The sequence below is a fragment of the Niastella sp. sgz303648 genome (assembly GCF_059587045.1).
This window is the reverse complement of record NZ_JCAPSW010000002.1, coordinates 865,072-980,414: the sequence shown is the minus strand read 5'-3', so window position 1 is coordinate 980,414 and position 115,343 is coordinate 865,072. Positions and strand designations below refer to the sequence as shown.

Annotated in this window: 104 protein-coding genes, 1 tRNA gene and 1 other RNA gene (2 of these 106 only partly in view); 38 read left to right on the top strand and 68 right to left on the bottom strand. The window is 42.5% G+C overall.

Going from position 1 to position 115,343, the window contains the following annotated elements; all coding sequences use genetic code 11:
- A protein-coding gene (locus AC59IL_RS08540) for an efflux RND transporter permease subunit (protein WP_496551686.1) crosses the window boundary here: on the top strand, positions 1-599 show its end. Its footprint begins 2,536 nt before the window's first position; 599 of the gene's 3,135 nt are visible here — the last part of the coding sequence; its start codon lies off the left edge, out of view; it ends in the stop codon at positions 597-599.
- 98 nt (positions 600-697) lie between these two features.
- A complete protein-coding gene (locus tag AC59IL_RS08535; RefSeq protein WP_496551685.1) occupies positions 698-2,011 on the top strand; it encodes a carbohydrate porin in 1,314 nt (437 codons plus the stop codon).
- A gap of 495 nt (positions 2,012-2,506) precedes the next feature.
- Here AC59IL_RS08535 and AC59IL_RS08530 read toward each other — a convergent pair whose 3' ends face one another.
- From AC59IL_RS08530 to AC59IL_RS08515, 4 genes are all read right to left on the bottom strand, one after another.
- Entirely contained in the window at positions 2,507-2,827 is a 321-nt protein-coding gene (locus AC59IL_RS08530) for an MmcQ/YjbR family DNA-binding protein (protein ID WP_496551684.1), read from the bottom strand.
- Between the two features lie 19 nt (positions 2,828-2,846).
- Positions 2,847-3,191, bottom strand: coding sequence for a TfoX/Sxy family protein (locus AC59IL_RS08525; protein WP_496551683.1), 345 nt, complete (start codon positions 3,189-3,191; stop codon positions 2,847-2,849).
- 110 nt (positions 3,192-3,301) lie between these two features.
- Positions 3,302-3,625: a hypothetical protein gene (locus AC59IL_RS08520; RefSeq protein WP_496551682.1), complete on the bottom strand. Its 324-nt coding sequence runs from the start codon at positions 3,623-3,625 to the stop codon at positions 3,302-3,304.
- Positions 3,626-3,887: 262 nt separating this feature from the next.
- Positions 3,888-4,232: a HesB/IscA family protein gene (locus AC59IL_RS08515; RefSeq protein ID WP_496551681.1), complete on the bottom strand. Its 345-nt coding sequence runs from the start codon at positions 4,230-4,232 to the stop codon at positions 3,888-3,890.
- Between the two features lie 201 nt (positions 4,233-4,433).
- On the opposite strand from AC59IL_RS08515, the gene AC59IL_RS08510 reads away from it, so the two are divergent.
- Together AC59IL_RS08510 and AC59IL_RS08505 are read left to right on the top strand one after the other, a co-directional pair.
- Positions 4,434-4,973 carry a DUF7935 family protein gene (locus AC59IL_RS08510; RefSeq protein WP_496551680.1) on the top strand — a complete coding sequence of 180 codons (540 nt, stop codon included), beginning with the start codon at positions 4,434-4,436 and terminating at the stop codon, positions 4,971-4,973.
- Between the two features lie 98 nt (positions 4,974-5,071).
- The gene (locus AC59IL_RS08505) at positions 5,072-6,634 is read left to right on the top strand and encodes an acyl-CoA mutase large subunit family protein (protein WP_496551679.1); all 1,563 of its coding nucleotides are present in this window, start codon (positions 5,072-5,074) and stop codon (positions 6,632-6,634) included.
- Positions 6,635-6,701: 67 nt separating this feature from the next.
- Here AC59IL_RS08505 and AC59IL_RS08500 read toward each other — a convergent pair whose 3' ends face one another.
- Both AC59IL_RS08500 and AC59IL_RS08495 read right to left on the bottom strand, forming a co-directional pair.
- Positions 6,702-7,439: a hypothetical protein gene (locus AC59IL_RS08500; protein ID WP_496551678.1), complete on the bottom strand. Its 738-nt coding sequence runs from the start codon at positions 7,437-7,439 to the stop codon at positions 6,702-6,704.
- A 183-nt stretch (positions 7,440-7,622) separates the two neighbouring features.
- Positions 7,623-8,798, bottom strand: coding sequence for a T9SS type A sorting domain-containing protein (locus AC59IL_RS08495; protein ID WP_496551677.1), 1,176 nt, complete (start codon positions 8,796-8,798; stop codon positions 7,623-7,625).
- Positions 8,799-8,975: 177 nt separating this feature from the next.
- On the opposite strand from AC59IL_RS08495, the gene AC59IL_RS08490 reads away from it, so the two are divergent.
- Together AC59IL_RS08490 and AC59IL_RS08485 are read left to right on the top strand one after the other, a co-directional pair.
- Complete coding sequence (locus AC59IL_RS08490; RefSeq protein WP_496551676.1) at positions 8,976-10,292, top strand: amidohydrolase; 1,317 nt, start codon at positions 8,976-8,978, stop codon at positions 10,290-10,292.
- A gap of 218 nt (positions 10,293-10,510) precedes the next feature.
- The gene (locus AC59IL_RS08485; RefSeq protein WP_496551675.1) at positions 10,511-11,026 is read left to right on the top strand and encodes a hypothetical protein; all 516 of its coding nucleotides are present in this window, start codon (positions 10,511-10,513) and stop codon (positions 11,024-11,026) included.
- Here the strand turns inward: AC59IL_RS08485 and AC59IL_RS08480 are convergent.
- From AC59IL_RS08480 to ric, 7 genes are all read right to left on the bottom strand, one after another.
- Entirely contained in the window at positions 11,023-12,705 is a 1,683-nt protein-coding gene (locus AC59IL_RS08480) for a glutamine--tRNA ligase/YqeY domain fusion protein (RefSeq protein ID WP_496551674.1), read from the bottom strand. The two genes, AC59IL_RS08485 and AC59IL_RS08480, sit on opposite strands and share 4 nt — an antisense overlap.
- Positions 12,706-12,820: 115 nt before the next feature.
- The gene (locus AC59IL_RS08475) at positions 12,821-13,231 is read right to left on the bottom strand and encodes a hypothetical protein (RefSeq protein WP_496551673.1); all 411 of its coding nucleotides are present in this window, start codon (positions 13,229-13,231) and stop codon (positions 12,821-12,823) included.
- A gap of 261 nt (positions 13,232-13,492) precedes the next feature.
- Complete coding sequence (locus AC59IL_RS08470; protein ID WP_496551672.1) at positions 13,493-14,212, bottom strand: LytR/AlgR family response regulator transcription factor; 720 nt, start codon at positions 14,210-14,212, stop codon at positions 13,493-13,495.
- Positions 14,209-15,228, bottom strand: a complete 1,020-nt coding sequence (locus tag AC59IL_RS08465; RefSeq protein ID WP_496551671.1) for a sensor histidine kinase — start codon at positions 15,226-15,228, stop codon at positions 14,209-14,211. Before AC59IL_RS08465 ends, AC59IL_RS08470 begins: the two co-directional genes overlap by 4 nt.
- A gap of 377 nt (positions 15,229-15,605) precedes the next feature.
- Positions 15,606-16,286, bottom strand: a complete 681-nt coding sequence (locus AC59IL_RS08460) for a YggS family pyridoxal phosphate-dependent enzyme (RefSeq protein WP_496551670.1) — start codon at positions 16,284-16,286, stop codon at positions 15,606-15,608.
- 175 nt (positions 16,287-16,461) lie between these two features.
- On the bottom strand, positions 16,462-17,616 hold the full coding sequence (locus AC59IL_RS08455; RefSeq protein ID WP_496551669.1) for an acyl-CoA dehydrogenase family protein: 1,155 nt from the start codon (positions 17,614-17,616) through the stop codon (positions 16,462-16,464).
- Positions 17,617-17,789: 173 nt separating this feature from the next.
- Positions 17,790-18,506 (bottom strand): iron-sulfur cluster repair di-iron protein, encoded by a 717-nt coding sequence (gene ric, locus AC59IL_RS08450; RefSeq protein WP_496551668.1) that lies wholly within the window; start codon positions 18,504-18,506, stop codon positions 17,790-17,792.
- A 353-nt stretch (positions 18,507-18,859) separates the two neighbouring features.
- Here ric and AC59IL_RS08445 point away from each other — a divergent pair, with 353 nt between their 5' ends.
- Together AC59IL_RS08445 and ctlX are read left to right on the top strand one after the other, a co-directional pair.
- The gene (locus tag AC59IL_RS08445) at positions 18,860-20,323 is read left to right on the top strand and encodes an arginine deiminase family protein (protein WP_496551667.1); all 1,464 of its coding nucleotides are present in this window, start codon (positions 18,860-18,862) and stop codon (positions 20,321-20,323) included.
- A 215-nt stretch (positions 20,324-20,538) separates the two neighbouring features.
- A complete protein-coding gene (ctlX, locus tag AC59IL_RS08440) occupies positions 20,539-21,450 on the top strand; it encodes a citrulline utilization hydrolase CtlX (protein ID WP_496551666.1) in 912 nt (303 codons plus the stop codon).
- Between the two features lie 68 nt (positions 21,451-21,518).
- On the opposite strand, the gene AC59IL_RS08435 is transcribed toward ctlX, so the two are convergent.
- A complete protein-coding gene (locus tag AC59IL_RS08435) occupies positions 21,519-22,412 on the bottom strand; it encodes an SDR family oxidoreductase (RefSeq protein WP_496551665.1) in 894 nt (297 codons plus the stop codon).
- Positions 22,413-22,792: 380 nt separating this feature from the next.
- Here AC59IL_RS08435 and pfkA point away from each other — a divergent pair, with 380 nt between their 5' ends.
- Positions 22,793-23,776: a 6-phosphofructokinase gene (pfkA, locus tag AC59IL_RS08430; protein WP_496551664.1), complete on the top strand. Its 984-nt coding sequence runs from the start codon at positions 22,793-22,795 to the stop codon at positions 23,774-23,776.
- Positions 23,777-23,968: 192 nt separating this feature from the next.
- Positions 23,969-25,462 carry a pyruvate kinase gene (gene pyk / locus AC59IL_RS08425; protein ID WP_496551663.1) on the top strand — a complete coding sequence of 498 codons (1,494 nt, stop codon included), beginning with the start codon at positions 23,969-23,971 and terminating at the stop codon, positions 25,460-25,462.
- A 190-nt stretch (positions 25,463-25,652) separates the two neighbouring features.
- On the opposite strand, the gene AC59IL_RS08420 is transcribed toward pyk, so the two are convergent.
- Together AC59IL_RS08420 and AC59IL_RS08415 are read right to left on the bottom strand one after the other, a co-directional pair.
- Positions 25,653-26,675 (bottom strand): hypothetical protein, encoded by a 1,023-nt coding sequence (locus AC59IL_RS08420; protein ID WP_496551662.1) that lies wholly within the window; start codon positions 26,673-26,675, stop codon positions 25,653-25,655.
- Positions 26,676-26,828: 153 nt separating this feature from the next.
- Positions 26,829-27,878 carry a hypothetical protein gene (locus tag AC59IL_RS08415; protein WP_496551661.1) on the bottom strand — a complete coding sequence of 350 codons (1,050 nt, stop codon included), beginning with the start codon at positions 27,876-27,878 and terminating at the stop codon, positions 26,829-26,831.
- A gap of 297 nt (positions 27,879-28,175) precedes the next feature.
- Between AC59IL_RS08415 and AC59IL_RS08410 the strand changes: the two genes are divergently transcribed.
- Positions 28,176-28,607, top strand: a complete 432-nt coding sequence (locus AC59IL_RS08410; protein WP_496551660.1) for a DoxX family protein — start codon at positions 28,176-28,178, stop codon at positions 28,605-28,607.
- Between the two features lie 152 nt (positions 28,608-28,759).
- Here the strand turns inward: AC59IL_RS08410 and queD are convergent, their stop codons facing one another.
- Both queD and AC59IL_RS08400 read right to left on the bottom strand, forming a co-directional pair.
- Positions 28,760-29,116 carry a 6-carboxytetrahydropterin synthase QueD gene (gene queD / locus AC59IL_RS08405; protein ID WP_496551659.1) on the bottom strand — a complete coding sequence of 119 codons (357 nt, stop codon included), beginning with the start codon at positions 29,114-29,116 and terminating at the stop codon, positions 28,760-28,762.
- A 242-nt stretch (positions 29,117-29,358) separates the two neighbouring features.
- Positions 29,359-30,222, bottom strand: a complete 864-nt coding sequence (locus AC59IL_RS08400; protein WP_496551658.1) for a DUF4382 domain-containing protein — start codon at positions 30,220-30,222, stop codon at positions 29,359-29,361.
- Positions 30,223-30,623: 401 nt separating this feature from the next.
- On the opposite strand from AC59IL_RS08400, the gene AC59IL_RS08395 reads away from it, so the two are divergent.
- The 3 genes from AC59IL_RS08395 to AC59IL_RS08385 all read left to right on the top strand — a co-directional run bounded on the left by AC59IL_RS08395 (position 30,624) and on the right by AC59IL_RS08385 (position 32,345).
- Positions 30,624-30,947, top strand: coding sequence for a carboxypeptidase-like regulatory domain-containing protein (locus AC59IL_RS08395; RefSeq protein WP_496551657.1), 324 nt, complete (start codon positions 30,624-30,626; stop codon positions 30,945-30,947).
- 30 nt (positions 30,948-30,977) lie between these two features.
- Positions 30,978-32,198 (top strand): sterol desaturase family protein, encoded by a 1,221-nt coding sequence (locus tag AC59IL_RS08390; RefSeq protein WP_496551656.1) that lies wholly within the window; start codon positions 30,978-30,980, stop codon positions 32,196-32,198.
- Positions 32,199-32,273: 75 nt separating this feature from the next.
- Positions 32,274-32,345: transfer RNA gene (locus tag AC59IL_RS08385), tRNA-Cys, on the top strand.
- An 836-nt stretch (positions 32,346-33,181) separates the two neighbouring features.
- Here AC59IL_RS08385 and AC59IL_RS08380 read toward each other — a convergent pair.
- Both AC59IL_RS08380 and clpB read right to left on the bottom strand, forming a co-directional pair.
- A complete protein-coding gene (locus AC59IL_RS08380) occupies positions 33,182-33,739 on the bottom strand; it encodes a DsbA family protein (protein WP_496551655.1) in 558 nt (185 codons plus the stop codon).
- Between the two features lie 317 nt (positions 33,740-34,056).
- A complete protein-coding gene (gene clpB, locus AC59IL_RS08375; RefSeq protein ID WP_496551654.1) occupies positions 34,057-36,669 on the bottom strand; it encodes an ATP-dependent chaperone ClpB in 2,613 nt (870 codons plus the stop codon).
- Positions 36,670-36,904: 235 nt separating this feature from the next.
- Here clpB and AC59IL_RS08370 point away from each other — a divergent pair, with 235 nt between their 5' ends.
- Positions 36,905-37,957: a serine hydrolase domain-containing protein gene (locus AC59IL_RS08370; protein ID WP_496551653.1), complete on the top strand. Its 1,053-nt coding sequence runs from the start codon at positions 36,905-36,907 to the stop codon at positions 37,955-37,957.
- A 270-nt stretch (positions 37,958-38,227) separates the two neighbouring features.
- Positions 38,228-38,650: a hypothetical protein gene (locus tag AC59IL_RS08365; RefSeq protein WP_496551652.1), complete on the top strand. Its 423-nt coding sequence runs from the start codon at positions 38,228-38,230 to the stop codon at positions 38,648-38,650.
- Positions 38,651-38,893: 243 nt separating this feature from the next.
- Here the strand turns inward: AC59IL_RS08365 and AC59IL_RS08360 are convergent, their stop codons facing one another.
- A complete protein-coding gene (locus AC59IL_RS08360; protein WP_496551651.1) occupies positions 38,894-40,213 on the bottom strand; it encodes a T9SS type A sorting domain-containing protein in 1,320 nt (439 codons plus the stop codon).
- A 231-nt stretch (positions 40,214-40,444) separates the two neighbouring features.
- Here AC59IL_RS08360 and AC59IL_RS08355 point away from each other — a divergent pair, with 231 nt between their 5' ends.
- The 3 genes from AC59IL_RS08355 to AC59IL_RS08345 all read left to right on the top strand — a co-directional run bounded on the left by AC59IL_RS08355 (position 40,445) and on the right by AC59IL_RS08345 (position 42,318).
- Positions 40,445-41,032 (top strand): YdeI/OmpD-associated family protein, encoded by a 588-nt coding sequence (locus tag AC59IL_RS08355; RefSeq protein WP_496551650.1) that lies wholly within the window; start codon positions 40,445-40,447, stop codon positions 41,030-41,032.
- Positions 41,033-41,241: 209 nt separating this feature from the next.
- On the top strand, positions 41,242-41,535 hold the full coding sequence (locus AC59IL_RS08350) for a hypothetical protein (RefSeq protein WP_496551649.1): 294 nt from the start codon (positions 41,242-41,244) through the stop codon (positions 41,533-41,535).
- Positions 41,536-41,763: 228 nt separating this feature from the next.
- On the top strand, positions 41,764-42,318 hold the full coding sequence (locus AC59IL_RS08345; RefSeq protein ID WP_496551648.1) for a CAP domain-containing protein: 555 nt from the start codon (positions 41,764-41,766) through the stop codon (positions 42,316-42,318).
- A 140-nt stretch (positions 42,319-42,458) separates the two neighbouring features.
- Here the strand turns inward: AC59IL_RS08345 and AC59IL_RS08340 are convergent, their stop codons facing one another.
- From AC59IL_RS08340 to AC59IL_RS08330, 3 genes are all read right to left on the bottom strand, one after another.
- Entirely contained in the window at positions 42,459-44,084 is a 1,626-nt protein-coding gene (locus AC59IL_RS08340) for a sodium:solute symporter (protein ID WP_496551647.1), read from the bottom strand.
- Positions 44,085-44,230: 146 nt separating this feature from the next.
- Positions 44,231-45,559 carry a xylose isomerase gene (gene xylA / locus AC59IL_RS08335; RefSeq protein WP_496551646.1) on the bottom strand — a complete coding sequence of 443 codons (1,329 nt, stop codon included), beginning with the start codon at positions 45,557-45,559 and terminating at the stop codon, positions 44,231-44,233.
- A 166-nt stretch (positions 45,560-45,725) separates the two neighbouring features.
- On the bottom strand, positions 45,726-47,216 hold the full coding sequence (locus tag AC59IL_RS08330) for a xylulokinase (protein ID WP_496551645.1): 1,491 nt from the start codon (positions 47,214-47,216) through the stop codon (positions 45,726-45,728).
- 575 nt (positions 47,217-47,791) lie between these two features.
- Here AC59IL_RS08330 and AC59IL_RS08325 point away from each other — a divergent pair.
- From AC59IL_RS08325 to AC59IL_RS08310, 4 genes are all read left to right on the top strand, one after another.
- Complete coding sequence (locus tag AC59IL_RS08325; protein WP_496551644.1) at positions 47,792-48,685, top strand: AraC family transcriptional regulator; 894 nt, start codon at positions 47,792-47,794, stop codon at positions 48,683-48,685.
- A 53-nt stretch (positions 48,686-48,738) separates the two neighbouring features.
- Positions 48,739-49,083, top strand: a complete 345-nt coding sequence (locus tag AC59IL_RS08320) for a hypothetical protein (RefSeq protein WP_496551643.1) — start codon at positions 48,739-48,741, stop codon at positions 49,081-49,083.
- Between the two features lie 84 nt (positions 49,084-49,167).
- Positions 49,168-50,097: a tRNA epoxyqueuosine(34) reductase QueG gene (gene queG, locus AC59IL_RS08315; RefSeq protein ID WP_496551642.1), complete on the top strand. Its 930-nt coding sequence runs from the start codon at positions 49,168-49,170 to the stop codon at positions 50,095-50,097.
- Positions 50,098-50,342: 245 nt separating this feature from the next.
- Entirely contained in the window at positions 50,343-51,605 is a 1,263-nt protein-coding gene (locus tag AC59IL_RS08310; RefSeq protein WP_496551641.1) for a GAF domain-containing sensor histidine kinase, read from the top strand.
- A gap of 6 nt (positions 51,606-51,611) precedes the next feature.
- Here the strand turns inward: AC59IL_RS08310 and AC59IL_RS08305 are convergent, their stop codons facing one another.
- The 4 genes from AC59IL_RS08305 to AC59IL_RS08290 form a co-directional block, all read right to left on the bottom strand.
- Complete coding sequence (locus tag AC59IL_RS08305) at positions 51,612-52,196, bottom strand: hypothetical protein (RefSeq protein WP_496551640.1); 585 nt, start codon at positions 52,194-52,196, stop codon at positions 51,612-51,614.
- 3 nt (positions 52,197-52,199) lie between these two features.
- Positions 52,200-53,462 (bottom strand): LVIVD repeat-containing protein, encoded by a 1,263-nt coding sequence (locus AC59IL_RS08300; protein WP_496551639.1) that lies wholly within the window; start codon positions 53,460-53,462, stop codon positions 52,200-52,202.
- 185 nt (positions 53,463-53,647) lie between these two features.
- Positions 53,648-55,432, bottom strand: a complete 1,785-nt coding sequence (locus AC59IL_RS08295) for an outer membrane beta-barrel protein (protein ID WP_496551638.1) — start codon at positions 55,430-55,432, stop codon at positions 53,648-53,650.
- The gene (locus tag AC59IL_RS08290) at positions 55,419-55,979 is read right to left on the bottom strand and encodes an RNA polymerase sigma factor (RefSeq protein ID WP_496551637.1); all 561 of its coding nucleotides are present in this window, start codon (positions 55,977-55,979) and stop codon (positions 55,419-55,421) included. The genes AC59IL_RS08295 and AC59IL_RS08290 overlap by 14 nt, the downstream gene beginning before the upstream one ends.
- Positions 55,980-56,236: 257 nt before the next feature.
- On the opposite strand from AC59IL_RS08290, the gene bioA reads away from it, so the two are divergent.
- Positions 56,237-57,529, top strand: a complete 1,293-nt coding sequence (gene bioA, locus AC59IL_RS08285) for an adenosylmethionine--8-amino-7-oxononanoate transaminase (protein WP_496551636.1) — start codon at positions 56,237-56,239, stop codon at positions 57,527-57,529.
- Between the two features lie 117 nt (positions 57,530-57,646).
- On the opposite strand, the gene AC59IL_RS08280 is transcribed toward bioA, so the two are convergent.
- The 9 genes from AC59IL_RS08280 to sppA all read right to left on the bottom strand — a co-directional run bounded on the left by AC59IL_RS08280 (position 57,647) and on the right by sppA (position 69,147).
- The gene (locus tag AC59IL_RS08280; RefSeq protein ID WP_496551635.1) at positions 57,647-58,099 is read right to left on the bottom strand and encodes a GNAT family N-acetyltransferase; all 453 of its coding nucleotides are present in this window, start codon (positions 58,097-58,099) and stop codon (positions 57,647-57,649) included.
- 127 nt (positions 58,100-58,226) lie between these two features.
- A complete protein-coding gene (locus tag AC59IL_RS08275; protein ID WP_496551634.1) occupies positions 58,227-58,634 on the bottom strand; it encodes a hypothetical protein in 408 nt (135 codons plus the stop codon).
- 389 nt (positions 58,635-59,023) lie between these two features.
- Positions 59,024-59,293 (bottom strand): SemiSWEET family sugar transporter, encoded by a 270-nt coding sequence (locus tag AC59IL_RS08270; RefSeq protein ID WP_496551633.1) that lies wholly within the window; start codon positions 59,291-59,293, stop codon positions 59,024-59,026.
- A 126-nt stretch (positions 59,294-59,419) separates the two neighbouring features.
- Positions 59,420-60,745: a RagB/SusD family nutrient uptake outer membrane protein gene (locus AC59IL_RS08265; RefSeq protein ID WP_496551632.1), complete on the bottom strand. Its 1,326-nt coding sequence runs from the start codon at positions 60,743-60,745 to the stop codon at positions 59,420-59,422.
- 22 nt (positions 60,746-60,767) lie between these two features.
- On the bottom strand, positions 60,768-63,944 hold the full coding sequence (locus tag AC59IL_RS08260; RefSeq protein ID WP_496551631.1) for a SusC/RagA family TonB-linked outer membrane protein: 3,177 nt from the start codon (positions 63,942-63,944) through the stop codon (positions 60,768-60,770).
- 1,031 nt (positions 63,945-64,975) lie between these two features.
- Positions 64,976-65,488: a DUF2911 domain-containing protein gene (locus AC59IL_RS08255; RefSeq protein WP_496551630.1), complete on the bottom strand. Its 513-nt coding sequence runs from the start codon at positions 65,486-65,488 to the stop codon at positions 64,976-64,978.
- Between the two features lie 31 nt (positions 65,489-65,519).
- Positions 65,520-66,014 (bottom strand): SRPBCC family protein, encoded by a 495-nt coding sequence (locus AC59IL_RS08250; protein WP_496551629.1) that lies wholly within the window; start codon positions 66,012-66,014, stop codon positions 65,520-65,522.
- 87 nt (positions 66,015-66,101) lie between these two features.
- The gene (locus AC59IL_RS08245; RefSeq protein ID WP_496551628.1) at positions 66,102-67,199 is read right to left on the bottom strand and encodes an ABC transporter permease; all 1,098 of its coding nucleotides are present in this window, start codon (positions 67,197-67,199) and stop codon (positions 66,102-66,104) included.
- Between the two features lie 193 nt (positions 67,200-67,392).
- Positions 67,393-69,147 carry a signal peptide peptidase SppA gene (gene sppA, locus AC59IL_RS08240; protein WP_496551627.1) on the bottom strand — a complete coding sequence of 585 codons (1,755 nt, stop codon included), beginning with the start codon at positions 69,145-69,147 and terminating at the stop codon, positions 67,393-67,395.
- 59 nt (positions 69,148-69,206) lie between these two features.
- Between sppA and folK the strand changes: the two genes are divergently transcribed.
- Together folK and AC59IL_RS08230 are read left to right on the top strand one after the other, a co-directional pair.
- Positions 69,207-69,689, top strand: a complete 483-nt coding sequence (folK, locus tag AC59IL_RS08235) for a 2-amino-4-hydroxy-6-hydroxymethyldihydropteridine diphosphokinase (RefSeq protein ID WP_496551626.1) — start codon at positions 69,207-69,209, stop codon at positions 69,687-69,689.
- A gap of 212 nt (positions 69,690-69,901) precedes the next feature.
- Positions 69,902-70,534, top strand: a complete 633-nt coding sequence (locus AC59IL_RS08230; protein ID WP_496551625.1) for a deoxynucleoside kinase — start codon at positions 69,902-69,904, stop codon at positions 70,532-70,534.
- Positions 70,535-70,659: 125 nt separating this feature from the next.
- On the opposite strand, the gene AC59IL_RS08225 is transcribed toward AC59IL_RS08230, so the two are convergent.
- A complete protein-coding gene (locus tag AC59IL_RS08225) occupies positions 70,660-71,268 on the bottom strand; it encodes a hypothetical protein (protein ID WP_496551624.1) in 609 nt (202 codons plus the stop codon).
- 261 nt (positions 71,269-71,529) lie between these two features.
- Here AC59IL_RS08225 and AC59IL_RS08220 point away from each other — a divergent pair, with 261 nt between their 5' ends.
- The gene (locus tag AC59IL_RS08220) at positions 71,530-72,000 is read left to right on the top strand and encodes a hypothetical protein (protein WP_496551623.1); all 471 of its coding nucleotides are present in this window, start codon (positions 71,530-71,532) and stop codon (positions 71,998-72,000) included.
- Between the two features lie 9 nt (positions 72,001-72,009).
- On the opposite strand, the gene cysM is transcribed toward AC59IL_RS08220, so the two are convergent.
- The gene (gene cysM / locus AC59IL_RS08215; protein ID WP_496551622.1) at positions 72,010-72,882 is read right to left on the bottom strand and encodes a cysteine synthase CysM; all 873 of its coding nucleotides are present in this window, start codon (positions 72,880-72,882) and stop codon (positions 72,010-72,012) included.
- 259 nt (positions 72,883-73,141) lie between these two features.
- Here cysM and AC59IL_RS08210 point away from each other — a divergent pair, with 259 nt between their 5' ends.
- A complete protein-coding gene (locus AC59IL_RS08210) occupies positions 73,142-74,398 on the top strand; it encodes an MFS transporter (protein ID WP_496551621.1) in 1,257 nt (418 codons plus the stop codon).
- 84 nt (positions 74,399-74,482) lie between these two features.
- On the opposite strand, the gene AC59IL_RS08205 is transcribed toward AC59IL_RS08210, so the two are convergent.
- From AC59IL_RS08205 to AC59IL_RS08195, 3 genes are all read right to left on the bottom strand, one after another.
- On the bottom strand, positions 74,483-74,767 hold the full coding sequence (locus AC59IL_RS08205) for a DUF4242 domain-containing protein (RefSeq protein WP_496551620.1): 285 nt from the start codon (positions 74,765-74,767) through the stop codon (positions 74,483-74,485).
- A gap of 108 nt (positions 74,768-74,875) precedes the next feature.
- Entirely contained in the window at positions 74,876-77,104 is a 2,229-nt protein-coding gene (locus tag AC59IL_RS08200; RefSeq protein WP_496551619.1) for a monovalent cation:proton antiporter family protein, read from the bottom strand.
- 146 nt (positions 77,105-77,250) lie between these two features.
- The gene (locus AC59IL_RS08195) at positions 77,251-77,766 is read right to left on the bottom strand and encodes a YkgJ family cysteine cluster protein (protein ID WP_496551618.1); all 516 of its coding nucleotides are present in this window, start codon (positions 77,764-77,766) and stop codon (positions 77,251-77,253) included.
- Here AC59IL_RS08195 and AC59IL_RS08190 point away from each other — a divergent pair.
- The 3 genes from AC59IL_RS08190 (at position 77,746) to gcvP (ending at position 83,277) form a co-directional block, all read left to right on the top strand.
- Positions 77,746-78,897 (top strand): sterol desaturase family protein, encoded by a 1,152-nt coding sequence (locus AC59IL_RS08190; RefSeq protein ID WP_496551617.1) that lies wholly within the window; start codon positions 77,746-77,748, stop codon positions 78,895-78,897. The genes AC59IL_RS08195 and AC59IL_RS08190 overlap by 21 nt on opposite strands.
- Before the next feature lie 71 nt (positions 78,898-78,968).
- Positions 78,969-79,904, top strand: coding sequence for a sterol desaturase family protein (locus AC59IL_RS08185; RefSeq protein WP_496551616.1), 936 nt, complete (start codon positions 78,969-78,971; stop codon positions 79,902-79,904).
- Positions 79,905-80,355: 451 nt separating this feature from the next.
- Positions 80,356-83,277, top strand: coding sequence for an aminomethyl-transferring glycine dehydrogenase (gene gcvP, locus AC59IL_RS08180; protein WP_496551615.1), 2,922 nt, complete (start codon positions 80,356-80,358; stop codon positions 83,275-83,277).
- A 128-nt stretch (positions 83,278-83,405) separates the two neighbouring features.
- On the opposite strand, the gene AC59IL_RS08175 is transcribed toward gcvP, so the two are convergent.
- Positions 83,406-84,065 (bottom strand): hypothetical protein, encoded by a 660-nt coding sequence (locus tag AC59IL_RS08175; protein ID WP_496551614.1) that lies wholly within the window; start codon positions 84,063-84,065, stop codon positions 83,406-83,408.
- 214 nt (positions 84,066-84,279) lie between these two features.
- Entirely contained in the window at positions 84,280-84,891 is a 612-nt protein-coding gene (locus AC59IL_RS08170; RefSeq protein ID WP_496551613.1) for a hypothetical protein, read from the bottom strand.
- Between the two features lie 189 nt (positions 84,892-85,080).
- Between AC59IL_RS08170 and AC59IL_RS08165 the strand changes: the two genes are divergently transcribed.
- Entirely contained in the window at positions 85,081-85,653 is a 573-nt protein-coding gene (locus tag AC59IL_RS08165) for a Crp/Fnr family transcriptional regulator (protein WP_496551612.1), read from the top strand.
- A gap of 242 nt (positions 85,654-85,895) precedes the next feature.
- Positions 85,896-86,438, top strand: a complete 543-nt coding sequence (locus tag AC59IL_RS08160; protein WP_496551611.1) for a nuclear transport factor 2 family protein — start codon at positions 85,896-85,898, stop codon at positions 86,436-86,438.
- A 205-nt stretch (positions 86,439-86,643) separates the two neighbouring features.
- Here AC59IL_RS08160 and AC59IL_RS08155 read toward each other — a convergent pair whose 3' ends face one another.
- Positions 86,644-87,066: a hypothetical protein gene (locus AC59IL_RS08155; protein WP_496551610.1), complete on the bottom strand. Its 423-nt coding sequence runs from the start codon at positions 87,064-87,066 to the stop codon at positions 86,644-86,646.
- 684 nt (positions 87,067-87,750) lie between these two features.
- On the opposite strand from AC59IL_RS08155, the gene AC59IL_RS08150 reads away from it, so the two are divergent.
- Together AC59IL_RS08150 and rbp are read left to right on the top strand one after the other, a co-directional pair.
- On the top strand, positions 87,751-88,134 hold the full coding sequence (locus AC59IL_RS08150; RefSeq protein ID WP_496551609.1) for a hypothetical protein: 384 nt from the start codon (positions 87,751-87,753) through the stop codon (positions 88,132-88,134).
- A 209-nt stretch (positions 88,135-88,343) separates the two neighbouring features.
- Entirely contained in the window at positions 88,344-88,628 is a 285-nt protein-coding gene (gene rbp, locus AC59IL_RS08145; protein WP_496551608.1) for an RNA-binding regulator, read from the top strand.
- A gap of 74 nt (positions 88,629-88,702) precedes the next feature.
- On the opposite strand, the gene AC59IL_RS08140 is transcribed toward rbp, so the two are convergent.
- The 3 genes from AC59IL_RS08140 to AC59IL_RS08130 all read right to left on the bottom strand — a co-directional run bounded on the left by AC59IL_RS08140 (position 88,703) and on the right by AC59IL_RS08130 (position 93,509).
- Positions 88,703-89,680: a dihydrodipicolinate synthase family protein gene (locus tag AC59IL_RS08140; protein WP_496551607.1), complete on the bottom strand. Its 978-nt coding sequence runs from the start codon at positions 89,678-89,680 to the stop codon at positions 88,703-88,705.
- A gap of 304 nt (positions 89,681-89,984) precedes the next feature.
- Positions 89,985-91,517: a sodium:solute symporter family protein gene (locus AC59IL_RS08135; protein WP_496551606.1), complete on the bottom strand. Its 1,533-nt coding sequence runs from the start codon at positions 91,515-91,517 to the stop codon at positions 89,985-89,987.
- Between the two features lie 171 nt (positions 91,518-91,688).
- Positions 91,689-93,509, bottom strand: coding sequence for a class I SAM-dependent methyltransferase (locus AC59IL_RS08130; RefSeq protein ID WP_496551605.1), 1,821 nt, complete (start codon positions 93,507-93,509; stop codon positions 91,689-91,691).
- Positions 93,510-93,768: 259 nt separating this feature from the next.
- Between AC59IL_RS08130 and AC59IL_RS08125 the strand changes: the two genes are divergently transcribed.
- Positions 93,769-94,233, top strand: a complete 465-nt coding sequence (locus tag AC59IL_RS08125; RefSeq protein ID WP_496551604.1) for a hypothetical protein — start codon at positions 93,769-93,771, stop codon at positions 94,231-94,233.
- A gap of 327 nt (positions 94,234-94,560) precedes the next feature.
- Positions 94,561-95,181, top strand: coding sequence for a porin family protein (locus AC59IL_RS08120; RefSeq protein WP_496551603.1), 621 nt, complete (start codon positions 94,561-94,563; stop codon positions 95,179-95,181).
- Between the two features lie 310 nt (positions 95,182-95,491).
- Here AC59IL_RS08120 and AC59IL_RS08115 read toward each other — a convergent pair whose 3' ends face one another.
- From AC59IL_RS08115 to AC59IL_RS08045, 15 genes are all read right to left on the bottom strand, one after another.
- Entirely contained in the window at positions 95,492-96,046 is a 555-nt protein-coding gene (locus tag AC59IL_RS08115; RefSeq protein ID WP_496551602.1) for a YceI family protein, read from the bottom strand.
- A 14-nt stretch (positions 96,047-96,060) separates the two neighbouring features.
- The gene (locus AC59IL_RS08110) at positions 96,061-97,017 is read right to left on the bottom strand and encodes a DUF5777 family beta-barrel protein (RefSeq protein ID WP_496551601.1); all 957 of its coding nucleotides are present in this window, start codon (positions 97,015-97,017) and stop codon (positions 96,061-96,063) included.
- Positions 97,018-97,125: 108 nt separating this feature from the next.
- A complete protein-coding gene (locus AC59IL_RS08105) occupies positions 97,126-97,518 on the bottom strand; it encodes a c-type cytochrome (RefSeq protein WP_496551600.1) in 393 nt (130 codons plus the stop codon).
- A gap of 29 nt (positions 97,519-97,547) precedes the next feature.
- Positions 97,548-97,955, bottom strand: a complete 408-nt coding sequence (locus AC59IL_RS08100; protein WP_496551599.1) for an OB-fold protein — start codon at positions 97,953-97,955, stop codon at positions 97,548-97,550.
- A 478-nt stretch (positions 97,956-98,433) separates the two neighbouring features.
- An RNA gene (gene rnpB / locus AC59IL_RS08095) (RNase P RNA component class A) lies at positions 98,434-98,933 on the bottom strand.
- 198 nt (positions 98,934-99,131) lie between these two features.
- Positions 99,132-100,151, bottom strand: a complete 1,020-nt coding sequence (locus tag AC59IL_RS08090) for a Smr/MutS family protein (protein WP_496551598.1) — start codon at positions 100,149-100,151, stop codon at positions 99,132-99,134.
- Between the two features lie 164 nt (positions 100,152-100,315).
- On the bottom strand, positions 100,316-100,966 hold the full coding sequence (locus AC59IL_RS08085) for an HD domain-containing protein (protein WP_496551597.1): 651 nt from the start codon (positions 100,964-100,966) through the stop codon (positions 100,316-100,318).
- Positions 100,929-102,719, bottom strand: a complete 1,791-nt coding sequence (locus AC59IL_RS08080) for an APC family permease (protein WP_496551596.1) — start codon at positions 102,717-102,719, stop codon at positions 100,929-100,931. The genes AC59IL_RS08085 and AC59IL_RS08080 overlap by 38 nt, the downstream gene beginning before the upstream one ends.
- Before the next feature lie 236 nt (positions 102,720-102,955).
- On the bottom strand, positions 102,956-103,921 hold the full coding sequence (locus tag AC59IL_RS08075) for a polyprenyl synthetase family protein (RefSeq protein ID WP_496551595.1): 966 nt from the start codon (positions 103,919-103,921) through the stop codon (positions 102,956-102,958).
- A gap of 39 nt (positions 103,922-103,960) precedes the next feature.
- Complete coding sequence (gene rnr, locus AC59IL_RS08070; protein ID WP_496551594.1) at positions 103,961-105,997, bottom strand: ribonuclease R; 2,037 nt, start codon at positions 105,995-105,997, stop codon at positions 103,961-103,963.
- Positions 105,998-106,006: 9 nt separating this feature from the next.
- Positions 106,007-107,083: a tetraacyldisaccharide 4'-kinase gene (gene lpxK / locus AC59IL_RS08065; protein ID WP_496551593.1), complete on the bottom strand. Its 1,077-nt coding sequence runs from the start codon at positions 107,081-107,083 to the stop codon at positions 106,007-106,009.
- Entirely contained in the window at positions 107,073-107,642 is a 570-nt protein-coding gene (locus AC59IL_RS08060; RefSeq protein WP_496551592.1) for a 5-formyltetrahydrofolate cyclo-ligase, read from the bottom strand. The genes lpxK and AC59IL_RS08060 overlap by 11 nt, the downstream gene beginning before the upstream one ends.
- A complete protein-coding gene (bioD, locus tag AC59IL_RS08055) occupies positions 107,639-108,268 on the bottom strand; it encodes a dethiobiotin synthase (protein ID WP_496551591.1) in 630 nt (209 codons plus the stop codon). Before bioD ends, AC59IL_RS08060 begins: the two co-directional genes overlap by 4 nt.
- A 179-nt stretch (positions 108,269-108,447) precedes the next feature.
- Complete coding sequence (locus tag AC59IL_RS08050; protein WP_496551590.1) at positions 108,448-108,999, bottom strand: RsmD family RNA methyltransferase; 552 nt, start codon at positions 108,997-108,999, stop codon at positions 108,448-108,450.
- Positions 108,990-109,841, bottom strand: a complete 852-nt coding sequence (locus AC59IL_RS08045; RefSeq protein ID WP_496551589.1) for a DUF3822 family protein — start codon at positions 109,839-109,841, stop codon at positions 108,990-108,992. The genes AC59IL_RS08050 and AC59IL_RS08045 overlap by 10 nt, the downstream gene beginning before the upstream one ends.
- A 233-nt stretch (positions 109,842-110,074) precedes the next feature.
- Between AC59IL_RS08045 and AC59IL_RS08040 the strand changes: the two genes are divergently transcribed.
- Positions 110,075-111,433 carry an MATE family efflux transporter gene (locus AC59IL_RS08040; RefSeq protein ID WP_496551588.1) on the top strand — a complete coding sequence of 453 codons (1,359 nt, stop codon included), beginning with the start codon at positions 110,075-110,077 and terminating at the stop codon, positions 111,431-111,433.
- A gap of 136 nt (positions 111,434-111,569) precedes the next feature.
- Here the strand turns inward: AC59IL_RS08040 and AC59IL_RS08035 are convergent, their stop codons facing one another.
- From AC59IL_RS08035 to AC59IL_RS08015, 5 genes are all read right to left on the bottom strand, one after another.
- Complete coding sequence (locus AC59IL_RS08035; RefSeq protein ID WP_496551587.1) at positions 111,570-112,298, bottom strand: hypothetical protein; 729 nt, start codon at positions 112,296-112,298, stop codon at positions 111,570-111,572.
- A 25-nt stretch (positions 112,299-112,323) separates the two neighbouring features.
- Entirely contained in the window at positions 112,324-112,686 is a 363-nt protein-coding gene (locus AC59IL_RS08030) for a dihydroneopterin aldolase (protein WP_496551586.1), read from the bottom strand.
- A 141-nt stretch (positions 112,687-112,827) separates the two neighbouring features.
- The gene (gene trxB, locus AC59IL_RS08025; RefSeq protein ID WP_496551585.1) at positions 112,828-113,766 is read right to left on the bottom strand and encodes a thioredoxin-disulfide reductase; all 939 of its coding nucleotides are present in this window, start codon (positions 113,764-113,766) and stop codon (positions 112,828-112,830) included.
- 298 nt (positions 113,767-114,064) lie between these two features.
- A complete protein-coding gene (locus AC59IL_RS08020; RefSeq protein ID WP_496551584.1) occupies positions 114,065-114,958 on the bottom strand; it encodes a DUF4249 family protein in 894 nt (297 codons plus the stop codon).
- A gap of 293 nt (positions 114,959-115,251) precedes the next feature.
- Positions 115,252-115,343, bottom strand: partial view of a sigma-70 family RNA polymerase sigma factor gene (locus AC59IL_RS08015; protein ID WP_014217201.1) — the end only. Its footprint extends 766 nt past the window's final position; 92 of the gene's 858 nt are visible here — the last part of the coding sequence; its start codon lies beyond the right edge, outside the window — the gene reads right to left on this strand; the stop codon is at positions 115,252-115,254.

Below are 115,343 nucleotides of genomic sequence, written 5' to 3'. Positions count from 1 at the left end.
ATTTGCCGGGCGGTTATAAAATGACATGGAACGGTGAATTTGAAAACCAGCAACGCGCCAGTAAAACGTTGTCGCACGTAGTGCCTATCTGTTTGCTGGCCATCTTCCTTATTCTGTTCATTACATTCGGCAATGTAAAAGATGCCGTATTAACCATTATGAACGTGCCCTTTGCCCTAATAGGAGGTATTCTGGCATTGCATATTACAGGTTTCAACTTCAGTATTTCGGCCGGTATTGGTTTTATAGCCTTATTCGGTGTGTGTATTCAGAATGGGGTGATCCTGATTTCTGTTTTCAGAAAGAACCTCGATGAAGGTATGCACCTCGATGAAGCCATTCGTGATGGTGTTATATCGCGTGTTCGCCCGGTGGTAATGACGGCTTTAATGGCCATGATCGGGTTAATGCCGGCAGCAGTTTCAACCGGTATTGGTTCCGAAACACAAAAACCATTGGCAATTGTGGTGATCGGTGGGCTTATCACCGCCACCATTCTTACCCTGTTGATATTACCAGTTATTTATTCGCTGGTGTTCAAGTTCATGCATCATCGCTCGAACCGAAAAATATTGAGGAAAACAGGATTGGTGCATTAATACAGTGGTTAAACACTGGTTAATGCTGGCACAAAAAATTATTAATTAAGAAATAGTAAATACTTAGCAGCCAATTTCGAAAACCTATTATCAACAGCATGAAAAAACTGGTTAGTGTTTTATTGTTTATCGGAGTAACAACTGCTTTTTCACAAACGTCAACAGATTCATTGCGCGACCGTAACTGGAGTTTTCATGCACAGGCCACTTCTATATGGCAATACCACCCTACTTTTTCAGCACCCTATTCGGGCAGCCATAGTTTACTGGAATCGGAATCGGGAAAAGTTTCATTTACAGCCACGGTGTTTGCAGGCAGAAAATTATGGAGGAATGCGGCTATTTATTTTAATCCCGAAGTGGCAGGCGGCAGCGGGTTAAGTTCTGCCATGGGCATTGCAGGCTTCCCCAACGGCGAAACCTTTCGTATTGGTAGCCCCAAACTGAAGCTGTACCTCGCCCGTTTATATCTTGAACAAAAATTTGCATTAGGAAGCGGTACCGATGTTGAAACCGATGATCTGAACCAGGTACAGCAACACGTACCTGCCCGCTATATTTCGGTTCGTGCCGGTAAATTCAGCATTGCCGACTTCTTCGATAATAACAGTTACAGCCATGATCCCCGTTCACAATTCATGAACTGGAGCCTCATGAGCAATGGCGCCTGGGATTATCCTGCCAATACACGCGGTTACACCATTGGCGCTGTAGTGGAATATCATACACCTTCGTGGGCAACGCGTATATCAATGACGCAAATGCCAACCTATGCCAACGGTCCCACGCTCGACAACCAGATATCAAAAGCATACGGACTTACCTGGGAAGGCGAAAAAAATATTCGCATCAACAAACGGCCGGGTGTTGTACGACTGTTGTTATTCCATAACCTCGCTAAAATGGGCAGTTATGAAGAAGCTGTTAGAAAAAATCCTTTAACGCCTGATATAACTCTTGTGCGAACAGATCCCAAAACCAAAAATGGTATAGGGGTTTCGCTGGAACAGGAAATTTCAACCAATGCAGGAATCTTTTTACGCAGCAGCTGGAACGACGGCCGCAATGAAACATGGGCTTTTACCGAAATAGATCAATCGTTGTCGGGCGGCATTGTGTTCAATGGTACCGCATGGAAAAGAAAAGAGGATGCGTTGGGGATAGCCTTTGTAGTGAATGGCATATCAGGTCCGCATCGCGATTACCTGAAAGCAGGTGGTTCGGGTTTCATCATTGGCGATGGTACGATAAATTACGGTCATGAAACCATTTTTGAAACCTATTATAAATTCACCATTCCAAAGATATTCTTATCGCTCAGTCCCGATTATCAGTTTGTAATAAATCCTGCCTACAACAAAGACCGTGGGCCGGTACATATTATCGGTATTCGGGGCCATTTGCAATTTTAAGTAAGTAAGTAAGACGCAAAGGTGAGCTATTCCCTGAAGGGTAGCTCACCTTTGCCATTTAAAGCTTAAAGGCTTAGTGTTCCGGGCTTTTGAAAAGCACCCCGTCCCATTTTGTCACTCCCTGCAAATCTTTCCTGACATTTCATCATCTGTTATTAAGTGTTCATATCACAGTTAATTGATAAGTAAAAAACAACGCAGGTAAAGTAAAATGATTTATAGGATTTTATTTGCCGGCTTTGTGCTTTAAGATTTCTCTAACAAATTGTATTCACTGCTATTAACTTTCCCAAACGGTGGTTTGGAACAACAATTGAATAATTGCCTGTATAATTTAAAATAGAGGATGCGATCCTCAATCAACAACAGACAACTTTTTTCATAATAAAGATCCAATGGCAGCAAAACTGCCGTTTAAATCAAGCTTCATGTTCATGAGGCTTTTTTTATGGAAACAATCCGGTGAGTGCAACTATCCCAGCGGCGTGGGCGCGATTATGGCTTTTTTGCCGCGACAGTATTATATGCCGTAGTAAGTAAATCAGTAAGCATATCTTTCCTTACCTTTTTTAAATCAACCAGTGTCCAGCCTTGCCTGCCCCATTTATTATCAACCGGGTAAATGATGGTTTTATCAAATGCGCAAAAAACCGACTGATCAATTAATGAAAGCTTCACACAAACAATGCAACTATCGGCCGCATGGGTGGCAAATATCTTTTTCTTTACCCTGAAAGATGTTTTTTCAAAGTGAGGATGTTCCTCTGCTCCGGCAAATGAAAGCACCAATTGTTTAAATGTTTTGATGTGAACCATTCATTTAAAAGTTACTCCATTATTTCTTACGCTTCTTCGAAGCCTTTGCGATTTTATTATATGCAAGCGAAAGGTTTACCCAGTAGTCGAACTCTTTTTTTGATTTAATTATATCCTGGTTCACATACACAACCCCTTTCATGGTTTTTCCGTTGTGAACCATAGGCCTCACACCCGATTTTTCCATCACGATTTCGTACATATCAGGATCAATGCGGCACATCATTTCTTCGTGACTTACGCAAATACACATCTTTCCATTGAGCATAAAGCACATTCCGCCAAACATCTTTTTTTCTTCTATATCACCTTTATCGAAAATTGCTTCGCGTATGCGATCGGCTAATTTTTCATCGTAGGCCATAACATGTTTTGTAAGAATGTGAATTTAATAATCGTTTTGAGATATAACAAAAAAAGGGTTGTCGGCGACAACCCTGTATAAGCAATAGTTTATGAAAAGTGCAGATACAATCAGCTCAGCGATGCTGCCATCTTATTGGCTGATTGCTGCCATAATTCCAACCCTTTTTTCAGGTCATCGGCATTCATTACCGGGCTCAGCTCAACTTTGGCATTCATCTGCAAAAAGAAAGGTTCGCAAATGGAAGGAATTTCAGAAGGATCTTTCATATCAAATACCATTAAGCACGACCGGCAACCATCAACTGCTGTAAAATAGCTTGCCTCGGGCTTTAACCGTTCCATAGTTTGCTGTATTATTTTGGGAAGTGAACCGTCTTTAATGGCATTGTTCGAAGCAGTTACTTCTAATGTAACTTTTAATAATGTACGCATGTTGAAAAGCTTTTAATGATAAAAAAATAGATTTCAAAGCCCATTCCGTATGCGCATCAATACAACTATGTTGTTGCAAAATTTACTGGTACAAAAAAGAATGCAGGGATCTGTTAATCGGTTGGAAAAGATTATTGATTGAAGATAACCAATTATAAGTATTAAGTAATAAGTTTTAGGTTATAAGTTTTGGGTTCTATAATGATCCTTGTTTTACCCCTTATTTCCTGAACCTTGAACCTTGTGCCTTGACCTTTGTACATTAAACCGCAAACGATGTTCCGCAGCCACAGGTTTTGCTGGCATTGGGATTGCTGAACGCAAAGCCTCGGGCATTTAAACCATTGGCCCAATCGATCTGCATACCCATCAGGTAAATGCCATGCGATTTATTCATAATAAAGGTTTGGCCGTCATATTCAAACACCTCATCAGAATCTGTTTTGTCATCGAATCCCAACACATACGATAGCCCCGAACAACCACCGCCCTTTACGCCTACTCTTAAATACTTGCCGGTATCGAAACCCGGCTCATTGATCAGTCGCTTTATTTCTGCAAGGGCGCCGGCAGTAAATGTCACAGGAACGGCCATTGTCATACTCATAATCAAATCATTTAAAGTGCAAATTTACGGAATAAATAGGGTACCCGGTTACCTGATTCCGGTTTGCCGGTTAACAGGCTACAGGTACCAGGAAACCGGGAACCGGTAACCAGTTCCGGGCAACTGCCTCATTAACAACTGCAAACACAACATACAGAACTCGAAACTTAGACCTATTTTTGCTCACCTAATACCAACTGAATGGAATTGACACCCACCCAAATGACGATCTCGATCTCGATTGCTATTACCCTCGGAGGCACCCTGGCTTACCTGTTTTGGAAACAGCGTAAAGAGGCAAAGGAAGCCCTGGAACGCCATGAAAAACAAAAAGCAGCAGGCCCAGCTACTGCTACCCAACCCCTGCAATTACAGGCCTATGAACGCCTCATTTTGCTGATTGACCGCATTGCTTTGCCCAACCTGATTGGCCGGGTGAACCAGGCCGGATTAAGCGCCAGAGAAATGCAGGCGTTATTAACCCAACAAATACGGCAGGAGTTTGAATATAATGTTACCCAGCAGATATATGTTACCCCTGAATCGTGGGAAGCCGTTCGCAATTTAAAAGATCAGAATATGCTGATCATCAACCAGATCGCCTCATTTTTACCGGCCGAAGCCACCGGGCAGGACCTTAACCGCAGCATCCTCGAAATGCTTATGCAGCAACCAAAAGCCTCCCTGCACAATGTGGTATCCGATGTACTGAGCTATGAGGCTAAAAAACTGATGCAATAGCGAAGCCTGAAGTCGGATGTCTGAAGTCAGAAGAACCCTGCATTCGAAGCCTCCGACTTCAGACCTCAGACTGCAGACTTCCGTCTTAAAAAAACGTCATGTCAGAAAAAAAGATATATACCGATAGCGCCATTGAAATAAAACAGGTGTACACCCAGGCCGATATACCTGCAGGCCAAACACCTGAAATGCCAGGCCAGTTCCCCTTCACACGGGGTGTGCAGGAAGATATGTACCGCGGTAAACTATGGACGATGCGTCAATACGCCGGCTTTTCTACCGCAGAAGAAAGTAATAAACGATATCATTATTTATTGTCGCAGGGGGTAATGGGCCTTAGTGTGGCCTTTGACCTTCCCACCCAAATCGGGTACAACAGCGATCATCCGCTGGCTGAGGGCGAAGTGGGCAAAGTAGGCGTTGCCATCGACAGCATTGAAGATATGCAAGCCTTGTTCAAAGGCATAAAGCTCGAAGAAGTAACAACATCAATGACCATTAATGCCACCGCCTTCATCTTGCTGTCGTTTTATGTGGCGCTGGCCAAACAACAGGGAGCCGACCTGAAAAAAATATCAGGCACTATTCAAAACGATATTCTGAAAGAGTACGCCGCCAGGGGAACTTATATTTATCCGCCCCAGCCTTCTATGCGTATCATTACCGATATTTTTGAATGGTGTAGTAAAGAGTTGCCTAAATGGAATACCATCTCTATTTCGGGATACCATATACGCGAAGCCGGTAGTACGGCAGTGCAGGAAGTAGCATTTACATTAAGCAATGGAAAAGCTTATGTAAAAGCCGCCCTCGAAAAAGGACTTGATATTAACGTATTCGGCCGTCGCCTGTCGTTCTTTTTTAATTCGCACAATAACCTGTTCGAAGAAATTGCCAAATTCAGGGCCGCCCGGCGCATGTGGTCGCACATTATGAAAGAGCTGGGAGCTACCGATCCCAAAGCCATGATGCTGCGTTTTCACACACAAACCGGCGGCAGTACCTTAACCGCCCAGCAACCTCAAAATAATATTGCACGGGTAACCGTACAAACACTGGCGGCTGTATTGGGAGGAACTCAGTCGTTGCACACCAACGGGTACGATGAAGCTCTGAGCCTGCCTACCGAAGAAGCAGCCCGTATTGCCCTGCGCACGCAACAAATTGTAGCATTTGAAAGCGGGGCTCCCGACACCGTTGATCCGCTCGCCGGATCATATTATGTTGAAGCCCTCACCAACGAAATAGAACAAAAAGCATGGGAACTGATAGCCACCATCGATGCCATGGGTGGCAGCGTGTCGGCCATTGAACAGGGCTTTATACAGGATGCTATTGCACGCAGTTCGTATGAGTACCAGCGTAAGATCGAAAACGGAGAAAAAATTATCGTAGGTGTAAATAAATTTCAAACGTCGGAAAAAGATACAACGCCTGTTTTCAGGATCGACGATTCAATACGTCATTTGCAAAGTCAAAAACTGGCATCGCTGCGCAACAACCGCGACCCGGCCAAATGCGATCAGATATTACAGGACCTTTCTGACAAGGCAGTTTCAGGTGAAAATATTATGCCCACTGTAATTGAAGCCGTTGAACAAAAATGCTCCCTCGGCGAAATCGCCGATACTTTACGGGAAGTGTTTGGCGAATATAAATAAGGCACAAGGTCTTGCGGTTTAGTTAACGTAACTATCCCGCAAGACCTCGTGCTTTAATACTTAATACTTATAACTTGCCTTTTGCTTTCTTCTTTGGTTCCTCCTTACTTTCAGGCACCTCAACTAATTTATAAAACTTAATAACGTCGCTTTTATTGAGGTTTAATGCCGTGATGGGATCGTTCACAAATACATCGGTGAATGATATGACACTCTTTTGCTGTTTATCGGGCGATCCCTGAAACGACTCGATCTTTTGCAGCAAATAACTGTTTTTATCGAGGTACAATAACTTATACCGATTGGTCAGATCATATTTTTTTAAATCGGGTAAGTCCATTCTTAAAACATAATAATCGGGCTGAATGGTAAGACTTAATTTGGAATAATCTGTTTCGGGTTGATAAAATTCTGTGCAAAGCATTTGTCCGCCTACACTTCCCAAAATGCTTTTCCCCGGCGAATGATTTATACTATAGCTTTTTTCATCGTCATTAATGGTGTAAAAATCTTTTCCGTCGTACCAGTGCGATACCGGTAAATCGTTGCGTTTACCCGAAAATGAACAGCCTGTTAATGTATTATCGGGTTCACGGCGAATTATACACTGGCCGGTTATACTGCGCCTGTCGCCCGATAAAAAAGTATCAACACGGGTAACAGTATAAGAAAGATTTTGAATGCCCGAAGCAGCCAGCTTATAGTTTTCAAATACCAGGGTAGCATCGTCCTGGGCTTGTAGTTGCCGGCAAAAGCAACAAAGCAAAAACATAAAAGCCGTTGGCAGCAAAACAGCTTTTCGCAATAAGGCGGATTTTATTGGGGCCACCATAAAAAAGGGTTTAGGGTAAAATAACAAAACGAAATAAGCCTGTTACCTATTTCGTTGCAACAATTAATTATTTGATCTAATTATTAAATATTGAAATTTAATCCGTTACAAACCGTAAAATCTGCCCCCGCCCCTACCCTTTTGATCAGGCCTCCATTAATAAACAAACCGTTTGGTTGCAGCAACTTGTTTATTGAACACGCTTATGCTGTATGTTCCATGAGCCAGTTTAGATAATTCAAGCGTAAGCACATTTGTACCTATTTGCAAATTGGCTGATTTTTTTTGTATCACTATACCATTGGCAGTTATCAGCATAACCGAATAGGTAGCGTTTTCGGGCACCTGCAGAGAGGCGATCAACGATTGTCCATGCAGACTTGTATAATTAAACAAAGTTTTTTGTACTGTTTTTGTACTAACCTTTACCAATGGGGTAAAATAAGTCCAGCCGTTTGGTTCACTTACTTTAATCCTGTAAAATATATGTTCCTCACCGGCAGCAAAAGCAGCATCGCTATAACTGTATGAGCCTGATAATTTGTCATCGGTTTCGGTAAAACTGTTTATAGTGGTAAACTCAACCCCGTCAATCGACCGCTGCACGTGAAACTGTGAACCTTTCACAACGTTGTTCATTTGCCAGTTTACATCGATACTTTTTTCTTTATTCAGTTCAGCAGTAAAATTCGATAATCGCATAGGCAATACCGAAGAAATTCCCTGTATACTGACATAATCTGCTACCAGCCGGCTTAAACCGCCCGATGCTATACTTACATTATATCCGTACAAACGGAATGTAACCGTTGTGTAAATATTCAAATAACCGGTTAATGCAACATTGTAGTTGCTGTAGTTATGAGTCATGCTGCCCGATGCTATATCGGTGGTATAGCCATCAAGGCTCGATCGCAAGCTCCATTGGGTAGGGCCCGAACCGGCAGGGGATCCGGTATTGCTGCGACGTATGCGTAAAGTAATATCGGTTAAATTTAATTCATAGCCTGTATTGGGACTAATACTGAACTGTAAATAACTATTTGTGTTCAATGCACCGCCGGTAGGCCAGCCGCCTTCGCCAAAATATTCAACCCCTCCGTTATAGGCAACAGTAGGAATGCCGGGGCCAAAAGCCGCCGTAGAAACAGTATTATACGTACTGCCTGTTCCGGCTAATGTGTTATTAAAAGTCCAGGCACCTATTGATTGTGAATTGGCAAAAACAGATGAAGCAATTAGCAGCAATGTGCTGCCTAAGGGTTTAAAAAAGGGTAACGACCATGGCGATCGCCTGCCAAAATCGGCAGATTGGTTTTTGGGTACGGGCATCTCGGGAACAGTTTTCAGGGTTAAAGCCTTTATTAAACGGTAAACATTTTTACTTATTACATATGTAGGGCAAGTAATTACCCACATGATAAGTAATAAATGCAGAACCTTAAAAATCATTCACTTAGTTAAGGCTGTAACTCATAATTTTTTTTTACATTCAGCAAAATAAAACCAATGCAGTTTTTTAAACGCTTACCTAAACAATTGGCTTTTCCTGTATTACTGATGGCAGCAATAACCTGCTTTAGCCAGCAAAACCAGCAAGGGGTTATCGACCAAAAGGCTGCGGCCATTTTACCGCAGGTTATTGAGTGGCGCCGGTACCTGCACCAGCACCCTGAACTTTCGAACCGCGAATACCATACCGCTGAATATATTGCCGCTTACCTGAAAAAACTGGGACTTGAAGTAAAGACTGGTGTTGCCAAAACCGGTATTGTGGCCATTTTAAAGGGTGGTATGCCCGGGCCTGTTGTGGCTTTACGGGCCGATATGGATGCATTACCTGTAAAAGAGCGGGTTGACGTTCCATTTAAATCAACTGTACGGGCCGAATACATGGGCGACACTGTACCGGTGATGCATGCCTGCGGTCATGATAGTCATGTGGCCATGCTGATGGGGGCAGCAGAAGTATTATCATCGATGAAGAAAGATGTGCCCGGTACCGTTAAATTCTTTTTTCAACCGGCCGAAGAAGGTCCTCCAGGAAATGAAGAAGGAGGCGCTCCTTTAATGGTTAAAGAAGGTTGTATGGATAATCCGAAAGTGGATGCTGTATTTGGCATGCACATCGAAGCAGATATTGAAGCAGGAACCTTTGAATATAAATCCGGCGCTTTTATGGCATCTTCCGACTGGTTCACCATTACCATCAAAGGAAAACAAAGCCATGGTTCACAACCGTGGAAGGGCGTTGACCCTGTTGTGGTGGGCGCCGAAATTGTAAATGCGCTGCAAACCATTGTAAGCCGTCAATCTGAACTTACGAAAGCGCCTGTAGTGATTACCGTTGGTAAATTTCACAGCGGTGTTCGGCCTAACATCATTCCCGAAGAAGCTGTGCTGCAGGGCACTATCCGCACATTAGACAGCAAAATGCAAAAAGAAACCCATGAACGCATTCGTAAGGTAGCTACCACTATTGCCTCGGCGCTGGGCGCTACGGCCGAAGTGACCATCGATACCAAAACGCTGGTAACCTATAATGATCCTGCACTGGTTAAAATGATGGTGCCTACGCTTGAAAGAACAGCCGGTAAAGAAAACGTAAAGGAACGCGAATGGGTAACCGGTTCCGAAGACTTTTCGTATTACGGAGAAAAAGCACCAGCCTTTTTTATATACATCGGCGGCATGCCCAAAGGAGCTGATAAAGAAAAAGCGCCCGCCCATCACACGCCCGATTTTTACATCGACGATAGTCGGCTCGATGTAGGGGTGAAAGCGTTTTGCAATATGGTGTTTGATTATGCGAAAGCGAAAAAATGAAGTCGGAAGTCAGAGGTCTGAAGTCTGAAGAAGCGATGTCAGAGGTCTGAAGTCGGATAGAACCCGGAAAATTATTCCCCTTTGCTTATTCAAATATAATCCAGGTACAGTCGTCGGACTTCCGACTTCAGACTTCTACTCATTTAAGCGATATCACAATCATCGATAGCGCTGTATCTTGTACCAGAGCCTTCAGATACAAAACCAAAACAACAATTATGCGAACGCATCATGCTAACCTGGTGCAAATTATATTAGCGCTTATATTTTTTGTTACAGCCGTTTTTACGCCTGCTATAAGACAATTAATTTTCAATCATGTTCACTGGCTGATCATAGGCGTTTGTATAACCGGCATTTTCTATTTGCAAATGCTTAAAATCACCATTGCCGGGGAAAGAAGATTAAAAAGTAAGATAAAACACCAGTCGCACCTCATCGATAACCTGCTCATGTCGAACTCCATTCAGGCAAAATTGCTGAAAGACATTGCCCTGCCCGAGTTATTTGAACGGCATGCCGATGAATTTACAGCCCGCATGCACGCTTCGGGTATCACCATTACCGAACTGATGAATTATGGCATTGACCCCAATATTATTGCCCATTACGAACTGTACTATTATATCGGCAAAGCGAAAGAACAACAGGAGCTGTTGAGCGCGCCTAAAAAAACAAATGGGGATATCATCAATACCCCCATTTTAAAAGTAGTTAATGATGCCAATTGCTAACTCTTCTTCTGCTCTTTCGCCCAGGTATCTTTCAACGTAACCGTTCTGTTAAACACCAGTTTTTCTTCTGAGGTATCTTTATCCATGCAGAAATAACCTTTGCGCAAAAACTGGTACCGGTCGTTAAAGCGGGCGTTTTTCAGCGAAGGTTCAGCATAGGCACTGCTGATAACCTGTAATGAATTGGGGTTGATATAATCTTTAAAATCACCTTCTTCACTGGCAGGATTTTCAACCCTGAAAAGCCGGTCGTATAAACGCACTTCAACGGCAATAGCCTGTGGCACGCTTACCCAATGCAGGGTGCCTTTTACATGAATACCTGAAGTATCGGCGCCGCTTTTACTTTCAGGAATGTAAGTGCAATGCAGTTCGGTGATTTTTCCGTTGCTGTCTTTGATCACTTCTTCACATTTGATGATGTAGGCGCTTTTCAAACGCACCATTTGACCCGGCGCCAGGCGGAAAAACTTCTTCGGCGGATTTTCCATGAAATCTTCTCGCTCGATATACAATTCACGGCTAAACGGAATTTCGCGGTAAGTCGTATTGGGATCTTCGGGATTGTCTTCGCTTTTAAATATTTCAACCGCACCGTCGGCAGGATAATTCGTAAGCACAATTTTCACCGGATCGAACACCACCATGCGGCGTTGCGCCACTTTGTTCAGGTGTTCGCGTACACAAAATTCCAGCAGCGACACATCGATCATGTTCTCTCTTTTGGCAATGCCAATGCGTTCGCAAAATTCGCGAATGCTTTCAGGCGTATATCCGGCCCTGCGTAAACCAGTGATAGTTGGCATACGCGGATCATCCCATCCCGTAACATATTTGTCGTTTACCAGTTGCAGCAGCTTTCTTTTGCTGGTTACCGTATAGTTCATGTTACGGCGTGCAAATTCGTACTGATGCGAAGGGTAAATGCCCAGTTTATCGATCAGCCAGTCGTACAACTCACGATGGGGAACGAACTCAAGGGTACAAATAGAGTGTGTAATATTTTCAATAGAATCACTTTGCCCGTGCGCCATATCGTACATGGGATAAATACACCATTTGTCACCGGTGCGGTGGTGGTGCGCATGTTTAATACGATACAGCACAGGATCGCGCATGAGCATATTCGTATGCGCCATGTCGATCTTTGCACGCAATGTTCGTGAGCCATCGGGGAACTCACCATTTTTCATGCGGCCAAACAAATCAAGATTTTCTTCAATGGAGCGGGAACGGAATGGACTGTCTTTACCAGGTTCGGTAGGCGTGCCTTTCATGGCAGCGATTGCTTCCGAGGTGCTGTCATCAACATAGGCCAGCCCTTTGCGAATCAGCGTAAGGGCGTATTCATAGAGCGTATCAAAATAATCCGACGCGTATAATTCGTTTTTCCAGGTAAAACCCAGCCAGCGAATATCGTCTTTAATGCTCTCAACATATTCCGTTTCTTCGGTAACCGGGTTGGTATCATCAAAACGAAGATTGGTAAAACCGGGATATTTTTTGGTAAGCCCGAAATTTAAACAAATGCTCGAAGCATGACCAATGTGCAAATAGCCATTGGGTTCGGGCGGAAAACGGGTAACTATCGAAGGATACTTCCCCGACTTCAGATGCTCCTCAATAATCTCCTCAATAAAATTCAGACTTTTTTCTTCCGGTGTTGTAATATCTGCCATACTTCAATTGATTGAATTTGGCAAATTTACATAATTCTGCGCCTCAAACATACTACCACCATGTTTGGTTTCATCCTGGCTAAACCAGAATGAAACCCATGAAGGTATACGGCAATTACATTCTTTTTACATAAATCTGCTGTACCATTTTCGACTCGGTAGTAAGCTCGAACATATGGTTGGTTTTATCTTTGGTATCGCGGATAATTACAACCAGTTTACCATTGTCGACCGGAGCTCTGAAAACTTTATTAAAGTTCTTTCCGGTAAAAGTTCCACGATACAGATTGTCGCCGGTTGCATCATTTACGATGATGTCGAAACGGCCACCATCGGCATTTTCGAATTTTACGTTGAAATACACCTGCCCTTCTTCCATTTTCAGGCACGATACCGAAGCGTTTTCATCATCAATAGTTGAATCTGAAGTGTTGGCTGTAGCTGTAGTGAGCGTGATAACAGCCACTAACAACATCATTACCATTTTCTTTCCTAATGTGCGTGTGCTTAGCATGATTGTTTTCATATTCATGTTTTTTAAGTAAAAAAAGAATAATATGAAAGCAAATCGTTTTAAATAGAAGGCAAGCCATTGATTTACAAGAGAAGACAAGCAGCGTTTCGAGTGGGAACAAGCACCGTTTCGATAGAGGAGTTAAAAGAACCTTTAATTCGTATGCAATTTATACAAAAAACGTCAAAAAGTAACCCAAAAGTGTAAATGTGATTAAAAATAATATTTGCGTAACACAGGCGGGCAGGGATATACGCCACAATATGCTGTTTATTATCGCCTCAGCAGGCGGTTCTGAATCAGCTGTTGCAGCACGGTTTCGCGTTCGGTGCGACTGATGGGAATATGATGGTTGCCGATGGTTATTTCATTACCTTCTATACTTTCAACCTTACCGGCCGCTACGATGTACGATTTATGTGTACGAATAAACCGGGTAGCATGTAAATGTTCTGAAATACTATGAAAGGTGAGATAAGTGATGTACTTCTTTCCGGTGGTATAAACGGCTACATAGTTCTGTAATGCTTCTACAAATAAAATATCATCGTAGGCTATTTTAACCAGCTTATTATCGCTTTTTATAAAGAAGTAATCAGGTTGTGGGTTCGCAGTGGCGGCAGGTTGTGTAATGGCTTCCTGCATGTTTCGCGCTTTTGTAACCGCCTTCCAGAAACGTTCAAACGAAAAAGGCTTCAGCAGGTAATCAATAGCATTCCATTCAAAACCTTCTACGGCATATTGCGGATAGGCCGTGGTGAATATCACCATCGGCGGGTGAGTCAGTGTTTTAAGAAATTCCATACCCGTCATCTTCGGCATCTGGATATCAAGAAAAAGCAAGTCGATTTTTTCATGCATCAGCAAATCAGCCGCCTTTAACGGGTTGTCGAACTCACCGGCCAGTTGCAAAAAGCCTGCATCCTGTATATACTCCTTTAAACCCTGGCGGGCAATGGGCTCATCATCTATGATAATGCATCGGAGTGTCATGAAAGAAACAGGTTGAGTTCTACTTTAAATATTTGTGCATTGTTCGATATATGTAACTCGTGTTTACCGGGGTATAATAATTCAAGCCGCCGTTTTACATTCGCCAGGCCAATGCCACCGGCAGGTTCGGTTTTTCGCTGCTTATCGTCTTTCGAGTTTTCTACTGTAAAGTGCAACATTCCATTATTGCCGGTTAATTCAACCTGAATAAAGTTACGATCAATGGCATGATGTGAAATATGTTTAAACGCATTTTCAACAAAAGGGATCAGCAACAGCGGGGTAATTCGAAAACCTTTTACCGTATCCCCTACCCTCATACCAACCTCGTATTGATGATCTTTACGCAATTCCTGCAAACGGATATAATCCTGCAGATAACGTACTTCTTTTTCTATTTCAATAGTATCGTTGGTACAATCATATAGCTGATAACGCAGCAGATCGGCAAGTTGCAGCAGGGTGTTGCGGGCATTGGCGTTTTGTTTATCGATCAAAAAATAAATGGTGTTAATTGAATTGAACAGGAAATGCGGATTGATCTGCGACTTCAGAAAATTCAATTCGGTTTCGGCTTTCTCTCTGGCCATTTCGCCCAGCCGCCGTTGTGCATTGGCATAATCAACTAATAATTTGATGGCCGCGCCGGTGCTTACCAGCAAAAAATGAGGAATTACATTATCATATGCCCGTACTTTAAACCGGTCCCATATATCAAAGGAGGTATGCATCAACCACGCTTCGATATGCATTTTTGTAATGCTGAATACAAAAACGATCACTATAAGCAGCAATGCAAACAACCCATATCGTTTTTTATACAACAACCCGGGTATCAGCAGATAATTGGTTACATATACCATCAGGGCCAGATCGGCCACCTTTATAAAGGTGATCCACAAGCCTATGGCGGCAGGATAATCCTGGTACCGGAAAAAATGCCAGCCAAAGAACAATACCGCCCACAGCAACAGGTGGTGCAGTTTGTAACGCTGAATAAAATGGCTTGTGTTCATAAATTGGACAAATAGTCAAATAAGCCGGCAAATCGACTTTTAAGGCTGTTTTAGCCTGTTTAACGCGTGTAAATTAAATATACAAAATCGGCAGGTGATGTGCCCTTACACCAATGACAGGCTTTACCTGACGAAATGCTTATAAGTGCGGGAACACAATTTACAGGTTTACCCTTACGGGTTATAATGTAGCAGCGGTTTGAAATGGGTATAAAAGAAAAAAGAGCTGTAGACACAGCCCTTTACCATTAATCAATAACCTATGAAAAACACTATTTAATTATGTAAGTCAAAGATATACTGGTAAGTGGCGATTGAAGAATCAATTCGATGTTTGTATCCAAATATCCGATGAATTAACTGTAAAAACCGATAAGCTAATTGCCGCGGGCGCCAAATAACAGGCTACCAACACGTATCATATTACTTCCTTCTTCTATAGCTACCTGATAATCACTACTCATGCCCAGTGACAGGGTATTTAGATTAGGGTGCCCCGGTAGCTGTTTGCATTGGTCAAAAAGCAGTTTCAGGTATTTAAATTCCTTGCGTACCTGTTCAATATTTTCGGTTAAAGATGCCATGCCCATTAACCCGGTTACCTCCACGTTTTTCAGCTGATCCATTAATTTATATTTATAAATGTCTTGCATAGCCGACATTAATTCTTCTTCATTAAAACCGAATTTGGTTTCTTCCTGTGCAATGTGCACCTGTAACAGGCAGTTGATAACCCTTTCAGCTTTTCGTGCCTGCTTATCGATTTCAAGCAGCAGTTTATAGCTATCTACCCCATGTATCAGATGCACGAACGGAGCTATGTATTTTACTTTGTTCGATTGCAGGTGTCCTATAAAATGCCAGCGGATATCATTTGGCAACTGCAAATGTTTTTCGCCCAGTTCCTGTACATAATTTTCACCGAAATCACGCTGCCCCATATTGTACAATTCCTGTATATCAGTTACCGGTTTTGTTTTTGAAACTGCAACCAGGGTAACCTGCCGGGGTATTAATTCCTCGCTTATTTTCAGATATGCTTCTGTATTAACGGCCATGAAATGAGCTATTTAATCAACAAATACTTTAATATTTGTGCCAAAGGTAGGGCGAATAGCCTATTAAGCTTTATGCATATTAAATAGCAATAAACAAAGAATAAAAATGAACAGGCAGGAAGTATTGTTTATGGGAAATTCCCATTTTCAAATTTGCACATTTTCAAATTAACTATCACTTCAATATCGACCGGCTGATCACGATCCTTTGCACTTCGCTGGTGCCTTCGTAAATCTGGGTAATTTTGGCGTCGCGCATGAGGCGCTCAACATGGTATTCCTTTACGTATCCGTAGCCACCGTGAATTTGTACTGCTTCTACGGTTGCCCACATAGCAGCTTCACTGGCAAATACCTTGGCCATTGAGGAACTTACTGTATAATCAAGATGCTGGTCTTTTTCCCAGGCAGCTTTTAAACATAATAAACGGGCGCATTCAACACGGGTAGCCATATCGGCCAGCTTAAACTGAATGGCCTGGTGATGCATGATCTCTTTACCAAAAGCTTTTCTTTCTTTGGAATATTTTAAAGCCAGTTCATAGGCGCCGCTGGCAATACCCAATGCCTGTGAAGCAATACCAATGCGGCCGCCGGCAAGGGTTTTCATGGCGAATGTAAATCCAAACCCATCGCCGCCGATACGGTTCTCTTTGGGCACTTTTACATCATTGAATATAATGCTATGGGTATCGCTGCCGCGAATACCGAGTTTATTTTCTTTGGCGCCCACGGTTACGCCGGGCCAGCTTTTTTCAACAATAAAAACATTGATGCCTTTGCTTCCTTTTGCCACATCAGACTGCGCCATTACGAGATAAACCGACGCAGAGGAACCGTTGGTGATCCAGTTTTTGGTTCCGTTTAATAAATAATAATCTCCTTTATCTTCGGCGGTAGTATGTTGCGAGGTTGCATCACTACCGGCTTCGGGTTCGCTCAATAAAAATGCGCCTATATACAGGTCTCCGTTTTTACGGCCCTGAGCAAGCGGCACGAGGTATTTTTGTTTTTGTTCTTCGGAACCATATTTCTCAAGCCCCCAGCTTACCAAACTGTTGTTTACACTCATACAAACGCTTACGCTGGCATCAATTTTACTGATCTCTTCCATAGCAAGCACATAGCTTATGGTATCCATACCGGCGCCACCGTATTCGGGGTCAACCATCATGCCCATAAAGCCAAGCTCGGCCAGTTTCAGAATTTGTTCACGGGGAAATTTCTGGTGTTCATCTCTTTCAATAACACCGGGCAGGCATTCGCTCTGGGCGAAATCTCGGGCCGCCCGTTGAATCATCAAATGTTCTTCACTAAGTTGAAATTGCATACTACGAATTTAATAACTGGGCGCAAAAATAACAGAATTCATTGCAAAAACTAACAACTGTTCGCATTATTTTTTGGCTAAGCGCTTAAAAGAGAAAAAAGAGAAGCCGATTTCTCATTTTTCTCATTTTCCTCTACTTCCCTTAGCCTGCCAGGTAATTCGTAATAGCTCTGCTATTGCATCAGCTGCAATGCTCTGGGAAAAAGAATATTATTTTCCAGATGCACATGCCGGTGCAGATCTTCTTCAAACTCTTTTAATTCGGCCAAACTGATGCGAAAGGTAGTACACGCGCCTTCGGGAGGAGTATAATCGTTCGTTAACCGGCGAATTTCGGCCATCAGGGAGCCGGCTTCCTCATGTTCGTTCTCCATCATTTGAATGGGCTGGCTTACATAACCGATATTGTTTGCTGAAATGAGCTGATCATTTTTGGTGGCTTTCTCCACTTCCTTAATACGCGGGAATAACACTTTTTCTTCTTTTTGCATATGACTATCCATTTCCTGCTGTATGGTGGCAAATAAATGAAATACCTGCTGCATGTACGGAAAACGATCGCCGTGTTTCAGGGCCACTTTTTGTACATGATGAAAAATGATAGGCATGGCCTGCTTTACATAGAAATGATGTTTCAGAATTATATAATCAACCAACTGATCGGCCGTCATGGCCGCCAGCATATGGTCCTGAACCGAACTTTCGGTATCGGCCACCTGCTCCAATTCGGCCACTACCGGTTCAACGGAAATATTGTTTTCGTCACAGGCCTGCTGTAACGTTCGCTTTCCTTTACAGCAAAAATCAAGATGATATCTTTCAAAAACCGCTGCGGCCTGGTGCATATCCGATACAATTGAGGCCAATGTATGATCTTTATAAACTTGCATGTTATATATTTTCTGTAAAATTCTATCAAGGATTACTCATCCTTTATGATCCGGATCATAGTTCAATAAACAATAATCAATAGGGCAATAGGCAAATATGCCAATTGTCCTTTGCCAATTGCCTATTGGTCAAAAATCCTATCTTTGAACCGGTAAAATAATGCTATGCAGCTTGCCGCAAAACGCTTCTCCCGCATTTCATTCTTCGCCGCCTCAGTATTGCCGGTGAATGGCTACTGTGTACCGTAGTGCACCCATCATTATTTTTAGTGTATCAACTGAAGTAGCATTCGTTTATGCGCTATCCTGTTCATCATTTTACCCCATTTTCATAACCTATAAACAAAAAAATAATGTCAATACATACCACCCGAAAAGAAAAAAAGGTAGTTCAGGTAACTTCTGAAATAGGCCGGTTACGACGATTGCTGGTGCATAGCCCCGATAGCGGTGTTGGAAAAGTAGTTCCTTCAAAAGCGCAGGACTGGTTATTTGAAGACATTGTGCACCTCGATACCATGCGCAGAAAGGAATATGATTATTACACAAAAATTTTATTATACTTTCTTGATCCCAAAAAGATCAAAGGCTGCCTGAAAGAAATAGATGCCACCGAAAACAACCGCGATTTTTATAAACCCGAAAAACCTGAATTTTATAAATCCGACAAAGTAGTTGAACTGGAATGGCTGCTGGCCGAAATACTCGAAGACCAGGAAATAAAACTGAAACTGGTTGCATCGGTGTGTGCAGTAGAAGGATGTTCGTATACCACGCAAAACGAATTGCTCGAACTGTCGCCGCTACTCCTTTCGAAAACGATTATCAGCGGCGCTATCGACGACGACCGGTTGCTGTTCCCTCCTATTCCGAACTTTATTTTTACACGCGACATCGGCATTGTGATCAACGAATATGTATTGCTGAACAAACCGGCTAAAACAGCCCGCATGCGCGAAGCCATGCTGGCCAAATACATTTTCTTTAATCATCCTTTGTTCGAAGCATATCGCGATAATATTCTTGAAATACCCGATTCGTACCACCATTTTCTGTTGCCGCGTGATGGCGATGAAAAAAAAGTTACGCTCGAAGGCGGCGATGTAATGGTGGTTAGCAAAGATCACATACTCATAGGCGTAAGCGAGCGTACTACGATGGAAGCGGCGCATCAGGTAGTGAATATGCTGTTTGCCCAAAACATTGTTAAGAAGATCACGGTTATTAAAATTCCACGCCGGCGCGATTATATGCACATCGATACCATTTTTACGCAGGTAAAACGAAACGTATGGGTGATGCTGGGCGCCTTTTCTAAAAAAGTAATGAAACACGAAGATGCCGATCCGGTTGAACGTATTCTGGAAGGAAGTAAAAAAGAAGATAAGATCCGCATCATTCAGTTCAGAAAAAAAGATCCTGAAGATCCCACTTACTTCGACAACCTTGAAGAATTGCTGATCGATATCAGTGAAAACGACCTCGGTTGCAATGAAAAAGTAAAATTCATTTACAGCGGCAACAACCAGTTCCCCTTCGATGCCCGTGAACAATGGACCGACTCATGCAACCTGCTTGCGCTGAAAGAAGGCGTTGTATTAGGGTACGACCGCAATGATAAAACAGTTGAAGCTTTCCGTAAGGCAGGCTTTAAAATTGTTCATGTTAAAGATCTGCTTGAACAATTTGAAAAAGAAAAAACAAGTCCTGATGAACTGGAAGATACGCTGATACTGATACCATCGGCCGAACTATCGCGCGCCCGCGGCGGCTTTCATTGCATGAGCATGCCATTGCTGAGAGAAGACCTGGATTAAACAAAAGGCATAGAGGCAGCAAGGCATAAAGGCAGCGAAGCAACCCGCCTCCGTGCTCCGGCGTTGAAACTTTGGCGGGTAAGCAATGCATTAAAAAAGGCAACAAGGCATAAAGGCATCGGGATGGGTTTAAAATTTAAAAGCGTTTATTAACCATTTAATTTTTCTGACTTCGGGCTTCTGACATCAGACTTCCGACTTCATTCTTCAAAACAATGCAAACAACATCGCACATATTAATGATACGGCCGGTGAATTTTGGCTTTAATGCCGAAACAGCGGTGAACAATGCGTTTCAGGTGGCCGGCGCCGATGCAGCTGCACAACAAAAAGCACAAAATGAGTTTGATGATTTTGTAACGCTGTTGTGCAATAACGGCGTTGATGTATTGGTGGTAGATGACACCCCTGAACCACATACCCCCGATTCAATTTTTCCCAATAACTGGATATCGTTTCACGATTCAGGCACCGTTTGCCTGTACCCGATGTTTGCCGTTAATCGCCGGCACGAACGCAAGCCGCAGGTGCTCGAAAAAATACAACAGCGCTTTACCATTAACCATACGATCGATTTCACGGGTTACGAAAACAATCAGCAATACCTCGAAGGCACGGGCAGCATGGTGCTCGACCGCGAACATAAAATAGCCTATGCCTGCCTTTCGCCACGCACCAATAAACAGGTGCTTAACGACTTTTGTAAAAAACTGCAGTACCGGCCGGTGTTGTTCATTGCTGTTGATGCATCGGGTAAAGCCATTTATCACACCAATGTAATGATGTGCGTGGCCGACCGGTATGTGGTGATCTGTTTGCAATCGTTACCCGATCTGAAAGAAAGAAAAATAGTGCAGGATGCAATTGCCGAAACCGGTAAAGAACTGATCGAAATCAGTTTTGAACAGATGAATCATTTTGCGGGCAATATGTTGCAGGTACAAAATAAGGATGGCGAAAAATTGCTCATCATGTCAACCCAGGCTTATCAGTCGCTCAATCCCGAACAGGTAAAAAAACTGCAACATTTTAATCGCATCATTCATTCGCCGATTACAACTATCGAAACGAATGGGGGCGGCAGTGCACGGTGTATGATGGCGGAAATCTTTTTAAATGCAATTTGAAAATTTGAAAATGTGTTAATTTGAAAATATGCTGAGTGGTTGCCTTCATTTTCAAATTTTCAAATTGTTTAATTATCAAATTGCTTTTTCAATGCTTCATCAAACGATATAGGCTCATACCCCAACTCCTTTCTTGCTTTTTCAATCACAAACCCTGTTTTTAACGGGCGGCGGCCGGGTTGGGTAAAATTGGAAGCATTGGCTTTTTCAATTTTCGATTTATCGAGCTTAAACCAGTCGGCCGTTTTTATAGCCATGTCATATGGCGAAAGCCAGTCTTTGCCCGAAATATGATAAATGCCTCCGGCTTTCTTTTCAATAACAAGCAGTATACCCTTTGCAAGGTCTTCGACATAAGTAGGCGTTCGAAGCTGATCGGTAACAACCCTGATGGTTTTGTTCTGCTGCAAACTATCTTTTACCCAGGTAATGATATTACTGCGCGTTCCGGTAAGTGTATTTCCATAAACAAGACAGGTGCGAACAATAGCAAATGGAATATCGCTTGTTTGCACCATGCTTTCGGCCTGTAATTTGGTGAACCCGTACCAGCTTATTGGTTTTGTATCATCCTCTTCAACATAATTTCCTTTTTCACCGTCGAAAACAAAGTCGGTTGAAACATAAATAAAGTGCCCGCTAAAAGTTTCTGCATCGGTGAGTATTTGTGAAGTACCCTGAACATTTATACGTTCACATTGCTGCGGTTGCAGTTCACAATCATCAACCTGGGTCATAGCAGCCGCATGTACCACCACATCGGGCTTTTCACGATTCATGACGCTATAGGTTTCCAGTGCATTGGTTATATCCATCGGATGATAAGTGTAACCTGCAGAGGGCGTAAAGGGCAATCTCGATTCGCCACGGCTTGTTGCCACTACCTGGTAATTTTTTTCGAGCAATAATTTTATCAGATGCTGACCTAATAATCCGTTAGCTCCTGTTATAAGCACTTTCATATGTCTTTATATTATTTCGTTTTGTTTCATTCTTAAGCTTGTTGCTAACCAATCCTATTACCGCACGAAACCTGCAATATTATTTTTTTATTTCCTGTTACACAGCACCTGGCGGCTGTAACTGTTCTGTAAACAATTATATATGAACTATAAACTTTAATCCTTCTAAAAAACAGGCAATAATGGTCAAAAAAAATAGTGATTGCGCAAAAAAACATCAATTTATAAAACATTTTTACTTGTTTCTTTGCGAGGCGGTACTGCCAACACGGGTATCAAACTAAAACCTTAATTTTGTGCCGCTTTTCAAAAATATAGCTAATTGTATTTAACGATTTCCATTGCCCGTCGACGATTTTTAAATAAAACAGATTTTTTTCATGGCAAAAAAGGTGACTAAAATCGGTGTTCTTACTTCAGGAGGCGACTCTCCTGGTATGAATGCCGCCATTCGTGCAGTTGTGAGAACCGGAATTTATTATGGTTTAGAGGTGTTTGGAATCATGCGCGGTTATAGTGGTATTATCGAAAACGACATCGTACCCATGCACTCCCGTAGCGTTGCCAACATTATTCAACGTGGTGGTACCGTTTTGAAAACAGCCCGCTGTAAGGAGTTCTTTACCCCTGAAGGCCGAAAGAAAGCATATGAGAATCTGAGAAAACTGGGTATCGACGGGCTGGTGATCATTGGCGGTGATGGTTCGTTCAGAGGCGCTGATATATTCAGTCGCGAGTTCGACATTCCCTGTATTGGCTTACCCGGCACTATTGATAAAGACATTGCCGGTACCGACTTTACCATTGGTTTCGACACAGCTGTAAATACGGCTGTAGAGGCCATTGATAAAATTCGCGATACAGCCGATGCACACGACCGCTTGTTTATTATTGAAGTAATGGGCCGCGATGCCGGTTATATTGCGCTGCACAGTGGTATTGCAACAGGTGCCGAACACATTCTGATACCTGAACGTAAAACTGATATTGAAGAACTGGTTGAATCGCTGCTCGAAAAAGAACGCCGTAAAAAGCTGGTGAACATGGTTGTAGTAGCCGAGGGTGATGAGTTTGGCGGCGCTAACGAAGTAGCTAAAGTGGTTAAAGAACGCCTTCCGCAAACCGATACCAGGGTGTGTATTCTGGGACATATTCAGCGTGGCGGTTCACCCACCTGTCTCGACCGTCTTATCGCCAGTCGTATGGGGTATGCAGCGGTAGAATCTTTACTCGAAGGCCGTCATAATGTAATGGTAGGTATTTTAAACAATCGCATGCATTATACCCTGCTCGAAAGAGCGGTTAAATCGAAGCAACGCATCAGTGAAGAGTGGATAAAGATTGTAAAAATACTTGCGAGCTAATAAAAAATTGCAAACCTGACTGCCCCCGCAGTCAGGTTTGCCGTTTTGTATTAAATCACCATATTTGTAACATAACTTCTTTCTAAACTCCCCTGTTTTGCATAAAACTTATTATTCAATTTTTTATGCAAAGCAGTACCGGTTTGAAAGAAATATAGAAATCAGATTTAAACAACCAGCGAAAAATTTAAAATGGCAAGAGATATTACCAAGTACCTGCATAATGAAATGGATAAGGAAGCAGGAATTGAACACAGTACGCATAGAACCAAAATTGTAGCTACCGTAGGCCCCGCATGTGATACGTATGAAAAATTACTCGAGCTTGTAAAGGCAGGGGTAAATATCTTCCGCCTCAATTTCTCGCACGGCACTCATGAAAACAAAGCACAGATCATTGAGCACATTCGTGAAATCAATACCAAAGAACCTTACAACATTTCAATACTGGCCGATTTGCAGGGACCCAAATTACGGGTTGGTGAAATTGAGAACGGCGCTCTGCTGATTGAACCCGGTGATATACTCACCTTTACCTCAAAAGAAAAAGTAGTTGGCAACAAGGAAAAAATATATGTATCCTATCCTAACCTGCACGAAGATGTGGAAGTAGGCAATAAGATACTGATAGATGATGGTAAGCTCGAAGTGTTGGTGGTTGAAATTACCAAAGCCGGCGAAGTAAAAGTTAAGGTAACCTATGGCGGCATATTGCTTCCCAAAAAAGGTGTAAACCTGCCCGATACCAAAATATCGCTTCCTGCTTTAACAGAAAAAGATCTCATCGACCTCGACTTTATCATTGATCAAAAAGTTGACTGGGTAGCCTTGTCGTTTGTACGTAAAGTTGATGACATTATCGATCTTAAAAAACGCCTGGCCGATGCAAAAAGCAAATCAAAAGTAATTGCCAAAATCGAAATGCCTTCGGCTCTCCTTGACCTGCGCAATATCATTCTTGAATCAGATGGCGTAATGGTTGCCCGTGGCGACCTTGGGGTTGAGTTACCTGTTGAAAAAGTACCGATGGCCCAACGCGATATCATTCGTAAATGTATTCACCGCGCCAAGCCGGTTATTGTAGCTACGCAGATGATGGAAAGTATGATCGATCGCGTAAAACCAAACCGCAGCGAAATTACCGATGTGGCCAACGCCGTGCTCGAAGGCGCCGATGCAGTAATGCTCAGTGGTGAAACCGCCACCGGTAAACATCCTGCCCTGGTGGTTGAAACCATGCGTAAGATCATTCTTGAAGTAGAGCGCACCGAATATCGCTACAATCGCGAAGAAGACCTGAAACCGCAACCGCATTCACCTTCTTTCCTCAGCGATGCTATTTGTTATAATGCCTGTAAACTGGCTAAAGATACCCGTGCCGATGCGCTGATTGGTATGACGCAAAGCGGTTTTACCGCATTTGTACTCAGCAGCTACCGGCCTTATTCGCCTTTATACATTTTTACCAAAGAAAAAACGCTGGTAAACCAACTGAGTTTAAGCTGGGGCGTGCGCGCCTTCTTTTATGATGAAGAAGAAAGTCTGGATGGCATCATGTTCGACCAGATAAAAATTCTGAAAGAAAGAGGCTTCCTCAAAACCGGCGATGTAGTGGTAAACACCGGCAGTACGCCCGTGCATCTGCACATCCCTACCAACGTGTTGAAGATTACCAAGGTCGACTGAGTATAAGGTTTAAAGTATAAAGTTTAAGGTTCGTTGAATTTTATAATAGCCGACTTATCTTATATCCGATTTCGGATTAAAGAAGATAATAAATAAAAAAGTTGCCGCGGTTTCTCTATTAAGAGCCGCGGCAATTTTCTTTTACGCGACCAGATTCACCGGAAACAACCTTAAACCTTATACCTTATTCTCAATTAAACTTCACCACTTCAAAATCATTTCCCTTAACATTCCCCAGTTTTCGCAAATCATCATTATTCCACCGGTCATCGGGAGCGCCGGTGATGTACAGGTTGCTGCCGATATCGGCCAGGATCAATCCATATTTTTTCATGGCTTTTAAAATAATCTGGTTGGTAGCCGAATAGCTGCTTATATCGAAACTGCTTTTTAATCGAATGCGGGCGCCAAAAGGCAATGAGTATTGTCCGCCGGTGCTGTTAACCTTATGACGGGCTGGTGAAATATAGGCAGGTTTTACATTGGGTTTTTCAAGCGTAAATCGAATGGGGTGATCAATTTCACCTTTCAAAACTTCTTCGTATCGCACAAGGCCCGGAAAGATCGGTAAACCGGCTGCATCGGCCGAGGTATTGCCGTCGGTGCGCAGTGTATTTGTTTTCAGATCAAAAATAGCTCCTGAAGAGGCTTCCCAATGACTGCCGTTTATGTTGGCGTTGTATAGCTCGTATAAGATCCTGTTTTCTTTATCTACCGATATTACATGCGCATCCCCTGCCCCATTACCTTCGATCGGCGCATTCAGCGGAATAGCATAAGGGCCTTTATCGCTTTCATCGCCATAATTATCAGCATCGCCATCGGCACGAAAGGTAACCGAATATTTGGTTTGACTGCCGCACACCACCACATACGGAATACCGATAGGCGCGCCTTCCCATAAACCGCTGCCAAAATCGGCTTTTATCGTATAGCTTTTAAGCGCATCAATGATTTGTGTATTGTAAGGATCAATAGTAGAACCGGAGATATCTTTATTCCATGCATTATCAGTGGGAAAAATGGCGATGTTCTCGGCATCGGCTTTTGTAGCTGTACAACCAGAGCCACCGTTATTATCTCCTCCACCCGAACCGCCTGAGTCGTTGGTTTTGTTATCGTCGTTGTTATCGTTGCCGGACTTTTTGCAGGAGGCAATTGCAAGCAGGCCGAATACAAAGCCGGCTTTCATCATAAGGATAAAAGTCTTCATATAAGGTGGGATTTACAGTTTAATTTTGTTTACCAAGAATCAAGCCAATCGGATAAATGTGAAAAGTTGGTATTTGACGGTGTGAAGCGCCTTTCAAAACAAAAAGGCACCCTTTGCAGGATGCCTCTTAAAATTATATAAGTACTTAACTAATTATTGGTATTGAATATATATGGGCTGAGGTTTTAATTTCAGCACTTCGGCCGGCGATAACACATGGCTGTTGGCTTCGCGCAGGTCGTTTTTATAAAAGAGTTTAAAACCGGTGAATTGTACAGGTTCTTTATAAATAAACTGCTTGTAGGTATTAAATTTCCTTGCCTGGTGGCCCCAACCGTCCATATCCATCACAACCTGCACTTCGGGCCGCAGTTTGATCTGATGGTAGTTGGTAACCATTTTCTGCGTAAAGCGGTGTACAACCAGTATTTTGGGAGGCAGGTTATTGGCTTTTACCAGTTTGGCCAGGTAATCAGATACATAGTTAACATCCTCGGCATCCATAGTGCCTATTACAGAGCCGGGTTTTGCCCCTGTTTTCATCGAAAACTCCGGATCAATACCAAAATGCACATTAGGCATTTTCAAATATTTTTCCAGCAGAGGAACCTCGGCCTGCAGTGTGCTCAGAGAAACCTGTATGTCAATAAATACCAGGGCATTGATTTTCTGGGCCATAGCCACAGCTTTATCTATCTGGGCCGATGACATACGCAAACGGTATTTACCATCGGCGCCGGCGCTGCCCTGTGCTGTAACAGCTATATAATGAATAGCAGGGATCACTTCAAGCGATGTATCTGCAGCCTGCCATTTCTTTATTTCACCTTTTAATTTCTCCAATACCACATTTTCGGGATATTCTCCTAATACGCCCATCTTTTTGGAATAGAAGTTTCCATAATAGGCCACAATGCGTTTAAACGGAAGAATAGCGCCGCCTTTGGGATATACACCTTTTACCGGCCATTTGCCGCTTGAATCGCCATTGGTGTTTTTAACAAGCATGGCATTATATAAAGCAGTGTCGAGAATGACGGGAGGAGGAACCACTTTTGTAACGTCAGTATCTTTTTTTACAACGGAATCATTGGCAATGGCTGTTTGACCATTGGCATTGCCCGGTTTACACATACTGAACGATAAGGTGGAAACTGCGAGTACGAATAGTGCGCCTGTACAGATCAAGGCAGATTTCTTCATGGTAATTGATTTTTTTGCAGAAGGCACACGGGCCTCTTTAGGGTGACTCATTATAGGATACTTATCAAAGGGGTAAAGATCGGGTAATTTGCTAAAAACGCATTATATGTGAATATTATTTTAGCACTCCGCCGTTTTAAGAAAGTATTGACAGGCAGCCAATTTTAACGCACTACCCGGCAGGTTATACACCAAACAAGTGTAGCTTTGTGGTGATGTTGACAGGGTTAACAAGTTAACCGGTTAACTAAGTTAACGTGTAACCTGTTAACTTATTAACATATAAACTTAGTTACCATGAGTACGCTTCAACAAATTCACCGGTGGAGCCTTTCACATCATCCCCGTTGGCTGGTAGTCGTACGGGTTGCATTAGGCCTTTGCCTGTTTGTAAAAGGCATTTTCTTTTTAGTTAACACCTCCACATTGGAAGAACTGGTTAAAGGCAGTCTGGTGGCCAACCGCAGCGACTGGGTGGTAATAGGTATAACCTGGGCGCATTTACTGGGAGGTTTTCTGATCATTATCGGATTGCTGACGCGCTGGGCGGTATTATTGCAAATTCCGATATTAATGGGCGCCATTATATTCATCAATACCAAACACGAAGCCTTCGGTACGTTTGAACTTCCTTTTGCCCTTATTGTTCTGTTGTTGCTGATGTTCTTTCTGGTTGAAGGAGGCGGCCCGTTATCGCTTGATAATTACTTCAGTAAACACGAAGTCTGATGTCGGAGGTCGGATGTCAGAAGAAGAGGCTGATATTTAATCATTCCTATTATTTTATATCATACTTCATATTACATCTCACTTCAGACTTCTGACTTCAGATTTCTGACTTCAGCTTCCCAATAGCGGGACTCAAACTTGTGGGATCGCAATTACTCCCCTTCGTAGATAACCCCCGAAGTAGGCGTTTCATGTAACTCAATACGGTGCATGGCCTGTAGCGATGGCTTTAGCTGGTCCCATATCCATACTGCAATGAGCTCGCAGGTAGGGTTTTGCAGGCCGGGAATATCGTTCATCAGTTTGTGATCGAGTTGAGCCACAACGGGTTTGATGATTTTTTTCAATTCTGCAAAATCAATGATCCATCCCAGTTGGGGATCGGGTTTTCCTTTCAGCCAAACACGCAAACGATAGGTGTGGCCATGAATGTTTTTGCATTTATGACTGTCGGGCACATTGGGTAAAAAATGGGCCGAGTCAAACGTAAATTCTTTATAAAGCAGCATATGAAGGCGCAAAGGTAATACAAAAAGATACAAGGTTCAAGGAACAAGGTACAAGCCCCCGTGATACATCGTTACAGGTTACAGGTTACAAGTTACAGGTTGCACAGGGTTTCGGGGTTTCCTGTAATCTGTTACCCGCAACCTGAAACATTTGCCCCTTACCGCCTACTGCCTAAAAACAAAAAAACCCCGGCAACCAACAGCTGCCAGGGTTTGTATGGAATAGTTTTTCGGCTCTTACATTATTTATGCAACGTAATAGTTCCGAGATCTGTTTCTTTATCAAGTGTTACCGATACACCGGTGATGGTGGTATCTGCATAACCGTTCGAAGCATTAACAAAAACAGAATAGGTTCCCGCATCTAACCCGCGTACTTTAAAGCGGCCATCAAACCAGGGAATTGCATAGGCTGTGTCGGTAGCATTGTACACTGTTACTATCGGCCATGCATCACCGGGTTTAATTACGCCTTTTACCGAACCTGATTCTTTAACAACAAAGGCTTTGATAAACGGACGCAGATAAAACTCTCCGTCTCTTACACGAATGATAGAACGGCCGGCATCAAAATCGAGCCACAAGCGATACTTTCCGCTTGCGATCTTATCCCAGTCGCCACCAAATAATTTGATGGTAATGGTAGTTTGGTTATCAAACAGATGCAAAGGATAAGTTACGCTGTCTTTAACCAGGGAATTGTTGGTGCCCAGGGTAATTACAATTTTTGCAATGTTACCATCTGTTACCAGGCCGCTGGCCAGTAAAGTATCTAAACCATTACGTAATGAAAGCAGGTCGTATACACCCGGCGTAATGCTTAAAGAATCCCATACTGTACAGTGTTTGGTTGTATCGCACCAGTCATCGCGGTCGTGGCGTTTTCGGGTTTTGTCGCATGTATCAATCAATACCTTTACAGATTTGATATCGATTAATACTTTGTCGAATAATGAGGGTCCATCGGTAAGGAAAAGATTTAATTCCTGCTTACCGGCAGGAACAGTTGAAGTACTTTCAGATTTTTCTTTTGAACACGCATAAAAAATGATTGCTCCGGTGCAGGCAATCAACGCAAATTTCAACAAGCTTCTCATTGATTTCATGTTAAACTGTTTTGTATTGAATGAAAAACATTCCAACAATCTTTAACAATTTCTATGCCTGTGTAGTAAAAATTGAAAACAATAATTCTTCAATTTTACCCAACGTTATAACGGGAAAAAAACGTACCCAACACGTTTATACTCATTATTCTATTCCTTTCACAAAGCATTAACACAACACTCATTAAACTTTCTCCCAAAGCCTCAGTCTAACCGCAAACCCTGTTTTTTACAACCACTGAATTTTTTTATTTTTTTAGTCCACCTATTTTGTAGACTAAATATTTCTCCCTAATATTGTGATGAATATTACAGTCATGCAATTCCATTACTCAAAAGCACGATGTTGAAAACCTGCAAAGCAGGTCTTATGCATTTTTTCAACCATTAAATATCGAAGTATGAATCGCACCTGGCACAATAGCTGGCTTATTGCATTACCGGTATTGATTTTTAACACCTCAGAGATATTTCCGGCCCGGCCAAACACTATTGAGGGAACAATAAAAAATAACAGCAACGGCCAATTCATCGAAAATGCCTATATCTATATAATATCCGGTGAAGAAGAAGCGCTTACCAATCGTAAAGGTGTTTTTACCATTTCAACCTGGCAGGATCTGCCGGTTAATCTGGTCATTGAACATCCTGCATTCAAACAAAAAAAGATTCGCATAACAGATGCATCACAATATCAGGTAATTCATCTGGAACCCAAACATTAAACCAATTTTCCGCACCAATTTTTACCGGTTATGAAAGTAAACCTGCTGGCGTTGGCAGTACCCTTTTTTGTTGTATTTATGGCGCTGGAGTTTTTTATTGCCCGGCAAAAAAAGCTACCCTATTTTAATTTACATCATTCCATTGCAAACATAAGCGTAGGAGTTGCCGAACGTTTACTGGATGTATGGGTAACCGGTATGTTTTATTATATATATGATTACCTGCAAAAAAAATTCGGCATTTTTCATATACAACCCGGGATATTGTTGTGGATAGTTTTATTGTTATGCACCGATTTTTTGTGGTACTGGTACCACCGGCTGGCGCATGAAATCAATTTGTTTTGGGCGGTTCATGTAGTGCATCATCAAAGCGAGGATTTTAATTATACCGTATCGGCACGCATCACCGTATTTCAGGCTTTTGTGCGAACGGGTTTCTGGGCAGTACTTCCTATTATTGGGTTTCCGGCATCTATGATCACCGGTATTTTGCTGGTACATGGTTTGTACCCGTTCTTCATTCATACGCGGCTCATAGGCAAACTGGGTATTCTTGAATACATACTGGTAACGCCTTCGCACCATCGCGTTCACCATGCAGCCAACGAACAATACCTCGATAAAAACTATGGCGATGTATTCATTATATGGGATAAACTGTTTGGCACTTTTCAGAAAGAAGAAGATGATGTAACCATTCAATACGGATTAACGCATCCGCTGAAGAGCTATAGCTTTTTGTGGCAGCATTTTCACTTTATCGCCGAACTGATTTATGCCGCCCGTAATACCATCGGTTTTACCCAAAAATTACGGTTACTGTTTGGCAAACCCGACCGGGTAAACCCGGTATACCGGGAACAGGCCGAAGAACGGCTGCTGGTTCAAAAGAACGATATACCGGTTGATAAACCCCTGAACAGATATGTGGTGTGGCAGATTGTATTGAGCATTGCTTTATTGTTTGTATTCATTCTTTTTGAACGTTATCTGCCGGTACATCAACAAGTGCTGATCACTATTGCCCTGTTGCTTACATTGATCAACTGCGGAGCCATTATGGAGCAAAAGCAATGGGTTGTATACCTTGAATTTTTACGGTTGTTAACTGTTACGATTGGTTTAATGATAGTTTATTCAAGCTGGTGGTACAGCATATTGTTAATACCGGCTTCGGTGGGTGTATTTACCTGGTATTTCCAGAATATAAGAAACTGGTATTTGAGATGGGTGTATTTCGGTAAGTAGTGAGTGAGAGATGATGAGCCTGGACTTAGCGTTAAGCATTAAGCGTTCTGCATTAAGCGTTCTGCATTTAATACGAGTTACGTGGCCGAGGTGGCGAGGCGGAGGTTAGCAAAACCTTTTACGGTGGTTCGAATCCACCCGTAACTGCTGTTTTTCATATGGCAAGCAATCATTCATTCATTCCAGGGCGGTGTTTCTACACTGCCTTTCTTTTAAGTCAGTAAAGTCCGAAAGCCGGGAAGTCGGAAAGAAGCACTCCGGCAATGTATATTTCTTTCGGACTTTCGGTCTTCCGAACTATTCTGGCTTTCGCGGCCTTATAAAATAAAAAAGCTCCCCGTTTCGGGGAGCTCGTATTATGATCAGGCAATCGTTATGACGGATGAGAAAAATCAGGAACACAATCCAATTTCACAAAACACTAATTTTTTAATTACAAATTAACACAACAAAGTTTCTTTTTTTAATCGGTTAAACCAAACAACCATCCTGTACCTTGGGCATTTTGAGCCCGGCGAAAAAACATTAAACAAAATAATAATGTTTTATTTTTTTGATTTTCTTATAAATAAATATGAATATTTAGCTTATAAAAATGAATATTTTGTACACATACTGTGTTTTACATAATGCTATATCGTTTTTTGGTAATTAAAATTTGTTTTTTTAAACAGCATTTTTTTCAAAAAAAAACTAAATTTTTTTTTGAAATGACCCTTTTAAAAGGCATTTTTTACCGATTTAAGGCCATTTTGGGGCTACATAAATTCATCTACACATTACTGTTATATAAAAACAAGAGGTGCTGTGAAAACAACACCTCTAACTTCACCAGTATATAATCTGGTACTACAACTTGTCTGATGGCCCGGGGCCCTCTCCGCTGCCGAAACTTTGCCGCAGGCGGTCTAAAGCTCAGGCAAAGGGTCACTTAATTTCAGCGAATAATGCCGGCTGCTTGTTTTGCGCTACTCCGCTTTGAACTACGCCCGCTTACGCTTTCCGCTATGACATTCTTCTTCAATGGCTTTGGTAAGCTCGGGCTGACTAAGCCGGCCATGATAAACCCGGTCGTTGATAAATACAGTTGGCACATTGCGAACTCCCTTTTCGAGCCCCTCCAGTAAATCGGTCCTCACCGTCCACCCATACTTGCTTTCAACCAGGTCGGGCAATAAGTTTTTGCTTGTTACTCCTGCCTCCCGGGCATATTCGCGTAAACTAATAGTACCCAGCCGGCGGTGATGAGCGTATAATAAATTGTGCATTTCCCAGAATTTTCCTTCCTGGGCCGCTGCAACAGCCGCTTCGGCCGCTTTATGCGAATGCTGGTGAATTTGGGTCAACGGAAAATGCCGGTAATTGAACCTGATCTTCCGCCCATGGGTTTCCAGAATTTTTTGAATTACCCGGTGTACTTTGGCGCACTCCTCACTTTCATAATCACCATAAAAAACCAGGTTCACCGGTGCACCGGGGTTACCGGTCCATAAGTTTTTTGTTGGTATAATCTCTTTGTTTTTATCGTTTTTTGTATTCATAATTGCTCCCTGATTATTATAATTTTTTCATGCTCACAGAATTAGGTTGGCAAAAAACCTTTACAACCGCCAACGGGTACTATAAAAAAAGCCACTCCGGGGTAGCAGAGTGGCCTGGTTATACGATTAATTTGCACGTTCACACTAAACCGGTCGGGTTAACCCAACATACAACAACAAAGCAATTCGACCCGAAAGGTTTAGATACATAACAATTTACTTTATATAAAGTTTCAATACCTCGTTCATTTCAATCTTTTAACCATTCTTTTCTCCTCCGCTATTTATCACCCTCACCCCTGCCCTGAAGGACGGGGCTATTTCACCCGCTCCGGTGTTTCATTTCTGAACACCACTACCCCATCAAATACATCTACCATAACGGGATTGCTTCTATCAATATCACCGGCCAAAATCCTTTTACTCAACGGGTTAATGATCTCTTTCTGAATCAACCGCTTCAATGGCCGCGCCCCGAACTGGGGGTCGTAGCCCTGCTCGGCCAGGTATTCCAGTGCATAGTTGCTGAATTGCAGGTCAATGCCGTTTTCGACTACCAGCCTTTTCAGGTTGTTCAACTGTATCTGCACAATATCCATGATCTGCTTTTTCAACAGCGGCTGAAACATTATGATCTCATCTACCCTGTTCAAAAACTCAGGCCTGATGGTCTGTCGCAGTAAATTCATCACTTCAACCCTTGCCCGCCCCGTAGCTGCTTCAACATTTTGTTCCGTTACACCTTCAAATGCTTCCTGTATCAGCTCACTACCAATGTTGCTGGTCATAATAATGATGGTATTCTTAAAGTTCACTATCCGGCCTTTGGCATCGGTTAAACGGCCATCATCCAGCACCTGCAACAGCACGTTCCATACATCAGGGTGGGCTTTTTCAATTTCATCGAGCAGTACAACACTGTAGGGTTTGCGACGAACGGCTTCGGTAAGCTGGCCACCTTCTTCATATCCCACATATCCCGGAGGGGCACCTACCAAACGGCTTACGGTATGCTTTTCCTGGTATTCGCTCATGTCAATACGCGTCATCATGCTCTCATCATCAAACAGGTATTCGGCCAGTGCTTTTGCCAATTCTGTTTTACCTACACCGGTTGTACCTAAAAAGATAAATGAACCGATCGGCTTTTTAGGATCATGTAACCCTGCACGACTTCTTCGAATAGCATCTGCCACCGCTGTAATTGCTTCATCCTGCCCTACCACCCGTTCATGCAACCTTTCTTCGAGATGCAGCAATTTTTCTTTATCACTCTGCAACATGCGGCTTACCGGAATACCGGTGGTTTTGGCCACGGTTTCGGCAATATCTTCAGCATCTACTTCTTCCTTCATCAACCGCTTGTTTTCACTAATGGCATTCAGCTGTTGCGAATACTCATTGATCAACTTCTCCTGCTCCTTGATTTTGCCATATCTTATTTCTGCCACTGTACCATAATCACCGTTACGCTCAGCCTGCTCGGCCTGTAATTTTAACTGCTCAACCTGTGCTTTTGCATCCTGTACTTTTTCAACCAGTTCTTTTTCTTCCTGCCATTTTGCTTTCAATGTATCCCTTTCAACACTCAGGTTGGCGATTTCGGTATTCAGCGCTTTTAACTTGTCTTCATCATTCTCACGTTTGATCGCCTCCCTTTCAATTTCCAACTGGCGGATCTGTCTTTCGAGATGATCCAGCTCTTCGGGCATACTATTCATTTCCAAACGCAGCTTTGCGGCAGCCTCATCAATCAGATCAATCGCTTTATCGGGCAAAAATCTGTCGGTTATATACCGGCCCGATAATTCCACAGCCGCAATAATGGCCTCATCTTTAATTCGTACATGATGGTGCGTTTCGTAACGGTCTTTCAATCCACGTAAAATGGATATGGCATCTTCAACCGACGGTTCATCTATCATTACTTTCTGAAACCGGCGTTCCAATGCTTTATCTTTTTCAAAAAACTTCTGGTATTCGTTTAAGGTAGTGGCGCCTACTGCCCGCAATTCGCCACGCGCCAGAGCAGGCTTTAAAATATTGGCTGCATCCATAGCGCCTTCGCCACCACCGGCCCCAACAAGCGTATGTATTTCATCGATAAACAAAATGATTTCGCCGTTGCTGTCGGTAACTTCCTTTACTACGCCTTTCAATCTTTCTTCAAACTCGCCTTTATATTTTGCTCCGGCAATCAGTTGTCCCATGTCGAGCGCATAAATCACTTTTGTTTTCAGGTTTTCGGGAACATCTCCATTTACAATACGATGGGCAATGCCTTCGGCAATGGCGGTTTTACCAACACCCGGTTCACCTACCAGAATAGGATTGTTCTTGGTACGGCGCGATAGTATATGTAAGGTTCTGCGTATTTCTTCATCACGTCCTATAACCGGATCGAGCTTACCCTGACGGGCCAGTTCGTTCAGATTACGGGCATATTTATTCAACGCATTGAACTGGGTTTGCTGGGTTTGTGAATTAACGGTTTCGCCTTTGCGCAATTCTTTAATGGCAGCCACCAGGCCTTTTTCGCTCAGGCCGGCTTCTTTCAGCAAACGGGCGGTTGAGTCACTGCCCTGCACAATGGCCAGCAGCAAATGTTCGGGGGTAATAAATTCGTCGCCGAATTGTTTTAAAACAGCCCCTGCCCGTAATATCACGTTGTTGGCTTCCCTGCTCACCATTTGAGCAGCATCGCCGCTTGTTTTAGGCAATTTATTGATCGATTCCTGCAGCTTGTTTTCGAGCAGGTTCACCGTCACATTATTTTTCTTTAACAAGTATTCAACGGGTGAATCTTCCTGGTCGAGCAGGGCTTTCAGAATATGCTCCGTTTCAATATTCGGATTTTGGGAATTAAACGCTAATTGCTGTGCCTGTTGAAAAGCCTCTGCAGCCTTTATGGTAAAATTTCCTAAGTTCATAGCGTATTAATAATTTGATAATTGATAATGTTGAAATTTTATTTGTCCAATTTTGCAAATCGTTAACGGCCTGAGATGCTTTACGCTTCTTTTGTTTCAGATTTTATAAGTAGTTTACCAACCTTTTCTAATTTCTAATCGTAAAAAAGTCATTCCGCATTCGAGCCGGTAACATTGTTTCAAATAAGTTGATAATACCTAACAAATCACAATCCAGGCCAAAATTCATGCATTTATGTCATTAAAAACTAACCCTATCTGTCTCATCAGCAGTCTTTTTTGTGCATTTCTGTTATTCTTTCAGTTTTCCTTTGCGCAATCTGATTTTAGTGAAGCAGATGCCCTGTTACAGAAAAATCAAAAGCTACTGGGCAACGATGTAGTAGCGCTTATTTATAAAGATGGAAAAATAATTCATCAGAAAGAACTGGGTAATTTCACTGCCAAAACCCAGGCTCCCATCGCCAGCAGCAGCAAATGGTTAACAGCGGCCCTGGTTATGATGTTCGTTGATGAAGGCAAAATTTCGTTAGATGATCCCGTTGCCAAATACATTCCCATTTTTAACAGCTACATGAAAAGTTACGTGAGCATCAGGCAATGCCTGACCCATACAACCGGCATCGAAAACGACAAAGGCAACCTGCTCAAAATAGTGCAACGGAAAAAATATGCTACCCTCGAAGAAGAAGTGAATGCCTATGCCGCCAAAGAAATTTCGAATAATGCAGGTACCGAATTTCATTACGGAACTATAGGATTGAATATTGCAGCACGTGTGCTGGAAGTGATTACCAAAAAAACGTTCGACCGCATCATCGTTGAAAAATTATTACGTCCGCTGAAAATGCGTGCCACTACGTTTGTTGATGAAGGTGGCAATGCCCCTAATCCTTCGGGTGGGGCGCGCAGCACGGCCAACGACTATATCAACTTTTTGTCGATGATCCTTAACAAAGGCATGTTCGAAGGTAAACGCATTCTGAGCGAAAAAGCCATTGAAGAAATGCAGAAACCTCAATTCACCAATCTGCCGGTGAAATTCACTCCTAAACTGGCCGAAGGCTATCATTACGGACTGGGCGAATGGATACAGGAAGAAGACGCCAGTGGCAAAAGCACGGTTATAAGCTGCCCCGGTTTATTTGGCACATGGCCATATATTGACAAATGCCGTAACTATGCAGCTATTATCTTTGTAAAAAATATATTGGGCGAGCAAAAAAAAGATTTTGCGTTACAGTTTAAAGGCACTGTAGACCAGGTTGTTGGTGGCGGTTGTCAATAATGTGGCATCAAAAGAAACCATTAACATATGCAACCCGCAGCAAAATTTGTGCGACTATTAATGCGTTTAAACACGGGTTTACCCCAATAACTGAAGCCATAAAACTCTTAGGGCAAATGTGAAAATTTTCAAAAATGCCGGGCCCTGCAAGGGTTTGATGGTTGCATAAAAGCCGGATATTGTGTATTTTGGCTTATAGATCAGAAGGGTAAAAGGCTACCGGAACAAAGCCTGAATTATTATTACCGTATGTACTACAAGTTCAATGCTATGAAACTATTTAAATTATTGCCGTTACTGTTTTTTATGGTAACAGCTACGCGCAGCGGGGCGCAAACGCAAAACGATTTCCCGGGCGACTGGAATGTAACCAAAGTGTTTGTTTCAGATAAAGCCGGTGATATTTCACCCGAAACCATTAAGAAAATTGAAACCATGTTCATGCAAACGCAGTTTCACTTTAAAGCCGACGGTGTGTTTGCAATCGATTCGCCTCAAAAAGCACTTCAATTCAAAAAAAGCAACTGGACGTTTAATGATAAAGACAAGTCGATATCTGTTAATGGAACGGATATGGCAGATAAAACCGGACTTTTACTGAAGCTTTTTGTGAAGAACGAAAACGCAAAGTGGTATTTCGAACTCGATGAAGCACCGATTAAATTAGAAGTTGAAAAAAGCGTGAAAAAATAACGCAACTGAAAACAGATTCTATAAAAATTCAAAGAGGCTGTATTTATGATGCAGCCTCTTTTTATTCGTGTACCCGATGGAGACAGGTAGTTGTTCAAGCGATTCTCAGAACCCCTCGTTTATTTTTGTTACTGACCTTTTATTGGCATTGTAAAATAATGACCCTCATAAAAACATCAGGCGCTCCGATACCGGAACGCCGACGTTTTTGTTACCTATCCTGTTAATTCTCCTATTGCATATTTATTTTCTGATCAGCATCGTTCCCGATAAATTTTCATTTCCATAATGCAACGTATAAAAATATACGCCTGCCGGCAACAACGAACCATCGAATGAAACGCTGTAATTTCCTGCATCGAGTTGCTTATTTATTGGGGTGCTTACAGCAACGCCCAGGTTGTTGTATACCTTTACAGTAGCAACACTTTTAACCGGCAACTGAAATGTTATAGTAGTAAACGTTGTAAACGGATTGGGAAAATTTTGCAAAGAAGCCTGTTGACCATTTCTGATAATGATCAGTTGTTTTGAATACGTAAAGCGGCCGTCGGCTTCAACCGTTTTCAACCGGTAATATGAGTGGCCTGTAACCGGCGCATTATCAGTAAAAGAATATTGTTTTATTGCAGTTGTACTGTTGGCATCGTTGGTAATAAAAGCAATTTTACTCCACTGTACCGCATCAACCGATCGCTCTATTTCAAAACCGGTAAGGTTCTCTTCGCGGGCGGTTGACCAGTTAATGATAACCGACTGCTCTTTCGACTGTGCATTGAATGATGTTAACTGCAATGGCAGGGTTACTGCACCGGTTGATAGCCCTGCATTGGTAAAAGATGTAGATACCGAAGCCGATGATACCGTAAATGCAGAAGCATTAGCAATGGTGGGGGTTAGGTTACCGCTTGCACCCGCATTCAGATCAACGGTTATAAAATAATAGGTACCGGTGAGGGCCATAGCAGAACTGAAACTGTTAAATGTAACAGATGAACCATACGTTTTTGAACTCAATTGCACATCACTGGCGCTGCTGAATGCAGCATCGGCAGAGCTCCACAATTTTACAGCACTTATACCGGAACCTGTACCGGCAAACTGAACTGTAGCAGCAGTTAAATTAGAACCTGTTGCTCCGGGATCTAATAAAAAACGGCCAATGGGATTATTGGTGGTATTGGCAGCTGCTGCCGGTGCGGTATAGGATGAGCCGTTGGTAAAGGCAACTAAATTTGAAACAGTTGGGCGAGGATTACTGCCAAAATCATTGTACCAGGTACCTCCAACCGGTGAAGTACCAAAATTAACATATAGATCCCAGGAGGGATTTGAATTGGCCCAAATCTCCCATTCACCATTCTGATATCCAAGCGTGTAGCTACCCATGGTATAATAGGGTTTACTATTTAACGTTCCCGCATAAGTGTAGGTGCCATTAACAGCACTGGTACCAGCGCCGCTTACTGTAATTTGATTCTGGGCATTGATTTTACTGCTTAATATTAAAAGAATGAAAATAAAAACAGGAGTTAAAAAACGCTTCGAGTATATGTTTTTCATATGCAACAGATATTGGAGGTTTTAATAAGAACGTGAAAAGTAAATACAATAATTATCGTATTGAAAGAAGATCACAGCCCCAATTTGCTAAATGCATAAAACCACTTATCCTAAATAGTTATAAACACAAGGGTATTGCATACACACTAATGAAGCTCTTTGTATTTTTGTTTTCCTAACAAGTATTACTTTTAGTCACTAACCCGAAATAGTTTCAGAATAAAAAAAGCTATGGAACCGATCTTTTTTACCAGTCCGAAACAATTGCGCAAATGGTTCGAAAAAAATCATTTGAAAGAAAAGGAACTGATAGTGGGTTTTTATAAATCCGGCACCGGCAAACCAACCATCACCTGGCCGCAGTCGGTCGATGAAGCCCTTTGTTTTGGGTGGATCGACGGCGTTCGAAAATCAATCGACGCTGAAAGCTATATGATCAGGTTTACCCCCCGTAAACCAACCAGCATATGGAGCGCGATAAATATTAAAAAGATAGAAGACCTGACCAGGCAGGGATTAATGTACCCGGCCGGACTGGAAGCATTTAAGAAACGGTCAGAAAAAAAGTCGCGGGTATACTCTTATGAAAATGAACCGGTTTCCCTGAGCAAGCCGTATGAAAAAACTTTTAAGGCCAATAAAAAGGCATGGGCTTATTTTCAATCGCAGCCCCCCTCCTATCAAAAAGTTGCCACCCGCTGGATCATGACCGCCAAACAGGAAGCTACTCAGCAAAGCCGCTTGCAAACCCTTATCACCGACTGTGAAGCCGCCCGCCTGCTCAAGCACCTGAGCTATGGGAAGAAGAAAAGGCAATAGCCAAAGAGCAATAGGCAATAGACAATTGGCAACAGGCAATTCTTCGACCTTCCGATAGCTATTGGGCTATCCTTCGACTACGCTCAGGATCTTGCGGAGGTCCTTCGACTTCGCTCAGGACTCTTTCGCTCAGTACCTGTAAAAAATTATGCACCATTAACCGAACGGCCCGGTTCTTGCTTGTATTTTTTTGGTTAATGCCTATGCTTATGAAAACACTTACCATTCTAACAACTCTTTCCACTTCATTTTTACTAAGCTGTACAACATTAAGTCCCGAACACATAAAAGGCCACCAGTGGCTTTATGGCGAAGGCTACCGAATTGGCGATAAGCTTCAGTTCGACAATAAAAAATACAGCATCGATGGCGATACCATCCTCCGCAGCCAGGTTCCGGTAGCAGTTATTGTTATGACCTCGGGCGATTTGCTGGGCAGTAATAACGATATTACCATACAATCACTGGCCACCGGCGAAGAAGGCCTGTATCACCAGCAATAAATTGCCTGACCGGCATTCTTCTTTCTAAGGCATTGACTGGTTAGTGTTTACGCTAACAATTGCTTTCCATTTTACTTTTCAAATCCAACTACTCTTCAGAAGAATCTGTAAAAATCAGCTTGCCTCTGTTTAATTAACTATTAATTGTACCCAAAGGCTATTGCAAAAGCGGGCAGCTTTTCTTATATTACTATTCACACCGTACATCTTATGAAACTGATTTCTTATATGGTACCAGCTCTCATATTATTACTTTCATTCTTTTATAACAACAATCCATTTGTTGTAAAGGAAGAGGCGAAGCAGGCGTTTACGCTGCTGAATGCCATAAGAAGTAATCCTGAGAACTACTACAAAACTTTGCACCTGAATGCAAAGTTGACGATCACCAAAAAGCCGTTACACTGGAATGATACACTGGCAAAAGTTGCCGAAACCAAAGCCCTCGACATGGCCCGCCGCAATTACTTCAACCATGTTGATCCCGATGGCTATGGTATCAATTACTACATTCAAAAAAGTGGTTATAAACTTGATCCTGACTGGACAAAAAACAAAGCCGATAATTTTTTTGAATCGCTTTCAGCCGGCGCTACAGATGGTAACGAGGCAATTAATAACCTGATCATTGATGCAGACGACCCCTCTTTTGGTCACAGGAATCATTTGCTGGGCATTGAAGATTGGGATGCATCATTAACCGATGTAGGAATCGGGTTTGTAAAATGCGATGCCGGCAAATATGCTTCTTACGTTTGTATAATTATTGCAAAACATAAATAAAACAAACGTGCCACAGCTTTCATTGAAGAAAGCCATGGCACGCTTATCATGTTTTATGTTGTTCTTCGACTTCGCATTCTTCGACTTCGCTCAGAATGCGCCCTTCGATCCTTCGACTACGCTCAGGACCGTTCAGGACGCTATCCCGCTATACCATATGGTGAAAAATACAGGAAAGCAGCAATAATAAATACCAGTACCAACAACGAAAGAATTACATCCATTGAAGTCCAGCTTGCACGCGAAGTCTTTTTATCTTCAGCTACTGTAGTTGCAAAGGTTAATCCTTTTAACTGGGCTTCAGATGGCGGTTCGCTCAATAAACTGATCACCACCATCAGTACAATGGAAAATATAAACAAACTAATACAGAAGTACAGGAAATTCAGTGTGGCAAAACTGTATAAAAATCCGCTCAGGTGCTCTCTGTTCAATTCCAGAATAATACGTACCATGCCAATGATAAATCCTACTACCATCGCGGTATAGGCCCCTTTTGCATTGATGCGTTTTGAGAATACTCCCAATAAAAACACTGCGGCAATGGGCGGCGCCAGGTACGATTGCACACTTTGCAAATACTGATACAATACGCCCGAAATGCCTTTCATGATCGGTATCCAGATCATACCCAGTATTACGGCAATGCCGGTTGCTATGCGACCTACTTTCACCAATTGGTGGTTGGATGCCTGTGGACGATACTTTTTGTAAATGTCCATCGTAAACAGTGTGGAACAGGCATTATATACAGCAGCCAGCGAACTCATCAGAGCAGCCAGCAAGCCGCCTGCGAGTACACCACGCAAACCCACCGGCATCAATTCTTTTACCAGTGTTGGAAAAGCCTGATCGCCATTGGGCAATACTATTTTACCCTGCTTTGCCAGGGTGTAGGCAATGATACCGGGAATCATGAATATGAAAAAAGGAAACAGTTTCAGGTAGGCGGCAAAAATAGTTCCGCGGCGTGCCTGCTTCTCATCGCGGCCGGCTAAACACCGTTGTACAATGTGCTGGTCGGTACACCAGTACCATAATCCTACAATAGGCGAAGCAAACAAAATCCCAAGCCAGGGAAAATTGGGATCAGATAAAGGCGGAAACATGTTCAGCCTTTCTTTTGGAAGCGACGATACAAGCGCATCCCAGCCTCCTACCTTGTGTAACCCCACCAGCATCAGGGTCAGCGATCCTACAATTAAAATAATGGCCTGCAGTGTTTCGGTATACATAACCGCATGCAAACCACCCAATACGGTATATATACCCGTTATAATTACCAATACGATAGCCCCCGTCCAGAAATCAACTCCCAAAAACGAGGTCACTACCAATGCTCCGGCATATATGGTTACCGATACTTTTGCAATGATGTAACTGAGCAACTGAATAATCGACAGCAGCATACGCGACTGGCTGTTATAACGCCTTTCCAAAAATTCGGGCATCGTATACACCATGCTGCGCATATAAAAAGGAACAAATACCCAGCCGAGAATCAGAATGATCCACGAATGCAGCTCGTAATGTCCCATTACCAGCCCCGAATTGGCGGCTGTACCTGCCAGTCCTACTACGTGTTCCGAGCCTACGTTCGAGGCTAATATCGAAGCACCGATCACAAACCATCCGAGGTTACGGTTGGCCAGGAAATAATCCTGCGGTGAATCTTTTTTACGACGAATAGACCAGATAGAAATCGCAGCAATAACGGCTAAGTACAGGCCTACGAATATCCAGTCGGTTACACCAAGAAAATGCATAGCAATCGTTTTTATGTTTTTGAAAAATGAAGTCAGAGGTCAGATGCCGGAAGTCAGAAGAGGTTGATCGTTTAATATACCTTGAATAGCAGTATGACGATTTTTATACTTTCTTTTTCAGACTTCAGACCTCCGACTTCAGACTTCTAAATGTATTGGTTAATAATATTCTCTAACCATTCCTGCTTGCCGCTGATCTGTTTCGGTTCTCCATTTCCGAGAACATATTCGCGCAGGTCTTCGAGCTTCAGCTTTCCATCTTCAAACTCTTTTCCTTTACCACTGTCGAATGAAGCATACCTGTCTGTACGGAATTTTTTGAAGGGAGATTTTTGCAATACTTTATCGGCAATTACCAGTGCACGGGCAAAAGTATCCATGCCGCCGATATGCGCCATGAAGATGTCTTCAAGATCGGTTGAGTTACGACGTGTTTTGGCATCGAAGTTTACGCCGCCACCGCCAAAACCACCGGCTTCGAGAATGATGAGCATGCTTTGAACCAGCTCATTTAAATCGATCGGGAACTGATCGGTATCCCAGCCATTTTGTGCATCGCCGCGGTTGGCATCAATGCTGCCCAGCATGCCTGCATCGGCAGCTACCTGCAGCTCATGCTGAAAGGTATGACCGGCCAGCGTGGCGTGGTTTACTTCAATATTCAGTTTAAAATCTTTATCCAGTCCGTAGTGACGCAAAAAGCCGATCACTGTGGCGCTATCATAATCATACTGATGTTTGGTAGGCTCGCAGGGTTTAGGTTCTATAAAGAAAACACCTTTGAAACCCTGTTTACGGGCATAATCACGGGCCATTGTTAAAAAGCGGGCCAAATGATCGAGCTCGCGCTTCATGTTCGTATTCAGCAGGCTCATATAACCTTCACGGCCACCCCAGAATACATAGTTTTCACCGCCAAGGGCAATTGTGGCATCCAGGGCATTTTTAACCTGTGTACCGGCATAGGCAACTGCCGAAAAATCGGGGTTGGTCGAAGCGCCATTCATATAACGCGGATTCGAAAACACATTCGCCGTTCCCCACAATAACTTAACGCCGCTGGCTGCCTGTTTTTGTTTGGCATAATCAACTATAGCCTGTAAACGGCTTTCGTATTCTTTTATATTCGCGCCTTCGTCGACCAGATCAATATCGTGGAAGCAATAATAAGGCACACCCAGTTTGGTAATGAACTCAAACGCTGCATCCATTTTATCTTTAGCGCGCTGAACCGCATCGCCGGCTGCATCCCAGAGAAAATGTTTTGTACCCGGACCGAACGGATCGGCGCCGGTGTTGCAGAAGGTATGCCAGTAACAAACCGCAAAACGCAAATGTTCTTTCATGGTTTTGCCGGCAATAATTCTATTTTCATCATACCACTTAAAGGCAAGCGGGTTATCGCTTTCAACGCCTTCGAATTTGATTGAACCAATACCTTTAAAAAATTCTTTGTCTCCCGTGATGACTTTCATATTCTATGTTTTGTGTTTTTTGTAAATGGTAATATGGTCAATGGTTATGGTGAATAGTAAATGGTCAATGGTGAATAGTCAATAGAATAGACTACGGATGTTGAGAATACCCGCCTGATTGCAAATTCCAGCCTTAATGTGTCTTATGCTTTATGCCCCGATGCCTTTATGCCTTCTTACTTCCTACCTGCTTTTCCAGCAGTTCCTTCCACTCTTCATACACCACTTTATATTCCTTCTTTTTAGTGGGCTCAATAGTGGTTAATGGTTTTGCCTGTGTAAAAGCTTCTTTTGGAGTTTTGTAAATACCGGCGCCAATGCCTGCGCCCAATGCGGCGCCTACACTGCCATCGCAGTTATACAATTCAACAGGCACATGTGTGGTGTTTACAAATGCTTCGATAAACAAATCGCTCAAAAATAAATTGGCTTTTCCGGCCCTGATGATCTGTGGGTTCATGCCATTTTCACGCATAATGTCCAATCCGTACCGGAACGCACAGGCAATGCCTTCCTGCGCAGCGCGGAACAAATGCGCCTGTGTATGCAGGTTTAAATCGATATGATGAAAATGCACACCGATGATCTGGTTGTTGAGCATGCGTTCGGCGCCATTACCAAAAGGCAATACCCGCAATCCATCGGAACCTACCGGAATTTTTTGGGCTTCGCTGTTCATTTGCGGATAGCTGAAAGCCGGAGAAAAAATATTTTTTACCCAGCGGTTTAATATGCCGGTACCGTTGATACATAACAGCACGCCCAACCGCTTTTTATCGCTGGTATAGTTAACATGGGCAAAAGTGTTTACGCGCGATTCATCGTCGTAAGTGAGCTCATCGCTTACGCCATAAATAACCCCCGAAGTACCGGCTGTTGCTGCCACTTCGCCCGGTTCAAGCACATTTAGTGATAAGGCATTGTTCGGCTGATCGCCGGCTTTATAGGTTACCGGTATGCCGGCTTTTAATAACAGCTCAGCAGCAACAGATTCTTTCAGCTGACCATGATCAGAAAAAACATCCTGTACTGAGGGAATCAGGCTGTTGTCGAAATCAAAATACTCCATCACATCTTTGCTGATGCGGTCTTTTTTGAAATCCCAGAAAATGCCTTCCGATAAAGCAGACACACTGGTAGTAACGTCACCCGTCATTTTCATGGCAATGAAATCGCCGGGCAGCATTATTTTAAATATCTTTTTATAAATTGATGGTTCGTTTTCTTTAACCCACGCCAGTTTTGAAGCAGTAAAATTTCCGGGTGAATTCAACAAATGAGTGAGGCTTGTTTTCTTACCAATTGCTTTAAAAGCCTTGTCGCCAATTTCAACTGCACGGCTATCGCACCAGATAATGGAATTACGAAGTACCTGCTGTTTATCATCTACAGTAACAAGCCCGTGCATCTGATACGAAATACCAATGGCGCCAATATCGGCGGGATTATACGCTTTTGTCGCATGCGCCTTCATGATAGCACGCTGTACGTGTTCCCACCACATGTCGGGCGATTGTTCGGCCCATCCGGGTTGGGGAGATATAATGGCTGATTCAGATTCGGGATACTGAGCAGATGCTTTACACTGTTGCGTTTGTGCATCAACGACAGAGACCTTGATAGACGAAGTACCTACATCAATTCCGAGCAAAAGCATATGGCAGCTTGTTAAATACTGAAGATTGAGTAATAATGCAGATTTTTGTTGCGCAGTTTGAAAAGGCAGCAAGCTGGATAATGTTCTGATTCTACCCTACACCTGCTGCCCTGTTAACCAAAAACCTTTATCGAAGAATCAAAAGTAGCAGATATTTTCAATATTGCCTACCACTTTATTTTCAAAAACATAAACTATTTTAATATAATCAATAACCAATATGTTTATTTTTGCTTAAAATAGTGCTAAACAGGGGTAATTGGGGAAAATGTCGGTTTTGGGTAGCTGCCGGGCCATGCAGTTGCGCTAAGAGCTTAAAGAGAAAAAGGAGAAAAAAAGAGGTTTTGATTTCTTTAAAATTGCCGACTTCCTGGCGCTTCCGCCCCAAATGCAGTAGCGCTAAGAGCTAAAGGAGAAAAAAGAGGTGTATTTATTTTTTAGACGTCGACTGACTGTATAGGCACTGAATTTTTGAAAGAAACTCTTTTTCCTCTTTCTTCTCTTATACCCTCTTAGCCCAAAAAACGTCCCGCGAAGCGGGACTAACGAGCAAAAAGAGAAAAAAACTCTTACCAATGAAACCATTAGTTGAAAAACTACCGCTTTCGGAAAACACTTCCTTTGTGGCGCGAACTTACCGCACGCCTCATTTCGAAGTGCCCTGGCACCAGCATATTGAACACGAGCTGATATTATTTACCGAAGGCGAAGGCACCGCCTTTATTGGTAATCACATAGGCGAGTTTAAAACCGATGATGTGTTTTTTTTGGGCAGTAATTTGCCGCACACTTTTCAAAAAGCGCATAAAGACCTGATCACCGCCGCAGTAGTAGTGCAGTTTACCGGCGATTTCTGGGGCAATGGTTTTATGCAGTTGCCCGAAAGCAAAAACATTGTAAAACTGTTTTCCATTGCCATGCAGGGATTGAAAATTCAGGGCCACACCCGTCAGCAGTTAAAACCACTGATCACCGGCCTTGAACAATTGCAGGGCTTTTCGCGCATCATCAGGCTATGCGAATGCCTGAACCTGATAGCCACCACCCATGAATTTGAAGCCGTATCGACACAGGAAGTAAAAACCTTTCAGGCAAAAAATAAAGACCGGATCGACAGAATATTTCAGTTTACCATCGAAAATTTTCAGGAACCTATTTCACTGAACGATGTTGCCGCTACTGCCGGCATGAGCGTTCCTGCTTTTTGCAGTTACTTTAAAAAATGTACAAAGAAAACATATATCGATTTTTTAAATGAAATACGTATCGGCCATGCCTGTAAATTGCTGATCGATACCCATAAAACAGTGCTTGACATTTCGTTCGAAAGCGGATTCAATACGCTCGCCAATTTCAACAAACAATTTTTAAAAGTGAAGCAACAAACACCTTCGGGGTACCGCAAAAAGTTCAGGATCGAAGAGCAGGAACAGTTTATAAATGACGAATATCGAATATTGAACCAATAAGCAATAAGCAACAGACAATAAGCAATTGGCAATAGAACTACAAACTGTTTTTCATGTACGAACACAAAAAACAACCGCTTGCTCCTAAAAAAGTATTTTACAAAAGGATTATGAGCAACCTGCTGGTAGCAGTAATCATAATGGCAGTGTCACTACTGATAGGCATTATCGGTTTTCACAGTACCTGCGCCAACGTACGCTGGCTCGATGCATTTCATAATTCAGCCATGTTGTTATCGGGCATGGGGCCTGTATTAAGTAACCTTTGCGATTCGGGTATTTGGTTTTCGTCGTTCTATGCCCTGTTCAGCGGCGTGATCTTTATTACCAATATCGGTGTTATACTGGCGCCCGCCATACACAGGTTCTTTCATAAGTTTCATTTAGAAGCGCAATAATTTGAAAATTTGAAAATATGCAAATTTGAAAATGGAAAACCGCAACCTTAAACCTTAAACCTTAAACTGTATATACAAATAGTAGTGAGTAAACAAGCCTACCATACACAACAAATAAAAAACTTTACCCGGCAGCTGGGGTTCGACTTTTGCGGCATTGCAAGGGCGCAACAATTGGATGAAGATGCCCGGCGGCTTGAGCAATGGCTTAAAAAAGGACTGCACGGCAATATGCAGTACATGGAAAATTATTTCGATCTGCGTATTGATCCTGCCAAACTGGTACCCGGTGCAAAATCGGTCATTACACTGCTGTTAAATTATTTTCCACAACAAACACAACAAAGCGATACTCCACATATTTCAAAATACGCTTTTGGAAAAGATTACCATGAGGTGATCAAAAAAAAGCTGCATGCATTACTGGCATTGATCAATGAACATATTGGGGAAGTACATGGCCGCGGGTTTGTTGACAGTGCCCCTGTACTGGAACGCAGCTGGGCGCAACGCAGCGGCCTTGGCTGGATTGGAAAAAATGGCAACCTGCTTACCAAACAACAGGGATCATTTTTCTTTATCGCCACACTGATCACCGATATTGAATTGGAATACGATGATCCTTTTGCAAAGGATTATTGCGGCAGTTGCCGCCGGTGTATCGAAGCCTGCCCTACCGGCGCTATCACTGATAATAAAGTGATCAATGGAAGTCAATGCATTTCGTATTACACCATTGAATTAAAAGACCTGCTGTTGCCCGAAGATAAAAAAGGGCAATTTGCCGGCTGGATGTTTGGCTGCGATGTTTGCCAGGATGTATGTCCCTGGAACCGTTTTGCCAAACCCACACAGGAAGCAGAATTTACTCCCATACCCGAAATACTCAACTTCACCACCAAAGAATGGGAAGCATTAACCGAAGAAGCATTCAAACAAATATTCCGTCACTCACCTTTAAAGCGATCTAAATTTCAGGGCATACAACGGAATGTACAATTTTTGAAAATGTAAAGCAGTTTGCCTTTTCATGAATTAAAATACAATTAAAAGAGGTTGAATTTATGCGGCACTGCAGCCTGCAAGCCGCATTGCTGCTGCTTCTTCGTACAAAATATGTATCTTCGACCATAAATCGATTCCTCCTGCACCTGTTCCTCGATCCACTCCCCTGTTGCAGAACCATGTTCCCAATGTTTTTATTTGATTGAAAGCAATGTGGTTACAGAACTCTTGATTTTTAAAAGTAGCAGAACCCGATGAGTGTACAACAACGACCAATCCATGAGATCACAACTCATAATCAGGCATTTAAAAGTATGGTGCTGGCTGTTCAGCAGTTATCTCTTTCCCGCAACATCGAAACTGTAATGCGTATTGTACGAACCACCGCGCGCGAGCTTACCGGCGCCGATGGAGCCACGTTTGTACTGCGTGATAATAATATGTGTTATTATGCCGATGAAGATGCTATTACACCGCTTTGGAAAGGCCAGCGTTTTCCCATGCATTCGTGCATCAGTGGCTGGAGTATGATCCATCGAATGCCGGTAGTAATTGAAAATATTTATGCCGATAGCCGAATACCGGTTGATACCTATCGCCCCACCTTTGTAAAAAGCCTGGTGATGGTGCCTATCAGAAGCATAGACCCTATCGGTGCTATCGGAACGTATTGGGCACGCCCGCATTTCCCTTCTGATGAAATAGTAACCTTATTACAATCGCTGGCCGACATTACAGCTGTAACAATGGAAAATATAAAAATGTACAACGAATTGGAGCAACGTGTGAAGGAACGCACCAGCGAGCTTATCGATTCGCTTAACCGCGAAAAGGAAATGAGCGCAATGAAATCACATTTCGTTTCTATCGCCTCACATGAATTTAAAACACCGCTTAGCAGTATATTATCCAGCACCTCTTTGCTCGAAGGTTATCAGTTAACCGAAGATCAGGATAAACGAATGAAACATATTGGTCGTATTAAATCATCGGTAAACAACCTGATCGGTATTGTGAACGATTTTCTGGAAATGGACCAGCTGGAACAGGGTAAAACCGAAATGCTGTTACAATCGTTTAATCTTAAAAAATTTGTAACTGACGTCATAGAGCAAATGGAAGGATCATTAAAACCCGGTCAGCATATTCTTTATATACATCGTGGAGATACCGACATCGTGCAGGATAAAAAAATATTACGCAACATTTTGCTCAACCTGCTTTCCAATGCGGGTAAATATTCGCATGAAAATCAGCAGATAGATGTGTATACCGAAGTTACAGCCGGCAATGTAATTGTTAAGGTAAGAGATTATGGCATTGGTATTCCGGAAGAAGACCGTCCTTATATTTCCAACAATTTCTTCAGATCGAAAAATGCCGCCGGTATTCACGGCACCGGATTAGGACTTAATATCGTTAAACGGTACATGGAATTATTAAACGGGAGCATTGCTTTTACCAGCCGCTGTAATGAAGGAACTACGTTTACGCTTCATTTCAAAAGCGGAGAATAAGCACCGTTAAAGCTGCCATCCAACTTTTACACTGAACCTGTTCAAATGGTAGGAATAAACATTTGAATTTTCCAAACAACCAAAAGGATAGCAATATGAAGATGTAAGGCGCCTGATCACATATTTATACGAGAACCCTGCACTGATCAGCAATCCGCCTTTTTTGGTGAAGCCTGCTTTATACCCGGCTCCGGTATCGTAATATAAACCATTATTAAAGCTGGTTACAGTCGGGCCAACTGTTTTATTATTCATATCAGCAAAATGAATTCCTCCATCGGCATATAAGAAAGGCGTATACCTTTTATTGAAAATATCTTTTCGAACATCGATAAAAACCGGGTATCCTTTATCGGTATAATAATCTATTCCAACGCCCAAACCGGCAAACCAGGTTTTATTCCGTATGCCATTTATGGTTTGAACCAGAGTGTACGAACCACGTTCTCCGATTATTAAGCCAGCCTGGTTGATAGAGCTGAATGCACAGGAACAGCTTTTTTTAACCGGTTTTACATCACCACCGGTTTGCGCCATAGATAACATGGCGCAAACCATTATACCAGCCAGCAAAGTTGATTTTAAATACATATCTTAACGCAACCCAATTTTACTCAGTAAACGGATATTATTTACATTGGAATAATCGAACTGGTACAAAGCATCTTTCGCAACCACCAGCGCCCGGTAATTGAAGGCAATAACATCATAGGTTTCCATGTCGTTTATCTGCTTTATTAATTTTATGTTGGCCGGATCAGAAGATTCATATACTTTCAAACCGTCTTTTCCATCACAAACAAAAAGCAGATTACCATCTTTTGATAAGCCATGCGGATTGGTTAAATTATAGGATTTTACCAGGAACGGATTGGTAATACTGCCGATGTTTACAGCATCGAGCTGGTTAATATTTCCTCCACAGGTGGTGCCTGTTCGAAGGGTAACCCAGGCATAATTATCATCGGCTACAACGGGGTCGCAACTGCGTGCATGCGTAAACTGTGACTGCTTTACGGGACTGCCGGGTGCAGATACATCATAAACGAACATACCGGTAGCTGAACCAATAAATAATTTGTTTTTGAACGGATAAATGGTTTCTATCGTCCAGCTATCAAGACTTTTTTTACTGGTAAATGAAGGGTCCTGCGGAGTGGAAATATCAAAAACACTCAGGTCGTTTTGACTTACCGTATATAAATAATTATTCAATATGGTAAACCTTGCCATTGAGCCCCCTGCCCCGGTTGTTAAAGAAGGCGATGCAAAACTGCCCGATTTGTCGGCACTGGAAAGAGAATAATACGCTTGATCAAGATAACTGTATTGCTCGCATGAAACCGAAGTATCTCTTGTAATCCACTGAGCTATCACTTTTATTGAATCGGGATTGGATGTGCCATTAGTGTAATAATAAGCAACTTGTTGTGGAAAAACATTATCAAGAAATTTCTTAGCAGTAACGGCCAACGGGTTACTGATATCGAAAGCTACCAGGTCTCTGTAGCAATCAGCATAAAGAATATTTCCCGATACAGCAAGATCAATGTTACCCGGAATATTAATAAAAGCTACGTTTTTGGGGTAAGCAGGCTGCGAGTTATCGATAATATGAATGCCTTCGTTTACCTCATTCAAAAAAATATAATTACCATATATATAAATTTTACCCGGGTTTTTAATCTGCTTTGCCGGATTGCTTTTCATGTTTGCACGTACTTCGGCGAGTGTTTTGTAAACAGGCGTATACAATGTATAAGTATGTTTACAGTTTTCTTTATCGCAATTGGTTAACAAAAGTAACAGTGATGCAGTTGTTATAAACTGCAAACACAACAGCGTTTGCCGTTTCATATAATATAGTTTTAGGCTTTGACAAACAGATAAGCATAACCGTTGTATGACGGTATATTTTTTATTTATAAAAAAGAACATTGATTCACAGGAATGACATATACGTAACAGGGCCTTTACAAAGAGAACCTGTTTCAATTTGTATACTTTACGAAGGATAAATAGTGCGCGAAGGGGCTGCGGATTTACAATCGGCCCAGCAACATTTTCACTGTGATACCTGTTGACCAAAGATACTGGCCGGTAGACGCTTCTTTTTTAACAAGGCCCGATACAGAATAACGAAGGTCGGGGCCTATCCACATAGGATGTTTTGTTTTTTGCAATATGCCAACGCTAATTCCTGTTATAAAATTCAATTGCGTTTTATTAAAGAGGTTGTTATTTTCAAAATAAATACCCTTAATACCATCATAATGCAGCGCATTCACTTTTATTAACCGGCCTACTGATAAACCTCCATCGAATACAATTGGCGGCAACCTTCGGCCTTTGTTAATTTGCCAGTGAGCCATTACAGGTATTTCAATATACTGAAAAGTATATTTATACCGCTGAATTACCGGAGTCTTTGAAGATGAGCTTCCACTGCCACTACTGCCTGCGTTGGTAATTGATGAACTGGTTACACCAGCGTAATTATAATATTCATACACCATTCCGGCCGAAGCCTGCCCATAGTTTACCAATACAGGTGTATTGCTTGTAACCTGTTCGCCCACCTCGGTGTATACACTCATATAGGCATATCGCACCCCTGCCGATAAACGAAAACGACGCGAAAATGATCGCTCTACAAAAAGCCCTGCCGTATATGAAAAATCAGGCTGAATAGGAGCAGCCTTTTTTTCGGTAGCGGATGATGATGTTTGAAGGTTTATAAATGAGTTGGTACTGGTGTAGCCCGAATTTAAAGTACTACGGGCCGCAAGGTCTTCGGCAATGTATTTGTCCTGCTGCAATAACCCCTTTAAGTGAAACAGATTGCTTGTTGAAATACGCGATAAACCGGCATTGGCCTCTATTCCCCAATGCCATGCCGATATACGTTTGCGGGGTATCGAAACAGTGGCAACAGCAGGCGTATTATTCAATGGTTGCCCCAATGTAAGCCTGATCATTTTTTTATTGAGCGAATCGTTCAATGCTTTATCGGTAGCAATGAGGTTCTCGTTATCATCATAAACAATAGCAGGTATGGAAACTGTAAGATCTTCCTGCGCCGGTTCAGCGCCAGGCTGCGGTTCAGTGCTTACCACCTGCGGTGTGTTTACATTGTTTGAATTATTGTTTGTTTTTTCTTCCCTGTTGCGTTGCTCCTTCTTTGTTTCACTTCTTTCAAAATAAGTAGCTGAAGTATTCTTTTTTCTGCGATTGCCTGTCTGTTTTTCAGCAGCTATAAAATTAGTTGCAGCAACAACTTTTTCAACAACAGGTTTTGCAGATGGAGTACCGGTTGCATCATTTAGGATCCTGTGAAGTGAAGGTGCAGCTTTACCCGGCTGCGCTGTTTTTTGGGACGCAGGATCAGCAATCGATAATGGCTGAGCGGCCTTTTGCACAGCAGGCGCTTCGGCATTTTGCACAGGTTGATTGTTAGCATTACTTGTTACCTGCCCGGCGGCAACAGTTGTTTCGGGTTTTGAATTGCCCGAAACTTTATCATTTACAGAGCTGGGGTTAATTGATTGGGTGGTTTTGGCGTCAGCCGTAAGTTCAGCAGGTTTTGATGATGAAATGGTTTGTGCAATGCCGGTTGTTTTTTCGGACTTAAAATAATTGCGATAAAGTATATAAGCGCTTGTGCTAAGGCATATAAATAACATTGGCGTCCACAGCCAGAAGAAGCGGCGGCGGCGTTTAGTGGTACGGATATTTTTTTCCACCTCCATCCATACGGTATCAGAGGGACGCAGCTTCAGCTCGTCCAGCTTCTGTTGTACCTGTTTCTCAAAATCATGGTCGGACATACGATTCCTTTTTTGTTTCTACGGTCGTTTTTTTTAACCAGCTTATCAATAATGCGCGTGCCCGGGCATATTGTGATCGGGAAGTTCCCTCGTTAATACCAAGCATTTTACCAATTTCAACATGAGAAAAACCTTCAATAGCATGCAGGTTAAAAACCGTTTGATAACCTGCGGGTAACTGGCGGATCAATTCGGCCAGGTCCTTGGCCTGCAGAGTAACTTCCGGATTATCGTCCGACACCGGATGCAGGCTCGTTTCAGGAAAGGATAAGTCGGTTTGGTACCGGCTGTTCTTTTTCAGATAGTTTAAGGCGGTATTCACCATTATCCGGCGGACCCATCCCCCCAGTTCACCCTCAAATTTAAACTGGTGCAGGTTTCGGAATATTTTTATAAATCCTTCCTGCAACACATCTTCTGCATCGGCAACAGACTTGGTATATCTATAGCAAACGCCCAACATACTCTCAGCAAAATGCTCGTAGAGCTGTCGCTGGGCTTCCGGCAGCCCCTTTAAACAATCTTTTACCAGCCTGTTATAATCCATCACTTATTGAGGTTGACACCAGTACAGGTGTTTCCGTTGCATAGATTCTTAATTTATCCGGCACCCTGAAAAGCTGGTTACCAGTTGCCGGTTGCCAGTTTCCCGTTACCGGTTACCAGTTACCGGTTACCGGTTTCCCGTTACCAGTTGCCGGTTACCAGTTACCAGTTACCAGTTGCCGGTTACCGGTTAACCAGTCAACTTGTTAACTTTCCAACTTCTGTCTTCCGTCTTCATCTCTTACCTTTGAGCCCCTTATGACACTTGCAGAAAGAGATAAAAAAGTAGTATGGCATCCATACACACCGCAAAAGTATATGCCCGATCCCATTCCTGTTGTAAAAGGTGATGGAGTGTATTTAAAAGATGCAAACGGTAATGCCTATATCGACGCAGTGAGCAGCTGGTGGGTCACCATTCACGGACACGCGAATACATATATTGCTGAGAAAATATATGAACAGGCCAAAACCCTTGAACAGGTAATTTTTGCCGGCTTTACACATGAACCGGCGGTGCGGCTTGCCGAACGGTTGCTCGATATTTTACCCGGCGCATTTAGTAAAATATTTTATTCAGATAATGGTTCAACAGCAGTTGAAGTAGCCGTTAAAATGGCTTTACAATACTGGTGGAATAAAGGAGATAAAAAACGCAATAAAATACTGGCTTTAAACCATTCCTACCACGGCGATACTTTCGGCGCCATGAGCATCAGCGACCGAAGCGTGTTTACACTTGCCTTTCAGGATAAATTGTTTGAAGTGATCTTCATCGACCCGCCCAATGAGTCCTTCGACTACGCTCAGGACCGGGCAACAGGCCCTTCGACTACGCTCAGTACCATGCAATGGGACGATGTGGCTTGTTTTATTTATGAGCCATTGCTTCAGGGTGCCGGCGGAATGAACATGTATGATGCAGCAGCACTGAACAGCCTGTTAAAAAAATGCCATGAGCATAATGTGATTTGCATTGCCGATGAAGTAATGACCGGTTTCGGACGAACAGGTAAGCTGTTTGCCAGTATGTATGTTGAAGAAAAGCCCGATATCATTTGTTTATCGAAAGGATTAACCGGCGGCACCATGGCCTTAGGCGTAACGGCCTGCACGCAGGAAATTCACAGCGCTTTTGTAGATGAAGACCGTCTGAAAACATTTTTTCATGGCCATTCTTTCACCGCCAACCCCCTGGCCTGTACTGCCGCCTTGGCCAGTCTTGATTTATTGCAGTTACCCGATTGTCAAAAGCAGATTGATATGATTGCTGAACAGCATAAAGGGTTTATTAAACAACTCACAACTGCATTTCCATTGGCAGTTAAAAATGCGCGGTCACTGGGAACTATAGTTGCTTTTGAAATAGAACAGGGCAAAGATGGATACATGAATACCATCAGTACCTATATAACCCAAAAATCGCTTGAGCAGGGTGTGTATTTACGGCCATTGGGCAATACGCTTTATATAATGCCGCCCTACTGTATTACCCGCGAACAATTGAAGAAGGTATGTGATGTGATTATGGATATTTTAAAAAGCATGTAGCGACCCTGAGCGCAGTCGAATTAGCGTAGCCCTGAGCGTAGTCGAAGGGCTGCTCTTTAACGCAGTCCTGAGCGCAGTCGAAGGACTGCCTATTGCTTGCTGCCTATTGCCTTTTATCTATTGCATATTATACTTCGACTGTTCCCATTCCTGGTCGGTCATCTCAAAACGAATTTCGCTATTGGATTGTTTGCCTGTTTCTTTCCATCCGAAACGCCGGTAAAATTGCTCGGCTCTTGAATTGGGGGCGGTGCCCAGCCAGATGGTTTCTTTTTTTTGTGCAAAGTACCAGTACAGCAGCATGATGAGTAATGTTTTGCCTATTCCTTTTCCTTCATAGCCAGGCTGCACAAACAGGGCCCACACATTATTTTTTGGCAGATCGGCAATGGAAAAACCAACCACCTGGTTATCTATAATGCATACCCAGCCTTTGCCGCGGGTTGTTAAATACTCCTTATAATCATTTTCAGTTACCAATGCCGGGTTAGAGAGCACATTCTCTTTTACCGACATGCGTACGACGTTCATTTGTGGAATATCATTCAGGTTGGCTTCTCTGAAAGTCATGCAGTTGTTCTTTTAAGTATCGAACTGAAGATAAGCACTTTTACCGGTACATAAATAATGCAAAAATCCCGCCTCGCGGCGGGACTTTTAAAAAAAATCCTGGATAGTGGATATCTGTAATTTCTTCTTATTTTATTTTGTTTACAACAGTTTCTTCAACATAGCTGGTGTTTCTGTTAATCATATAAACTTCTGTTGTATTTCTTTTCTTTGATTTAACTACTACGTTCAGGTGCGCATCACTCAGTTCATCGTTATTCAACAGGAACTTTTTTGAAATATTAGCACCTACAAACTTATCTGAAAATAAAATGTTACCATAGTCATCACGGAAAGTAACAGTAAATTCTTCTTCTTCGGTATTGTTGAGGTTCAACTGAAACACCGGTTGATTTTCCAGCTTTCCTACATATTTTAATTCTGTAACCGTTTTGCCTGGCACTTCCTCATTGGCTAATGTAACAGTTGAAAATGAAAATGTAAAAGCGATTAAAGTGATAGCCAATATTCCGTAATTCCTCATTGCCTTTTTCATAATTGTATATTTATATATTTAAAGTTCTGTTTAATTATTTTGCTCGTATGGACTTACAATCGTGGCAGGCAAAAAATTCAAAAACTCTGTGAAGAGTAACCCGGGTTTTCAGTAAAACCCTGGCGGGTTATGTTCGTTGCGTTTCGTAATGCAAACATACTACGGGTTTTGGTCCGGTAAAAATCAACTAAACGCCGGTTTTAGGATGCTAAACACTTGTATAGCAGGTTGAACTCCTTTACAGAAGCGGGTTTTCTAAAAAACAGAACATGATGTCCAAGTGCTGTTTAGGGTAGTTTGAAAGCATTCTTTTTTCAAAAAAGACAGTTACCGGCAGTTAAAACACCGGTTTTCAGGAATATATTATACATTTTAATATGCCTCGTTCCCTACTCTTTTTCTTTTTTGATAGAAACTACTTTAATACAAAAAATGATACCCGATAAAGAAGCTGTAATACCATTTGCTATTACCAGCGGAGAGTCATTAATATACAATCCGTAAATCAGCCACATGATGGTGCCGGCAAAAAGCATTGAAAAAGTGATGATCGACAGATCTTTTGTTGATCTTGTTTTGATGGTTTTCCAGGCTTGCGGAATATAAGCGCCGGTAGTAAGTGCGGCTGCGATCATACCAATTACTGCAATAGGTGTCATAGGATGGCAAAATTATTTTTTTCCGGGTAAAAGTTAAAATGGATTTAACACCAGATAGCACAAAAAACCCCACCAGTCCTATAACCGGCAGGGTTCATCTTTCATAATTGCTTTATAGAATACTTTTTAAAACGCAGGATTATCCGGTGTGTTCGGGTTGTTTTGTTTTTCATTTAAAGGATATGGAAAGAAATTACGCTTACGTTCACTTAAGGGCCGGCTAAAGCGACGTTCGTCTTCGAGCTTTAATCCCGACATATATAACTCAATACAACGCTGGCGATAAATCTGCTCCAATATTTGTGCCTGTGTTACCCCACCGGCATAGGGCAACAGATCGGCGCCCACCCCAAATGGATCATTAGCCGGTTTTTTGGTGAGGATTTTATTCAATTCAACCACAGCATTCACCAGGTCGTTCTGCCGGGCATATGCTTCAGCTTTAATTAAAGTTACTTCGCCGGGCAAATAAACCGGAAATGGAGTAGCAGATGCGGCACCAAAACCGTTTATTCTAAACCGTGGTGCTGTAGTTGCATTGATGGCTATATAAAAAGGTTCGCGTTTATCACCGGCATCCGGTTCAAGCCCTGCAGGTAACCCCATGGTTGAATCTACAGGCTGATATACGTTGTTGGTTGAAGTCGCCGTTTCAAAGATGGGGTTCAGGGTAACCGCATCAAAATTAAAAGTTGATTTTTTGGTAAGGTCAACGAGGTTGGCAGCTGCTAACGCATCGGCATAGTTGCCGGCATACAGTGCATACCTTGCTTTTAAAGCTCTTAATGAATTTACCACGTCAATAGCCGCGCCGGTGGCCGGAGAAGGATTTTGCGGTATGGCCGACGTAAACAAAGGGCTGATGGGATTGGCAGCTATAATATTCAAAGCCGAATCGATAATCGTTACCGCCCGCTTATAACCATCTGCCTGCGATATAAAAGGCACATTCTTTCCTATTGAATCGGGTACTTTTTCCCAAAACATGGCAATACTGCCTAATGACAACGCCTTAAAAATAGTGGCATATCCAATAAGACCGCTCGCATACCCTTTGTCATCGAGCTTCCCGGCATTCTCAATTACATTATCAGCATCATAAATGATCTTGTTGCTGCTCGTCCACAAACCGGTTATTATAGTATTTGATGGATCAACTTTTCCCGCTCCCTGGTATAACTGGTATTCAGCTGTATTACCCTGGTTAAGAATATTGAGCTGATTGGTTACAAATCCATCGGCTGTTACAATGTTGTACAAAGAACCGGCCCGCGTAACAGAATACACCCGTTGCAAACCTATGGCTACGCCTGTAAGGCCGCGGATTGAACTTAATGCATCGTCCTTGGGCGCTTTGGTAGGATCGGTATAATCTTTTTTACAGGCAGCGCCCTGCATCAGCATTACTGCCAGTAAAAAATAAGCGGAGACTTTTATATTGATAAGTTTCATAGTAAAATCAAATTTGAAGTGGTTAAAATTTCGCTGCTACACTAAAACTAAAGGTGCGTGGAATGGGTACCGCGCCAAAATCAATTCCGCGTAACACCGAGCTTTGTCCACCGGCATTTACTTCAGGATCGTATCCTTTGTAATTATCCCATGAAATCAAATTTCGCCCACTGGCACTTACCGTGAGATTATTAAAAAATTTCAGTTTACCCAGATTATAACTTAACGATATTTCACGCAGTTTTACAAACGAACCATCGTCTACCCGCCACTGTTCTATCTGGTATACGCTGTTAATATAACCGCGGGGCAGTATGCTTAGGTGTTCCTGCTCGGCTACTTTACCATTGCCTACCCCCTGCCGTGTTCTGAAATCGGCATTCCATACATCAACGCCCTGTACGGCATCAAACTGCACCCGCAAACCGAATTTTTTATAGCTTACTTCATTTACGAGCGTGGCCGTATAATCAGGATTGGGATCGCCAATGATCCTGTTTAAGTTAACATACGCCGCGCTTTGATCTACGAGGCCATTGGCATCTCTTTTAGGTGTATACTCAAGTGTACTGTTTTGAACACCTCTTTCAATCTGAGCCAGTCCGGCCGGTGTTTTAATGGCATTGCCATTGGCATCTACTCCAAAGAAAGTTCCGTAAAACACCCCTACCGGTTGCCCTTCGATAAGCGCAACAGGCGCGCCAGCGTTGGTGCTCAGGCGTGCCAGCGAAGGTTCAATCTTAACCATTTTATTGCGGTTGTGATTGTATATAGCAGTAATGTCCCAGCGGAGATCTTTATTTTGTACAGGTGTTCCGCTTAATACAACTTCAAATCCTTTGTTCTGAAGAGAGCCCAGGTTATCTAAAAGACTGGTGAAACCATTGGTGGGTGCAATTACGCGATTTATAAGCAGGTCGTTCACCTTTTTAATATAGTAGTTGAATTGTACACCAATACGGTTGTTCAAAAACGCCAGATCCGTACCGAACTCAACTTCTTTTTGGCGCTCGGGTTTAATATGTTCATTTACCAGCGTTGTGCCTGAAAAAAAGGCGCTGCGGCCAATATAGGCGCTGGCATTGTATGAGTTGAACCTGGCATAAGGCGTAATGCCGGTGAGGTTGCCCGATTCACCATAGGCAATGCGCAGCTTGGCAAGGTTCCACCATTTCGATACCGGCATTTTATTCCAGAATTCTGATTCAGACAATACATAGCTGCCGCTTCCTTTTACATATACCTGGTTGCGCTGATCTTTTTCAAATACCGATGAACCATCTAACCTGATGGCGCCTGTTACAAACAACTGGTTGCGAAATTTAAAGTTCTGTTGCAGATAGGCGCCTGAGGTCGATAATTCAGTAGGCTCGTCGGCACCCGGTAATACAGTAGCCGTACCGTTCACTGTTCGTATAAATGGAGCCAGGCCGCGGCCATGGTATAAAACATATCCGTTCTTTTCATATTGTACCTGGTAGCCTGCCTGTGTAGTTGACCCAAGATCAGGACTGATATTAAACTGATACGTTCCGTTCAATTCGTGATTGATCTGGAAAAAATTGTCAGATGCTACACTGGCATAACCGTTCAGCGTAGGGTCTAACGTACTGCCACCTCCGAAAAAGGCAGTATTAACATTATAGGTAAATGGCGGCATTATGGTGGTGCCCCGCTGGCCATAGTTATCAACACCAATCGTATAATCGAATGTTAAGCCTTTGGCCGGTTTCATTTTAAGCGCGGCGCTTCCGATAAACCGGTTGGTTTCCTGCCTTTGTTTAATGTCTTCAATCACAGATACCGGGTTTACACGGCCGCGTTCACCAACTGCTTTTAAATTGCCCAGCGGATCACGCTCCCAGATATTATGAAAATTACCAATGATGGTTACCGAGTTCATGGGTGAATAAAATGAATTGCCATCGGGTTTTTCATTGGCAGCACTATTTATATAGTTTAAACCAACGGAAAGATTTAACCATTTCGTCAGTTCCTGGTCGAGGTTAAGTCGAAAACTTACACGGCGATAGTCGGTATTTTTTATAATGCCCTGGTTGAAGAAATAACTACCCGAAGCATAATATTTGGTTTTGTCTTTACCGCCGCTAACCGAAACATTATTATCGGTTCCCAGGCCGGTATGAAAAATATAATCCTGGTAGTCGTAGCGCGTAACAGCGGTTGTATTGGTTGGTAATGCGGGCGGAGATCCTACGGCAGAAATAATATCCTGTGTTAATGCGCCCGGCCCGTCGGGCGGACCGCCAAATTTAACAGGGGCTTCGTTTACATCTAACTTTTTGCGCAAATGGCTCATCATGATGCCCGTTGAAAAATTAATTACCGGCGCTCTGGTGCTTCCCCTTTTGGTAAAAATCTGTATTACACCGGCATTGGCCCTTGAACCATAAATGGCCGCCGCTGCTGCACCATTCAATACTTCAATATGATCAATATCGGCCGGGTTTATATCCGACATCCGGTTTTGTCCAACGCTTCCTACAAAAAGATTACCTACCGTATTGTTGGTTGATGTATTGGGCGCATCGTATGTATTCTGCGTATTGGTGACCCTGTTAGTAGCATTGTTCACAATGACACCATCAACTATATAAAGTGGTTCCGACGAACTGTTCACTGAACTGATACCACGCAGCCGCACCGAAATGCCACCTGCGGGATCGCCTGAGTTTTGGGTAATTTGCGCACCGGCGGTTTTGCCCTGCAGCGCAGCCAGCACATTACCGGTGGCGCCCTTGTTCAGTTCATCGGCTTTAATGGTGCTGATGTAACTACCCAGTTGTTTACGGGTAGTACCCTGCGATGTACCTGTTACAATCACTTCTTCAAGGCCCAGGGCGTCTTCGGTCAGTGAAACGTTTACAGTATAATTTTCAGCACTGCCGATCTGAAGGGTTTGTTCAATAGTTTTAAAACCAACACCAGAAAATTCGAGTGCATATTTTCCCGGTTTCAGCGAAGCAGTAAAAGTAAAATTGCCGCTGGCATCAGTTGCCGTACCGTAGCTGGTGTTTTTGATGGTTACAGAAATAGCGTTGAGTGTTTCGTTTTTTGTGCCGGTTACTTTACCACTGATATGAACCTGCGCAATCGTTAGGCTCATTATCAGTTGACAGAACAGCAAAAGGCCAATAAACTTTAATGACCGGCTGTTCACTGATAAACATTTCGTCATAATTCTTTTTTTCGAATTAATAATTGGATACCATGTAACTGTTTTGAAGGACAGGGTTTGAAGTTTGTTTCAATCTTCAGGTAGTTGTTGCCAGAGGGGCCCGGAAAGATTTAGTTCTTTTAAAAAAATAGCCGTGATAAATAAGATTGAGGGGTTGGGGCATGGGCTATTGTGTTCCTGTTTCCGGTTGAAATATCAGGATGGTTTTTGTTTTCAGGTTCAGCTTGATATGTATAACAAAAGACAATATGGAAAGCGATTATAAGCATGATTTTAACAGTTAGCAATACCAAATTCAGCATAAAAACGCATATATCCAAAACAAAAAGCACACTGATGCGGCTTTTTGCAGTAAATAAATTCTACATATTAGGATTATTACGTCATCCTGCTAAAGCGTGCAAAACAAGAAAAGAAGAGGCCTGAAGTTGGAGGTTGGAGGTCGGAAGTCAGATGTCTGATGTCGGAAGTCGGAAATCTCTGCGAAGTTTCTTTGCGTATTGGCGAAGTATCTTTTCACATTGGAAATAGTTCAGAATACCTGGCGCCGGATCTTTTCCATGGTGCGGTGGTACAATTCTTAGAGTAATTTCCCCCTGCGCCATGGGCAAAGTATTGTTTCCCATGGAAAACACATCATTGTTTATGAGCTAAGGATCATTTCCATTGAACGAAGGATCTTTGCGTATAAGCAAAAGGTTTTTGTTCATGAGAAAAAGTCCGGAACTTACCTGCAAAGACATTTTTCCCAAAGCGCAGAACATAATTTCCAAAGCAATTATCCAATTTACACAAGCAATGACCAATTTCCTGTAGGCGCAGCCTCATTTCATGTAAGCAGAAGCTCATTTACTGTAAGCAAAAGGTCATTTCAAGTAAGCAAAATATCATTGTTCATGGGAAATTATCCTTTATAGGTTGATTTATAACGGTCATTCCTGCAAATCGCGTGATCCTTTAAAGCCTGTTTTTAAAAAAAAGTCCCGCCTTCGGCGGGACATAATATTTTTTAAACCGTTGTTCAGATCAATTTACAGAACATTGAAATCAACTTCTTCGTTACCCCATATCAGTGACACTTTACCGGTTTTGGCAATGGTAAAGGTCATACGCTCTGTGAATGCAGGCGCTTTGGCAGGTTTTACCGTTACACGCAATGCATCGTCTGATTCAGAATAACCATCTGAACCCCACAAGGTCGACTTTTTATTAAAGATAACTACCCACTGGTCTTTTCCGGGAATGGTGTACAGTCCGTATTTTCCGGCAGGCAACGTTTTGCCTTCAACCTTTACTTCTTTACTTATTTCAAAAGTGGTGGCTTCATTGGCGCCTGTTCTCCAAACCTGTCCGTAAGGTGCAATTTCTTTTCCTATTTCGCGACCTTTAACAGCAGGCTGGCTATAGTCGACCGTTATTTTTACGCCTTTGCTGGTTGTTTCGGTTACCTTAGCCGGTGGGCTTGGTCTTTTTGATTTATCACCCTGCGCCATAACGCCGGCCACGCTTAAAACCATAACAGACAAAAACAATAGTTTTTTCATACCTTTTTGATTTTACACGGAAAGTAAGCTATTATGGATTTTTCTCCACCAACTTTTTCAGGTTACCCAGCGATTTTTCCATAGGCGGCCCCAATTGCTTATCAAAGACGATGCTACCGAACTTTTCCCAGGGATACCAGCGTAAGTGAATATCAAAATACCATTGCACCACCAGCCGGTCGCCATTGCCCTGCCAGGTGAAACCGCTCACGAACGACCGCGCATTATGCTGTTGCCAGTTGGTGAACAGCGTGTCGCCGGCCAAAGCCTGTTTGGTAATGGTAAGCTTATCAGTAGTGATTGAGGTTTCTGTAAATTCTTTAGTGGTTAAACCGGTATCGTTCAGCATTACATTCCATTGCTTCCATTGCCGCAGATCGGTTATGGCGGGCAGCAAACTGTCTTTTGACGCCGTAATATCAACTGCTCTTGAAATGCGTATATGCGACGGAATTAGTAACGACATACCCAGTACTAATAAAAACAAAACAACTGCGCTGATGATGGCCAGTTTGATGAAACGCATAAAAACTATTTTTTGATTTAGGGATTTTGAAATTTTGTGATTTGAAATCCAGAAATCCCGAAATCTCAAAATCAGAAATTCAATAATCTATTCCCATCTAAAAATTCTAATCAATACACTATACCCTATGAGGCACCATACTACGAGGATGGTTATTTCTTTTCCTACACCCAACAAATGCATACCCTCGAACGATACTTTACGCATGGCATCGTTAAGAGCTGTAAGGGGAAGATAATTCACTACGGCCTGTACGCCCTGCGGCAACAAACCTTTTGGAAAAAATGTGCCCGATAAAAAATATTGCGGAAACATAAACAGGTTGGCGTAAATGGGAATAACATTCTGATTTTTGGCAATACTGCTGATGATAAAACCAAATCCCATAAATACGGTAATACCTAAAAAGCTCAGCACCAGTAATTCGAGAAAGGTAATAAACCCATGTGCGAGGGTAAAATGATAAAAGAAGGTGCCGAACATTATCAATACGATCGATGTAGTTAACTGAAACAATATGCGTGCAACGCTTTCGCCCAGTACAATAAAGGTTTTACGAACCGGCGTGGCAAACATGCGTTTTAATACCAGCGTTTCGCGCAGCGTAAAAAACACAAATGCCACCCCAAACACTGCTGAACCGATCAGTGAAAAACCCAACATGCCGGGTAAATAAAAATCGATCATCCGGTATCGGCGGCCGGGCATTTCTTCAACTGAAATGGTAGCCATTTTATTTTGAGCCGAATTGACTGTTACTTCATTTATAATACTGCGCAATATCGCCTGCACCGTTGGCAAATCGCGCTGACTGGCCGATGTTGTTTTCAGATGTATGTCATACCGGGAACCGGTGGGATTATTTTTTTGTTCCCTGATCTCGATCATGGCAGTAATACGTCCTTTCTTTAACCGGTCTAATAATTCAGCCTCACTACCCGTATTAATATCGAAAACCGACGCGCTTTTAATAGCGAAATACACAGGGTTCAACGTGTCGCTTTTTGCATCAAATGCCACATCCACCGAAATGCCCCGGTTGCCGCTTAAAGCCCCGAACACCATGATTAGTACGATCGGAAAAAACAAACTAAAAAATATGGCCTGAGGGCTTTTAAAAATGGCCCGCAGGGTGGCTCTGCAAATAGCCCACATGGCGGTCCATTGGTTGTAATTACCTGACATAGGTGACGAGAATTAGGGGGCAAAGCTATCATTTAATATCGAATGTCGAATAATGAATGATGAATGTCGAAGTCAAAACCCCGCACCCAAATCCTTTAATATCAAATGCCGAATATTGAATGGTGAATGTCGAAGTCAGCACTCAGCACCCAAATCCTTCAAAATTCTACATTAAAAATTCAATATTCGATATTTATTCAATGGTAAACTCGAATGGCAAACGGGCCTGGCTAACACCCATCATTTGTTTTACGCGTTTCATAGTTTGCAGGGTTTTCATGCCATCTTCGCCCAGTTCGGCCTTTAAAGCGGAATGGGTGGCCTCTTTTTCATAGTTGCCGAAAAGCAGTTCCAGCACATTGTGCGGCTCGGGATATTCTTTCAGGCGGTAATCGGTTACTTTAGCCATGCGGGCTGCACAGGCTATGGCATCACCCAGTCCGCCGATGCGGTCAACAAGGCCCAGTTGAATGGCACGTGAACCAGTCCAAACACGTCCCTGGCCGATGCTGTCGATATAGTTAATATCTTTTTTACGTCCCTCGGCTACCCGGCTCTTAAAAGTAAGATAGGTTGAATCGATACTATTTTGCAGGTATTTTTTCTGGGCCGGCGTTAATGGCTTGGTGGCGCTTAACATATCGGCTTCGGGTGCTGTTTTTACACCATCGAACGTAACACCCAGTTTTTCGTTAAAGAACTTTTGCAGGTTGGGCAACATGGTAAACACGCCAATAGAACCGGTGATGGTATTGGTTTGTGCAAAAATGCTGTCGGCATTGCACGATAAATAATAAGCGCCCGAGGCCGCCACATCGCCAAAACTCACCACTACAGGTTTTACTTTGCGGGCAAGTGTAAGCTCACGCCATATGTTTTCGCTGGCCTGTGCGCTTCCGCCACCCGAATTAATACGAATTACAATAGCCTTCACTTTATCATCGAGCCTTGCTTTGCGAATAAGATCTCTATAGGTTTCGCTACCGATCAAATCGCGGTCGCCTTTTCCATCAATAATATCGCCCTGCGCATAAATAACCGTGATCTTTTCTTTGCCATCGGCTTTATAGTCTACAGCTTTGGCATATTTTGCAACCGAAATAAAATTCAGCTTATCAATTTTGGCAACGCCCAGTTTTTTGGCAATCTCTTCTTTTACTTCATCATCATATTTCAATCCATCTACCAAACCGTATTTCGCGGCATCGGAAGCACTTTGTATGCGGTATTCATTGGCGTACTGGTGAAGTGTAGCCGTATCAATTTTACGCGTAGCAGCTGTTTGTTCAAGCAGTCTGCCGTACATATCGCCCAATAAAACCGATAACTGCAGGCGGTTGGCATCGGTCATCGACGTTTCGCGAAAAGGTTCTGTAGCGCTTTTAAATTTTCCTGCATAAAATATCTGGGGCTCTATTTCAAGTTTTTGCAATAGGCCTTTTAAAAAGGCGAGCTGAATAGCAAACCCACGCCAGTCAACACCCCCTTTTGGGTTACAGTATATTTTATCGGCCACGTTGGCAATCGAGTAACCACCCTGCGTTATAACATCGCCATATGCATATATAAATTTTCCGGCAGCTTTAAAATCAAGCAGGGCATTGCGTATTTCCTGGCTATTGCCCATACCGTTACCATTGTGACTGCACTTGAGGTAAATGCCTTTTACAGCCGAATCGCCTTTAGCGTATTTGATCAGTCGCAACACATCGTACAGGGCGGGCACATCCCCGTCTTCTTTATCCGAAAGACGTGCAAGCGGGTTTTCGACACCAATTTCGGGGTAATCGCGGGCAAGGTCGATCACCAATACTGCTTTGGCGCCCGTATTTGCTTTTTCCGGGGCTGTGAGACCGGTCACAAGTCCTACAAAAACAAAAAACAGGATGAGGCAAAATACGATCAGCGCCACAAACGAAGCGAGGAATATTTTAAAAAAGCTCTTCATTAACAAATTTATTTTAAACGAAATTCAAAGATATTTGACCCTTCGATGGAGTGCAATATATGAATAAAGTCTTTTTACTGATAGGCGGCAATATGGGCAACCGGTTGCAAAACCTGCGGCAGGCCATAGTATTTTTACAGAACACCTGCGGCCCGGTAGTGCAACAATCGGCTGTGTATGAAACGGCAGCCTGGGGTAAAACCGATCAGGCGGCTTTTTTGAACCAGGCGGTTTTATTAACCACCCCGCTCCCTGCACAGGAGCTGATTGCCACAATTTTAACGATTGAAGAAAAAATGGGGCGCCGGCGGATGGAAAAAAACGGTCCCCGGATCATAGATATCGATATTCTTTTTTATAACGATGCCGTTATCGATGAACCGAACCTTACGGTACCTCATCCGCAGTTGCAAAACCGCCGCTTTGCGTTGGAACCATTGAACGAAATAGCGGCCACCTATGTTCACCCGGTGTTGCTGAAAACCATTGAACAGTTGCTGTTGGAGTGCAGTGATAAGCTGGCTGTTAAGAAGCTGCTTTAAAGAAGCAGGCAGTAGGCAATGGACAATAGACAATTGGCAAGTAGGAAGTGGCGAGTAGGAATTGGGAGTCAGGGAACAGGTATAAGGGAGCAAAAGAAATTTGCCTGAAAAGAACCACAAACTACAAACCACAAACATTTTTATTACCGTTTTACGTTTCACGATTGACCATTCACGATTGAGCATTCACGATTGACCATTCACCATTCACGATGAAATATCACTTTATCACTATAGAAGGAAATATTGGTGCAGGGAAAACCACGCTGGCCCATTTGCTGGCGAAACATTTTAATGCACGTTTAATACTGGAAGAATTTGCCGATAATCCTTTTTTGCCCAAGTTTTATGAAAACCCGCATCAATATGCGTTTCCGCTTGAGTTGTTCTTTATGGCCGAACGGTACAAACAGCTGAAGGAGCTGATCCATACAAAAGATCTGTTTCAAAGTACTACCATTACCGATTACCTGTTTACGAAATGTTTGCTGTTTGCGAAAGTAAATTTGCCTGAAGAGGAATTCAGGTTGTATCAGAAACTATTTGATATCATACATCAGCAACTGGTTCAACCCGATATTCTTATTTACCTGCATGCGCCTGTTAACCGGTTACAACAAAATATCAAAAAACGCAACCGCTCATACGAACAGGGCATTGCCGATGAATACCTGCTGAACATTCAGCAAACGTATACCCACTACATAAAACAGCACAATATAAAAACCCTGTTCATCGATGCCTCCAATGCCGATTTTCTGGATAACCCGAAACATTTACAGGTAATTATCGATGCGCTTGACCAGGACTATGAGAACGGGCAGCATTATTTTTCATTACCTTAATAGCTCGCGCAAAGTCGCCAAGGCGCAAAGGTCCTGAACCTTGTAACCTGTAACTTGTAACCCTGCAACTTGTAACCTGAGCCTGGGCCTTGCTTGCCGCCGAAGCTTAAGCGGAGGCGGGTACCTTATTTTTTCACTTCTTCCTTCGCCTTCACAACCGATGGCTGGGCCTTTGGTTTTATAGCAGCTACGTTATTGTTATTGCTACTACCATTACTACTACTATTCACCACTGCTATGCGATGCATACCCATTTTAAAAGCAACGTACAACAGGCTTAGTGTTACCCCAAACTGAATTACAGTAAGGGAATTTGAAACAACATGCACTGCCGGACTTATAGCTGTTTTCATTTGTTTTTCGCTCATGGCCGATAAGGGAGGAAAAATAGAGGAATCGCCAAAATAAATCATTTCAGATATGATAACCTGCTTATTGATAGTGGCTATTAATAAAATCAGAATAGCGCCTGCAACTATAATAATGATGTTGGAAGCTTTGCGTGTAAAATGATGCCGGATCTCTTTTATGAGATAAATAAAGAAAACGAAAAAAACATATAAGGGAAGAACGATCTTCCAGGAAGAAATGGTGAAATAAGTTTCGTGTAAACGGATGTCGAATTGATTACTGAGGAAAGTCCAGCCAAATACAAATATGGTAACGAATACGGTGGCGTTTAAAATAACAGCCAACCAGATTAATTCAATGAATAACGGCTTAAACTTTTGCATAGGTTACAAATCAGGCTTAGGATAAATATTCACAATCAGACGGCAATTATTGTACCGTTTTGAAGCCTTTCCGGGCCTGCATGCAGCACCCTTGCCACCCGGCTGCATCATGCATGGGTGGCCGCAATCCTGAATGATTGAGGCTGAATAGATAAGGAATCCTTTTAATAATTTAAAAAAATATACTGCCCCTCAAATAATTTCCAACGGCTTGCCATTAGCGGGCACTTTATTTACTTTGCGTAATAACAATGTAAGCTAATGACCTTAACCGAAGCCAGTATCAACGCACAAAACTTTATTCATCAATATAATAAAGGATGGCCAGCCGATTTAAACTTAAAGTTGGGCATTGGAGAAATTACAGAATTTACCGGCTGTTATTATTTTGATTTTATCTTACTTCATCTCAACGGAGAAGAATATGCCGAACCTCCCCTTGCGGGTCCCCCGGGACTTATCGTTTCCAAAGCCGACGGCCACATAAAAATTATTGGTCACGTAGACTTACACTTGCTGCATGACGAGGAAAAAAAGATGGACAACCTATATCAGTTACTCATAAACGTTAAAGAAAAAAAACAGGGGTTAGACACTATTAAAAGCATGTATAATCTCAATTCAAGACAATTATTACTATTCAGCAAAACATTGCAACATGAATCAATTGAAAGAAATACTGCAGAGCACCTTTTTATTACGATAATAAAAAGAATTACCGGCACCTCATAATAAGGATAACTACCCAAACAAATCACTGCTTAAATATCTGTCGCCCCGGTCGCAAACGATAAATACAATAACGCCCGACTCAATTTCCTTTGCCAGTCTGATGGCCGCTGCTGCAGCACCGCCACTGCTCATACCGGCAAACACACCTTCAACTTTCGCCAGTTGCCGTGCCATAACGGTAGCTTCCTGTTGCGATACATCCATAATACGATCAACCCGGCTGGGATCGAAAATTTTTGGCAAATATGCTGCGGGCCATCTGCGTATACCGGGTATCGATGATTCTTCGGTAGGCTGGCAACCTACAATTTGAATGTTTGGATCTTTTTCTTTAAAAAACATACTGCAGCCCATAATAGTGCCGGTGGTGCCCATAGAGCTAACAAAATGAGTAATTGTTTGATTCGTATCGCGCCATATTTCGGGCCCGGTGGTTTTATAATGTGCTTTGTAGTTATCAGGATTCGAAAACTGATTCAATATTACATACTCTCCGGTGGCAGCTTTTTCTTCGGCATAATCACGGCATTTTTCAATGGTATCCAGCAGCGTTACTCTGGCGCCGTATGCTTCCATGGTAAGCGTTCTTTCGCGGGTTGAGGTAGAAGGCATTACCAGCTCTATATCGAGGTTGAACAGGCACGCCACCATGGCCAGCGCTATGCCGGTATTGCCGCTGGTTGCTTCAATTAATTTTGATCCCGGTTTTATGTCGCCACGCTCCAGCGCCGATTTAATCATGTTTAATGCAGGCCTGTCTTTTACACTGCCGCCCGGATTATTGCCCTCGAGCTTGGCATACATCGTTACATGCTTATTTGGGTTCAATGTTTTTATTTCTACCATCGGGGTATTGCCTACCAGGTCGATAATGCTTGCCATTGTTATTTTTTATTCAGAATACTGAAATTACGTTGATTAGTTGAAAAGTTGACGAAAGTTGACCAGTTAATAAGTTAACCAGTTGACAGTTGAAAAGTTCACGACGCATTGACAATCTGACCAGTTGATAAGTTGAAAAGGCAGCAAACTTTATTTTTTTATCATATATCATTCAGCCAGTTACCTTGTCAACTGATTAACCCATCAACTTATTAACTTTTCAACCTACTTTTACGCCTGATCATCAAATAGTAAGTGAATGCCAGCCGATCTGAGTCCCGAAAATTCAGCAAGTCCCTTTGTTTCTATTCGAATAAAAGAATTTCGCCTGTATATCATTCAACGGTTCTTTTTTATCATGGGAATGCGCATGATTGGAACCGTTGTTTGGTGGAAGATGTACCAGATCACCAAAAATCCGCTGGCGCTTGCCTTTATCGGATTGTCGGAAGCCATACCAGCTATTTCACTTGCGCTGTATTCGGGTCATGTGGTAGATAAAAGCGATAAACGCACCCTGCTTTTCAGAACTATTTTACTATACTTTTTGTGCGCATCGGCACTGATGTTCATAACGCTGCGCAATACCGAATTGAACCTGGGCAAACATTTTGTTCAGTATGGTATATACCTGGTTATTTTCTGCACCGGCGTTATTCGCGCGTTTTCGGGCCCCGCTTCCAGCTCTATACTGGCGCAACTGGTGCCAAAAAACATTTTACCCAATGCAGTGTCCTGGAGCTCCGGCACCTGGCTGTCGGCATCGGTACTCGGCCATGCCTCTGCCGGATTTTTAATTGCCTATACCGGCTATACCGGCACATTTGTGTTGATTGTTACTTACATACTCATAGCGGCTATTGCCCTTTACCAGGTAGAACGCAAACCCATTGTACATGCCAACAAAGAACAGGCTACATGGGACAGTGTTAAGGAAGGATTGCGCTATGTTTTTAAAACCAAAGAATTATTGGGTGCATTTTCGCTCGATATGTTTGCCGTTTTATTCGGCGGCGCTGTTGCCATGATCCCTTTTTATGCAGGCGAAATTTTGCATGTGGGCGCCATCGGGTTCGGCTGGCTCAATGCAGCGGCCGATATTGGTTCCATTAGCATCATACTTACGCTTACTTTACGTCCGCTGCGTAATAAACAGGGGCTAACGCTGTTGTATGTGGTGGCAGGTTATGGTTTGTGCATTATTACCTTTGGGTTATCGAAAGTTTACTGGCTGTCGTTTACTGCATTGCTGATGAGTGGTGTACTCGACGGAATCAGTGTGGTAATACGCGGCACTATTCTGCAGTTAAAAACACCCGACGAAATGCGCGGACGGGTTTCTTCGGTAAATTCCATGTTCATCAACTCATCTAACGAGATCGGTAATTTCGAAAGTGGCGTAGCGGCTAAACTGTTGGGCATTGTGCCTTCGGTGATATTTGGCGGCGCCATGACGTTACTGGTGGTAATGACTATGTGGTTTAAAGCGCCAACCCTCAGAAAGTTTGAATATTAAACAATTTGAAAATTTGAAAATGTGCAAATTTGAAAATAGGACCGGCTGGGAACAAATCAGCACATTTTCAAATTACTTCAATAGTTAAACCATTACTTCTTCTGCTGTTACAGGATCTATGACTGCTCTTACACGGCTGATTTTATCGGCCGGAAAGCCGCCTTCTTTTGCGTGCTGTTTAATCATTTCTTCATTGGGCGCATTGTACACGCAATAAATTTTGTTATCTGTTACATAGCTTTGAACCCATTGTATTTCGGGTCCCATATTGCGTAATACATCGCAGGAGCTTTGCGCAATTTCCTGCAACTGGTGCGTTGAGGAATTGCCAATGTTCGGCAACTCTCTTTCAATTACATACTTTGGCATAGCAATTATTTTTAATGTAATTTACTGATTAGTTGAAAAGTTAACAAGTTGAATAGTTGAAAAGTCAGACAACCAATAAACCTGTTAACTGGTTAACCTGTCAACTGATTAACCTGTCAACGCCCTCAACTGCTCAATCTTTTTGCGGTCGCCCACTATCCAAACCACATCATCCCATTCAAACACGGTAAAAGAACCAGGGTTCAATATGCGTTCTCCGTTGCGTTCAATGCCAACTACCAGTCCGTTGGTCATTTCGCGAATGCGTGATGCGCGAATGGTTTTACCCTTCAATCCATTGTGCTCATCTACAATTATTTTATTCAGGGATATCTCTTCATGGCCATCCTGCGAATTAACTGTTTCAGCTTCTACTATTTTCCTGAACTGCTCCAGTTGCACATCGGTTCCAATAACGGCAATTTTATCGTGCGGGAACAGCATATCGGTACGTCCCGGCGCCTTTATGGTTATGGCGCCGCGTTCAATAAAGGCGATATTAATTCCGTATTGTTCACGCCAGGCAAGCTCCTGCAGGGTTTTACCTACCACGGCCGATTCAGCCGTTAAAGTAAAGAAAGCCATATGCGCATCCCAGGGCGATAAATCGCCGGTACCGGAAGTTTGCATACGTTCCCGTTCGTTAAGGTTCGATAAAAAACGCTTTTCAATACGTGCATAAAACGAATTCAGTCTGCGCGAAAAAACAAGCAGCACTATAATGATAACCGGCAAAATGGCCCCCAGAGCAATCATGGTGTTGAACAGCTGGTTCACCATAAACCCCACCAATACCACCAGTATTACATTTCGCAATACTTCGAGCATCACCAGCGGACCATGGTTGTATTTTTTATCGAGCCATAAATTGCGGTAAGCAAGCGAATGCATTTTTCGAATCGATAGCGCCCATAAAAACGGCGCCGTAGCAAACAGGGTAATAACAAATGTTATGACAGCCGGCAATCCGTTATCGGGCAGTTGCGATTTTATAACAGGAAATAAATACCGGACCGATAACAAAATCAGCGCAGCAGTGATCACCGTATTGGTCAACATAATCACCAGATACGATCGTAAAACAATTCTCCAGTCGCTTTCGGCCTGTATGATTTGCGCCCCGGTGCTGTACTGGTTTATAGCTGCGCGCCATTTCATGGGCAGCCTTGGCGATAACCAGTTGTAAAAAGGTTCAGCCAGCCTTATCATATACGGTGTGGTAAAAGTGGTGATCACCGAAACACCAACTGCTATGGGGTACAGGTATTCGCTGGTAACGTTTAAACTCAATCCCAATGTGGCAATGATAAAAGAAAATTCGCCGATCTGCGCAAGGCTCATGCCCGCCTGCAACGATTGCTTTAATGGTTGGCCCGATAACAAGGCGCCTAATGTTACATTCACCGTTTTTCCCATAATTACCACCAAAGAAAGAAGCAGAACCGGAACAATATATTGCATCAGCAGGGCCGGATCGATGAGCAGGCCTACCGATACAAAAAATATAGCGCCGAATAAATTCTTTACCGGTTGCACCAGGTGTTCAATTCTTTCGGCCTGTGTGGTTTCGGCCAGCACCGAACCCATGATAAAAGCGCCGAGCGGAGCCGAAAATCCTGCATAAGTGGCCAGCACTACCATCAGCAAACAAAGTCCCAGCGAAATCACCAGCATGGTTTCATCGTTCATCATTTTGCGGCCCCATTTCAAAAAGCCGGGCAACAAAAAAATACCTGATATAAACCAAAGGCATAAAAAGAAAACCAGCTTCAATACCGATTGCAGCATTTCGGCGCCTGCAAACTCACGACTCACTGCGAGGGTACTCAATAACACCATCAGCAATACAGCCATTACATCTTCAATAACCAAAACGCCCAATACCACGCCGGCAAACTTTTTTGTTTTAACACCCAGTTCATCAAATGCACGAATGATGATGGTAGTAGAAGAAATGGCAATGATACCTCCGAGGAAAATGCAATCCATAGCTGGCCATCCCAGCATTTTGCCGGTAACATAACCTAACGCCACCATACAAATGATTTCGAATATACCGGTTATGCCTGCCGTACCGCCAATTTTTATCAGCTTTTTAAAACTGAATTCAAGGCCCAGGCTGAATAATAAAAATATAACCCCAATATCGGCCCACACTTTTATACCATCCACATCTGAAATGGTGGGTAATAACGAAAAGTTGGGTCCAACCAGCAGGCCTGCCAGTATATAGCCCAATACAACAGGTTGTTTTAACCGTTTAAATATAAGGGTGGTTATACCGGCGATAACCAGTATAAGCGCAAGATCCTGTATGAGTGATGGCAAATGCGACATGAATCAATTGGCAATTAGCAATGGACAATTGGCAACAGGCAATTAGCAATTGGCAATTGGCAAACGTAAGCCTTTAATGACGGTTCTTTTGCTTATTGTCTATTGCCTATTTCTTTCCTACTCGCTACTTACTACTCCCTACTCACCTATTTTGTATCATCGAGCAACCTTTCAAGCACATAGTATACCGCGGGACAGAAAGTAGCATTTTTAAGGGTAAGTTGCGCACGCTTCAAAATCACATCTTCATTGGTATATGGGAACCGTTCGCAATCAGAAGGGCGAACTTCATAAATACTGCAATAGTTATCTGACCCTAAAAATGCACACGGTGTTTGCTTTACCACATAATCGCCGTCTTCGTCTAAACGAAGGTATGTTTCAATAAATTCACCTTCTTTCATTTTAAGGTGTTTACTGATGCGTTTTATATCGGGCGTTTTAAAACGGGGGGAATAGTTTTTACAACAGGCGGCACACTGCAGGCAATCGATTTTTGAAAAAGCCTGTTCATGCAAATCGGGCAATTTTTTCAACACTTTGTTTTTGTCGGCACGCTTTAACAAATTTTTGTACTGCTTCAGATGCTCAGCACTTTTCTTTTGCCAATTGCCATCTTCGATGCCTGTAACATGTTCATTATGATCACTATGTGCTGCCATGGCTGTGTTTACCAGGTAAATGAGTTATTCAATTATACCAATTCGGTTCAATATTACAAATGTCAGAACATTTGTTACTTCATTCTTAAAGGCATCCGATGGGTTTATTTCAGGAAGTTCAATTCATGGAAAAACATCGGATGCATTATCAACCTGCAAGTTAGTCCATACATCAGATACATGGTTTGGTTTTTGTTTTTTTATTGTATGCGCGTATTATACGATCAGCTCATATTGCTTTTGTCGACACCGCTTTATATCATCGTTATTGGCATGGAATTACTGATTAGTCATCTGGATGGTGTTAAAGCATATTCAATAAAAGATACTTTTCATAATTTTTTCCTTAGCATCATAACTGGTGTTACCGATCTGTTAATGCGTGGAGTTAGTTTACTGGTGCTTACATTTTTTTTCAGCTACAATACATTTACATGGCCGCATTCGGTTGCTTACTGGGTGGTACTGCTTTTGTTTATAGATATGATGCATTACTGGCTGCACCGGTTGGGCCATAGCTGCAGGTTTTTCTGGGCTGTACATGTAAACCATCATACCTCAACCCATTTTAATTTTAGTGTAGGATTCAGAACGGGCATACTGGAACCTTTTTACAGTTTTATATTTTTTATACCAGTTGCTGTTGCAGGTTTTCGACCGGTTGATATTTTCTTCATGTATTCTGTTTGTCAGGTGTGGGCTATATTAACGCATACCGAAAAAATAAAAAAGCTGGGATGGCTCGAATATATATTTGTAACGCCTTCGCATCATCGCGTTCATCATGCATCGAACCCCATGTATCTCGATAAGAACATGGGTACGGTATTCATTCTGTGGGATAAATTATTTGGCAGTTTTCAACCTGAATTACCAGCCGAAAAGTATCAGCCTCTACGGTATGGCATTACACATCCCCCTGAAAACGACACTATACCGGTAATTATTTTTCACGAGTGGTCAGCAATTATAAAAGATGTACAACGGAAAGACATCAGCTTCAAACAAAAGTTAATGTATGTGTTTGGCCCTCCGGGATGGAGCCATGACAGTACAAGGGTAACGAGCGAGCAAATGAGACTGGTTGAAAAGCAGTCAGCCACTCAACCGCCCAACCATCAAACAATCTAACCATTTAACCATCTATTAAATTCCCGGTCTATGATATTTCAACTTCTTGATTTACTTTTGCGCATCCATTCATGAACTCTCTTCGTGAACAAATATTAATTCTTTTCGGTACCCCCATTTACGCTATCATTATAGGGGTAGAACTGCTGTTAAGCAATTACCGCCACCGTGCATTATATAGCTGGAAGGATACAGCCGCCAATTTGTACCTGATGTTGCTGAATGGCGCTCTCGACCTGCTGCTCCGTGGGGTTTATTTAGTAATACTCGATTATGTATATCGCTATCATATATTGTCTTTTAGCCATGTGGTAGTATATTGGTTTATGTTGCTCTTACTCGAAGACTTCATGTATTACTGGCTGCACCGGTTCGATCATGAGATCCGCTTTTTCTGGGCAGTGCATGTTACACATCATTCGTCGGAGCATTTGAATTTTACAGTAGGCTTCCGCTCCTCGGTATTTCAGCCTTTATACCGGTTTTTATATTTTATTCCGCTGGCTTTAATGGGTTTTAAGCCGATTGACATTATATTCATCTATTCTGCCACACAGATCTGGGGCATATTTGTACATACAAAGCTGATCAATAAACTGGGATGGCTTGAGTATATACTGGTTACCCCCTCGCACCACAGGGTGCATCATGCTTCCAATGCCAAATATTTAGATAAGAATATGGGCATGTTCCTGATCATCTGGGACAAGCTTTTCGGCACTTTTCAGCCTGAGCTGAACGAACAGGAATATCAGCCTATAAAATTCGGATTAACAAAACCCATCGAAAAAGAAACGCCCTTTACCATTATATTTCATGAGTGGCAGCAAATGTGGAAAGATGTTGCCCGCAAAGACATTGGTTTTAAAGAAAAGTGGTTTTACCTGTTTGGCCCGCCCGGATGGAGCCACGATGGCAGCCGCTTAACCAGTGAAGAAATGCGTGCCGAAGAAGATGGCCGTACCGCGACCCAATTACAGGAAGAACCTGTGGTAATCAGGAAATAGCAGGTAGTTAGCAGCGAGTGGCGTAACTCAACACATAAGAAAAAACACTTAATCAACATCTTCCCTTCCACACAACTTTCCAGGGCTAAAATATTGGCAAATTTGCATATTTGTACATTGATTCATTAGCCAATTGCCTCATTTCCACATTCTATTCACCCTGTGCAACAAACAGGTGTTAGTCTGGCTGGTAAATATTAACTTTGCCGCGCCTTACCTAAAACCAACACGAAGCCTGCCAGCCCTAAAGTTTAAAGAATCGAAAAAAACCTTATCTGCTGAAACTGCTTCGTGCTCCGTCGCTGACAGCCCTGGGCCAAAGCCTATGGCGTCGGACGAAGGCTTTGGCCCAAGCGACCAAAGCATCGCAACCGCGTGCAGGATTGGCTTTTAGCGGGCGCAGCAAGCTGCCAAACAGCAAAGGAAACAATAACTATAAATCAGATACCGGATGAATCTTTTTGAACAACAGAACACGGAATTCATACGTCGCCACATTGGTCCCAATGAAACCGAAACCCGTCAGATGTTACATGCCATTGGCGAATCGAGCCTTGATTCCCTGATCGATAAAACGGTGCCGGGAGGTATTCGTATGGATAAGGATTTGAGTATTCCGCCTGCTATCAGCGAGCACGAATACCTGCAACTGATCAAAGAAATTTCACTGAAGAATAAAGTATACCGCACTTATATTGGCCAGGGCTATTATGATACCATTACGCCCAGCGTTATTTTGCGCAACGTTTTTGAAAATCCGGGCTGGTATACCCAATACACGCCTTACCAGGCCGAGATTTCGCAAGGCCGGCTTGAAAGTTTGCTGAACTTTCAAACCCTGATAAGCGATTTAACCGCCTTACCACTTACCAATGCTTCGCTGCTCGATGAAGCGACAGCCGCTGCCGAAGCCATGACCATGTTCTTTAACACGCTTAACAAAGACCATGAGCACATCACCCGCCCGAAATTTTTTGTAGATAACGATACTTTCCCGCAAACAAAAGATGTACTGGTAACCCGTGGCTTACCGGTGGGTATTGAAGTGGTGTTTGGCGATTACCGCACGGCCGGCATCGACGAGCAATATTTTGGCGCCCTTGTTCAATATCCCAACGATAAAGGGTCAATTGAAGATTACCGCGATTTCATCAATAAAGTTCATCAGGCAGGCGCATATGTAGCTATGGGTACCGACCTGCTGGCGCTTACGCTGTTAACACCGCCCGGCGAACTGGGTGCCGATGTAGCCTATGGTTCGGCCCAGCGTTTTGGCGTTCCGCTTGGTTTTGGCGGACCGCATGCAGCCTTCTTTGCAGCCAAAGACGATTTCAAACGCAATATCCCCGGCCGTATCATTGGGGTAAGCATCGATGCACAGGGCAACCGCGCGCTTCGTATGGCGCTGCAAACCCGTGAGCAGCATATCAAACGCGAAAAAGCTACCAGCAATATTTGTACAGCCCAGGCCCTGTTGGCCAACATGGCTGCCATGTATGCCGTTTACCATGGTCCTGATGGATTAAAAAATATTGCCAAACGCGTAACCGTGCTTGCCAATGCACTGGCCGAAGAACTGGAAGCCGAAGGCTACGAATTGCAGCATAAATATTTCTTCGATACCATTGTATTTAAAGCCTCCAATGCCGAAGTGATTCGTGAAAAGGCCGAAGCGGCACAGATCAACTTCCGCTATTACGGCGATAACCTCGTTGGTATTGCGCTGGATGAAACCACTACCCTCAGCGATGTGCTGGATATATTGTTGCTGCTCGATCAGCCGAACGAACATAATGTTGCCGGGTTTGGTGTAAGTGAAGATGCCGTATTATACAACATTCCCAATGCGCTTACCCGTACCAGTCACTTTTTAACGCATCCGGTATTCAATTCGCACCGCAGCGAAACACAAATGATGCGCTATATTAAACAGTTGGAAAATAAAGACCTTTCACTCAATACATCTATGATATCGCTGGGCAGCTGCACCATGAAGCTGAATGCCGCCAGCGAAATGATACCTTTAAGCTGGCAGCACTGGAGCAAAATGCATCCGTTTGCACCGGCCGATCAAACCGAAGGATACCAGCAGATCGTTGATGAACTGAGCCGTTACCTGTGCGAGATCACTGCTTTTGATGCCTGCAGTTTACAACCCAACAGTGGTGCGCAGGGCGAATACGCCGGATTGCTGGTGATACGCGCTTACCATGCCAGCCGTAACGAAGCACACCGCAACGTAATGCTGATTCCTATTTCGGCCCATGGCACCAACCCAGCCAGCGCCGTAATGGCCGGTATGAAGGTAGTAGTGGTAAAAGCGCTCGAAAACGGTTATATCGATGTGGAAGATCTGAAAGCAAAAGCCGCTCAGTACAGCAATAACCTGTCGGGTATTATGATCACTTACCCCAGCACCTATGGTGTTTATGAAGAAACGGTGAAAGAGATTACACAAATTGTTCACCAGCATGGCGGACAGGTTTATATGGATGGTGCCAACATGAACGCACAGGTAGGCTTAACCGCACCGGGATTAATCGGGGCCGATGTATGTCACCTGAACCTGCATAAAACATTCGCTATTCCGCATGGCGGAGGTGGTCCTGGTATGGGCCCCATTTGCGTTAAAGAACATCTGGCGAAGTTTTTACCCGGCCATGTGTCAATCGGCAATCGTGAATCGGCAATCGGCCGGTTTGATCATTCGCCATTGAATACGCAAGGTGCTGTTAGCGCAGCGCCCTATGGCAGCGCCAGCATATTGCTCATCAGTTATGCCTACATCAGAATGCTGGGCTCTGAAGGTGTTCGCAAGGCCAGTGAATATGCTATTCTGAATGCCAATTATATGCGGGCACGCCTCGAAGGACAATACGAAATTCTGTACACCAATCATAATGGCGAGTGTGCACATGAATTTATTGTTGACCTCCGTCCGTTTAAGAAAACAGCCGAAATAGAAGCAGAAGACATTGCAAAACGTTTGATGGATTACGGCTTCCACGCTCCTACCATGAGCTTCCCGGTTCCCGGCACTATTATGATAGAACCAACCGAAAGTGAAGACAAATCGGAGCTTGACCGCTTCTGCGACGCTCTGTTAAGCATACGCGACGAAATTCGCGCTATTGAAGCAGGCAAGGCCGATAAAAAAGACAATGCGCTGAAACACGCACCGCATACGCAACTGACTGTGATCAGCAGCGACTGGCAACATGCCTATACCCGCGAGCAGGCAGCTTTTCCGTTAGCTTATATTCGTGAAAATAAATTCTGGCCCTCTGTAGCAAGAGTGAATAACACCTATGGCGACAGGAACCTGATATGTACCTGTGAGCCGGTTAGCTCTTATGCTGAGGCGGAAGCGTAAATACTTATAATTTCAACCTGAAGGCGTGGCACAATTGTGCTGCGCCTTTTTTATGAACCTGGCAGGAGTGCCGCTATGAAGCTTTAGTTGCGTCGCACTCTTCGGGTTTCTGTACGCTGCTCAGCATTTTATGGAAGGCTAAAGTCTTTGTTTGTCCACCCATTTTCTATTCTGTCGATAACCCATTTATCGCTCTTCTTTGATAATTTATAAACAAGATTTCCGCCTGTTGGAAAACCGAGTTTAACAGTCGCCTGGTTACCGGAAACGGTTTGCTCAATTACTTTCGATTTATCAATATTCGCCAGATCTTCATCATATTCCTGCGACCACATGACCAGGTCAAATTCAAAGCCATCCGGAGGTCCGTCATTCTCGTGGTTCTTTTTTAAATAATCATCGCATTTCTTAAAATATTTTCGCATGGTTCCGGTATATTTATCAGAAACAAAACCACCCTTTGTAAATTTCGCCAGATACTTCTCTGTTGCTTCGAAATTTACCGAATAGAACTTTGTGGTGTCATCTGTGGGTGGACAATTATTCACCATTCCACGGATATCCAGCAGGTTCATATTATCCCGATACCATTTTAAAAAATCTATTATTGTTTTGACAGGTTGCTCATTGACCGGATTGTTTTTTTGAGTAGCAGTTTTAATGCTGTTTTGAGATGCAGTTTCGATATTATCTTTTTGGGTACCGGCTACTTGCTCAGGTTTACTATTACCCGAACAGGCTGATAAAAAAGCCAACAAATAAATAGCAATATGCTTTACGTTTTGCATTGGGATAGAATTGTTTTTCTGCTAATTCTGCAAAATGTTCTCTATGCCTCGTGAATATACAAACGACGGCAATAAAAAAGCGAATAAAAACAGCTTTTTTTCAATCTGTTTTTATTCGCTTCTAAGCCTGAACACTTGATGCTGAACGCATAACGTATTTTGCGTTCAGTGTTCTGCATTCAGCGTTCAGCATTCAGCGTTCAGCATTTTGCATCTAATCATTCTGTGCCTGATCCAATGCCGAGCGCATATCTTTAATGTCGTCGATTAGCCATTTACCATCCTGTTTTGTGATCTTATATTTAATTCTCCCCACGGTAGGTAAACCGATCATAACAACACCCTGATCGTTGGTGATTTTTTGATATTCTACAGTTGATTTTTCTATGCGGTTCAGATCATCGCTGTAATCTTTCGACCACATGATAAAATCTAAATCAAATTCTTTTACGGGGCCGTCGCGTTGGGCCGTCTTTTTTAATTTTTCATCCGATTTTTTAAAATAATCGCGCCAGTTGTTAATGTATGTATCAGATACAAAACCGCTTTTTTTCAATTCATCAAGATACTGTTCTGTTCCCGGAAAATTAACGGCATAAACACCGGCATCTTTGGGGTCGGTTGACTTATTAAGCAATTCAATTTGCTTAATGTGGGCAACATTGCCACGATACCATTGTAAGAAACTAAGAATGGTATTTGCGGGCTGAAGCTTGAAGCCCTCGTCTGATGGTGGTGGAGCATTACCTATTTTAGCGGTGTCTGAAGAGCATGCAGCAGCTACTATTAGCCACGTACAAATGGTTAAGTGTTGAAGGGTTCTCATAAGGACGTCTTTTAAGGGTGATATTGTGAATTTACAAATTGAAAAATTAAAACGCAACCAAACATGCTTTTATTTTGTTATATCCCGTACTCCTACTGGGTTTCAGGCCATCTAAAGCATTATTTTAAAGCAGTTTATGATAATTATTTTTTTTCTTCATTAACAAAAAAGTATGTAACATTCCGGCGTATGGCCTTTGATTTACTTATAAACTATATCACCCGTTATGTTCAATTAACACAGGAAGAAATAAACCTGCTGCTTCTGAAATTTCGTTTGAGCACCTTTAAGAAGGGTGATTATGTAGTGCAAAACAATACTATATGCAAGTATGAAAGCTTTGTGCTGAAGGGCTGTTTAAAAACGTTTTATATAGATAATGAAGGCGAAGAGCATATTGTAATGTTTGCTATTGAAAACTGGTGGACAGCAGATCTTGGCAGCTTTTTAACACAAACACCGGCAGCTTATAATGTGCAGTGCATTGAAAATTGTGAACTGGCGCAAATCGGCTATAATGATCTCGAAGCGCTTTACATCACCATTCCAAAATTAGAAAGGTTTTTCAGGATCATTATTCAAAAGGCATTTGTTGCTTCGCAACAACGGATCATCAATAACTTCAGCATGCCGGCAAAAGATCGATATGAATTATTCCGGAATCAATACCCGAATATCGAACAACGCGTGCCTCAATATATGATCGCATCCTATCTTGGTATTACAAAAGAGTTTTTGAGTAAGATAAGAAGTGGCAAGTAGTAAATCAGAAGTACAAAGTCAGATGTCCGGAAGTTGACAAGTTAACAGGTTGACCAAAACCGGGGAATTACCGTTTGCCGATTCACGTTTCACGTTTGCCGATTGCCGTTTCACGAAAATGTTTTACATTAGTATCAGCCTTCATCTTATTACTAATCTTCATCCTGGTAATCGCGTTACCTCCTTCTCTGTAAAAACTACATCACTGCCATTCCATTTTATAACCCATAAACAATTGTATTATGAGAAATTTCCTATTGGGAACAATTTGCTTTGCCATGCTCATGGCCTGCAAAAATGAATCTAAACAACCCACACAACAGGTTGCCGGTGAATCAACAAAAAGCCCCGGGCCGGTTGAATTTGCCGATCAGAAATATGTTGATATGGGTAAGAAGGCCCTTGAACAATTTGCAGCTGGCGATATCGACGGCTGGGTAAATCAGTTCGCCGATAATGCCGTTTATCGCTGGTCGGCCGGCGATAGCCTCGCAGGCAAAGATGCTATTACCAAATACTGGAAAAACCGCCGCATGAATGTTATTGACTCTATTCATTTCAGCAATGATATCTGGTTACCGGTAACCGTTAACCAGCCACAGGCAGTCGAAGCCAAAGGCACCTGGCTGCTAAGCTGGTACCAGGTAAATGCAAAGTATAAAAACGGGCAGAAGTTGTCGTTTTGGATACATACCGACATGCACTATAACAGTACCAATAAGATAGATGAATTGATTCAATATATTGACAGGGCACCGATCAATGCAGCCTTATCTAAAAAGTAAAACTCAAGGCACAAGTAAAAGGCATAAGGTTTAAGGTATAAGGTGTCGTTGAGTTTTAGAAATGCTGATTTTTGGGAACAACATAATATTCAAATCCTGTCAATTTTTTAACAGGTATAAGGATACTTGTTGTTTTAATACCGCGGCAACTACCTTAAACCTTATACCTTAAACTTTAAACCTTGTACCCTGGGCTTGTGTCTTATTATAATTTCTTCATGAACCAAAAACCTGCACTTTTGTAGGCTATGGCACTTCCGGTGGCATCGGTTAATTCAGTTACAATTTCCCACTCGCCTTCAAATTTTCCGTTTGCAAACTGACCTGAATAACATACTTCCTGTGAAGGCAATTTTGGTAAGAACCGTGGTCCGTTTTCTTCATTCTGCCAGTAATGCGGATATTTTTTTATAAAACTGATAGAATGCCCAAGAACAGACCCTTCAATAATGGCGGGCTGGTTAAAATGCGGCGTGGCCTCATCATCTGTACAATGACCGGTTACAAGACCATTTTCGAAGGTAATGTCTATTTCAAAAGCAACTGTTTTGCCTTTGAGCGGTTCGGGATAATTTTCACCATACGAGTACTCACCGGCCCATTTGCCGCAAATGTTTTCATCGTTCATAAGATGCTACTTAAAATCAATTAGAAGAACCTTTAAAAATAGGCATAAACAGCCAAAAATCAAAGCTAAACGCCCGCGAATATACAACCATAGCGGCCTGCAATATGATCGCTTAAATGGGGATTTATTCTTCAAAAGTACTTTTCAAAGGTCAATCCAAAATTGATAAGCATGTTTTCGCGTTTGGTTTGATTAAACCGGTTATAACCAGGCGATGTGGTAACGCTCAACCACTTGTTTATTTTTACTGATAAATTATTATCAGATCGAATAATATAATTGCTGATATTATTTAATGCAGGTTGCCCGAAATGTATTCCATCCAACACTATTGTATGTAGTATCTCAAAGCGATATTTTATACGTACTGAATTGCGGGGGCAGCGTATGCAATTCACATACCCTGCATATATATAATTCACTGAATTACTTTGTTATTGAATAATATTGCAAACACTTATGCGGAAACGTTATATCAAACGAAACGCAGCGCTGTTCCGATGCTGCATAATTTTATAAAATCTATAACACTTTTTCGGAGAACTATTGCCCGTTAACAAATGTTAATAAACAGATTCACAAACCATTATAGGCACGTTTGTTATTGAAACGTTATCACCATTTACACTTCTTATACTTTATGTATTTTTTCATGTCTAATAAGGGAATTAAAACGGTAAAAAAATGAAAACAATAACATTAATAATAGTTTGTGCTTTGGGCTTAACGCTGCATGCGTCGGCCCAAAAGGTGGTGCGTGTTGCTCCGCATTATTATCCGCGGACGAGTGTTTCGGTAGGTCTTGGATGGGGTGCATACGGTCCCTATTATCCTTACTATAGCCCTTTTTATGCATATCCACCTTATTACGGCGGATACAGGGCACGCCCAACTAAACTCGATATGGAAATAGAAGATATCCGTAACGATTACAAAGACCGCATCTGGTCGGCACGGCATGATGAAAGCTTATCACGTAAAGAAAGACGCCAGAAAGTGCACGAACTGAAAAGTGAACGTGATAATGAGATCCTGCAGGCAAAAAAGGATTATTATAAAAGACATTAAAAGCTATTCTTAGCAGGTATTGGTTGTTTTAGGTATGTGGACAAAGTCTCCCGGTGAATCGGGAGGCTTTTTATTTTATAGCCGTAAATACCTTCATTTAGCCCATCCCGATATTAAATTATATCTTTATATAGCAAACGTGAGTAATAGTGCATCAGTTTTTTAACTCCTGCGTTTTTCTCATTTTTTTATCATCTCAATTTTTAACAATGAACATCTTTGTTTCCAATTTAGGTTTCAGCTCGCGGGATGAAGACCTAAAACGAATATTCGCAGCATTCGGTGAAGTATCATCGGCCAAAGTAATCATCGACAAATTCACCAACCGCAGTAAAGGCTTCGGATTTGTTGAAATGCCTGATGAAAGCGCTGCTCAAAAAGCCATCAGTGAGCTGGATGGCTCGGTGGTAGATGGTCGTCCGATAAAAGTTAACATAGCCCGGCCAAAGGAAAGTAAAGACAATAATTCTTCGTACAGGAATAAAAAATGGTAGTGTAAATGTTTTCAGTCCCGCCTTCGGCGGGACTTTGCTTTGCGCCCCAACTGTTTCCCCAACCTTCAAGCTTTTTAAATCGCAGGATCGGGCAATATTTTAGGTTCCATAATGTTGCGGGTATCTACAGGTTTGATATTTAAACGCTGGCTCCACTGATTAAAACTTTCATATATCCCCTTCAATACATCTTTTTGCGCAGGCGTAAGCTCCTGTACATAAGCACGGCTGATGGTACGCACCGGCAAACCGCGCAATTGTAAAAAGTATTTGGCGCTCATGGGGTATGCCTGATGTATCAACGGATCAACGCGGGTAAGCTCAGATTGCAGCCACTTCACATCTTCCTGTTTATCGGCATTGTTAGCGTTATTACACATCCACACCAGCACTTCGGGATAAAAGTTACCACTGATCGACGACATACCTTTTGCGCCCATTTGTAACGAATACATGGCATTGGGTGTATGCGCATCAAAAAAGTCGAAGCCCGGTACATTGGCAATCTGCAGCTTTTCTTTTACTTTTTCCAGGTCGATGCTCGTGTCTTTATGATATTTTAACCGGCCCGATTCAAGCAACGTTTTAAATACATCGGCCGATAAAATTCGTTTATACGGGGCCGGGCATTCATAAGTGCCCATGGGAATGCCGGGTGTAAGCGAAAACATTTTATCGAACCGTTTCAGCAATATATCGTCACCGTCATCAATATTTGCATAATGACCGGTGATCAATACCACCGCATCGATACCTGTGTCGTATATTTTTTTACTGAACTCGGCTTTATCTTCAATGGTCAAACCAAACGAACCGGTTGCCACCACAGGTACCCGGCCATTAACATACCGAACAATATAGGCAGTTAGTTCAAGCCGCTCGTCTTCACTGATGCTGTACATTTCACTGCTGAGGCAGTTGGCAAAAAAACCGCCCACCCCCGCTGCCAGGTAAAAATCGATCAGCCGTTCTACCATATCAAAATCAATCTTTGCTTTCAGGTTAAACGGTGTGATCATCACCGGAACAAATCGTTTTTCTGTCGGGTTCATCTTTTTAATTTTTAAAACCGCGAAATGCAGAACGCAGAACGCTTAACGCGGAACGCGGAACGCTTAACGCGAAATGCTTAACGCTTAACACATTTAAGAAGCGTTCGGCTTTAGGCGTTTAGCGTTCTACTTTTTTCGGCTTTCAGCGTTTAGCGTTGAGCTTTTAGGTAAATTTAAAAAGTTATTGCTGTATTTACTACAATTGTTGAGCTTTTAAATGACAAATGCGGAACGCTTAACGCGAAATGCTTAACGCAGAACGCAGAACACTTAACGCATTTAAGAAGCGTTCTGCTTCAGGCGTTCAGCGTTCTGCTTTTTTGCGTATGCCGGCTAAACATTTTCCGGTTAAAAATATGGTCAGTGTGCCTATTACAATGGTCATATTGGCATGTAGATTGGTCCGCAGCCACGCGTAATCATCGGGTAACTGGCGTGAAAATGTGAGCCAGATGATCACCAGCACACCGATGATCACCGCAATTACAGCTTCGATATTTTTGGCCTTTCGAGCCAGTAAACCCAGCAGAAATAAACCTAATATGCCGCCTGAAAATATGCCTGCCAGCTTCCACCAGGCATCAAGCAAACTTTTAACGCCTATCATGCCAATGCCAAAACTAATTGCCATTACGCCCATAACGGCCGTGGCAATATAAAGCACCCTCATTTGCGCTTTTGCCGAAGCATTTTTATTAAAATAACGCAGGTAAATATCTTTCAGAAAAACAGTGGCCGAACTGTTCATACCGCTGCTCATGGTGCTCATGGCAGCCGATAAAATAGCAGCTATGATTAAACCCAGTAAACCGGTTGGCACTTCGTTGCGCATAAAAAAAGGCAATACCTTGTCGCCATAATCGGCAGGGGTAAGGTGATTTAATGCAATATTCTTTTCGGCCGCCACCTGTTGCTGCAACGGAAGTATCAATTCAGGATGCTGATGATAATAGGCATACAGCGATGTTCCTATAAAAAAGAACAGCATGCTCACCGGCACATAAAACAACACACACATCCATATGCTGCGGCTGGCGTCGCGATTGTTGCGGGCTGTATGATAGCGCTGAATATAATTCTGGTCGATTCCGAAATTATTCAGGTTGATAAAAAAACCATATAAAAAAACAACCCAAAATGTGGCCATTGAAAATTGGGATATCTTAAAACTTCCCAGATTGAATTTATCCTCAGCCTTACCTGTTTCAATAATGTAATGAAAACCGCCTTTGAGCTGTGATATGATTAAATACAGAATTAATAAAGCTCCTACTGTTTTAACGATGGCCTGAACCACCTCAGTCCATATCACTGCTTTCATGCCCCCCATCATGGTATATACGATAATACAAATACCCGTACTGATCATAATGGCCGGCATCGAAAAACCGGTGAGGGCTTTTAAGGTCAGGGCAATGGAATAAAATATGGTTCCCATACGGGCCAGCTGAATCAATACAAAACAAATCATGGCATAGGTTCTTGCCCAGGGACCGAACCTTTTTTCAAGATGTGTATAGGCACTGATGGTTTCGCTGTTGCGGTAAAAAGGCACAAAAAATCGTGAAGCAATAAACGCAGCAAAAGGCATAGATAAACTGAACACAAATGAATTCCAGTTGGCGCCGAATGATTTACCGGGATCGCCTAAAAATGTAATGGCGCTTAAAAAAGTAGCGTAAAATGATAAACCCAACGCCCAGCCGGGAATAGCGCCGGAGGCTACCGTGTACTGATCAGAACCTTTGTTCTTTCCGCTCATGTACACACCCACAGCTATCATGGCCGCGAAATATATAACGATAATAAATAAATCAACTGCTGGTAAATGGTTCATGGTACAAGCAATCTGCATCGTGCGACGCACGGAAGTAAATGTAGGGAGAAATAGGCAATCAGCAGCTGACAATTAGTAAAAAGACAAAAGGCAACAGCAAATGGAGGTTATAACATACGGAAACCCACCAGCCATTGCCGTGCCTTTGCCCGTTAAATACTAATTCGAAACTCAAAAGAAAACGTTCAGAAAAGGCAGCGTTCTTTTTATTAATTGTTTTACCAGTTTTTTTCTGCTGGTAGATAATGAATGCATTTCATAATTCAGGGTATGCAATTGCTGTTCGAGGTATTCAACCCGGCTTAACGAGCCGCTGTAATCGGCAATAACCGGCCGAACCCGAAGCTTTGTCATGGTTCCCTTCAATGTTTTAATGTGCACCGGCGCTATATTGCAGGCCAAACTCGTTTCGTATTCGTAATACCTGTCAAGCAGTTTTTCGCTCAACGTATACCCTAAATGTGAAAATAATTCGTACATGATCTGCTCAGCTTCACTGTATTTTATTTCTTTGGGGCAAGCCACACTCGACAATCGCGACAACGAAACATATATTGCACGGAAAATAATATACCCCAGTTCAATATCATTATCAAGATTTATCTCCATATCAATAAACCTGAAACCGTTCTCCTGAACAATCAGGTTAACAGGCAATGCATCGATATAACGGCTGCTCACTTTCAGATCAATGCGCGAAAAATCTTTTATGCTGTATCCGTATAAACTGAATAATTCTTTTTTCAAACAGTCATACCATTCTGTTAACCAGCCGCCCATTTGTTCAATACCCCACTTATCGCGATTCACAATTTCAACAAGCCGGTAATGATGCAGTATGCCTGAATAAGCCGGTTCCTCGGCATCAAATGATACAATACCCTTAGTGAGAAACGGCGCCTGGGCCAGGTACTTTCTGATCACTTTTACTTCATCGTTCTGCTGCGTGAATAATGTTTCCTTACAGTACTCTTTTTTTCGCTCTGTGCGATAAAAAGCAAAAAGAATATCCTCACCCACTTTATGCTGCGGCTTTAGCTGCGAAAAAATACAAAATGAGTTACTCAAATCGTATAACAGATCATTTTGGGCAATTAAAGGCAATGCTTTATCAAGCGAAAACAACGGGGTATATTGCTGTGTATCCTGGTATGAAATATTCGACAGAATACTTTCTATGTTGATGTTGCCCTTTTCGTTCTTTTCGTTAAACCCGGGGTAAAATATCAGCGATGGCATTTTATAATCGGGGAAGGGCAGAAACATATCGTTGTTTAAAAAGCCCGCGTTCTCAAACGTGTTGATCAGCTTTTTTCGCCCCATGGTGGTAGCTTCGCCGGGCCGGTAATTATTGTTGATGCTGTGCATCATCACACCTGCATGGTCTTCGATAAAACCCGAGAAATATTTTAATCCCAGCTGATTTTCAATAGCGGTAATTAAAAAGCCATCCGATGTTAAATAGTTTTTTAAATGAACCAGAAAGTTCAGCGTAGCATTACTATCGTTTGAATACCGGGTAGCGTATTCCAAAACACCTACCTGCACAATGCCATCAAATTTAAGCTCGCTCTCAAACTGCGCCATATCGTCGCAGAAAATTTTTACATTTTTAAGATCGCGGCATCGCTCGGCTGCGATCTTTGCTCTTTGCAGGTTAGGTTCAATAGCATATACAATAGCACCGCACTCACCTAAAAACCGGGTTATTGAACCGGCGCCGCATCCTATTTCAAGAATATATTTACCTTTAAAAAGAGAACCAAAAGGCCGAAGTAAATTAGATCTTCGCTTTGAAAAAAAGTATTGGCTCGTCCAGTCTGTAATATGCGACTCCAGTTCTTCTGATAAAACAGATACATCTTTACATTTCTTTACCGCTTCATAAATTTTTTGTTCAACAGCGGCTCCGTCTGAATACACAATGTTATTAACGTAATCTTTTTTTATCCATACTTTGGTTTCGGGATTGAAAGAATACCGGCTTTGCATTTGATTTGGTTTGTGAATTGAATGAATTCATCGGCCAAAGTTTAATTGTTCAATCAAATAATCAGACGCTCTTTATTATTGTTTCCTTCGCATGATTTTAAAAGTTTTTATTGTTGAAACTACAAATAAACAGTTCATCGTTCCGTTTGCCATGTTCATCGATTATAACTCACGATAAAAAGAATTTTAACAAACGGGTACCAACCCTGCATCATTATTTTTCGTAACTTATGGATTGCAATTCCTAAATCGAACAATTATGAAAAAACTAAGTATAGTTTGGTTATCGTTGCTGTTGGCAACAGGCGTTTCGGCACAGTGGCATCATGGCGGCTATTACAGAGGTGGATTTTATGCACGTCCACGGGTTAGCATTGGCGTTGGCATTGGCGTTCCTGTATATCCTTATTATGGCTACTACTCTCCTTTTTATGCGTATCCTCCTTTTGGATATGGATTTGGTTATGGGTACAGATATCCATATGGTTACGGCTATGGCAATAGTTACCGCCCTTCTCAACTCGATCTTACGATTCAGCAAATCAGAAACGATTACGACCATCAAATATGGGTGGTGAAGCACGATAAAAGCATAAAAAGAAGGGAGCGAAAAAAACAGAGGCATGAGCTGGAACACGAAAGAGATCAGGCCATCATAAAAGCTAAAAAAGATTACTACGAAAAGCCGCCAAGGCGCCACAATTTCAACTCAAATAACAATTGATTAACGAGTCCTCCGATGTATCGGAGGATTTTTTTTTGGATGCATGGCAACGAATTAACTTATTACCAGATATACACAGATTAAAAACAGATTAATCATTATGCCCGGTGAAATAAAATCCCGAAAAGAATTTGTAATCCCTCATCTTCAGTTCAAGCTATACTGGTTAATCTCTCGTTAAGCAAATACCCTTCTCTTGTTACTATCGGCATCAATCAGGTTTTTTGTCTATTATTTACAGGCATTGATAGATTATAACTTTTATAGTGAATGTTGAGCCAATACTTTTGAGCCCTTCACTATATGATTACAAAATTCAATTATTACATGACAAGCAAGCCCTTTAACAAATTCCGTTTCATGCAATGTGCCATCGTTTGCTCAGCCTTTTTCATAACTGTTACCGCAAAAGCACAATCATGGCATTTTGGCCCCAAGCTCGATGTGAATTATTCAAACATAAGCGGCAATGGAATGAAAAAAAGTTTTGCGCCCGGCTGGCAAATAGGAGGATTCGCCGAGATCGTACTAACCAAATCATGGAGCATTCAGCCTGAGTTGTTATATTCATGGTCGCGGTATAAAAAAAGCGATGATTTTACTACCTATTATGTTAATTCGGGAAGAAGTACGGCAGGAACCAATATAAACCTGGCATCGGTAAGCGTACCGCTGTTGTTACGTTATAATGTAAACAAAACACTTAGCTTTTTGGCTGGTCCGCAATACAGTTATGTGGTTTGGGAAGATGAAAATCTGTTAAAAGACGACCACAATGCTTTTAAAAACTATGAACTGAGCGCTAATTTAGGCATGCAGGTAAATCTCGAAAGTGTTAGCTTTTATGCCCGGTACAATAAAGGACTTTCCGACATCAACGATATTGACGAACGCTACAAGTGGAAATCGAATCATATTCAGGTAGGCATCGCTGTTAAGATAAAATAAGGACTGGGATTGTGGGATTTTTGGGATTTGAGGATTTGATTAGAAATCTGGCAGTTCTGCAATATTAAAATTCCGAACATTCAAAAATCCCATCATCCCAAATATCTCATCATCCCCGTCTTTGGTGCCAGGCAAAGACGGGTCGCCCTGGCATAGTGGCGCCCGCCAATTGCACTGGCGTGGGTACGAAAAAACTAATTTGCCAATTTTAAAATTTGAAAATGTGCAAATTTGAAAATGGAAACACGGCCATTGAACAACGACCAACGCATTTGCACATTTGCTAAATGGTTAATTTGCTAATTGATTTTTATCTTGTATACGGATCATAGGCACAAGTAACCGATACGGCAACATTTTCCGAAACCTGTTTGCTTGCCAGCGATGGCACTTTGATCTTATAATCGGCCAGATTCACATCGAATTTCGAAGTTGCACTTAGCTTGCCACCCTGTAAGTTGATAGTTGCCGGCAGGGTTACTTTGTTGGTTACACCATGTACTGTTAATTCGCCTGCAACATTAACTGTATACGACCCGTTGTTCTTAAAATTCACTTTGTTCAAATCGGTAATAGTTCCCTGAAAAGTTGCTTTTGGATATTTGGTGCTTTCCATGTAATTCTCATTAAAATGTTCTTCCATCAACGCCTTTTTAAATTTAAAGCCGGTGATCAAAACCTGAAAAGCCACTTCTCCCTTTGTAATATCTACCATGCTAAAGGCCTCCCTGTTTATGGCATCAATATTTTCGGCAGCAGTAGAAGAAAAAAATGAAATGGTGCCGGTTCGCGTAATGTATTTGTTTTGTGCCTGCAGATTTGCGCATAAAAAAAGGGTACAGATTAAAATCAGTTTGCATTTCATAAGTAAGGTTTTTATTATTTGAATGAAAAAATGCGTGATAAATTAAAGCCCCATCTGAATTGTCCCATCTTCCAGGTTGTAGTGGTATAGGGAATGAACTGGTTTTCGAGTATAGCTGTGCAGTTGGTAAACGTGAGATCAAAAACATGACCGCCTGTTTCAAACTCCAACCCTACCCCCAGCGGATTGTAAAAGGTTAAGCCGCTTTCTTTAAACTTATCAATACTTGCCTGACTGCGAAATACTTTAAAGTAATCGGCCACAAGCCCCATGCGCTTGGTGATCTTTAACCTGCCCGCTACGCCTGCAGCATATACATCGTTTTCATCATTGGCAATAACATAGTTGTTGTGAACAAAAGCCGGTATAAGCATTAATGAAAAGCCATCCGAAATTTTACAGCCAATGAACAGTTCACCGGCAAACGATAACCGGTCGGCAAACTTGTCGAAATGGTCGGGTGTGTTGGGCTTAATGTTCGACGTCATGGAAGAGGCCACCACATTTGAAAAGGCGGTAACTGTTATGGGCCAGCCGCCGTTTTCGCCCTGCCGTATCAATTTTAGTTTAAGCGATGCCTCGTATAATTGTCTTACCGCGGTGGCCCCTTTCGCACGGCCGATGCCGAATGTAAGCCGGTCGGTTATTCCGTAATCAAACGAAATTTTTATATCGGTTGAATTATCTAATCCAAAAAAACGTTTTTCACCGCCAAATTCTCCACCGATATCTCCGAACCGGTGACTTACCCTGAAATCGAGTTCACGCTTTTTTATGGTTTCAATGGTACGGGCGTTAATCAGGTGTGTTCCTTTAAATGTTGCATAAACAAAATGCCTCTTTTTATTTTCACTATCCTTTACTTCCTTGTCGAGCATATCTGTTAACCTGTTCTGACCAAAACTGATTTTTGAAAAAAGAAAAATAAATACACTCATAATGGTAAACCGAACCGCATATAGTTTTCGCATAAGGATTGGTAATGTGCCAACATGCAAATATGCAATGTGAAAATTGAAACAGTCATTTGCCCATTTGCTAATTGGCTAATTTGCTAATTGACTAATTGGTTAATTAAATTACTGAGGCATTCCTTTGTTGATCCAGGCCTGCATCATTGTTCTGTCTGCATCGGAGAAGGGTTTTCGTGGTACAGGCGGCATCGAACCATTAACAATCGTTTCCGCTATGCGGGTGCCAAAGGCTGAAGCGTTTTGGTAAGTGTTGGTATTAAGCCAGTAAACATCTGCAGAACCATCTTTCCCATGACAGGTGCTGCAATTGTTTTTTAATACAGCGGCAACATAATTGGTATATGTTACATTGGTAGTGGTAACGCCTACCGGTACAAAAGTGGCAGAACCCGTAACCACATCGCCCTTTTTATAACAGCTGGTAAATAATCCTAATAAAAGTAACAGCAATACATACCCCAGGCAGGCGGTACTGCGTACCCTGCATACACTCATCATGATAAATCGCTTAAAAAGAGTAAGGAAAATCAGTTAATCAGGTAGCTGTTGGTAAGCACCACATCGCTGAGATAGCCGGTACAAATACCTTTAACAGTAATTTTTTCACCCGGCTTTACCTTACCTGTAGCGGGTTCAATGCTGTTCAATGTGCAGGCTACACCAAACATGGGATCACCGGTGTTCAATACAACCACCTTTCCTGAATTGGGTATGCTTTTAATTTCGAGAACCTGCCCGCTAACCTGCAACACCTTGTTCAGGTATGCCTGATTTGCCTTTGGTTCATTGGAAGTAAACTTGTAGTACAATTCTGTAGCAGTAACAGGGATGCCGGTTTCGGCGGCTACATTTCGTGCAGGTTTATTATAGCAATAAATCAGCGAACCGGCAAGCGCAACCACAAGGGTGCAGCCGAGCGTGAAGAAGATCCTCATAAGGCGAATTTTTTTACGTTAACAAATAGGCCCTACGGTTTGCTGTAAAGGGGGCGGATTAAGCTATGGCTTTCAGAAAAGGGGAAAAAGCGTTTGTTTATGGCCGGTGGAAATAGTTGCAGTGATAAGGCAAAATGAGTTAATCTATTAAATAAGTCAATCAGGTCTACGTGTCAGGAGGGCAGTTGTAAAAAGTATTTTTGGATGCATGTACTTACGGTCTTGCATATGTTACACATAAGAACCTTTAGAAAATTTCAAAAATGGTGCCTGAATTTTTAATTGTTTATAAATTCCAAAACAATATGAACTAATAATCAATTACCAAAGTATTAATTATTACAAAAAAAACAAACATGTATAGTTATGCACATTGGCAGGTAGTTGAAAGTTAACGGGTTGAAAAGTTAACAGGTTAATTAGTTGAAAAGGTATCAGATACTAAGAAAACTATTGAGGATTGACCATTCAGGAAAAAAATAACTACAAACCTGTAAGCCGGATTCTGTTTTATCCGCCGGAGCTTTAGCGTAGGCAGGCGCCTATTTTCTCTAAAGCTACAGCGGATAATGCTATCATTTATCTTGTTCCGACATTACTGTCGGAATCATTCTGCCTACCCACCCAACGTACCCTCCCGGTAAACCGGGAAAGATCGAACGAGCCGCTCTTCAACGCTGGTATACATGGCATTTCAGCATGCAAGGTTTACCCTTCCCAACAGTCGCCTGCCAGGACCGTGGGCTCTTACCCCACGTTTTCACCATCACCCTCCTGAATACAACAAAGTGACCTTTGTGGCATCCCGGACGAAGTTTGCCTATGCCGAAGCTTTGGCGAACGAAGGCTGTAATTTTCTGTGGCACTGTCTGTTCCCCCCGATAAATCAGAAAGACCCGGCTATTCACCGGTACATTGCCCTATGCTGTCCAGACTTTCCTTCCCGACCGAAGTCAGGACGATAGCCCGGTTTGTAGTTGGTGCAAAGTTAATCAATTAATATTCAGGGACGAAAGCACCTCGAGATTGTTCAAATTGGGTTACATTTATTTGTGACGAAACCTTAATGCAGCTTGCAGGCCCATCAATTTGCATTGCAAATGATCAGGATTGCAGTACCAATAGGCGTGATCCATTTTCACCCTATCTGGCAACGGAAACCTTCACAACCAGCGTTTAATACTGAAAATAAATCTCTGTTGCCCCATACCCATACGCAGGATGGTACTGATTTACAAAGGTTTTTACTTCCTTTCGTAAACGGAGTATTTCATGAATTTCATCACGTAGTTTGCCGGATCCCACCCCATGAATTACGATCAGCCAGGGAACGCGGTGCGCCAGTGCCAGGTCGAAGTATTTTTCAAAGGTTTTTATTTGCATCGCAAGAATTTCAATACTGCTCATCGACTCCCAGTCGGGCGTCAGCTTTTCAATGTGCAGGTCAAGTTCCTGTTTGGCTGGCTCAAGATGCTGCCGGGCCTTTGTTGCATCATATATCTTAAAACCGGCCTTTGCCAGGTTGGCCAGCTCAACCGGTTCCTGATAAGGCTTACCGGGATATTCGTCGAACAGTTTATACGAAAACGTGGCCTCGCCTTTTTGCTTTACTTCTTCAATACGGCTGAACACCTGCTTCGGCTTCAGTTTTATCGATGCTTCGTAAAAATCAGCCTTGTTTTTATCGGGCGTCATTAAAGAAAATTCAAAGCTAAAAACCGGACTATCATTCAGGTTTTCAAACGGCACATCGTGCAGGTAAAAATCTTCAAATGCATGCACCTGGTTGATCAGCTCAAATTCTTCTTTTCCAAAATAATTCAGTCGGTAAATAAACTTATAGCCTGTTTCGGTTCTGTTTATAAGATGAACTTTTAACTCAGTTACGATATCATCCCCAAAATCGTCGTTAACCGTAATCGGAATAAAGGTAATCCATATCCCATCGACCACTTTTTGGGTGATTTTCTTTTTTTCGCGCGGAACATCATCAATAAACTTTTTCTCCTTTTTGGGAGGAAACAACTTTTTTTCGGTGAATCGTTTAAAATAGGGAAACTCCAGCTGATCTACATAAGCCGGAAACTTAACACCACGCACATCCACCATCACCATTTTATCGTTTATGATGTCTACCACCTCGCCTTCATCATTGCTATGGGTGACTACCACCTTATCGCCAACCTCAAATTTCATCTTGCTTTAAATTTGATGGCAAAGGTACGAAATCGGAAGCCAGAAGTCGGAAGTCCATAGTCCGAAGCTGAAAGATTATAAACAGAAATTGAAATTCAAGGCTGGCAATAATAGACCTTTTTAAATCGAAACCTCTTCTGACTTCAGACCTCTGACTTCAGACTTCAGTCCCCAGACAGCAGCTCCAGCTCCCGGGCAACATTCTGCCGTGCAACGGCCTCGTACTGATCGCGGAAAATATTAGTTTGAAAAATAAATGACGCCTGCAGGCAATGTTGTAAAAACTTCGTTCTGCCGGGTATATACAGTTTGTTGGGGTATATGCGGTATTCCTTTCGAACCTGTTGGGTATAGGCTTCGTATTGGGGCCAGGGTGCTCCCAATATGCTCATATCAAAATCTAAAAACAATTGAAGATCCTCGATATTGGTAACACCACCGGTAACAGCGTGGGTTTGTGTGGCTTCAATAAATAATTTAACCTGCCCGGTTTTTTGGTCAGGAAAACCTAATGCCTGCAACCGCTTCACTGCCAGCTGTGCACTGCGCGGTTCATTGTCTTTACGCAATACATTATAAATAATATCGTGATAAAAAACAGCAAAGACCACTACCTCTTTATCTGTTAACCGGTTGCTGTAATCATCGCATAATTGCAATAAAGCCTGAATATGCCGCAGGTTGTGATAATGGCGTTTTGATGAGGTATACTTCTTTTCTATTTCTTTAAAAAACCGGTCTGTAAGCTCCTTATCGGAACAATATTTTTCAACCAGTTCATTCCATACCTGGTACAGACTTGCCGTTGGAGGCAAGTTTGCTTTTTTTGTATCCATAACAGAAATAAATGATCAATCCCAGTAATAGCCAGCTTAAAAACCAGGCCCAGTTGCTTTTTGTCATGCCTGTTAAAAGATACAAACAGGTGATAACGCCCATTAAAGGGATCAATGAATATTTTTTAATAAATGCCGGTACAGCCAAAATCAAACTGGTAGTCCAGAAAATGATCAGCGATATTTTAGGCGTTGCCAGGTCCATAAAAGTTACTTTATGTTGCAGGTAATCTTCATTGGCTGAAAAATTAAAATCGAACATATCTTTAAAATAACCCTGCGCAAAAATTCCTATAATTAAAAATGCCGCCAATACCAGTAAAGGATAAATATATTGCGAATTTATATAAGGCATGTTAAACCGGCCGGCCACTTTTTCTTTTCTTGGAATTAAGAGTACGCCCCCACACACCAATACAAAAGCAAACAAAGTAGCAATACTGGTAAAATCGAGCACGAAGGTTTTATCGGTAAAAATGATAGGAACACCTACCACAAATCCTGTTAATACAGTTGAAAAGGAAGGTGTTTTAAATTTTTTATGTATACGCTGAAAAACGGGAGGTAATAATCCATCGCGGCTCATACTCATCCATATACGCGGTTGTCCCATTTGAAATACCAGCAATACACTGGTCATGGCAATAACGGCGCACACCGAAACCAGCAATTGCATCCAGCCAATATTCTTTACTTCGAAAATTTTTGCCAGCGGGTCGCCTACGTTTTCAAACTGCCGGTAGTTTACCACACCGGTTAACACCAATGCCAGCAAAATATATACAACGGTACAAATGACCAGTGAATAGGTCATACCACGGGGCAGATCGCGTTGTGGATTTTTACTTTCTTCGGCCAGTACGCTCACGGCATCAAATCCAATATAAGCGAAAAATACGCCTGAAACGGCAGCCATAACACCACCAAAACCATTGGGCATAAACGACTTTGTTCCCTGATCGGTAACCGGTAACCAGTTAGCGGGATCGATGTAATAAGCGCCCACAATAATTACGAGCGCTACTACGGCCAGTTTAAGAATAACCATGGCATTGCTGAAGTTCCTCGATTCTTTGATACCTATATACACCAGCAGGGTTATTAAGGCATTGATAACAATGGCCGGTAAATCGAATATTATTTTTACAGAACCAATTACCGGAGAATTGTTCCAGGCATTAATTAATTCGGCATTGGCCTGGTTTTTTAAAAACTCCGCTTTATCGGCCGAATCGAGGTAACTCAAAAATGTTTTTTTGGCTTCCTGGTAACTGCAGGTTAAAAAATCGGGTATATGAACATTTATTTTGTGCAGAAAGGATGTAAAGTAATCGCTCCATGAAAACGCTACATAAATATTTCCGATGGAGTATTCCATGATCAGGGCCCAGCCAATGATCCAGGCAAATAATTCACCAAACGAGGCGTAGGCGTACGTGTAAGCGCTGCCTGCTACCGGTATACGGCTGGCAAATTCTGAATAACAAAAGGCGGTAAAGGCACAGGCTATTCCGCAAATAATAAACAGAATAACTACTCCCGGTCCGCCTTTAAAACAGGCATCACCCAAACTGCTGAAACTACCTGCCCCTATAATGGCCGCAATGCCAAAAAAAGTAAGATCCCGAACATTCAGCACCCGCTTTAACCCTACGGCGCCATGGCCATCGTCGTCGTTACCCTCTTTTAAAATTGATTCAATTTTTTTAGTTCGAAACAACGAGTTTGGCATGTTGGCAGTTAGTTTTTGTTGGCGGGAAATTACTAAAAATATCGAATGGCGAATGTTGAATATGGAATGTAGAAATAAGCTGTCATTCAGTTTTGCGATTAAATATTAAATATTCATCATTTAAAGTAGTTCCTGAAAAGAAAACCACTAATAATATCGAATATCAAATAATGAACTTTAAATATTGAAGTTATTTTTACTTCTTCATTCATCATTGAATATTTGATATTCAGTATTTAATATTCTCTTTGCACCAGAAAATGCGCCAGTTGTCGCAGGGGTTCTTTGCGTACCGTTACCACAGCCATTTCTTCGAGGTGTTCAAAGGCTGCGTTGATGTATTTTTCTTTCAGATCAAAGGCCCATTTATCTACCCCACAATCATGAAAAACCGATAACACCCTGGCCACTTTATCATCAGGATTTTCCTGCATCAGCCGTTTTAATTCTTTTAACTGTTGCGGGGTTGCCGATTCCAGGGCCTTGATCATCAAAAATGTTTTTTTATTGGCCATGATGTCGCCTCCGGTTTGTTTGCCGAATATTACCGGATCGCCAAATGCGTCGAGATAATCGTCCTGAATCTGAAAGGCAATGCCGAGGTTACGGCCAAACTGGTACAGGTGCTGCTGGTTACTTTGACCGGCGCCGCCGAGTATGGCGCCCAATTGCAGGCTGGCTGCCAGCAGTACCGAAGTTTTCAGCTCGATCATTTTTATATAGTCATCAAACTTAACTACTTCCAGTTTTTCAAAATCCATATCCAGCTGCTGGCCTTCGCATACTTCTTTAGCCGTTTTGTTGAACAGGCTTAGAATCTGGTGCAGGTAATCGGTTTTGATCTTATTCAGATAATCATAGGCTACCACCAGCATTACATCACCCGCCAGTAAAGCGGTCGATTCGCCATACTTTTCATGCACGGTGGGTTTGTTCCTGCGCAGGGGCGCTTTATCCATGATGTCGTCGTGAATAAGCGTAAAGTTGTGAAACAGTTCAATAGCGGCGGCTACGGGCCATGCATCGTCATTGATTTCATCGAACAATTCGTTGCCCATTAAACACATTACAGGCCGAACCCGTTTGCCGCCAAGGCTTAAAAAATATTCATCGGCATCGTATAAAGTTGCCGGTTCCTGTGGAAAATGACGGATGGAAAAATACTTTGCAAATTGTTTTGATAAGTCCTCGTAACTGTACATGTACCTTAAATGGTTTGATTGCTCGCGCGAAATTATATATTATTCACCGCGTTTTTTCCTCGGTTTTTTGCTTTTGGTTTTTAGCTTTTTTGCTTCATCAGGTTCTTCCTTTATACTTGAGGCAATAACCCATTCATAATCTAACTGCCGTTTTGTAAGGTTTGCGGCAACTACTTTAATGCGCACTTTATCGCCCATCATAAACTTGCGACCGCTGCGAAGCCCCACCAAACTGTAATCACCTTCTATGAGGCGAAAATCGTCGTACTCAAGCAAACTGTTAATGCTCACGAGCCCTTCGCATTTATGCTCGATGGTTTCGACCCAAAAGCCAAATGAAGCCACTCCGCTGATAACTCCCTCGAACTCCTCGCCGAGGAATTCGCGCATATATTCAACCTGTTTGTATTTATTGGCTGCCCGTTCGGCCTCCATAGCTGACCGCTCTTTTTCACTGCAGTGCTTGCATTTTTGTTCCAGCTTTTTTTCGGGTTCAATTTTACCACTGAGCACATCGTGCAAAATGCGGTGCACCAATACATCGGGGTAACGACGTATAGGCGATGTAAAATGACAATAATGCTTAAACCCTAAACCATAGTGGCCTATGTTCTCGGTAGTATAAATAGCCTTGGCCATGGTGCGAATACCCAGTTGCTCAAGCACATGCTGTTCGGGTTTGCCCTGCACATCTTTCAGCATCTGGTTAAACGAAGCGGCAATGCCTTCGGGCGTTTTTGTATCGAAGGTGTGACCGTATTTTTTGGCAAACTCAGCAAAAGGCATCAGCTTCATTTCATCGGGCGTATCATGCACCCTGTATGGGAAAGGAAGATCTTTTTTATTTGCTTTGATCTTGCCAACATTTTCGGCCACTATGCGGTTGGCCAGCAGCATAAACTCTTCAATTAACTGATGCGCCTCCTTGCTTTCCTTAACAATAATACCAATGGGTTTGCCTTTTTCATCGAGTTTAAAACGTACTTCCTGCGACGAAAAATTAATGGCTCCTTTTTTAAACCGCTGCGCCCTGAACTTTTGCGCCAGCGTATTTAATGTCAACACTTCTTCCTGATACAACCCTTCGCCTTTTTCAATGATCTCCTGCACTTCTTCGTAGGTAAACCGGTGATTGCTGTGAATTACCGTTTTGCCTAACCAGTATTGTTTTACTTCTGCCTTCGGCGTGATTTGAAATATGGCCGAAAAAGTAAGCTTGTCTTCGTGCGGCCTTAACGAACACAATTCATTCGATATGCGTTCGGGCAGCATCGGTGCTACGCGATCGGGCAGGTATACCGAGGTAGCCCGGTCGTATGCTTCTTTATCGAGCGCCGTATCGGGTTCCACGTAATGACTTACATCGGCAATGTGCACGCCTATTTCGTAATTACCGTTTTTGAGTAACCGAAAACTTAAGGCATCATCAAAATCTTTTGCATCTATGGGGTCGATGGTAACCGTAAGTATGTCGCGGCAATCTTTTCTTTTATCAATTTCTGATTGTGAAATAGTGTCGGGAATGCGTTCGGCCTCTTCAAATACATTTTCAGGAAAAAACAACGGAAAGCCGTTTTCCATGAGTATTTCCTTCATGGCCATATCGCCTTCATCACCGGCATCCATGATCTGTACTACAGAACCAATGGGCTTTTTTTGTTTTTCCCATTCTGTTATTCGTATAATTACACGATCACCGTTTTTGGCGCCGTTCAATGACTGTTCGGGTATAATAACATCAGGCATGGGCTTTTCGGTATCTGCAGTGAAAAAAGCGCCATTACGGCTTATTTCAAGCCGGCCCAAAAACTCCATTTGCTTGCGTTGCAACACTTCAACAATCTGTCCCTGCTGACGGCCGCTTTTTTTAGCACCGCCACCAAACACATGCACCCGCACGGTATCGCCATGCAATGCCGTATTAAAATCGGCAGGGCGTACCAGTATATCGTTTGGAACATTTTCAACCATTACATACCCGATGCCCGACCGGGTAATATCTAAAACACCTTTTACGGTGTGTTGCTCAGCAATTCCTTTATTCTTTTTTTTCTTCTTTGCTTGTTTTCTGCTCATTCAATCATTTTAAGTCGTGATACTGAATTCAGTAATGAATTTACTGATAATATCAGTAAACTGATGCGCTTCATTAAAAAGGAATTGGATTTCGATGGGAATTACAAATACGGGGTAATCCTGTAAAGCCTGTCCAAATTTGATGAGACGAACGGCATCTTTTTCAGTAGTGAGGATAATTTTATTTTCTGTGGGTATGTTTTTAAACCTTGCTACAATGTCTTTCCAGTCGTCGATGGAAAAAATGTGATGATCACTATATAGTATTTCATAGTAGGTTTTCGACACTTCCTGTAAATACTTTTTAAGCGGCATGGGATTGGCTATACCGCTAACCAGCAATACTTCGGTTGAAGTATTGAGTAACATTTCGTTTTTGTGAATAATGTGATATGGCATTCCGTACCGGATGCTTGTAAAGAATACCTGTTGCCCGGGCAATGGTTTTATTTCGCGGGTAATTACTTCTTTTTCTTCGACCGATAAGCGTTGCGGGCATTTGGTAACAATAATGGCATCGGCCCTTTTGTACGATTTGCGTTCATCGCGCAAATCGCCGGTTGGTAAAAACCAGTCGCGCGTAAACAGGTTATCGTAATTGGTTAGCAAAATATTGAACCCTGCTTTTATTGCCCGGTGCTGAAAAGCATCGTCGAGTACAACCACTTTGGTATCGGGCCGGTCGTGCAATAATTGCGGAATGGCAACGATGCGTTCTTCGCCCACGGCAATGGTAACATCGGGAAATTTGTTATGGAACTGCATGGGTTCATCGCCAATATCAAGGGCGGTGGTGGCAGGCCCGGCCAGTGCATACCCTTTGGTTCGGCGTTTATAGCCCCTGCTTAATACGGCCACATTGGTTTGGTGCTGCAGGTTTTTTACCAGCCATTCAACCATGGGCGATTTGCCGGTGCCTCCTACCGACAGGTTACCAACACAAATAATGGGTAAATTAAAACCGGTTGACCGAAGTATGCCTTTGTTATAAAGCCGGTTACGAATCCAAACCGCTGCGCCATAAATCAGTGAAAACGGGAACAATAATATGCGGAATGGCCGCAGCAACGGAGCATTAAAATTCATATATACGATGCGGTGTAATGCAAAAGTTTAAAGGTACATCAAATTCGTTGATGTCCTCGATGTATTCTACCGCTTCAAAAAATGAAAAACCAATTTTTACTGCATCTGTACGGCACTGTGCCAGGTAGCGGTCGTAATATCCCTTGCCATACCCCACCCGGTAACCGCGTACATCGAAAGCTACCAATGGAACAAAAATAATATCGAGCTGGTGAGGCGGAACAATAGCGCCGCCGATTGGTTCCAGAATGTTAAACCTGTTTTTAATAAATAAACCGTCGTTTTCAACCAGGCCGGCTTCCATGTCGAGCATGTCAACATGAATTTTGGGCCATGCAATACGTACCAGTGGGTTTTGTTCTTTCACGATTTCTTCACATACCGATACTTCAAATTCGTGCCGGCTTGCCAGTGCATTATATGATAACAGGTAATTTACCGGGGGAAGAATTAATTTCCTGAAGTTTGAAGCAATCAATCGGGTTTGTTGCTGAAGCTCTTCTTCGAGGATATTCATCCTGCGTTGCAAAAATTCTTTACGAACGGTATTTTTTATCATAGAAATGCTTTCAGTTGCTTACTAATAGCAGCCGCCTGAGAGTTGATAAATGTCCCGTTTATATGTTCAGAATAGGGAATTGACGCTATTCTGGGAAAGTTGCTCCATTGTACAATCTCTTCTTCGTAATCAAGATACTGGTCATTGAATATCCATCCGATCACCGGTAATTGCATTTCGCGGCAGGCCCGCGCTGTTAGTAAAGAGTGATTAATGCTTCCCAGGTAGTTGCGACTGACCAGGATAACTTTAGCGTCTAATTCTTTTATAAGGTCAGCTACAAATTCTGATTCATTCAATGGTACCAATAATCCTCCTGCGCCTTCTATGAGTAAGGTACGATTATTTATCGGAATTTTTTTACAAATTTCTTTAATGTCAATCCTGATGCCTTCCTCGCGTGCAGCAATATGTGGCGATGCTGGTTTTGCCAGCCGGTATACCTCGGGATGAACAACCGAACCGGTACCGGTAAGCATATTCGCAACCCATTCGCTGTCGGTACCCTCATCGAACCCTGCCTGTACCGGTTTCCAGTAATCGGCCTCCAGCGCTTTGGCCAATATGGCCGAAACAAAAGTTTTTCCGATGCCGGTGCCTATCCCTGTAACGAAAATATTGCTCATGGTTTTGTTTCTTACTACAATGGAAAATGTGGAAGCAGTGACTGACGAAGTCGGATGCCGGATGTCTGAAGAAGCCTAACTTTTCAAACCCTAAGTTCTTATTCATACTTTATACTCTATTCTTCCGGCATCGGACTTCAGACCTCAGACTTCTGACTTCAGACTTCTGACTTCTGACTTCAGACTTCATTCTCCCTGTTTACAAATATGCTAAATATGGTAGTGCCATAGTTACGCGCTGTAACAAACAACGGGTACCCTTCATAATTGTTTCGCGGTGTATGTTCCAGCACGAACCAGCCGCCGGGTGCAAGCAGATTTTTTTCGGCAATTAATTTCGGCAGATCATCAATGGTGCCGAGCGCATATGGAGGACCGGCAAAAATAAAATTGAACCGGCTTGTGCATTGTGCAATGAATTTGAATACATCCATTTTTACCACCGTAAAGTTTTGCAGCTGTAATGCGGCAGCTGTTTTTTTAATGAACTCATACATGGCGGTATCTTTTTCAACAATGGTACAGTCTGCAGCACCGCGCGATGCCAGCTCATAACTGATGCTGCCCGTGCCGCCAAACAGATCGAGGGTTTTTAATTCAGCTACATCGAGATTGTTCTCAATGATATTAAAAAGCCCTTCTTTGGCAATATCTGTTGTTGGCCGGGTATGCGGCATTTTAGCCGGCGGCGAAATTTTTCGCCCCCCTAAATCCCCTCCTATTATACGCATAGCGCCATTTTCAAAAGCGGTGAAAAGTAATGCGATGGAAACGGTGAAAATACGGCATCCAGTGAAACGTTGTCGGGCAACTGATCCCACTGAACATGCAGAAAATATTTCAGTAGCTCCTGGAACAGGCGTGATTGTTCATCGAGCAAACCCGAAACAATCAATGTTACCTTTTCCTGGCTGATCTGAAAGCGGTTACAGATCGACAGCAGGTAGTAAGATACATCATCGGGTGTTTGATATGAATAGGATTGCAGCAGCTGAATGGCCTTATCTTTAAAAACAACTACCAGAAACTGATCGGCGCCCATTACCATTTTTATAAAATGGGTTTCGGTTGATATTTTCACCTGGCCGTCGCTCAGTAACAGGGTGTAATAATGCCAGTAGTTACCTGCTGCAAATTTCCGTTGCAGTAAAGCATGAATTTCGCGGGGCACACGGTAGATATTGTACATATCCCACCCGTTCACCTTTTCGCTTAACAGCAATCCCTTACGGGCATTGCCATACACCAGCTCGGTAACCGATTGATTTAATTCGATATGAAAGACCTTTGCCGGCAGAAAATTACTGTCGGTATAATTATAAATAACAAAAGCTTCTTTGTAAGATATCTGCAACAACTCATCACCCGTTGTTATTTCAAGCAAAGACTCCAGTATGTTTTTACCGGGGGTAAAATCGAGATTGTACTGGCGAAGCCCAATAAAGCGATGTTGCTCTTTATTGTAAATCACAAAGCTGAATACTTTTTCGCCTACTTCGATCAGCAACTGACTGTTTCGAAGCTGTTCGGTATCTCTCGTTTCAGGAACAATATCAAAAGTAGCCTTAAGCATAGTTATCAAAACCTGCAATGTTACTATAAAATCGGGATGTCTGAATCAGGATTTTAAACGATTTTCCGGATTTTCCTGATTCTTTTGCTTCGACAGCTGTTTTGCCCCCCACGTTTTTGTTTGAACACCCATTTCAGGCAATTTTAATTCCAATTCTTCGTGGAAATCTTTTAATCGCACATAATTCTGGTTCAGACAATTTGCCTTTTGTAAAGTACCTTTGCCCCCCTTGTATGGCCACCTTATCTAAAAATATCGGATTACAGGTAGAACTCTCGAACCGGCAGATCCTTAAAATGGCCATGCCCATCAGTTTTGCCATTTTAATACCGCAGATAAATTTCGTTACCAACAACATCTTTTTAGGTCATTACAGCGATCACGCACTGGCCGTTGCAGGCGTAACCGGCGTGTATTACCTCATTTTTTCAGCCATCGGGTACGGATTAAATAATGGTTTGCAGGCGCTGATCGCACGCCGTGCCGGTGAAAACCGGCCCGAAGAAATAGGCAAATTGTTTACCCAGGCGATCATTATCGGATTGTGCATTTCAGTTTTGGGCATTGTGCTTACCTATACGGTTACACCTCAGCTGTTCGGCTTTTTTATTAAAGACACCAGCCGGTTACAACAGGCTATTGCCTTTTCCAAAATACGCATCTGGGGACTTCCCTTTTTGTACGTTTACCAAATGCGCAATGCCCTGCTGGTGGGTACCAATCAAAGCAAATACCTTGTTGCCGGGGCCATTGCCGAAGCCAGCACCAACATTATATTGGATTACCTGTTGATTTTCGGTCATGGCGGATTTCCTGAGATGGGACTGAACGGTGCAGCCGTTTCTTCGATCATTGCCGAAATCACGGGATTGTTTGTGGTGTACCTCGTTATCTGGAAAAAGGGCATCAGCCGACAGCTGCATTTGTTTAAAAATATGCATTGGGATAACTACAATGCGCGACTCATATTCTCCATGTCGACCCCGCTGATTTTTCAGCATGGCATCAGCATCATCAACTGGGAATATTTTTTTCTGCTGATCGATGGCCATGGCGAAATAGCGCTGGCCGTTTCGAACACCATGCGAAATATTCTGGGCATGTCGGGTGTGGTAATATGGGCATTCGGATCAACCACCAATGCCATGGTGAGTAATATTATTGGTCAGGGAAAGCAAGACAGGGTATGGCTGCTGATCAAAAAAATGATCCGCTTAAGTTTTGGTTCGGCCCTGGTGATGGCGCTGCTGATCAACCTGTTTCCCCAATGGCTGTTTTCGGTATACGGACAAAGCGGCGAATTTGTAGCACAGGCCGTTCCGGTTGTGCGGGTATTATCTGTAGCTATATTAATGATGTCGTTTTCGGTGGTATTTCTCAATTCGGTAACCGGGTCGGGCAACAGCCGGGTTTCCCTGATGATCGAAATTTTTGCCATAGTATTTTATTGCCTGTACATATACCTGGTGCTCGATAAATTCTTTTTAACTATTACCTATGGCTGGATGAGCGAGTGGTTATACTGGGTGTGTTTGTTTTTACCTTCGTTTTTGTACATGCGCAGCGGAAAATGGAAGAATAAAGTAATTTGAAAATTTGAAAATGTGCAAATTTGAAAATGGATTACCTCCGAATTTCAGTCAATTTGAATTAACGGAATGAGAATCCACAGTTATTTTGAATCTGAATTCATTTTCAAATTTTCAAATTAACTCATTTTCAAATTAATTACTTGTATTCGTCAAGCAACTTCTTCCCTTTCACCTTAATATTCACATCTTCAGCAATTTTGTTGGGCATTTTGAGCATGGTTTCGAGTAGCTCAACGGCTTTTTTATCGTTGTTTTTTCGATGCCAGGATTTGGCCAGTTCGAGGTAATTTAATAAAAACGAGGGATTGAGCTGTTTACTTTTTTCGTAATAGCGAATGGCATCGTCTAAACTGGCTTTGGGCAGTGCTTCGTAGGCAACTTTTACCAGCCATTTTTCAACCGAGTTCAGGTCGCTTACTTCGTAATGCCATTTGGCCAGTACATGATAACCTTTAAAATTATTGGGGTCGAGCTGTATGCTTTTTTCCGAATAGGTTTTTACGTCTTTTATTGCTTTAATTTTTTCATCACCCGATGAAATAAGCGCCATGCGGCCCATGGCCAGCGCCATCACTACATTGGCATCGGAACTGTTGGCATTTATTTGTAAAGCTTTTTGAGCATATACGCGTGCGTTACGGTAATATTCCTTTTGCTTATCTTTTGCGCCCTGGTGTTTTCCTAATATGCTGTATAATTCGCTTGTTCTTATAAGTGCCGTCAAATTATTGGGTTGATAGCGCAGTACATCGAGGTATTTTTGCAGGGCTTCGGGTTCTTTAAATGAGGTTTCGAGCTGCTGTGCATCTTTCAACAGCCCATTGATATCCTGCGCATTGTTTTCGAATGGCAGGATTAACAACAAAAGACCTAACCATATTGTACATCCTTTATAACCCATCAAACTTCTTATGCAATGTAACGCCAATTTTCCCCTGAAAATTTTCTACCGGCGCTTCTAATTTATAAATAGATACTACTATTTCTGTTGTAAAAGGATATTGCTGCCTGATCTTCCTGATTATGTCATCCGCCACTTTTTCCAAAAGACCTTCAGGAGCCTTCATTTGTTGCTTTACAATTTCGAGTATTTCAACGTAATTGATCGTATTTTTTAAATCGTCAAATGTTGTATCGCCTTCTTCATACGATACCTTAACATTTACTTCGTACAAACTACCTGTTTTTTGCTCGCCGGCGTAAACGCCATGAAAAGCCTGTAACCTTACCTGTTGTAATTCAATAACAACCATAAGTACATTTTGTTTTGCTAAAACAATGCCACAAAAGCTAAACGCAGAACGCCGAACGCGAAACGCTCAAAGCTTAACGCTAAAAGCAAAACGCCATAACGCATAAGTTGCGTTAGGCGTTAAACGTTCGGCATAAAGCTTTTAAACAAGGCCTTTTGCCGATAAATACCTTTCGGCATCCAAAGCGGCCATACATCCGCTTCCTGCGGCGGTAACTGCCTGGCGGTATATTTTATCCTGCACATCTCCGGCAGCAAAAACGCCTTCGATATTGGTTTTTGATGTTCCGGGAATGGTTTTCAGGTATCCGGCCTCATCCATTTCGAGCCAGCCTTTAAATATGTCGGAATTCGGCTGATGACCAATGGCTACAAAGAAACCACTGATAGGAATAGTTTGTTTTTCGCCGGAATTTGTATTTTTTATCCGAACCGAGTCAACCTTGTTTTCGCCCAGAATTTCATCGGTTGCCGTATTCCAGTAAACTTTAATATTCGGCGTACGCTGTACTCTTTCCTGCATTACTTTGGAGGCACGCATTTCGTTTTTACGAATGAACATGTGCACGGTAGTGCATAATTTGGAAAGATATAAAGCTTCTTCTGCCGCTGTGTCGCCGGCGCCTACTATAGCCACCTCTTTTCCGCGGAAAAAGAACCCGTCGCAAACGGCGCAGGCGCTAACGCCAAAACCATTCAACCGTTGTTCGCTTTCAAGGCCCAGCCACTTGGCCGATGCACCTGTTGCAATAATTACGGCATCCGCTTCGATCTGTTTTTCTTCATCAATCCAAACTTTAAACGGCGGAGCAGTAAAATCAACCTTTGTAGCCAGTCCGAACCGGATATCGGCTCCCATGCGAACTGCCTGTTTTTCAAAGTGAACCATCATTTCAGGCCCCTGTACCCCATCGGGATAACCTGGATAATTTTCCACTTCGGTAGTAATGGTTAACTGTCCACCAGGTTGAATGCCCTGGTATAAAACCGGCTTCATATTAGCGCGTGCAGCATAAATAGCCGCCGTATAGCCTGCCGGGCCGCTTCCAATGATCAGACAATGTACCTTTTCGATTTCCATATTTGTGTATTCTAAAGAAAATTTGACAAAATTACCTGAAAATGAGTTACAAAAATGGTAAAGGAAAGAGCACCTGAATTTGATGGGGATAACCGGCCTCCCCGAACCCCTCCGGTGGAGGGGAACTGGTGACTGCAAAATAAATGGTAACATGCCTTATTCTAAATTCAAAACTCCGGTGAATTAATTAGCCTGAGAATTATTCTCATTGATCATTTTGAACTTCGAATACCGGAAAAATGAATTTACTTAGAGAGTTGCCAACTCACCTCCACCGGAGGGGGGCTGGGGGAAGGCCTTACTGCGGAGGAATCACATACGACTTGTACTGTGCCGCGTATCCTCCAAAATAGCCCAGTCCGCCGCCATTGATATTGCTGATTACTTTATTGGGTGCGGCAAAGGGATTGCCAATATTGGAATAACTGTATTCCATGGTTCGCCAGAAATCGAAGGTAGCCTTATCGATATTACAATACTTAACCACTACCGAGTCGCCATGATCGAAAAAGGCATATTCCTGAAGATTGATGCCATTATTGCGATCGACCCCTTTTTCAATCTGAAAATTATAGGTTTTGCCATCTGTAAGCTGGTCGTCAATTACCGAGTTTAAACCGGGATAAAAGCGCAACCCATCTACCTGCGTAAAATAGCGGGTATAATTGCCCAAACCAGGCGGATCGACAAAACGTCCCATCAACACCACTTTTACCGGGTTGGGATGGTTGGGCGCTGGCTCCCACCACAGCGAGTCGATTTTTTTGGTAAGATAAGGAATGGTGGTAGTAGCGGTATATTCCTTTTCGTTCGCTTTTACACTAAGCGAATAGCCTTTGCCGAATTCACCCACAAAAGCAGTTGATAAATTAGAAGAATCCGTTGAATAATAGTAATACGCATAACCATTGCCTATCGGAACAGAATATTCTTTTAACCGGTGGGTTTTTGACCCGTTCGAAATGGTTACTTCGGCATTGCGTATAAAAGAATTGGCCAGCAACTCGGGCGTTATCTGGTTGAAATAATTAAGGCTTTGCGATAATATTACAACGGGTGCCTGGTTATTTTCGATGGATGCTTCTATAACTATTAATGGCTCAGAATTATCCGGCCTGAAATTTATTGTTTTTTCGCAGGAAGTAAGCAACACCCCCAGCACCATTACGACTAAGCCAATGCACTGTTTCATATCAGGGTAAATAAACGTCAAATAATGAACCAGAATTAATAAATAATGAATGTAGAATATCGAATGTTGAATATCGAATATTGAATTTCATTATTCAACACTCAATATTTGTAAATGGGTGAGGAAGCAGGTGTTTTTATAAGAAGATTGTTATATACAAATTACTTAAATGAACGAACAAAAACAAATGCAGTTGAACTTCCCGAGCCTTACTGCCCCGTTGCCTAATACAAAAAATAAACCCCGGAAGGCTACGCCAACCGGGGTTCGTTTCTTTATAGTACCTATACTAACTAACCTAAATATGCTTTCAATGCATTGCTGTAGCGTGCTTTTTGCAAACGCTTGATGGCTCTTTCCTTGATCTGGCGGATACGCTCCTTGG

Bases quoted from the DNA above. Each gene is read 5' to 3' on its own strand.
- AC59IL_RS08535 (WP_496551685.1), top strand. From the start codon at position 698: ATGAAAAAACTGGTTAGTGTTTTATTGTTTATCGGAGTAACAACTGCT.
- AC59IL_RS08530 (WP_496551684.1), bottom strand. From the start codon at position 2,827: ATGGTTCACATCAAAACATTTAAACAATTGGTGCTTTCATTTGCCGGA.
- AC59IL_RS08525 (WP_496551683.1), bottom strand. From the start codon at position 3,191: ATGGCCTACGATGAAAAATTAGCCGATCGCATACGCGAAGCAATTTTC.
- AC59IL_RS08520 (WP_496551682.1), bottom strand. From the start codon at position 3,625: ATGCGTACATTATTAAAAGTTACATTAGAAGTAACTGCTTCGAACAAT.
- AC59IL_RS08515 (WP_496551681.1), bottom strand. From the start codon at position 4,232: ATGAGTATGACAATGGCCGTTCCTGTGACATTTACTGCCGGCGCCCTT.
- AC59IL_RS08510 (WP_496551680.1), top strand. From the start codon at position 4,434: ATGGAATTGACACCCACCCAAATGACGATCTCGATCTCGATTGCTATT.
- AC59IL_RS08505 (WP_496551679.1), top strand. From the start codon at position 5,072: ATGTCAGAAAAAAAGATATATACCGATAGCGCCATTGAAATAAAACAG.
- AC59IL_RS08495 (WP_496551677.1), bottom strand. From the start codon at position 8,798: ATGCCCGTACCCAAAAACCAATCTGCCGATTTTGGCAGGCGATCGCCA.
- AC59IL_RS08490 (WP_496551676.1), top strand. From the start codon at position 8,976: ATGCAGTTTTTTAAACGCTTACCTAAACAATTGGCTTTTCCTGTATTA.
- AC59IL_RS08485 (WP_496551675.1), top strand. From the start codon at position 10,511: ATGCGAACGCATCATGCTAACCTGGTGCAAATTATATTAGCGCTTATA.
- AC59IL_RS08480 (WP_496551674.1), bottom strand. From the start codon at position 12,705: ATGGCAGATATTACAACACCGGAAGAAAAAAGTCTGAATTTTATTGAG.
- AC59IL_RS08475 (WP_496551673.1), bottom strand. From the start codon at position 13,231: ATGAAAACAATCATGCTAAGCACACGCACATTAGGAAAGAAAATGGTA.
- AC59IL_RS08470 (WP_496551672.1), bottom strand. From the start codon at position 14,212: ATGACACTCCGATGCATTATCATAGATGATGAGCCCATTGCCCGCCAG.
- AC59IL_RS08465 (WP_496551671.1), bottom strand. From the start codon at position 15,228: ATGAACACAAGCCATTTTATTCAGCGTTACAAACTGCACCACCTGTTG.
- AC59IL_RS08460 (WP_496551670.1), bottom strand. From the start codon at position 16,286: ATGGCCGTTAATACAGAAGCATATCTGAAAATAAGCGAGGAATTAATA.
- AC59IL_RS08455 (WP_496551669.1), bottom strand. From the start codon at position 17,616: ATGCAATTTCAACTTAGTGAAGAACATTTGATGATTCAACGGGCGGCC.
- ric (WP_496551668.1), bottom strand. From the start codon at position 18,506: ATGCAAGTTTATAAAGATCATACATTGGCCTCAATTGTATCGGATATG.
- AC59IL_RS08445 (WP_496551667.1), top strand. From the start codon at position 18,860: ATGTCAATACATACCACCCGAAAAGAAAAAAAGGTAGTTCAGGTAACT.
- ctlX (WP_496551666.1), top strand. From the start codon at position 20,539: ATGCAAACAACATCGCACATATTAATGATACGGCCGGTGAATTTTGGC.
- AC59IL_RS08435 (WP_496551665.1), bottom strand. From the start codon at position 22,412: ATGAAAGTGCTTATAACAGGAGCTAACGGATTATTAGGTCAGCATCTG.
- pfkA (WP_496551664.1), top strand. From the start codon at position 22,793: ATGGCAAAAAAGGTGACTAAAATCGGTGTTCTTACTTCAGGAGGCGAC.
- pyk (WP_496551663.1), top strand. From the start codon at position 23,969: ATGGCAAGAGATATTACCAAGTACCTGCATAATGAAATGGATAAGGAA.
- AC59IL_RS08420 (WP_496551662.1), bottom strand. From the start codon at position 26,675: ATGAAGACTTTTATCCTTATGATGAAAGCCGGCTTTGTATTCGGCCTG.
- AC59IL_RS08415 (WP_496551661.1), bottom strand. From the start codon at position 27,878: ATGAAGAAATCTGCCTTGATCTGTACAGGCGCACTATTCGTACTCGCA.
- AC59IL_RS08410 (WP_496551660.1), top strand. From the start codon at position 28,176: ATGAGTACGCTTCAACAAATTCACCGGTGGAGCCTTTCACATCATCCC.
- queD (WP_496551659.1), bottom strand. From the start codon at position 29,116: ATGCTGCTTTATAAAGAATTTACGTTTGACTCGGCCCATTTTTTACCC.
- AC59IL_RS08400 (WP_496551658.1), bottom strand. From the start codon at position 30,222: ATGAAATCAATGAGAAGCTTGTTGAAATTTGCGTTGATTGCCTGCACC.
- AC59IL_RS08395 (WP_496551657.1), top strand. From the start codon at position 30,624: ATGAATCGCACCTGGCACAATAGCTGGCTTATTGCATTACCGGTATTG.
- AC59IL_RS08390 (WP_496551656.1), top strand. From the start codon at position 30,978: ATGAAAGTAAACCTGCTGGCGTTGGCAGTACCCTTTTTTGTTGTATTT.
- AC59IL_RS08380 (WP_496551655.1), bottom strand. From the start codon at position 33,739: ATGAATACAAAAAACGATAAAAACAAAGAGATTATACCAACAAAAAAC.
- clpB (WP_496551654.1), bottom strand. From the start codon at position 36,669: ATGAACTTAGGAAATTTTACCATAAAGGCTGCAGAGGCTTTTCAACAG.
- AC59IL_RS08370 (WP_496551653.1), top strand. From the start codon at position 36,905: ATGTCATTAAAAACTAACCCTATCTGTCTCATCAGCAGTCTTTTTTGT.
- AC59IL_RS08365 (WP_496551652.1), top strand. From the start codon at position 38,228: ATGAAACTATTTAAATTATTGCCGTTACTGTTTTTTATGGTAACAGCT.
- AC59IL_RS08360 (WP_496551651.1), bottom strand. From the start codon at position 40,213: ATGAAAAACATATACTCGAAGCGTTTTTTAACTCCTGTTTTTATTTTC.
- AC59IL_RS08355 (WP_496551650.1), top strand. From the start codon at position 40,445: ATGGAACCGATCTTTTTTACCAGTCCGAAACAATTGCGCAAATGGTTC.
- AC59IL_RS08350 (WP_496551649.1), top strand. From the start codon at position 41,242: ATGAAAACACTTACCATTCTAACAACTCTTTCCACTTCATTTTTACTA.
- AC59IL_RS08345 (WP_496551648.1), top strand. From the start codon at position 41,764: ATGGTACCAGCTCTCATATTATTACTTTCATTCTTTTATAACAACAAT.
- AC59IL_RS08340 (WP_496551647.1), bottom strand. From the start codon at position 44,084: ATGCATTTTCTTGGTGTAACCGACTGGATATTCGTAGGCCTGTACTTA.
- xylA (WP_496551646.1), bottom strand. From the start codon at position 45,559: ATGAAAGTCATCACGGGAGACAAAGAATTTTTTAAAGGTATTGGTTCA.
- AC59IL_RS08330 (WP_496551645.1), bottom strand. From the start codon at position 47,216: ATGCTTTTGCTCGGAATTGATGTAGGTACTTCGTCTATCAAGGTCTCT.
- AC59IL_RS08325 (WP_496551644.1), top strand. From the start codon at position 47,792: ATGAAACCATTAGTTGAAAAACTACCGCTTTCGGAAAACACTTCCTTT.
- AC59IL_RS08320 (WP_496551643.1), top strand. From the start codon at position 48,739: ATGTACGAACACAAAAAACAACCGCTTGCTCCTAAAAAAGTATTTTAC.
- AC59IL_RS08310 (WP_496551641.1), top strand. From the start codon at position 50,343: ATGAGTGTACAACAACGACCAATCCATGAGATCACAACTCATAATCAG.
- AC59IL_RS08305 (WP_496551640.1), bottom strand. From the start codon at position 52,196: ATGTATTTAAAATCAACTTTGCTGGCTGGTATAATGGTTTGCGCCATG.
- AC59IL_RS08300 (WP_496551639.1), bottom strand. From the start codon at position 53,462: ATGAAACGGCAAACGCTGTTGTGTTTGCAGTTTATAACAACTGCATCA.
- AC59IL_RS08295 (WP_496551638.1), bottom strand. From the start codon at position 55,432: ATGTCCGACCATGATTTTGAGAAACAGGTACAACAGAAGCTGGACGAG.
- AC59IL_RS08290 (WP_496551637.1), bottom strand. From the start codon at position 55,979: ATGGATTATAACAGGCTGGTAAAAGATTGTTTAAAGGGGCTGCCGGAA.
- bioA (WP_496551636.1), top strand. From the start codon at position 56,237: ATGACACTTGCAGAAAGAGATAAAAAAGTAGTATGGCATCCATACACA.
- AC59IL_RS08280 (WP_496551635.1), bottom strand. From the start codon at position 58,099: ATGACTTTCAGAGAAGCCAACCTGAATGATATTCCACAAATGAACGTC.
- AC59IL_RS08275 (WP_496551634.1), bottom strand. From the start codon at position 58,634: ATGAAAAAGGCAATGAGGAATTACGGAATATTGGCTATCACTTTAATC.
- AC59IL_RS08270 (WP_496551633.1), bottom strand. From the start codon at position 59,293: ATGACACCTATTGCAGTAATTGGTATGATCGCAGCCGCACTTACTACC.
- AC59IL_RS08265 (WP_496551632.1), bottom strand. From the start codon at position 60,745: ATGAAACTTATCAATATAAAAGTCTCCGCTTATTTTTTACTGGCAGTA.
- AC59IL_RS08260 (WP_496551631.1), bottom strand. From the start codon at position 63,944: ATGACGAAATGTTTATCAGTGAACAGCCGGTCATTAAAGTTTATTGGC.
- AC59IL_RS08255 (WP_496551630.1), bottom strand. From the start codon at position 65,488: ATGAAAAAACTATTGTTTTTGTCTGTTATGGTTTTAAGCGTGGCCGGC.
- AC59IL_RS08250 (WP_496551629.1), bottom strand. From the start codon at position 66,014: ATGCGTTTCATCAAACTGGCCATCATCAGCGCAGTTGTTTTGTTTTTA.
- AC59IL_RS08245 (WP_496551628.1), bottom strand. From the start codon at position 67,199: ATGTCAGGTAATTACAACCAATGGACCGCCATGTGGGCTATTTGCAGA.
- sppA (WP_496551627.1), bottom strand. From the start codon at position 69,147: ATGAAGAGCTTTTTTAAAATATTCCTCGCTTCGTTTGTGGCGCTGATC.
- folK (WP_496551626.1), top strand. From the start codon at position 69,207: ATGAATAAAGTCTTTTTACTGATAGGCGGCAATATGGGCAACCGGTTG.
- AC59IL_RS08230 (WP_496551625.1), top strand. From the start codon at position 69,902: ATGAAATATCACTTTATCACTATAGAAGGAAATATTGGTGCAGGGAAA.
- AC59IL_RS08225 (WP_496551624.1), bottom strand. From the start codon at position 71,268: ATGCAAAAGTTTAAGCCGTTATTCATTGAATTAATCTGGTTGGCTGTT.
- AC59IL_RS08220 (WP_496551623.1), top strand. From the start codon at position 71,530: ATGACCTTAACCGAAGCCAGTATCAACGCACAAAACTTTATTCATCAA.
- cysM (WP_496551622.1), bottom strand. From the start codon at position 72,882: ATGGCAAGCATTATCGACCTGGTAGGCAATACCCCGATGGTAGAAATA.
- AC59IL_RS08210 (WP_496551621.1), top strand. From the start codon at position 73,142: ATGCCAGCCGATCTGAGTCCCGAAAATTCAGCAAGTCCCTTTGTTTCT.
- AC59IL_RS08205 (WP_496551620.1), bottom strand. From the start codon at position 74,767: ATGCCAAAGTATGTAATTGAAAGAGAGTTGCCGAACATTGGCAATTCC.
- AC59IL_RS08200 (WP_496551619.1), bottom strand. From the start codon at position 77,104: ATGTCGCATTTGCCATCACTCATACAGGATCTTGCGCTTATACTGGTT.
- AC59IL_RS08190 (WP_496551617.1), top strand. From the start codon at position 77,746: ATGATCACTATGTGCTGCCATGGCTGTGTTTACCAGGTAAATGAGTTA.
- AC59IL_RS08195 (WP_496551618.1), bottom strand. From the start codon at position 77,766: ATGGCAGCACATAGTGATCATAATGAACATGTTACAGGCATCGAAGAT.
- AC59IL_RS08185 (WP_496551616.1), top strand. From the start codon at position 78,969: ATGAACTCTCTTCGTGAACAAATATTAATTCTTTTCGGTACCCCCATT.
- gcvP (WP_496551615.1), top strand. From the start codon at position 80,356: ATGAATCTTTTTGAACAACAGAACACGGAATTCATACGTCGCCACATT.
- AC59IL_RS08175 (WP_496551614.1), bottom strand. From the start codon at position 84,065: ATGCAAAACGTAAAGCATATTGCTATTTATTTGTTGGCTTTTTTATCA.
- AC59IL_RS08170 (WP_496551613.1), bottom strand. From the start codon at position 84,891: ATGAGAACCCTTCAACACTTAACCATTTGTACGTGGCTAATAGTAGCT.
- AC59IL_RS08165 (WP_496551612.1), top strand. From the start codon at position 85,081: ATGGCCTTTGATTTACTTATAAACTATATCACCCGTTATGTTCAATTA.
- AC59IL_RS08160 (WP_496551611.1), top strand. From the start codon at position 85,896: ATGAGAAATTTCCTATTGGGAACAATTTGCTTTGCCATGCTCATGGCC.
- AC59IL_RS08155 (WP_496551610.1), bottom strand. From the start codon at position 87,066: ATGAACGATGAAAACATTTGCGGCAAATGGGCCGGTGAGTACTCGTAT.
- AC59IL_RS08150 (WP_496551609.1), top strand. From the start codon at position 87,751: ATGAAAACAATAACATTAATAATAGTTTGTGCTTTGGGCTTAACGCTG.
- rbp (WP_496551608.1), top strand. From the start codon at position 88,344: ATGAACATCTTTGTTTCCAATTTAGGTTTCAGCTCGCGGGATGAAGAC.
- AC59IL_RS08140 (WP_496551607.1), bottom strand. From the start codon at position 89,680: ATGAACCCGACAGAAAAACGATTTGTTCCGGTGATGATCACACCGTTT.
- AC59IL_RS08135 (WP_496551606.1), bottom strand. From the start codon at position 91,517: ATGAACCATTTACCAGCAGTTGATTTATTTATTATCGTTATATATTTC.
- AC59IL_RS08130 (WP_496551605.1), bottom strand. From the start codon at position 93,509: ATGCAAAGCCGGTATTCTTTCAATCCCGAAACCAAAGTATGGATAAAA.
- AC59IL_RS08125 (WP_496551604.1), top strand. From the start codon at position 93,769: ATGAAAAAACTAAGTATAGTTTGGTTATCGTTGCTGTTGGCAACAGGC.
- AC59IL_RS08120 (WP_496551603.1), top strand. From the start codon at position 94,561: ATGACAAGCAAGCCCTTTAACAAATTCCGTTTCATGCAATGTGCCATC.
- AC59IL_RS08115 (WP_496551602.1), bottom strand. From the start codon at position 96,046: ATGAAATGCAAACTGATTTTAATCTGTACCCTTTTTTTATGCGCAAAT.
- AC59IL_RS08110 (WP_496551601.1), bottom strand. From the start codon at position 97,017: ATGCGAAAACTATATGCGGTTCGGTTTACCATTATGAGTGTATTTATT.
- AC59IL_RS08105 (WP_496551600.1), bottom strand. From the start codon at position 97,518: ATGATGAGTGTATGCAGGGTACGCAGTACCGCCTGCCTGGGGTATGTA.
- AC59IL_RS08100 (WP_496551599.1), bottom strand. From the start codon at position 97,955: ATGAGGATCTTCTTCACGCTCGGCTGCACCCTTGTGGTTGCGCTTGCC.
- AC59IL_RS08090 (WP_496551598.1), bottom strand. From the start codon at position 100,151: ATGAAATTTGAGGTTGGCGATAAGGTGGTAGTCACCCATAGCAATGAT.
- AC59IL_RS08080 (WP_496551596.1), bottom strand. From the start codon at position 102,719: ATGCCAAACTCGTTGTTTCGAACTAAAAAAATTGAATCAATTTTAAAA.
- AC59IL_RS08075 (WP_496551595.1), bottom strand. From the start codon at position 103,921: ATGTACAGTTACGAGGACTTATCAAAACAATTTGCAAAGTATTTTTCC.
- rnr (WP_496551594.1), bottom strand. From the start codon at position 105,997: ATGAGCAGAAAACAAGCAAAGAAGAAAAAAAAGAATAAAGGAATTGCT.
- lpxK (WP_496551593.1), bottom strand. From the start codon at position 107,083: ATGAATTTTAATGCTCCGTTGCTGCGGCCATTCCGCATATTATTGTTC.
- AC59IL_RS08060 (WP_496551592.1), bottom strand. From the start codon at position 107,642: ATGATAAAAAATACCGTTCGTAAAGAATTTTTGCAACGCAGGATGAAT.
- bioD (WP_496551591.1), bottom strand. From the start codon at position 108,268: ATGAGCAATATTTTCGTTACAGGGATAGGCACCGGCATCGGAAAAACT.
- AC59IL_RS08050 (WP_496551590.1), bottom strand. From the start codon at position 108,999: ATGCGTATAATAGGAGGGGATTTAGGGGGGCGAAAAATTTCGCCGCCG.
- AC59IL_RS08045 (WP_496551589.1), bottom strand. From the start codon at position 109,841: ATGCTTAAGGCTACTTTTGATATTGTTCCTGAAACGAGAGATACCGAA.
- AC59IL_RS08040 (WP_496551588.1), top strand. From the start codon at position 110,075: ATGGCCACCTTATCTAAAAATATCGGATTACAGGTAGAACTCTCGAAC.
- AC59IL_RS08030 (WP_496551586.1), bottom strand. From the start codon at position 112,686: ATGGTTGTTATTGAATTACAACAGGTAAGGTTACAGGCTTTTCATGGC.
- trxB (WP_496551585.1), bottom strand. From the start codon at position 113,766: ATGGAAATCGAAAAGGTACATTGTCTGATCATTGGAAGCGGCCCGGCA.
- AC59IL_RS08020 (WP_496551584.1), bottom strand. From the start codon at position 114,958: ATGAAACAGTGCATTGGCTTAGTCGTAATGGTGCTGGGGGTGTTGCTT.